100 protein-coding genes (2 of these 100 running past the window's edge) are annotated in these 112,447 nt (G+C 75.2%); 59 read left to right on the forward strand and 41 right to left on the reverse strand.

Annotated features, from left to right (window positions below):
* The 16 genes from ACZ5GH_RS34065 to ACZ5GH_RS34140 form a co-directional block, all read left to right on the forward strand.
* Positions 1 to 1,108 carry the 3' portion of an aspartate aminotransferase family protein gene (locus ACZ5GH_RS34065; RefSeq protein ID WP_464336229.1) on the forward strand. 194 nt of this gene lie to the left of the window's left edge, so the window shows 1,108 of its 1,302 coding nt (coding positions 195–1,302); the start codon falls outside the window, past its left edge; its stop codon occupies positions 1,106 to 1,108.
* The gene (locus tag ACZ5GH_RS34070) at positions 1,105 to 2,121 is read left to right on the forward strand and encodes an ABC transporter ATP-binding protein (protein WP_464336230.1); all 1,017 of its coding nucleotides are present in this window, start codon (positions 1,105 to 1,107) and stop codon (positions 2,119 to 2,121) included. The genes ACZ5GH_RS34065 and ACZ5GH_RS34070 overlap by 4 nt, the downstream gene beginning before the upstream one ends.
* On the forward strand, positions 2,118 to 2,933 hold the full coding sequence (locus tag ACZ5GH_RS34075) for an ABC transporter permease (RefSeq protein ID WP_387757248.1): 816 nt from the start codon (positions 2,118 to 2,120) through the stop codon (positions 2,931 to 2,933). The genes ACZ5GH_RS34070 and ACZ5GH_RS34075 overlap by 4 nt, the downstream gene beginning before the upstream one ends.
* A complete protein-coding gene (locus ACZ5GH_RS34080; RefSeq protein ID WP_387757250.1) occupies positions 2,930 to 3,736 on the forward strand; it encodes an ABC transporter permease in 807 nt (268 codons plus the stop codon). Before ACZ5GH_RS34075 ends, ACZ5GH_RS34080 begins: the two co-directional genes overlap by 4 nt.
* Before the next feature lie 2 nt (positions 3,737 to 3,738).
* Complete coding sequence (locus ACZ5GH_RS34085; protein ID WP_464336231.1) at positions 3,739 to 5,205, forward strand: hypothetical protein; 1,467 nt, start codon at positions 3,739 to 3,741, stop codon at positions 5,203 to 5,205.
* Between the two features lie 5 nt (positions 5,206 to 5,210).
* Positions 5,211 to 7,319, forward strand: a complete 2,109-nt coding sequence (locus ACZ5GH_RS34090) for a glycogen/starch synthase (RefSeq protein WP_464336232.1) — start codon at positions 5,211 to 5,213, stop codon at positions 7,317 to 7,319.
* A complete protein-coding gene (locus ACZ5GH_RS34095) occupies positions 7,312 to 8,433 on the forward strand; it encodes a sugar phosphate nucleotidyltransferase (protein WP_464336233.1) in 1,122 nt (373 codons plus the stop codon). Before ACZ5GH_RS34090 ends, ACZ5GH_RS34095 begins: the two co-directional genes overlap by 8 nt.
* A complete protein-coding gene (locus ACZ5GH_RS34100; protein WP_387757255.1) occupies positions 8,426 to 9,454 on the forward strand; it encodes an ROK family protein in 1,029 nt (342 codons plus the stop codon). Before ACZ5GH_RS34095 ends, ACZ5GH_RS34100 begins: the two co-directional genes overlap by 8 nt.
* Positions 9,451 to 10,338 carry an SDR family oxidoreductase gene (locus ACZ5GH_RS34105; RefSeq protein ID WP_464336234.1) on the forward strand — a complete coding sequence of 296 codons (888 nt, stop codon included), beginning with the start codon at positions 9,451 to 9,453 and terminating at the stop codon, positions 10,336 to 10,338. Before ACZ5GH_RS34100 ends, ACZ5GH_RS34105 begins: the two co-directional genes overlap by 4 nt.
* Positions 10,335 to 10,877 carry an NUDIX domain-containing protein gene (locus ACZ5GH_RS34110; protein WP_387757258.1) on the forward strand — a complete coding sequence of 181 codons (543 nt, stop codon included), beginning with the start codon at positions 10,335 to 10,337 and terminating at the stop codon, positions 10,875 to 10,877. The genes ACZ5GH_RS34105 and ACZ5GH_RS34110 overlap by 4 nt, the downstream gene beginning before the upstream one ends.
* A 25-nt stretch (positions 10,878 to 10,902) precedes the next feature.
* A complete protein-coding gene (locus tag ACZ5GH_RS34115; RefSeq protein WP_387757259.1) occupies positions 10,903 to 13,062 on the forward strand; it encodes a glycogen/starch synthase in 2,160 nt (719 codons plus the stop codon).
* Between the two features lie 3 nt (positions 13,063 to 13,065).
* Complete coding sequence (locus ACZ5GH_RS34120) at positions 13,066 to 13,923, forward strand: HAD family hydrolase (protein WP_387757260.1); 858 nt, start codon at positions 13,066 to 13,068, stop codon at positions 13,921 to 13,923.
* Between the two features lie 63 nt (positions 13,924 to 13,986).
* Positions 13,987 to 16,119, forward strand: a complete 2,133-nt coding sequence (gene malQ, locus ACZ5GH_RS34125) for a 4-alpha-glucanotransferase (RefSeq protein ID WP_464336235.1) — start codon at positions 13,987 to 13,989, stop codon at positions 16,117 to 16,119.
* Between the two features lie 146 nt (positions 16,120 to 16,265).
* The gene (locus ACZ5GH_RS34130) at positions 16,266 to 17,192 is read left to right on the forward strand and encodes an adenosine kinase (protein WP_387757262.1); all 927 of its coding nucleotides are present in this window, start codon (positions 16,266 to 16,268) and stop codon (positions 17,190 to 17,192) included.
* Positions 17,189 to 18,682, forward strand: a complete 1,494-nt coding sequence (locus tag ACZ5GH_RS34135) for a GMC family oxidoreductase (protein ID WP_464336236.1) — start codon at positions 17,189 to 17,191, stop codon at positions 18,680 to 18,682. Before ACZ5GH_RS34130 ends, ACZ5GH_RS34135 begins: the two co-directional genes overlap by 4 nt.
* Positions 18,679 to 19,620, forward strand: coding sequence for an aldo/keto reductase (locus tag ACZ5GH_RS34140; protein ID WP_464336237.1), 942 nt, complete (start codon positions 18,679 to 18,681; stop codon positions 19,618 to 19,620). The genes ACZ5GH_RS34135 and ACZ5GH_RS34140 overlap by 4 nt, the downstream gene beginning before the upstream one ends.
* Before the next feature lie 145 nt (positions 19,621 to 19,765).
* Here ACZ5GH_RS34140 and ACZ5GH_RS34145 read toward each other — a convergent pair whose 3' ends face one another.
* From ACZ5GH_RS34145 to ACZ5GH_RS34155, 3 genes are all read right to left on the reverse strand, one after another.
* Positions 19,766 to 21,181 carry an MFS transporter gene (locus tag ACZ5GH_RS34145; protein ID WP_387757455.1) on the reverse strand — a complete coding sequence of 472 codons (1,416 nt, stop codon included), beginning with the start codon at positions 21,179 to 21,181 and terminating at the stop codon, positions 19,766 to 19,768.
* A 226-nt stretch (positions 21,182 to 21,407) separates the two neighbouring features.
* Positions 21,408 to 22,256, reverse strand: a complete 849-nt coding sequence (locus ACZ5GH_RS34150; RefSeq protein ID WP_464336238.1) for a hypothetical protein — start codon at positions 22,254 to 22,256, stop codon at positions 21,408 to 21,410.
* Positions 22,257 to 22,390: 134 nt separating this feature from the next.
* Positions 22,391 to 22,906 (reverse strand): HAD-IIIA family hydrolase, encoded by a 516-nt coding sequence (locus ACZ5GH_RS34155; RefSeq protein ID WP_464336239.1) that lies wholly within the window; start codon positions 22,904 to 22,906, stop codon positions 22,391 to 22,393.
* Between the two features lie 303 nt (positions 22,907 to 23,209).
* Here ACZ5GH_RS34155 and ACZ5GH_RS34160 point away from each other — a divergent pair, with 303 nt between their 5' ends.
* From ACZ5GH_RS34160 to ACZ5GH_RS34170, 3 genes are all read left to right on the forward strand, one after another.
* Complete coding sequence (locus tag ACZ5GH_RS34160; RefSeq protein ID WP_464336240.1) at positions 23,210 to 23,368, forward strand: hypothetical protein; 159 nt, start codon at positions 23,210 to 23,212, stop codon at positions 23,366 to 23,368.
* Between the two features lie 20 nt (positions 23,369 to 23,388).
* Positions 23,389 to 27,942 (forward strand): HAD-IC family P-type ATPase, encoded by a 4,554-nt coding sequence (locus tag ACZ5GH_RS34165; protein ID WP_464336241.1) that lies wholly within the window; start codon positions 23,389 to 23,391, stop codon positions 27,940 to 27,942.
* Between the two features lie 89 nt (positions 27,943 to 28,031).
* Positions 28,032 to 29,243, forward strand: a complete 1,212-nt coding sequence (locus ACZ5GH_RS34170) for a GNAT family N-acetyltransferase (RefSeq protein ID WP_464336242.1) — start codon at positions 28,032 to 28,034, stop codon at positions 29,241 to 29,243.
* A gap of 291 nt (positions 29,244 to 29,534) precedes the next feature.
* Here ACZ5GH_RS34170 and ACZ5GH_RS34175 read toward each other — a convergent pair whose 3' ends face one another.
* The gene (locus ACZ5GH_RS34175) at positions 29,535 to 30,911 is read right to left on the reverse strand and encodes a COG1470 family protein (protein WP_464336243.1); all 1,377 of its coding nucleotides are present in this window, start codon (positions 30,909 to 30,911) and stop codon (positions 29,535 to 29,537) included.
* A gap of 218 nt (positions 30,912 to 31,129) precedes the next feature.
* Between ACZ5GH_RS34175 and ACZ5GH_RS34180 the strand changes: the two genes are divergently transcribed.
* Positions 31,130 to 31,867 (forward strand): helix-turn-helix transcriptional regulator, encoded by a 738-nt coding sequence (locus ACZ5GH_RS34180; RefSeq protein WP_387757276.1) that lies wholly within the window; start codon positions 31,130 to 31,132, stop codon positions 31,865 to 31,867.
* A 72-nt stretch (positions 31,868 to 31,939) separates the two neighbouring features.
* On the opposite strand, the gene ACZ5GH_RS34185 is transcribed toward ACZ5GH_RS34180, so the two are convergent.
* Positions 31,940 to 32,140, reverse strand: coding sequence for a DUF397 domain-containing protein (locus ACZ5GH_RS34185; protein ID WP_464336244.1), 201 nt, complete (start codon positions 32,138 to 32,140; stop codon positions 31,940 to 31,942).
* Positions 32,137 to 32,985 (reverse strand): helix-turn-helix domain-containing protein, encoded by an 849-nt coding sequence (locus ACZ5GH_RS34190; protein ID WP_464336245.1) that lies wholly within the window; start codon positions 32,983 to 32,985, stop codon positions 32,137 to 32,139. Before ACZ5GH_RS34190 ends, ACZ5GH_RS34185 begins: the two co-directional genes overlap by 4 nt.
* Before the next feature lie 268 nt (positions 32,986 to 33,253).
* Here ACZ5GH_RS34190 and ACZ5GH_RS34195 point away from each other — a divergent pair, with 268 nt between their 5' ends.
* The 5 genes from ACZ5GH_RS34195 (at position 33,254) to ACZ5GH_RS34215 (ending at position 35,366) form a co-directional block, all read left to right on the forward strand.
* A complete protein-coding gene (locus tag ACZ5GH_RS34195) occupies positions 33,254 to 33,622 on the forward strand; it encodes an ATP-binding protein (RefSeq protein WP_464336246.1) in 369 nt (122 codons plus the stop codon).
* The gene (locus ACZ5GH_RS34200) at positions 33,619 to 33,885 is read left to right on the forward strand and encodes a hypothetical protein (RefSeq protein WP_464336247.1); all 267 of its coding nucleotides are present in this window, start codon (positions 33,619 to 33,621) and stop codon (positions 33,883 to 33,885) included. Before ACZ5GH_RS34195 ends, ACZ5GH_RS34200 begins: the two co-directional genes overlap by 4 nt.
* On the forward strand, positions 33,873 to 34,013 hold the full coding sequence (locus ACZ5GH_RS34205; RefSeq protein ID WP_464336248.1) for a hypothetical protein: 141 nt from the start codon (positions 33,873 to 33,875) through the stop codon (positions 34,011 to 34,013). Before ACZ5GH_RS34200 ends, ACZ5GH_RS34205 begins: the two co-directional genes overlap by 13 nt.
* 85 nt (positions 34,014 to 34,098) lie before the next feature.
* A complete protein-coding gene (locus ACZ5GH_RS34210; RefSeq protein WP_387757286.1) occupies positions 34,099 to 34,233 on the forward strand; it encodes a hypothetical protein in 135 nt (44 codons plus the stop codon).
* Positions 34,230 to 35,366, forward strand: a complete 1,137-nt coding sequence (locus ACZ5GH_RS34215; RefSeq protein WP_464336249.1) for a methyltransferase domain-containing protein — start codon at positions 34,230 to 34,232, stop codon at positions 35,364 to 35,366. The genes ACZ5GH_RS34210 and ACZ5GH_RS34215 overlap by 4 nt, the downstream gene beginning before the upstream one ends.
* 71 nt (positions 35,367 to 35,437) lie before the next feature.
* On the opposite strand, the gene ACZ5GH_RS34220 is transcribed toward ACZ5GH_RS34215, so the two are convergent.
* Positions 35,438 to 35,782 carry an ArsR/SmtB family transcription factor gene (locus tag ACZ5GH_RS34220; RefSeq protein ID WP_464336250.1) on the reverse strand — a complete coding sequence of 115 codons (345 nt, stop codon included), beginning with the start codon at positions 35,780 to 35,782 and terminating at the stop codon, positions 35,438 to 35,440.
* Positions 35,783 to 35,882: 100 nt separating this feature from the next.
* On the opposite strand from ACZ5GH_RS34220, the gene ACZ5GH_RS34225 reads away from it, so the two are divergent.
* On the forward strand, positions 35,883 to 36,293 hold the full coding sequence (locus ACZ5GH_RS34225; RefSeq protein ID WP_464336251.1) for a tautomerase family protein: 411 nt from the start codon (positions 35,883 to 35,885) through the stop codon (positions 36,291 to 36,293).
* A 60-nt stretch (positions 36,294 to 36,353) separates the two neighbouring features.
* Here the strand turns inward: ACZ5GH_RS34225 and ACZ5GH_RS34230 are convergent, their stop codons facing one another.
* Positions 36,354 to 37,004, reverse strand: coding sequence for an MOSC domain-containing protein (locus ACZ5GH_RS34230; protein WP_464336252.1), 651 nt, complete (start codon positions 37,002 to 37,004; stop codon positions 36,354 to 36,356).
* A gap of 151 nt (positions 37,005 to 37,155) precedes the next feature.
* Positions 37,156 to 37,617 carry a pyridoxamine 5'-phosphate oxidase family protein gene (locus ACZ5GH_RS34235; protein WP_464336253.1) on the reverse strand — a complete coding sequence of 154 codons (462 nt, stop codon included), beginning with the start codon at positions 37,615 to 37,617 and terminating at the stop codon, positions 37,156 to 37,158.
* A 260-nt stretch (positions 37,618 to 37,877) separates the two neighbouring features.
* Here ACZ5GH_RS34235 and ACZ5GH_RS34240 point away from each other — a divergent pair, with 260 nt between their 5' ends.
* The 19 genes from ACZ5GH_RS34240 (at position 37,878) to ACZ5GH_RS34330 (ending at position 60,948) form a co-directional block, all read left to right on the forward strand.
* Positions 37,878 to 41,141 carry a hypothetical protein gene (locus ACZ5GH_RS34240; RefSeq protein ID WP_464336254.1) on the forward strand — a complete coding sequence of 1,088 codons (3,264 nt, stop codon included), beginning with the start codon at positions 37,878 to 37,880 and terminating at the stop codon, positions 41,139 to 41,141.
* Positions 41,138 to 41,848 (forward strand): Pvc16 family protein, encoded by a 711-nt coding sequence (locus ACZ5GH_RS34245; RefSeq protein ID WP_387757297.1) that lies wholly within the window; start codon positions 41,138 to 41,140, stop codon positions 41,846 to 41,848. Before ACZ5GH_RS34240 ends, ACZ5GH_RS34245 begins: the two co-directional genes overlap by 4 nt.
* Positions 41,845 to 44,001, forward strand: a complete 2,157-nt coding sequence (locus ACZ5GH_RS34250) for an ATP-binding protein (RefSeq protein ID WP_464336255.1) — start codon at positions 41,845 to 41,847, stop codon at positions 43,999 to 44,001. Before ACZ5GH_RS34245 ends, ACZ5GH_RS34250 begins: the two co-directional genes overlap by 4 nt.
* Positions 44,002 to 44,233: 232 nt before the next feature.
* Positions 44,234 to 45,763, forward strand: coding sequence for a phage tail sheath family protein (locus ACZ5GH_RS34255; RefSeq protein ID WP_464336256.1), 1,530 nt, complete (start codon positions 44,234 to 44,236; stop codon positions 45,761 to 45,763).
* Positions 45,764 to 45,820: 57 nt separating this feature from the next.
* Positions 45,821 to 46,261, forward strand: a complete 441-nt coding sequence (locus ACZ5GH_RS34260) for a phage tail protein (RefSeq protein ID WP_049660364.1) — start codon at positions 45,821 to 45,823, stop codon at positions 46,259 to 46,261.
* Positions 46,258 to 46,737, forward strand: a complete 480-nt coding sequence (locus ACZ5GH_RS34265; protein WP_387757301.1) for a hypothetical protein — start codon at positions 46,258 to 46,260, stop codon at positions 46,735 to 46,737. Before ACZ5GH_RS34260 ends, ACZ5GH_RS34265 begins: the two co-directional genes overlap by 4 nt.
* Positions 46,734 to 46,892, forward strand: a complete 159-nt coding sequence (locus tag ACZ5GH_RS34270; RefSeq protein ID WP_181970396.1) for a DUF6760 family protein — start codon at positions 46,734 to 46,736, stop codon at positions 46,890 to 46,892. The genes ACZ5GH_RS34265 and ACZ5GH_RS34270 overlap by 4 nt, the downstream gene beginning before the upstream one ends.
* A gap of 2,216 nt (positions 46,893 to 49,108) precedes the next feature.
* The gene (locus ACZ5GH_RS34275) at positions 49,109 to 50,455 is read left to right on the forward strand and encodes a hypothetical protein (RefSeq protein ID WP_464336257.1); all 1,347 of its coding nucleotides are present in this window, start codon (positions 49,109 to 49,111) and stop codon (positions 50,453 to 50,455) included.
* 102 nt (positions 50,456 to 50,557) lie between these two features.
* A complete protein-coding gene (locus ACZ5GH_RS34280) occupies positions 50,558 to 50,983 on the forward strand; it encodes a phage tail protein (protein WP_387757304.1) in 426 nt (141 codons plus the stop codon).
* Between the two features lie 63 nt (positions 50,984 to 51,046).
* Positions 51,047 to 51,799, forward strand: coding sequence for a CIS tube protein (locus tag ACZ5GH_RS34285; RefSeq protein ID WP_387757305.1), 753 nt, complete (start codon positions 51,047 to 51,049; stop codon positions 51,797 to 51,799).
* On the forward strand, positions 51,796 to 53,574 hold the full coding sequence (locus ACZ5GH_RS34290; protein ID WP_387757307.1) for a VgrG-related protein: 1,779 nt from the start codon (positions 51,796 to 51,798) through the stop codon (positions 53,572 to 53,574). The genes ACZ5GH_RS34285 and ACZ5GH_RS34290 overlap by 4 nt, the downstream gene beginning before the upstream one ends.
* Before the next feature lie 73 nt (positions 53,575 to 53,647).
* The gene (locus tag ACZ5GH_RS34295; RefSeq protein ID WP_464336258.1) at positions 53,648 to 53,965 is read left to right on the forward strand and encodes a PAAR domain-containing protein; all 318 of its coding nucleotides are present in this window, start codon (positions 53,648 to 53,650) and stop codon (positions 53,963 to 53,965) included.
* The gene (locus ACZ5GH_RS34300) at positions 53,962 to 54,396 is read left to right on the forward strand and encodes a GPW/gp25 family protein (RefSeq protein ID WP_387757310.1); all 435 of its coding nucleotides are present in this window, start codon (positions 53,962 to 53,964) and stop codon (positions 54,394 to 54,396) included. The genes ACZ5GH_RS34295 and ACZ5GH_RS34300 overlap by 4 nt, the downstream gene beginning before the upstream one ends.
* On the forward strand, positions 54,396 to 56,354 hold the full coding sequence (locus ACZ5GH_RS34305; RefSeq protein WP_387757312.1) for a putative baseplate assembly protein: 1,959 nt from the start codon (positions 54,396 to 54,398) through the stop codon (positions 56,352 to 56,354). Before ACZ5GH_RS34300 ends, ACZ5GH_RS34305 begins: the two co-directional genes overlap by 1 nt.
* On the forward strand, positions 56,351 to 56,914 hold the full coding sequence (locus ACZ5GH_RS34310; protein ID WP_387757314.1) for a phage tail protein: 564 nt from the start codon (positions 56,351 to 56,353) through the stop codon (positions 56,912 to 56,914). The genes ACZ5GH_RS34305 and ACZ5GH_RS34310 overlap by 4 nt, the downstream gene beginning before the upstream one ends.
* A gap of 3 nt (positions 56,915 to 56,917) precedes the next feature.
* Positions 56,918 to 58,309 (forward strand): NADase-type glycan-binding domain-containing protein, encoded by a 1,392-nt coding sequence (locus tag ACZ5GH_RS34315; RefSeq protein ID WP_464336259.1) that lies wholly within the window; start codon positions 56,918 to 56,920, stop codon positions 58,307 to 58,309.
* A 306-nt stretch (positions 58,310 to 58,615) separates the two neighbouring features.
* On the forward strand, positions 58,616 to 58,981 hold the full coding sequence (locus tag ACZ5GH_RS34320) for a hypothetical protein (protein WP_387757317.1): 366 nt from the start codon (positions 58,616 to 58,618) through the stop codon (positions 58,979 to 58,981).
* Positions 58,982 to 59,181: 200 nt separating this feature from the next.
* On the forward strand, positions 59,182 to 59,577 hold the full coding sequence (locus ACZ5GH_RS34325) for a low affinity iron permease family protein (protein WP_387757318.1): 396 nt from the start codon (positions 59,182 to 59,184) through the stop codon (positions 59,575 to 59,577).
* 237 nt (positions 59,578 to 59,814) lie between these two features.
* Positions 59,815 to 60,948 carry a PP2C family protein-serine/threonine phosphatase gene (locus tag ACZ5GH_RS34330; protein WP_464336260.1) on the forward strand — a complete coding sequence of 378 codons (1,134 nt, stop codon included), beginning with the start codon at positions 59,815 to 59,817 and terminating at the stop codon, positions 60,946 to 60,948.
* Here ACZ5GH_RS34330 and ACZ5GH_RS34335 read toward each other — a convergent pair.
* Positions 60,918 to 61,808, reverse strand: a complete 891-nt coding sequence (locus tag ACZ5GH_RS34335) for an MBL fold metallo-hydrolase (protein ID WP_464336261.1) — start codon at positions 61,806 to 61,808, stop codon at positions 60,918 to 60,920. The genes ACZ5GH_RS34330 and ACZ5GH_RS34335 overlap by 31 nt on opposite strands.
* A gap of 153 nt (positions 61,809 to 61,961) precedes the next feature.
* On the opposite strand from ACZ5GH_RS34335, the gene ACZ5GH_RS34340 reads away from it, so the two are divergent.
* The 3 genes from ACZ5GH_RS34340 to ACZ5GH_RS34350 all read left to right on the forward strand — a co-directional run bounded on the left by ACZ5GH_RS34340 (position 61,962) and on the right by ACZ5GH_RS34350 (position 64,190).
* On the forward strand, positions 61,962 to 62,171 hold the full coding sequence (locus ACZ5GH_RS34340) for a hypothetical protein (protein ID WP_387757324.1): 210 nt from the start codon (positions 61,962 to 61,964) through the stop codon (positions 62,169 to 62,171).
* The gene (locus ACZ5GH_RS34345; RefSeq protein ID WP_464336262.1) at positions 62,158 to 63,549 is read left to right on the forward strand and encodes an amidase; all 1,392 of its coding nucleotides are present in this window, start codon (positions 62,158 to 62,160) and stop codon (positions 63,547 to 63,549) included. The genes ACZ5GH_RS34340 and ACZ5GH_RS34345 overlap by 14 nt, the downstream gene beginning before the upstream one ends.
* Positions 63,550 to 63,620: 71 nt before the next feature.
* Positions 63,621 to 64,190 carry a TetR/AcrR family transcriptional regulator gene (locus ACZ5GH_RS34350; RefSeq protein ID WP_387757327.1) on the forward strand — a complete coding sequence of 190 codons (570 nt, stop codon included), beginning with the start codon at positions 63,621 to 63,623 and terminating at the stop codon, positions 64,188 to 64,190.
* 237 nt (positions 64,191 to 64,427) lie between these two features.
* Here the strand turns inward: ACZ5GH_RS34350 and ACZ5GH_RS34355 are convergent, their stop codons facing one another.
* Positions 64,428 to 64,859, reverse strand: coding sequence for a GNAT family N-acetyltransferase (locus ACZ5GH_RS34355; RefSeq protein ID WP_464336263.1), 432 nt, complete (start codon positions 64,857 to 64,859; stop codon positions 64,428 to 64,430).
* 229 nt (positions 64,860 to 65,088) lie between these two features.
* Here ACZ5GH_RS34355 and ACZ5GH_RS34360 point away from each other — a divergent pair, with 229 nt between their 5' ends.
* Entirely contained in the window at positions 65,089 to 65,733 is a 645-nt protein-coding gene (locus ACZ5GH_RS34360) for a DUF6084 family protein (RefSeq protein WP_387757330.1), read from the forward strand.
* Positions 65,730 to 66,632, forward strand: a complete 903-nt coding sequence (locus ACZ5GH_RS34365; protein WP_464336264.1) for a hypothetical protein — start codon at positions 65,730 to 65,732, stop codon at positions 66,630 to 66,632. Before ACZ5GH_RS34360 ends, ACZ5GH_RS34365 begins: the two co-directional genes overlap by 4 nt.
* A 39-nt stretch (positions 66,633 to 66,671) precedes the next feature.
* Here the strand turns inward: ACZ5GH_RS34365 and ACZ5GH_RS34370 are convergent, their stop codons facing one another.
* The 5 genes from ACZ5GH_RS34370 to ACZ5GH_RS34390 all read right to left on the reverse strand — a co-directional run bounded on the left by ACZ5GH_RS34370 (position 66,672) and on the right by ACZ5GH_RS34390 (position 71,413).
* The gene (locus tag ACZ5GH_RS34370; RefSeq protein ID WP_464336265.1) at positions 66,672 to 67,493 is read right to left on the reverse strand and encodes a hypothetical protein; all 822 of its coding nucleotides are present in this window, start codon (positions 67,491 to 67,493) and stop codon (positions 66,672 to 66,674) included.
* Positions 67,494 to 67,565: 72 nt separating this feature from the next.
* Positions 67,566 to 68,303, reverse strand: coding sequence for a phosphotransferase family protein (locus ACZ5GH_RS34375; protein ID WP_387757334.1), 738 nt, complete (start codon positions 68,301 to 68,303; stop codon positions 67,566 to 67,568).
* Positions 68,304 to 68,415: 112 nt separating this feature from the next.
* Positions 68,416 to 69,396: a helix-turn-helix transcriptional regulator gene (locus ACZ5GH_RS34380; protein WP_464336266.1), complete on the reverse strand. Its 981-nt coding sequence runs from the start codon at positions 69,394 to 69,396 to the stop codon at positions 68,416 to 68,418.
* A gap of 216 nt (positions 69,397 to 69,612) precedes the next feature.
* Positions 69,613 to 70,155 (reverse strand): pyridoxamine 5'-phosphate oxidase family protein, encoded by a 543-nt coding sequence (locus tag ACZ5GH_RS34385; protein ID WP_387757337.1) that lies wholly within the window; start codon positions 70,153 to 70,155, stop codon positions 69,613 to 69,615.
* Positions 70,156 to 70,321: 166 nt separating this feature from the next.
* Positions 70,322 to 71,413 carry a DUF5937 family protein gene (locus ACZ5GH_RS34390; protein WP_387757339.1) on the reverse strand — a complete coding sequence of 364 codons (1,092 nt, stop codon included), beginning with the start codon at positions 71,411 to 71,413 and terminating at the stop codon, positions 70,322 to 70,324.
* Positions 71,414 to 71,530: 117 nt separating this feature from the next.
* Between ACZ5GH_RS34390 and ACZ5GH_RS34395 the strand changes: the two genes are divergently transcribed.
* From ACZ5GH_RS34395 to ACZ5GH_RS34405, 3 genes are all read left to right on the forward strand, one after another.
* Entirely contained in the window at positions 71,531 to 71,749 is a 219-nt protein-coding gene (locus tag ACZ5GH_RS34395) for a hypothetical protein (protein WP_387757341.1), read from the forward strand.
* A 443-nt stretch (positions 71,750 to 72,192) separates the two neighbouring features.
* Positions 72,193 to 73,461 (forward strand): esterase/lipase family protein, encoded by a 1,269-nt coding sequence (locus ACZ5GH_RS34400; RefSeq protein ID WP_464336267.1) that lies wholly within the window; start codon positions 72,193 to 72,195, stop codon positions 73,459 to 73,461.
* Between the two features lie 11 nt (positions 73,462 to 73,472).
* Positions 73,473 to 74,501 (forward strand): alpha/beta fold hydrolase, encoded by a 1,029-nt coding sequence (locus ACZ5GH_RS34405; RefSeq protein WP_464336268.1) that lies wholly within the window; start codon positions 73,473 to 73,475, stop codon positions 74,499 to 74,501.
* 194 nt (positions 74,502 to 74,695) lie between these two features.
* Here the strand turns inward: ACZ5GH_RS34405 and ACZ5GH_RS34410 are convergent, their stop codons facing one another.
* The 5 genes from ACZ5GH_RS34410 to ACZ5GH_RS34430 all read right to left on the reverse strand — a co-directional run bounded on the left by ACZ5GH_RS34410 (position 74,696) and on the right by ACZ5GH_RS34430 (position 80,596).
* The gene (locus ACZ5GH_RS34410) at positions 74,696 to 76,558 is read right to left on the reverse strand and encodes a hypothetical protein (protein WP_464336269.1); all 1,863 of its coding nucleotides are present in this window, start codon (positions 76,556 to 76,558) and stop codon (positions 74,696 to 74,698) included.
* Positions 76,559 to 76,591: 33 nt separating this feature from the next.
* Positions 76,592 to 77,023, reverse strand: a complete 432-nt coding sequence (locus ACZ5GH_RS34415; RefSeq protein ID WP_387757348.1) for a hypothetical protein — start codon at positions 77,021 to 77,023, stop codon at positions 76,592 to 76,594.
* Entirely contained in the window at positions 77,020 to 77,403 is a 384-nt protein-coding gene (locus ACZ5GH_RS34420) for a cupin domain-containing protein (RefSeq protein WP_387757352.1), read from the reverse strand. The genes ACZ5GH_RS34415 and ACZ5GH_RS34420 overlap by 4 nt, the downstream gene beginning before the upstream one ends.
* Positions 77,404 to 78,240: 837 nt before the next feature.
* Positions 78,241 to 79,266, reverse strand: a complete 1,026-nt coding sequence (locus ACZ5GH_RS34425; protein ID WP_464336270.1) for a hypothetical protein — start codon at positions 79,264 to 79,266, stop codon at positions 78,241 to 78,243.
* A 130-nt stretch (positions 79,267 to 79,396) separates the two neighbouring features.
* A complete protein-coding gene (locus tag ACZ5GH_RS34430) occupies positions 79,397 to 80,596 on the reverse strand; it encodes a DUF4185 domain-containing protein (RefSeq protein WP_464336271.1) in 1,200 nt (399 codons plus the stop codon).
* Between the two features lie 281 nt (positions 80,597 to 80,877).
* Here ACZ5GH_RS34430 and ACZ5GH_RS34435 point away from each other — a divergent pair, with 281 nt between their 5' ends.
* Positions 80,878 to 81,996, forward strand: coding sequence for a helix-turn-helix domain-containing protein (locus ACZ5GH_RS34435; protein WP_464336272.1), 1,119 nt, complete (start codon positions 80,878 to 80,880; stop codon positions 81,994 to 81,996).
* Positions 81,997 to 82,123: 127 nt separating this feature from the next.
* On the opposite strand, the gene ACZ5GH_RS34440 is transcribed toward ACZ5GH_RS34435, so the two are convergent.
* From ACZ5GH_RS34440 to ACZ5GH_RS34480, 9 genes are all read right to left on the reverse strand, one after another.
* Positions 82,124 to 83,794, reverse strand: coding sequence for a thiopeptide-type bacteriocin biosynthesis protein (locus ACZ5GH_RS34440; protein WP_464336273.1), 1,671 nt, complete (start codon positions 83,792 to 83,794; stop codon positions 82,124 to 82,126).
* Positions 83,795 to 83,833: 39 nt separating this feature from the next.
* On the reverse strand, positions 83,834 to 85,795 hold the full coding sequence (locus ACZ5GH_RS34445) for a TOMM precursor leader peptide-binding protein (protein ID WP_464336274.1): 1,962 nt from the start codon (positions 85,793 to 85,795) through the stop codon (positions 83,834 to 83,836).
* A complete protein-coding gene (locus ACZ5GH_RS34450) occupies positions 85,792 to 87,579 on the reverse strand; it encodes a hypothetical protein (protein ID WP_464336275.1) in 1,788 nt (595 codons plus the stop codon). Before ACZ5GH_RS34450 ends, ACZ5GH_RS34445 begins: the two co-directional genes overlap by 4 nt.
* Positions 87,576 to 88,751: a hypothetical protein gene (locus ACZ5GH_RS34455; protein ID WP_464336276.1), complete on the reverse strand. Its 1,176-nt coding sequence runs from the start codon at positions 88,749 to 88,751 to the stop codon at positions 87,576 to 87,578. Before ACZ5GH_RS34455 ends, ACZ5GH_RS34450 begins: the two co-directional genes overlap by 4 nt.
* Positions 88,744 to 91,398, reverse strand: a complete 2,655-nt coding sequence (locus ACZ5GH_RS34460) for a lantibiotic dehydratase (protein WP_464336277.1) — start codon at positions 91,396 to 91,398, stop codon at positions 88,744 to 88,746. Before ACZ5GH_RS34460 ends, ACZ5GH_RS34455 begins: the two co-directional genes overlap by 8 nt.
* A gap of 138 nt (positions 91,399 to 91,536) precedes the next feature.
* Positions 91,537 to 91,719 carry a thiazolylpeptide-type bacteriocin gene (locus ACZ5GH_RS34465; RefSeq protein WP_387757366.1) on the reverse strand — a complete coding sequence of 61 codons (183 nt, stop codon included), beginning with the start codon at positions 91,717 to 91,719 and terminating at the stop codon, positions 91,537 to 91,539.
* An 811-nt stretch (positions 91,720 to 92,530) separates the two neighbouring features.
* Positions 92,531 to 94,009 carry a purine-cytosine permease family protein gene (locus ACZ5GH_RS34470; protein ID WP_387757367.1) on the reverse strand — a complete coding sequence of 493 codons (1,479 nt, stop codon included), beginning with the start codon at positions 94,007 to 94,009 and terminating at the stop codon, positions 92,531 to 92,533.
* Positions 94,010 to 94,179: 170 nt separating this feature from the next.
* A complete protein-coding gene (locus ACZ5GH_RS34475; RefSeq protein WP_387757368.1) occupies positions 94,180 to 95,049 on the reverse strand; it encodes an SAM-dependent methyltransferase in 870 nt (289 codons plus the stop codon).
* 523 nt (positions 95,050 to 95,572) lie between these two features.
* On the reverse strand, positions 95,573 to 96,304 hold the full coding sequence (locus tag ACZ5GH_RS34480) for a DUF7873 family protein (RefSeq protein ID WP_387757370.1): 732 nt from the start codon (positions 96,302 to 96,304) through the stop codon (positions 95,573 to 95,575).
* Between the two features lie 114 nt (positions 96,305 to 96,418).
* Here ACZ5GH_RS34480 and ACZ5GH_RS34485 point away from each other — a divergent pair, with 114 nt between their 5' ends.
* Entirely contained in the window at positions 96,419 to 97,327 is a 909-nt protein-coding gene (locus ACZ5GH_RS34485; protein WP_464336278.1) for a hypothetical protein, read from the forward strand.
* A 46-nt stretch (positions 97,328 to 97,373) separates the two neighbouring features.
* On the opposite strand, the gene ACZ5GH_RS34490 is transcribed toward ACZ5GH_RS34485, so the two are convergent.
* Positions 97,374 to 98,693 carry a PucR family transcriptional regulator gene (locus tag ACZ5GH_RS34490; RefSeq protein ID WP_464336279.1) on the reverse strand — a complete coding sequence of 440 codons (1,320 nt, stop codon included), beginning with the start codon at positions 98,691 to 98,693 and terminating at the stop codon, positions 97,374 to 97,376.
* A 138-nt stretch (positions 98,694 to 98,831) separates the two neighbouring features.
* Entirely contained in the window at positions 98,832 to 99,812 is a 981-nt protein-coding gene (locus ACZ5GH_RS34495) for a helix-turn-helix transcriptional regulator (protein ID WP_464336280.1), read from the reverse strand.
* Between the two features lie 247 nt (positions 99,813 to 100,059).
* Between ACZ5GH_RS34495 and ACZ5GH_RS34500 the strand changes: the two genes are divergently transcribed.
* Both ACZ5GH_RS34500 and ACZ5GH_RS34505 read left to right on the forward strand, forming a co-directional pair.
* Complete coding sequence (locus ACZ5GH_RS34500; protein WP_387757376.1) at positions 100,060 to 100,650, forward strand: isochorismatase family protein; 591 nt, start codon at positions 100,060 to 100,062, stop codon at positions 100,648 to 100,650.
* 253 nt (positions 100,651 to 100,903) lie between these two features.
* Positions 100,904 to 101,065, forward strand: a complete 162-nt coding sequence (locus ACZ5GH_RS34505; RefSeq protein ID WP_464336923.1) for a scabin-related ADP-ribosyltransferase — start codon at positions 100,904 to 100,906, stop codon at positions 101,063 to 101,065.
* A 126-nt stretch (positions 101,066 to 101,191) separates the two neighbouring features.
* Here ACZ5GH_RS34505 and ACZ5GH_RS34510 read toward each other — a convergent pair whose 3' ends face one another.
* The 3 genes from ACZ5GH_RS34510 to ACZ5GH_RS34520 form a co-directional block, all read right to left on the reverse strand.
* Complete coding sequence (locus ACZ5GH_RS34510; RefSeq protein WP_464336281.1) at positions 101,192 to 101,911, reverse strand: hypothetical protein; 720 nt, start codon at positions 101,909 to 101,911, stop codon at positions 101,192 to 101,194.
* Positions 101,904 to 102,254 carry an effector-associated constant component EACC1 gene (locus ACZ5GH_RS34515; RefSeq protein WP_387757381.1) on the reverse strand — a complete coding sequence of 117 codons (351 nt, stop codon included), beginning with the start codon at positions 102,252 to 102,254 and terminating at the stop codon, positions 101,904 to 101,906. The genes ACZ5GH_RS34510 and ACZ5GH_RS34515 overlap by 8 nt, the downstream gene beginning before the upstream one ends.
* Positions 102,255 to 102,520: 266 nt before the next feature.
* Positions 102,521 to 102,934, reverse strand: a complete 414-nt coding sequence (locus tag ACZ5GH_RS34520; protein WP_464336282.1) for a MarR family winged helix-turn-helix transcriptional regulator — start codon at positions 102,932 to 102,934, stop codon at positions 102,521 to 102,523.
* Between the two features lie 54 nt (positions 102,935 to 102,988).
* Here ACZ5GH_RS34520 and ACZ5GH_RS34525 point away from each other — a divergent pair, with 54 nt between their 5' ends.
* Complete coding sequence (locus ACZ5GH_RS34525) at positions 102,989 to 103,819, forward strand: SAM-dependent methyltransferase (protein WP_387757384.1); 831 nt, start codon at positions 102,989 to 102,991, stop codon at positions 103,817 to 103,819.
* A 66-nt stretch (positions 103,820 to 103,885) separates the two neighbouring features.
* Here ACZ5GH_RS34525 and ACZ5GH_RS34530 read toward each other — a convergent pair whose 3' ends face one another.
* Entirely contained in the window at positions 103,886 to 104,560 is a 675-nt protein-coding gene (locus ACZ5GH_RS34530; RefSeq protein ID WP_387757385.1) for a helix-turn-helix transcriptional regulator, read from the reverse strand.
* A gap of 161 nt (positions 104,561 to 104,721) precedes the next feature.
* Between ACZ5GH_RS34530 and ACZ5GH_RS34535 the strand changes: the two genes are divergently transcribed.
* Entirely contained in the window at positions 104,722 to 107,961 is a 3,240-nt protein-coding gene (locus tag ACZ5GH_RS34535) for a bifunctional cytochrome P450/NADPH--P450 reductase (RefSeq protein ID WP_464336283.1), read from the forward strand.
* A 174-nt stretch (positions 107,962 to 108,135) separates the two neighbouring features.
* On the opposite strand, the gene ACZ5GH_RS34540 is transcribed toward ACZ5GH_RS34535, so the two are convergent.
* From ACZ5GH_RS34540 to ACZ5GH_RS34560, 5 genes are all read right to left on the reverse strand, one after another.
* Complete coding sequence (locus ACZ5GH_RS34540; RefSeq protein ID WP_464336284.1) at positions 108,136 to 109,020, reverse strand: S1 family peptidase; 885 nt, start codon at positions 109,018 to 109,020, stop codon at positions 108,136 to 108,138.
* A gap of 239 nt (positions 109,021 to 109,259) precedes the next feature.
* Entirely contained in the window at positions 109,260 to 110,489 is a 1,230-nt protein-coding gene (locus tag ACZ5GH_RS34545) for an MFS transporter (protein WP_464336924.1), read from the reverse strand.
* Between the two features lie 50 nt (positions 110,490 to 110,539).
* On the reverse strand, positions 110,540 to 111,631 hold the full coding sequence (locus tag ACZ5GH_RS34550; protein WP_464336285.1) for a PLP-dependent cysteine synthase family protein: 1,092 nt from the start codon (positions 111,629 to 111,631) through the stop codon (positions 110,540 to 110,542).
* 60 nt (positions 111,632 to 111,691) lie between these two features.
* Positions 111,692 to 112,075, reverse strand: coding sequence for a hypothetical protein (locus ACZ5GH_RS34555; protein WP_464336286.1), 384 nt, complete (start codon positions 112,073 to 112,075; stop codon positions 111,692 to 111,694).
* Positions 112,076 to 112,198: 123 nt separating this feature from the next.
* On the reverse strand, positions 112,199 to 112,447 hold the 3' portion of the coding sequence (locus tag ACZ5GH_RS34560) for a hypothetical protein (RefSeq protein ID WP_464336287.1). 180 nt of this gene lie beyond the right edge of the window; the window shows 249 of its 429 coding nt (coding positions 181–429); the start codon falls outside the window, past its right edge — the gene reads right to left on this strand; the stop codon is at positions 112,199 to 112,201.

A 112,447-nucleotide genomic window follows, 5' to 3' on the forward strand; every position in this document is an offset into this window, starting at 1 on the left:
CGAGGTGGTCGCCGCGCTCACCGAGCAGGCCGGCCGGCTGTGGAACGTCCACGACGCCGCCACCGCGGGCCGGGCCGACCTGTGCGAGCTGCTCGCCCGCCTGCTGCCCGAACGACTCGACACCTACGGCTTCTTCTCCACCGGCGCCGAGGTCGTCGAAGCGGCCCTGCGCGCCGTCCAGGCCGTCGCCGAGCCCGGCCGCAACCGGATCGGCGCGCTGCGCCACGGCTTCCACGGCAAGACCCAGGGCGCCCGGATGCTGGTGCACTGGGACATCGGCAACCAGGCCCACGCGGGCAACAGCATCCTCGGCTACTCGCCCTACTGCTACCGCTGCCCGCTCGAACTGGAGTACCCGTCCTGCGACGTGCGCTGCGCCTCACTGGTGCGGCGGCACATCACCGAGAAGGCCAACGTGGCCGCGCTGGTCTTCGAGCCGGTGCTCGGCGCGGCCGGTGTCATCGTGCCGCCTCCCGGCTACTGGGACCGGATCGCCGACAGCGCCCGGCAGAACGGAGTGCTGCTGGTCGCCGACGAGGTGCTCACCGGCGGCGGACGCACCGGGAACTTCCTGGCCAGCACCGGCTTCGGCATCGAACCGGACCTGGTGGCCCTCTCCAAGGGCATGGCCTCGGGCTTCCCCTTCGCCGTGCTGGCCGGCCGCCAGGAGGTGCTGCGCCACCCGAGCGCGGCCAGGGCCGGCTCCACCGCGTCCACGTACGCGAACAACCCGCTGGGCATCGCGGCGGCGAAGGCCACCCTCCAGGTCGTGGCGCGCGACACCCTGGTCGAGCAGGTCCGCGCGCTCGGCGAGCTGCTCGACGACCGGCTCGCCGAGTTGAAGTCCCGCTTCGAGGTCCTCGGCGACGTCCGCGGCCTGGGACTCCTGCACGGGCTGGAGTTCGTCCGCAGCAGGGAGAGCAGGGAGCCCGCCCCCGAGACCGCCCGCGCCGTCTACCTGGCAGCCCTGGACCTCGGACTGCGCACCTCGCTCGGCGGCCACGTCATCCGGCTGGCGCCGCCGTTCACCATCGACCGGGCCCTCCTGGAAGAAGGCGTCACCCTCCTCGGGCGGGCCCTGGAGCAGGTCACGGAGGCCGGCCGGTGATCATCGCGGAGAACCTGGTCAAGGAGTTCAAGGTCTACGAGCGCAGACCCGGCCTGCTGGGCAGCCTCGGCACGCTGTTCAGCCGGAAGCACCACCTCGTGCGCGCCGTCTCGGGGGTCTCCTTCAGGATCCCGCCCGGTTCCAGGGCCGCCTACATCGGTGCCAACGGCGCGGGCAAGTCCACCACCGTCAAGATGCTGACCGGCGTCATGACCCCGACCTCCGGCCGTTGTCTGGTGGCCGGGCTGGAACCGTACCGGGAGCGCCGGCGCAACGCCGCCAACATCGGTGTGGTGTTCGGCCAGCGCAGCCAGCTCTGGTGGGACCTGCCGGTGGCCGACTCCTTCCGGATCCTGCGCCGCATCCACGAGGTCCCCGACCCGGTCTACCGGCGCAACATGGCCCTCTACCGCGAACTGCTCGACCTCGACTCCCTCGGCACCACCCCGGTGCGCCAGCTGAGCCTCGGGCAGCGGATGCGCGCGGAAGTGGCCGCGAGCCTGCTGCACGACCCCGCGGTGGTCTTCCTGGACGAGCCGACGGTCGGTCTCGACCTGGTGCTGAAGGAGGCCGTCCGGGAATTGGTCAACCGCGTCAACGTGGAACTCGGCACGACCGTCATGCTCACCAGCCACGACATCGGCGACATCACGTCGATCTGCGACCAGGTCCTGGTGGTCAACCGGGGCGAGGTGGTGCACCAGGGCACCGTCCACGAACTGCTGCGGGCCACCGACACCCGGGCGGTCGTCTTCGAGCACCAGGGTTGGCCGGCCCCGGCCCAGGCGATCGCCCTGATCGAGGACCGGCTGCCCGGTGCGACCGCGCGCCAGGTCGAGGACGGACGGATCAGGGTGGAGTACCCGACCCGGCGGTCCTCCGCCCGGGAGGTGATGGCCTTCCTCCTGGAGCACTTCGACCTGACCGACTGCGTCGCCCCGGAGCCGGACCTCGAAACGGTGCTCCGACGGATCTACACCGGCCGGCCCGAGCCCGTGGAGGTGGCACCGTGACGGGCGTCGGCGCGCTGCGCCGCTACACCCCGTTCGCCTCCGCGAGCCTCCAGGGCCTCCTGCGGTACCGCTCCACCTTCCTCGTCAACGCCGTCACCGCGACCGCCGCCGTCGGCCTCCAGGTCTTCCTCTGGCGCGCGGTCTACGCCGGTCGGAGCGGCGCGCCGCCCGGCGGGTACCACCTGTCCGAGCTGACCACGTACGTGCTGCTGGCGCAGATGCTGGCACTGCTCCAGGCGAGCCGGGTGGACGAGGAGGTGGCCGGGGAGGTCCAGCGCGGGGACATCGCGGTCTCGCTGCTGCGCCCGGTCAACCACCCGCTGGCCCGGTTCGCGGCGGGCCTGCCGGTCTCGCTGGCCAACGCCGGCGCGGTCGCCCTCCCGGTGGTGCTCCTGTACGCGCTGCTGCTCCCGCTGTCCGCGCCGACCTGGGCGGGCGTGGTGCTGTTCGCGCTGTCCACCGGGCTCTCGGTGGTGATCGGGTTCGGCGTGAACCTGCTGGTCGGCCTGGCCGGATTCGTCACGACCAACATCTGGGGCGTGCGGATCGTCAAGGACAGCGTGGTCGCGTTCTTCGCCGGCCAGGTCGTGCCGCTCGCCCTGATGCCGGGGCCGCTGGCGGCCGTCGCGCGGGTGCTGCCGTTCCAGGGACTGGTCGACGGCCCGCTGCGGCTGCTGCTCGGCCACTACCGGGGGCCCGCCGAAGCCGCCGGGATCCTGGCGCTCCAGGCCGGCTGGGCCGCGGTGCTGGTCGCTCTGGCCGCCCTCGCCTGGCGAGGTGCCGTCCGCCGGGTGGAGGTGCTGGGCGGATGAGCCCCGCCGCGACCGCAGCCCGCTACGCCCGGCTGACCTGGCACCTGAGCGCGGTCAGCCTGCACCGGCTGACCGAGTACCGGATGGACTTCGTCCTCGGCGCGGGCGGCCTGCTGCTGCGCGTGGGCGGTCAGCTCGCCGTGGTCGGGATGGTGTTCCGGCAGGTCCCGGAGATCGCCGGGTGGAACTTCCACCAGGTGCTGTTCCTGCTGGGCTTCTCGTTGCTGCCGCGAGGCCTCGACCGGCTGTTCACCGACCAGTTGTGGATACTGGCCCGGCGGCTGGTGCAGTCCGGCGAGTTCCACCGCTACCTGATCCGACCGGTCCACCCGCTGTTCGCGCTGCTGTCCGAGCGCTTCCTGTACCCGGACGGCTTCGGTGAACTGGTCACCGGTGCGGCCGTCACCTGGTACGCCGCCGATCAGCTCGACCTCGGGGCGGACGCCGGCCGACTGCTGCTGGTCCCGCTGCTGGTGCTGTGCGGCGCGCTGATCCTCGCCTCGATCAAGACCGCGTTCGCCGCCCTGTCCTTCTGGACCACCAACAGCTTCCCGGCCCTGTACGCGGCCAACCAACTGGGCGACTACTCCGGTTACCCCCTCGACCTGTACCACCCGTCCCTGCGGTGGCTGCTCACCTGGCTGCTGCCCTACGCCTTCACCGCCTACGCCCCCGCGTCCTTCCTGCTCTTCGGCCGGACGGACCTGCTGCTCTGGCTTCCGGTGGTGACCGCCGCCCTGGTGGCACTCGCCCTGCTGGTGTGGCACCGGGGCGTCGACCGCTACGAGATGACCGGGAGCTGAACATGGACACCCTGCTGCTCGGCGGCATTCCGCGGGCCACGGTCGAACTCCTGCGTCGAGCCCCCTGGATCGACGAGGCCGGCCGCCGTGCCGAACAGTTCGAACTCGTCGACCAGGCCACGCTGGAGACCGTCCGCCTGCTGATCGTCGCCCCCGCCGGCGAGCGCTCCGGCCGCTGGTTCGTCCCCGTCATGGACGACGACCCGGGCCGCGCCGCCGACCGCACCACCGAGTACGACCGGCTGATCGTCCGGGCCCTACGGGAGGGACTGCGCCTGCCCACCCTCCGGGGCAACCTGATCGAGTTCCGCGGCGACCCCGGCGAGTTCCGCGGGCGACTGCCGTTCGACCCCGGCTGGTCCTCCAACGCCCTCTCCCTGCTCGACCTCGACGGGACGGCGCACGCCCACAAGACGTACCGGAGGGTCGGAGCCGGGACCCGCGAGCCCGAACTGCTGCGGCTGATGGCGGCCGGCGGCCGGACCCAGCAGCCGGCCGGCGACTACGCCTACGTCGAGGCCGCCACCGGCCGGCGGGAGCCGCTCGGCGTGCTCTACCGCTACGCCGACGGGGAGGGGCTGAACGTCCCGCTGAGCGCCGGCATCCGGGCCATGTGGCCACTGCTGCACGCCGGGGCCGACCCGGAGGCCGCCGTCACCGAATCCCTGCGGACGCTGGCCGCGCCGCTGCGCGAGGCAGGCCGGTTCCTGGCGGAGTTCCACCGCGAGCTGGCCGAACGGCTCGGCCCGCACCCGGAGTTCCCCGGGGGCGCGTTCCTGGCCGAGACCGCCGGACGGGCGGACGTGCTGCGCCCGCTGATCCTCGACGACGACCGTTTCCCCGAGGGCGTCCGGCAGGCCGCCGTCGCCGGCCTCGACCGCGAGCTGGCCCGGGTCGCCGCCCTGCCCGCGCAGCCCTGGCCGGCCGGCCCGTGCCACGGGGACCTGCACCTGTCCCATCTGCTGCGCCGAGAACTCCCGGACCACAGCTGGGAGTTGTGCGTCATCGACCTCTCCACGCCGCACGTCGACCCGGCCGACCCGGGCACCGCGCAGTCGCCGTGGCAGGACCTGGCCGCCCTGCGACGCGGCCTGGAGATCTTCACCGCCGACGAACTCGCCGACCACGCGGCCCGCGCGCTCGACAGGGACGCCGAGGACGTCTGCCGCACGGCGCTGCTGCTCGCCACCGGCGCGGAACCCGACACCCCCGGCTGGACGCCGGGCCGCGTCGCCGAGCTGACCCGGCTGGGGACGGCGGCCAGGCTGTGGGCGGAACGGACCGGCGACCTGCTGGTCAGCGGCGGCCGACCGCCGGCCGGGCACCCCGCCTGGCGGCTGCTGAGACTGCGCCGGCTGCTCCACGAACTCCACCACGCGTACGCCCACGACCGCGCCTACCACGCGGCGATCAACCTTCGGCACGCCGTGGAGGCCGCGGGCCTGCCGGCCGCCGGGGCGGAGGACTGACACCCGTGCACATCATCGAGACCTACTTCGAGTGCGGCGGTTTCGACCACCGCCTCATCCAGGGCGGCACCTCCGTCTACCTCTGGAACCTCTCCAAGGCCCTGGCCGGCCAGGGCCACCGCGTCTCCATCGTCACCCCGGCCCACGGCCGACTGGACGACCTGCGCCGCTTCCACGACCTGGAGACGCTCGACTACCGGGACGACTACGAGCTGCCGGTCGTCCTCGACCCGCAGACCTGGGGCGAGCGCTTCCCGGCCGAGGTGCGGATCCCGCTGACCACCACCGCGCACCTGCTGCGCCTGGACGGCGTGGACCTCTACTTCCTCTCCAACCAGCTGCTCGACGAGCTGCCCGACCGGTTCTACCCGCCCTACCAGACCAAGGGGAAGGACCTGGTCTTCTTCAAACCGCTGGCCTACCAGGTGGACGCGATCCGCTTCGTCCGTGAGCGGTTCGCCGGGGAGAAGGCCGTCCTGCACGCCCACGAGCCGTACTACCACTACCTGATGCCCGCCGCGTTCCGCCACGACTCGGGCAAACTCGTCGTCGCAACCGTGCAGAGCAACATGCCCATCACCAAGAAGGTCTACCGACCGAAGGTGGAACGGCTGCTCGCCTTCCTCGGGGCCGGGACCGAGCTGCCCCCGGAGGACGCCGACCCGCCGCTCGCCGAGCACGACGCCGTCATGAGCGGCTACCAGCAACTGACCCACCTGCACTACGAGTACGGCCCCGGGCACGTCCGGGTGTACGACCTGGTGGCCGACCACGCCGACCTGGTCGACTTCCTCTCGCCCGGTCACCTGGAGTTCTACACCGGCTTCGCCGACACGCCCTTCGAGCAGGTCTTCACCAGGCTGCCGGTCCACGAGACGGTCCGCCGCAACGCCCACAAGAGCTTCGTCGGCGGCTGCGCCGTCGGCGACGCCTGGACCACCGGTGAACCGCCCGCCGCCGACCGGGCGAGGGTGCTGGGCGGGCTCGGCCTCGACCCCGAACTGCCGACCTTCTTCCACAACGCGCGCTACGCGGTGAACCACAAGGGGCAGGTGGAGCTGTTCCGGGCCGTCGACCGGGTGCTGGACGAGGGCCTGGCCGCCAACTTCGTGCTGCGCTGCATCAGCGACTCCGGGATCGACGACCCGTACGTCCACGACGTGGTCCGCCGGCACGAGGGCCGCGTCCACCTGGAGTGGCAGCGGGTCGACGAACGCCGGATCGTCGAGTACGCGGCGTCCTCGGACTTCTGCCTCTTCCCGTCCAAGTTCGAGATGGACACCTTCCTGATCGCCCAGGGCGAGGCGATGGCCGCGGGCGCGGTGCCGATCGCCACCGCCCAGCGGGGCACGGCGCACTTCGGGCACGTCGCCGACCCGTCGGCGGGACCCGACGCCGAACGGGCCACCGGCTTCGCCGTCAACCGCTCGTTCGCGGAGGACGACCCGCTGCTCGCCGACGCCCTCGCCCGGTGCATCCACCGGGCGGCCGCGCTGCTGCGCGAACAGCCCGACGAGTACCGCCGACTGCGCGCCAACGCGATCGCCAACGCCCGGCAGTTCACCTGGCAGCGCGCCGCGGAACTCCACGTGGCGGCCTTCACCCCGCTGTGGGAGGGCCGCCGACCCGAACCGGACGTGGAACTGGCGCTCCGGCACGGCTGGTTCGACCTGCTGCCGGACGAGGCCTACGAACAGCACCGCGCCGCGGTGGCGGAAGCCGCCGCCCGGCTGGGGGACGCCGAGGCCCACCGGCGCTGCCGGGAACCCGACCCGGCGACCGACCGCGCGCTGTTCGAAACCGCCTGGGCCCGCGCCGACTTCACCCGCTGCGAGCGGACCGCCGACAGCGACCCGGAACTGCGGGCCAGGCTGGACGGCCGCTGCACCGTCGAGGACGGAAGGATCGTCTACCGGCTGCCGCACGCCGAGCGGGTCGAGCTGGTGTGGCTCGCACCGGCCGAACCGGGCCGTCGCCGCCAGGTCACCGTACGGCGGCTCGACCGCCGCGGAAGCGAGTTCACCGGCCCCCTGCCCCCCGTCGGCGAGGAGCTCCACCTGCTGCTCACCCTCACGACCGGTCGCGCGACCTGGGACGTGGTGCGTCATGGCTGACCCGGTGCGCGCCGTCCTGCTGGCAGGCGGCGAGGGCCGCCGGATGGGCAGGCTCGGGCAGGGCAGGCTCAAGCCGCTGGTGCCCTTCGGCGGTGCCTGCCGGCTGATCGACTTCTCGCTCGCCAACGCCGCCGCCTCCGGACTCGGCGAGGTGCTCCTGCTCTCCCAGTACGAGGAGAAGCAGCTGATGGACGACCTGTACCGGACGTGGTGGCGCCCCGGCTTCCGGGTCCACTTCGGCCCCTACGACGAGGTGTACCGCGAGGGCGGCGCGGGTGAGCCCGTCCGGCCCGCCGGCCCGCCGGAGCGGGGCACCGCGGACGCCCTGATCCGCAAGGCCCGCTACGTCTTCGGCCCCGGGACCTCCGAGGTGCTCGTCCTGCACGCGGACCACGTCTACCGCTTCGACTACCGCCCGCTGATCGCTCGGCACCGCCGCTCCGGCGCCGCCCTGACCATGGCCTACCAGCGGATCGAACGCCGCTTCGTGCACCTGTTCGGCATGGTCGAGTTCGACGCGACCGGGCAGCTGACGGGGTTCGTCGAGAAACCCGCCGAGCCGACCGGCGACCTGGTCTTCGCCGCCTTCTGCGTCTTCGACGCGGCCGTGCTCCACCGCTACCTGGAACAGCTGGACGGCACCGGCTGGCAGCACGACATCAGCCGGGACGTCATCCCCGCCATGCTGGCCGGCGGCGAGCGCATCCTCGGGTACGAGGTCCCCGGCCACTGGGAGGACATCGGCACGCCCGACCGCTACCACCTCGCCCACCTGGCCATGGTGGGGAGGAACCCGGCGCTGACCCTCGACCGGCTGCCGCACACCGTCCGACCGGCCACGGCGCGCAGGCTGGTCGCGGACGCGCCCGGCATCGAACGCAGCGTGGTGCCCGCGGACCTGGTCAACCACGGCCGGATCGAGCGGAGCGTCGCCTTCCCGGGTGTCCGGATCGGCGCCGGCGCGGTGGTGCGCCGCAGCGTCCTGCTGCCCGGGGCGAGCGTCGACGCCGGGGCCGAGATCGACTCGGCGATCGTCCTGGAGGACGGCGTCGTGCAACGACTGGACCACGCCCGAGGAGGGGCCAGTGTCCGAAGAGGAGGGGCGAGTGTCTGAATCCGCCTTCACCGTCGCCGACCTCGGCGGCACCACCCTGCGGATAGCCCGCTACGGCACGGACACGGATGCCGTCACCGACGTCCTCCGCACCCCGACCGAGGGCATCGACCGGCATCCCGGCGCGCCGGTGCCCGAACTCCAGGCCCGGGTCGTCGAGCAGCTGACGGAGCTGGCCGGCCGGGCGGTGGAGCGTCACCGCAGCAGCGCCCTGGCGCTGGCCTTCGCGGGCCCGGTCACGGCCGACGGCCGGGTGACGGCCGCACCCACCGTCTGGGGCGGCCGCGGCGAACCGCTGCCGCTGCGCCTGCTGCTGGAGGAGCGGCTCGGCCTGCCGGTGGTCGTGGTCAACGACCTGACGGCCGCGGTCTGGCGGTACGTCGCCACCGAGGGCGAGCAGCCGTTCTGCCTCATCACGGTGAGCTCCGGGATCGGCGGCAAGGTCTACCGGGCCGGGGAGGTGCTGCTCGACGCCGAGGGCCACGGCGGCGAATTCGGCCACTGGACCTGCGACCCCGCGCCGCAGGCACCGCGCTGCGACTGCGGTGGACGCGGCCACCTCGGCGCCATCGCCTCGGGCCGCGGCATGCAGAGTGCCGCACGCCGTGCGGCCCTTGCCGACCCGGACGGCTACGCCCGTTCCCGGCTCGCCCAGGGCGCTCCCGATCCCTCGCGGCTCGACAACCGCACCCTGGTCGCCGCGATCCGCGCCGGCGACGAGTTCGCGACGGCGGTGCTGCGCGGCGGCCTCGCCCATCTGGCCTCCGCGATCACCTCGCTGTTCACCTCGATCGGCGTGCGCCGTTACGTCCTGGTGGGCGGCTTCGCACTGGCCGTCGGCGCCCGGTACGCCGAACTGCTCACCGAGGAGCTGCAACGGCTGGGCTGCTTCGGCCTGAGCGCCGAGCAGATCGGCACGATGGTCGCCCTCGGCGAGCCGGACGACGACCACGGGCTGATCGGGGCCGGCCGGCTGCTCGTCGCCCGCAGGACGGTCCGACAGGCGGTGACCGTCCGGTGACCCGCACCCTGATCGTCGGCAGCGGGTTCGTCGGACGGGCCGTCGCGGCCCGGCTGGCCGCCACGGGCGACGACCCCGTGCTCGCCTCCCGCCACCGGCCGACCGCCCCACCGGTGCCCTGGACCGCACTGGACGCGGCGGACCCGGAGTCCTGCGCCCGGGCCGTCGACCGGGTCCGCCCGGACCGCCTGGTGCTGGTGCACGGCCCCTCCGACGTCACCTGGTGCGAGGCCAACCCCGGGCGCGCCGTGGAACTGCACACGGCTGCCGCCGCCAACCTCGCGGCCGCCGCGCCGCACTGCCGGACGGTGCTGATCTCCACCGACAACGTCTTCGACGGCAGCTCGCCCGCCAACGACGAGAACGCGCCCACCGCCCCCGCCAACGCCTACGGCCGGGCCAAGGCGGAGGCGGAGCGGATCATCGGCCGGCTCCCCGACGCCACCGTGCTGAGGGTGAGCCTGATCTACGGCTGGGAGCCGGCCGGGACGGAGAAGTGGCTCAACTTCTTCTCCGCCTGCGTCCACGGCCTGCGCCGGGGCGAGCCGGTCGAAGCCCCGGACGACCAGTGGACGACACCCGTCCTGGTCGAGGACGTCGCCGCCGTGACCGCCGCGGTGCTGACCGGCGGGGCGCCCCGGCTGCTGCACCTGGGAGGCCCGGAACGGACCTCGCGGGCGGCCTGGGCGGAGGTCGTCGCCGACGGGCTCGGCGTGCCGCGCTCGCTGGTGCGCCGGGTTCCGAAGGCCGCCGGCCGGTACGCCAGCCGCCCCGCCAACACCTGCCTGACCAGCGACCGGCTGGACGGCTTCCTCGCCCGGCACGGACTGCGGGTGCGCGGAGTCACCGAGGGCGTCCGCGCACTGTTGGAGGCCGCCCCGTGATCCGCACCCTCCGGTCCCGCGAGGTCTACCGCAACCCGTGGATGACGGTCCGCGAGGACGACATCGAGCGGGCCGACGGCAGCACCGGGCTGTACGGGGTGGTCGACAAGGCCGACTACGCGCTGGTGATCCCCCGCCAGGACGGCCGGGTCCATCTCGTCGAGCAGTACCGCTACCCGGCCGGCGGCCGGTACTGGGAGTTCCCCCAGGGCTCCTGGCCCGCGGGGCACCACGGCGAGGACCCGGTCGGGCTCGCCCGCGCCGAACTCCGCGAGGAGACCGGTCTGCGGGCCGGTCCGATGACGTACCTGGGCCGGCTGCACGTGGCGTACGGCTACTCCAGCCAGGGCTGCCACGTCTTCCTGGCGGAGCAGCTGGAGCCGGGGGAGCCGGAGCGGGAGGTCTCCGAGGCCGACATGGTCCAGCGCTGGGCCGACCCGGACGAATGGCGCGGCCTCGTCCGGGCCGGACGGATCACCGACGCCGCCACCCTGGCCGCCCACGCCCTGCTCACGCTGCACGCCTCCGGCGCGGTCTGAGAACGACGACAGAGAGGACCCGACGGTGCACATCGTCAAATTCGCCTTCGAGAGCGTGGGCTTCGACGTCCGACTCATGCGCGGCGGCCTCGCCTCGCTGGTGTGGAACCTCGCCCGCGAGTTCGCCGACCAGGGGCACCGGGTCTCGGTGATCACGCCGGCGCACGGCTGCCTCGACCACCTGCGGGCGCACTACGAGCTGACGGAACTGGAGTACGCCGACCGTCACACCGTGCCGCTCGTCCTGGACCGCGACGTGTGGGCCGGGCACCCCGCGGAGCTCGAACTGCCGCTCACCACCCGCGCCCACCTGCTCCGGTACGAGGGCGTCGACATCTACTTCCTGTCCGACGAGTACCTCGACCTGCTCCCCGAACGCATCTACCCCGCCCGCGTGAGCGAGGGCCGGGACCTGGCCTTCTTCAAGCCACTGGTGTTCCAGGTCTCCGGCCTGCGGTTCCTGCGCACCGGCCTCGACCTGGGCGCGGAACCCGCGGTGGTGCAGGCCTACGAGCCGTACTACCACTACCTGCTGCCGCCGGTGCTGCGCGAGGACCCGCGCTTCCTGGTGGTCAGCACGCTGGCCAGCAACATGCCGATCAACCAGCAGGTCCACCGCCCCCAGCTGGAGAGACTGCTGGAGCTGTTCGGGACGGACGTCGACCTGGACGCGCTCGCCGACCCGCCCGCCCGCGGTGCGCTGGCCGCAGCCATGGCCGCCGCCCTGCCGAGCACGCACCTGGCCGACCGCCCGGCGGCGGACGGCATCGGGTACTTCGCCCTGATCGCGGCCACCTGCGACCTGTTGGACTTCCTCACGCCCGGCCAGCTCGACTTCTACTCCGCCTTCCGGGACACGCCCTTCGAGCGCGCCTTCCAGGACCTGACCGTCGCGCGGATCGTCCGGCGGTCGGCGGCCCGGCAGTTCGTGGGCGGCTGCGCGGTCCCCGACGGCTGGCTGGCCCGTGACCCGGCCGGGGTCGACCGGGCGGACGTGCTCACTGCCCTGGGCCTGGACCCGGCGAAGCCGACCTTCTACCACGTGGCGCGCTTCTCCGTGCACCACAAGGGCCAGACCGAGCTGTTCCGCGCGATCGACGCCGTCCTCGCCGACGACCCGGACGTCAACTTCGTCGTGCGCTGCGCCGTCGCGGCCGGCGGGGACGGCGTGGTCAGCGCGGTCGGCGACCCGTACTTCCAGGAGGTCGCCGACCGCCACGCCGGGCGGGTCCGGCTGGAATGGGCGATGGTCGGCGAGGACGTGCTCTACCGGGAGGCGGTGGCGGCGGACTTCTGCCTCTTCCCGTCCAAGTTCGAACTGGACTCCTTCCTCATCGCCCAGGGCCAGCTGATGGCCTGCGGCGCGGTGCCGGTCGGCACCGCGCAGGAGGTCACCACCCACTACCGCCACCAGCTGCCGCGCGAACACCCGGACGCCACCGGCTTCGCCGTCCCGCGCTCGTTCACCGAGGACGACCCGCTGCTCGCCGGCGCCCTGGCGGAGCGCATCAGGCAGGCCGCCCGGATCCACCGCGAGGACCCGGCCGAGTACGCCCGGCTGTCGGACAACTCCAGGGCGCTCGCCCGCCGTTTCACCTGGCGCAAGGCCGCCACCACGCGGCTGGCGACGTTCGCCGCGGCCGCCGCGGGTGTCCTTCCGGGACTGACGCCCGAGCGGGCCGCCGGATACGGCTGGTTCGAGGAGCTGGCCGACACCGACTGGGTGACCCACCGACGTGAGATAGCCGAGGCCGCGCTGGCCCGCGGTGATCTGGCGGCCTACCGCAGGTGCGTGCCGTCGGTGGACCGGGACGGGCTGAGGCGGCTGTTCGGTGCCGCGTACGCCAGGGCCGACTTCACGCGCTGCGCGGAGCTCGCCGACCTCCTCGACGACCCGGACCTGACCGCCGTGCTGGACGGGCGCTGCCTGGTCGAGCCGACCGACGCGGGCCCGCGGATCGAGTACCGGCTGCCGCACGCCGACAGCGTGCTGCTCGTCCTGCCCTCCGGCGAGCACCGGCTGACCGGGGCCGACGGGACCTTCGCGACCGTCCTGGCGCAGGACGTGCCGGGGCCGCTGGTCTTCCTGCTGCGGCTGCGGGACGGCCGCTGCGCCTGGGACGAGGTACCGGCCGGCGCCCGCCGACCGGTCACGCCCGTCGGTGCCGGCCTGGAAAGGGACTGACCGATGACCGCGCCCACCCGGGACCGCCCGCCCCGCTTCGCCGTCGTGGCCACCGACCTGGACGGCACGCTCCTGCGGCGTGACCTCACCGTCTCCGCCCGCACCCGGGCCGCGCTCGCGCGGGTCGAAGCGGCCGGTGCCCGCCACCTGGTGGTGACCGGCCGGGCGGCCGCCGGCTGCCGCACCCTGCTGGGACGACTCGACTACCGGGGCCTGGCGGTGTGCGGTCAGGGCGCCCAGCTCTACGACGTCGGCGCCGACCGGCTGCTGTCCTCGGCGGCCCTGCACGGTCCCACCGTCCGGGCACTGGTCGGTCGGATCGCCGAGCAGGCCGGGCCCTTGAAGCTCGCCGTGGTGACCGCCGGCCTGGCCGGCGAATTCATCGTCACGCCCGGCTTCGAGGGGCGGGTACGGCACGGCTGGCGGCTCGCCGAACGCCCGTCCGACCTCTGGGAGCAGCCGGTGGACAAGGTGCTGATCCGCCACGAGGAGCTGGGTGACGACGAACTCGCCGCCCTCGCCCACCGGGTCTGCACGCAGGAGGTCACCGTCACCCACTCCGGCGAAGGTCTGGTGGAGCTGCTCCCGGCCGGGATCAGCAAGGCGAGCGGACTGGCCGCCGCGGCCGCCCTGCTCGGCTTCGAGGCCGCCGACACCATCGCGTTCGGGGACATGCCGAACGACATCCCGATGCTCGAATGGGCCGGTCACGGCGTCGCCATGGGCAACGGCCACGCCGAACTGCGCCGGCGTGCGGACGAGACGGCCCCCGGCCATGAGGAGGACGGCGTCGCGGTGGTGCTCGAACGCCTCTTCCCGCCCGCCGTTCCACGGCCCGCCGCCGCGCGGCTCCGCTCCTGACGGCCCGCCGCCGCGCGAGCCGTCCACGACCCGTCCACCGCCGACCGACCGGAGGTCCCACCGATGCCGTCCGACCGTCACCTGGCCGAACTGGCCGAACTGCACCGCGTCGCCACCCACTGGACCACCGACCTGGGCCGGCGGATCGAGACCCCGCCCGAGACGCTGCGCGCCGTGCTCGCCGCCCTGGGCGTCGACGCCGCGTCCGACGGCGCGGTGCGGGCGGCGCTGGCCGAGCGCCGGCACGCCCTGGCCGAGCGTCTGCTGCCCCCCAGCGTGGTGGTCCGCTCCGGTCGGCCGCGCACCGACCTGCGGGTCGCACCCGGCGTCGAACTCCGGGTGGAGACCGAGGACGGCGCGGTCCGCCCGGTGCGCGGCCCGGGGAAGGAGCTGGCCGGACTCCCGGTCGGACGACACGTCCTGCACGCCGAGCGGGCCGGCCGCAGCGAGGCCGTTCCGCTGCTGGTCGCACCCACCCGGCTGGCGGGCCCCTCCAGGCGGGGCTGGGGATTCCTGGTCCAGCTGTACTCGGTGCTCTCCGGACGCTCGTGGGGCATGGGCGACCTGGGCGACCTGGCCGAGCTGGGCCGTTGGGCCGGCGGTCTCGGGGCCGACTTCATCCAGCTCAACCCGCTGCACGCGTACGTGCCGGGGCCGCTGCCCGACCCGTCGCCGTACCGGCCCAGCAGCCGGCGCTACCCGGACCCGACGAACCTGCGGGTCGAGGCGTTGCCCGAGTTCGCGGCCCTGTCACCGGTCGGCCGGGCCGTGGTCGCCGAGCTGAGCGCGCGCGCCGACGACCTCCGCGAGCGGGTGCTCGCCGGTGGGCTGATCGACCGGGTCGCGGTCCGCGACCTCAAGCTCCGGGCCCTGGAGCTCCTGCACCGGGTCCCGCTCAACCCCGTCCGGCAGGCGGCCTACCGGAAGTACGCCGAGGCCGAGGGGCGCGGGCTGACCGACTTCGCGACCTGGTGCGCCCTCGCCGAGGTGCACGGAACCCGGTGGCGCTCCTGGCCCGTGGGGCTGCGCGATCCCGACGGCCCCGGAACCGCCGCGGCCCGTCGGGAACTGGCCGACCGCGTCGAGTTCCACCGCAGGGTCGCCTGGCTGGTCGACGAACAGCTCGGAGAGGCGCAGCGGGCGGCCACCGGGGCCGGCATGGCCGTCGGGCTGATGCACGACCTGGCGGTCGGCGTCGATCCCGAGGGCGCGGACGCCTGGAGCCTCCAGCACTACCTCGCCGAGGGGATGACGGTGGGCTGCCCGGCCGACGACTTCAACCCGCACGGACAGGACTGGGGGCTGCCGCCCTGGCGGCCCGACACGCTGGCCGAGGCCGGCTACGCGCCGTTCGCCGAGGTGCTGCGGGGGACGCTGCGGCGGTCGGGCGCGCTGCGGCTGGACCACATCATGGGCCTCTTCCGGCTCTGGTGGGTGCCCGCCGGGGCCCCTGCCTCGCAGGGCGCCTACGTCCGGTACGACCACGAGGCGATGCTCGGGGTGCTCGCGCTGGAGGCGCACCGGGCCGGCAGCATGGTGATCGGAGAGGACCTGGGCACGGTCGAGCAGGGTGTCCGGGAGGAGCTGGCCGACCGGGGGATCCTCGGGACCTCGGTGCTCCGCTTCGAGTACCTCGGCGGATCGGAACAGCGCTCGGGGCCGCTGCCGCCCGAGGGGTGGCGCAGTGACTGCCTCGCCACCCTGACCACGCACGACCTGCCCAGCACCGCCGCCTGGCTCGACGGCGAGCACGTGGAGCTGCACGAGAAGCTCGGCCTGCTCGCCGAACCGGTGGAGCGGGTCGCGGCCGCCGCGGAGGCCGAACGGGACGGCTGGCTGGGGGAGTTGGAGCGGGTCGGCGCCCTCGGGCCGCGAACCGGGGGCGTGCCGGGCCGGGAGGCGCTCGGTCTGCACCGGTTCCTGGCGCTCACCCCGGCGAAGCTGCTCGGCGTCTGGCTGCCCGACACCGTCGGGGACCGCCGTCCGCAGAACCTGCCCGGCACGGTCGACGAGTACCCCAACTGGCGGCTGCCGATCGCCGATCCGCAGGGCCGCCCGCTGACCCTGGAGGAGCTGGCCGTGCGGCCGGGCCCCCGGGCCGTCGCCGAGCTCTACCGGGACCTGCCCGACCGGTTGGCCGCCGACGCGGTACCGCGGGAAGGCGGCGTGCCGCAGGCTTCTGCAAAAGATTTCTGAAAGGTTCAGCAACGTCTTGCTGTGGCGTGCCGCGCCTGATTGACTCCCTCCTCAGCACCGCCAGTTGACGACGGGTCAGCCGCGTGGGCCGAGCCGAGCGGGGCCCGGTCACCGCCGTCGGGGGCCCGGGCCCGAGAGGAACACCGATGAACACTGAGACAGACGTCCTCGTCCTGGGAGGCGCCGGCGTCGACACGATCGTGTACGTGCCCGAGCTTCCGCTGCCCTTCGCCGACAGCTACATGGTGCCGAGGGTGGAGATGCGGGCGGGCCAGACCGGCGACTTCGTCGCGCTCGGACTGAGCGCGCTGGGCCTGCGCGTCCACCACCTGGACATGATCGGGGCCGACCACCCCGGCGACCTGGTCCGGGCGCTGCACCGCGACCGGGGCGTCCCCCTGACCGAGGTCCCGCTGCCCGGCGGCACCAAGCGCGCCGTCAACCTGGTCGGCCCCGACGGGCGACGCCTGTCGCTCTACGACGACACCCGCTCGGACGAGGCGGACCGGCTGCCCGAGGAGACCGTCCGGGCACTGGCCTCGGTGAGCCGTCACGCCCACGTGTCGATCACCTACCCCTGCGCGTTCGCGCTGCCGCAGCTCCGTGAGGCCGGCGTGACCGTCTCCACCGACCTGCACAACTGGGACGGCGCCAACGCCTACCACGAGCCGTTCGCGTACGGGGCCGACATCGTCTTCCTCTCCACCACCGCCCTCGCCGACCCGGAGCGGACCATGCGGCGGATCGTCGAACGGGGCCGCGCCCGGGTGGTCGTCGCCACGGCCGGCGCCGAAGGCGCGTACCTGCTGTCCGACGGGGAGATCACCCACGTCCCCGTCGTCCCGCCGCCCGCCCCGGTGGTCGACTCCAACGGCGCCGGCGACGCCTTCGCGTCGGGCTTCCTGTTCGGCTGGCTGGCCGGGGAACCGGTCGCCCGGTGCGCCCGTTACGGCGCGGTCGCCGGGGCGTTCGCCTGCACCGTGCCGGCGACCGGCACCGACTCCATCGGCCGGGAGGAACTCCTCGCCCGCGTCGCCGAACCGGACGCGCCGGCGGCGGGAGGAGGCGCGTGACGGGCCGGTCGGCGGGCTACGACGTGCTCGTCCTCGGCGGCGGTGTGGCCGGCTGTGTGCTGGCGGCCCGGTTGAGCGAGGACCCGGACCGCACCGTGTGCGTGGTGGAGGCCGGACCGGACTTCGGCCGCGAGCGGTCGGGGTGGCCGAAGGGGGTGCTGAACGCCCGCGCGCTGCCGCGCGAGGAGGTGTGGGAGCGCCACGCGCCGGCCCACCGCATCCGTGCCCGCCTGCTCGGCGGCTCGTCGTGCATCAACGGCTGCTGGAACACCTGGGGGTCCGAGGCCGACCACGCGGAGTGGGCCCGGCTCGGAGGCCCGCGCTGGACGGCTCCGGCGATGGAGCCGTACCGTCTCGCGGCGGTGGAACGGATGGGCCTGCGCCGCGCACCGGAGCACGAGTTCTCGTGGTGGAGCCGGTCCGCCCTCGCGGCCGCCGCCGAGATCGGCTTCCGGGAGGTGGACATGGGCACCCCCGGCGGGCCCGGCTACGGCACCCCGTTGCTCAACGCCTTCGACGGCGTCCGCCACAACGCGGCCTTCGCCTATCTGGAAGCCGCGCGCTCCCGACCCAACCTCACCGTCCTCGCGGACGCCGCGGTGGACCGGCTGGACGTGCGCGACGGACGCGTCCGGGGGGTGTCGATCGAGGTCGACGGTCGGCGCGAGACGCTGCACGCCGACGGCTACCTGCTGGCCTGCGGCAGCTTCGGCTCGCCCGCCGTGCTGATGCGCAGCGGAATCGGCCCCGCGGCCCACCTCCGGGAAGTCGGCGTCCGCCCCGAGGTCGACCTGCCCGGGGTCGGGTCGAACCTCGTCGACCAGCCCGGCGTGTTCGTGCCGCTGGCCCCCACGGACGAGCTGAACGCGGCGCTCGCCGAGAAGGAGGCCACCGGTGACCTGTACGTCAGCAGGATGCTGGTCAGAGCGGCCAGCGGACTCTGCCCGGAGGGGTCCTGGGACCTCCACCTCCTGCCCGTGGCCGGGCCACCGCTGTTCGGCGGACTCCCGCGGGGCCAGTACGAGGCGGGCATCTCCGCCTTCGTGATGAAGCCGGCCTCCCGGGGCACCGTACGGCTGGTCTCCGCCGACCACACGGCGGCGCCGGAGATCGACCCGGGCTTCCTCTCCGACGAGGGCGGCCGCGACCTCGCCGTCCTCCGCTCGGGCCTGGAGCTCGTCGAACGGATGGCCGCGACGGCGGCGCTGGCGCCGCTCGCCGGTCCCGCCCGGGGGCCCCGGCCCCGTGACCTGTCCGATCGGGAGCTCCGCGCCCGCCTCGGCACCTACTGGCATCCCGTGGGGACCTGCGCCATGGGCGCCCCCGACGACCCCCGCGCGGTGGTCGACGGCGAGGGCCGGGTCCGGGGCGTGTCGAACCTGCGGGTCGTCGACGCCTCCATCCTGCCGACCGTTCCGGCGGCCAACACCCAACTGCCGGTGCTCGCCGTCGCGGAGATGCTGGCGGACCTCGCCCGGGAGGCGGCATGACGGGGCCGGCCGCCGACACCGGCCGGGCACTGTACGGATGCATGGGACTGGGCGGCAGCTGGGACGACAGCGCGTACACCGCGGCGGACGTCGGCCACGCCGAGGCCGCGGTGGGAGCCGCGCTGGACGCCGGGATCACCGCGTTCGACCACGCCGACATCTACCGGCGCGGCAAGTCCGAAGCGGTCTTCGGCGAGCTGCTGTCCGCGTCCCCCGGACTGCGGGCGCGCATCACCCTGCAGAGCAAGTGCGGCATCCGGCTCCCCGACGGGGAGCGGCCCGGGCTGTACGACCTCCGGGGGCCGACCATCGTACGGCGGGTGGAGGAGAGCCTCGCCCGGCTGCGCACCGACACGCTCGACGTGCTGCTGCTCCACCGGCCCGATCCGCTGGCCCGTCCCGAGGAGATCGCCGGGGCCCTCGGCTCCCTGCACCGGCAGGGTCTGGTGCGGCGCTTCGGCGTGTCGAACATGAGCGCCGCGCAGATCGCCCGGCTCCGGGAGCAGCTCGACGTCCCCCTGGTCGTCAACCAGCTGGAGATGAGCCTGGGCCACCGTGCCTGGGTCGAGGACGGCGTCCTGGTCAACACCGCGGCCGCCGCCGGGAACGGCTTCCCGCACGGAACGGTCGAGTACTGCGCCGCCAACGGGATCGGCCTCCAGGCCTGGGGCGCCCTGGCCCGGGGCCGCTTCACCGGCGGCAGCCCGACGCCGACCGGCGATCTCGTCCGTGCCCTCGCCGAGAGCAAGGGCACGACGCCGGAGACGATCGTCCTCTGGTGGCTCCAGCGCCACCCGGCCGGCATCGCACCGGTCATCGGGACCACCCGGCCCGCACGTATCGCGGCCTGCCGTGACGCCGTGCTGCGCGAACCCGGGCTCACCCACGAGGAGTGGTACGAACTGTGGATCAGCGCCCGCGGCGCCCCGCTGCCCTGATCCCGCACCGACGGCCCGGCCCGCCGCCCCACCGGCGGGCCGGGGCTCGACCGCCCCGGCCAGCGCCCCGCTGCCGCAGCGGAGCGGGGCGGAGGGGGTCAGCCAGGCGTCGGGTCGGACCTGCCCGGGAACCGCTCGGACCTCCTCACTGCCGGGCGTCGTCGCGGACGGCGCTGAGCGGGGTGGCGAGGGATTCCAGGCTGCGGCGTTCGGCCTTGACGCCGATGGCGGCTTCGACGAGGCCAGCGGCCGTCATCAGTGCGGCGCCGATGCAGAAGGCGAGGGTGGTGTCGGCGGCCTTGCCGCTGCTGACCAGGCCGTTGAAGAGCAGTGGGCCGCTGATCCCGCCGACGGCGGTGCCGACCGCGTAGAAGAAGGCGATGCACAGGGCGCGGGTCTCCAGCGGGAAGATCTCGCTCACGGTCAGGTACGCCGCGCTCGCGCCGGCCGAGGCGAGGAACAGCACGATCGTCCAGCAGGCGGTCATGGTGTCGGCGGAGAGCGAGCCCCGCTGGAAGAGGTAGGCGGTGCCGAACAGCAGCACGCCGGAGCCGATGTAGCTCCCGGCGATCATCGGTTTGCGGCCGACGCTGTCGAAGAAGTGGCCGAGGAGGAGGGGGCCGAGGAAGTTGCCGACGGCGATCACGGCGAAGTAGTAGCCGGTGTCGCCCTCGGGGACGGCGAAGAAGGTGGTGAGGACGGTGGCGTAACCGAAGGTCACCGCGTTGTAGAGGAAGGCCTGGCCGATGAACAGCGCGAGCCCGAGCACGGTGCGCCGGGGGTAGCGGCTGACCACGGTACGGGCGATGGTGAGGAAGCCCAGGGGGGCGCGTTGGCGGATGAGGACGGGTTCCTCGTCGAGGGGCGGCAGCTTCCGGCCGGTCTGCCGTTCCACCGTCCGCTCGGCCTGCGCCACGATCTCCTCGGCCTCCTGGGCCCGCCCGTGGGTGAACAGCCAGCGCGGGCTCTCCGGGACGTGCCGGCGGACCAGCAGGATCACCAGGCCGAGGACGACGCCGATGCCGAAGGCCAGCCGCCAGCCGACGTCGGTGGCGAGGAAGGAGGTGTTCAGCAGGGCGATCGACGCGAAGGCGCCGAGGGCCGCGCCGATCCAGAAGCTGCCGTTGATGATCAGGTCGATCCGGCCGCGCACCCGGGCGGGGATCAGTTCGTCGATGGCGGAGTTGATCGCCGCGTACTCGCCTCCGATGCCGAACCCGGTGAGGAAGCGGCAGAGGAAGAAGAACCAGGCGGTCCAGGAGAACGCGGTGACGGCGGTGGCGGCGAGGTAGACGGCCAGGGTGAGCATGAAGAGCTTCTTGCGTCCCAGCCGGTCGGTCAGCCGCCCGAAGAAGAGGGCACCGGCGCAGGCGCCCGCCACGTAGAGCGCGGCGGCCACGGTGGTGACCTCGGCGGTGCTGATGGCGATGCCGCTGCCCTGCTGGGCCAGCCGGCCGGCCATGTTGCCGACGATCGTCACTTCCAGGCCGTCGAGGATCCACACCGTGCCCAGGCCGATGACGATCCGCCAGTGCCAGTGCGACCAGGGCAGCCGGTCCAGCCGGGCGGGGACGTCGGTGGCGACGACTCCCGGCTCGACCTCCCCCGGCTCGCCTTCCCGTGCGGACCGTAGCGTCTTCGTCTTCGCCGGATCGACCACGGCGGACTCCTTCCCCCTCGGGGCTCGTTGACGGACCGCGTCTGCCCGTTTCCGCGCGGGTCACGCCGGGGCAGCGGCCGGGCCCGGTGGCCGCCGGTTCCCGGCCGCTGCCCGAGGAGGCCGGCGGTCAGGTCCGCGGCGGGCGGTCGCCCTCGGCGTCCTCGTCGCCGGCGGCACCCTCGACGGACTCCGGTGCCTCGATGCCCGGTTCCTCGTCGGGCCGTCGGTACGGGCCCGCCCCGGTGGACCCGGGTTCGGCTCCGCCGTCGGAGCGGATCCGTACGGCCTCCTCCTCGGCCGACAGGCCCGCGGTGTCGCCGGGTGCGTCGGCCCGCAGATCGCTGTGCGGGTCGGGCGGGTCGAGGCGTCCGGCGGCCTGTTCGGGCTCGCCGGCCACGGCCGTCCGTTCGTCGGTCTCGGGTTCCTCCTGGGCGAGCCGGGCGTCGAGCGACTCGCCCTCGGCCTGCTCGGCCCCGGTGGTGCCGAAGGACTCGGCGGCCACCGGCGCGTCACCGGGGACGGGTTGGACCTGCGGGTCCTGCGACCACGTCCGGGCGGGGGAGCCGTCCTGGAGGTCGGGGATGCCCTCGTCCTCCGGTTCGGCGCCGGGGTCGTGCCGGCCCCGCTCGGGCTCCTCCGGCTCCTCCAGCGGTTCCACCGCTTCCCCGGACTCCGAGGCTCCGGCGGCCGCGGTGCTCTGGGCGGGTCCGTCCGGGGGCTCCGCGGTGCCCGTGGGGGAGCGCCGCGGGCCGCCGTACTCCTCGTCGGGCTGGACGCCGGGTACCGGGCCTTCGGCGATCTCCGGCTGCTGCACGTCACTCCCCGCGACGTTGGGCGTCCCGCCCTTGCCGATCGGCGACGGCCGGCGCCCCGGGCCCTCGGTCCTCTCCTCGTCCCGCTCCGTCCCGGCGGTGTCCGCCGGGCCGATCGCGCCCCCCATGTCGTGCAGTGGTCGTTCGTGCCGTTCGCCGTTCATGCTGTCCTCCGTTCGTGTCCGGGCCGGCGGACCGGGCCCGGTGAGGCGTCTTTCCGCCGTGCGGCCGCTCACACCGGCCGGGCGGCGGCCGGCCCCGTCATCGGCAGCCACGTTCCCGGCCGTCCCGTCGCCGGTCAGCGCCGCAGCAGCAGGGCGGCGGCCTCGGCCGGGTCCTCGGCGGACGGGCAGGCGGTCAGGGTGCAGGGCGGGCACGCCGGATGCGGCGGCCGGCCGGCCTCGCGGACCCGGATCGCGTGCGCGCCGGCGGCCAGCGCGGCGGCGATCACGGAGTCGGCGCAGCCGATCACGGTGACCCGCGCGGGCGGCAGGCCGAGGGCCCGGCAGGCGGCCGTCACGAGGCCGGGGTCGGGCATGCGGCAGGCGCAGCCGTCGTGCGAGCCGTGCGGGCAGACCGCCCACACGTCCACCGGTCCCAGCAGCAGTTCGGCCCGGGCCTGGATGGCGTCGACCTGGCCGCGGCCGAGCATCCCCCGCGCCACGGCCGGCTGGTTGCTCAGCACGCCGAGCGCGAAGCCGGCCGCGCGCAGGGCCGCGAGGGCGGCGCGGATGCCCGCCGTCGGGTGGACCATGGCGGGGTCGCCGTTGCAGGAGACGTCCTGCAGGAGGGTGCCGTCGCGGCCGAACAGCACCGCGCGGCTCCGGTCGGAAGGGCCGGGCGCGGTGGTCAGCCAGGGCCCGGACCGGTCGCAGGGGCCGGATGGCCAGGGCTGCGGAACGGTCGGTACGGGTTCTCCGAGGTACGCCATACCGCTGCGGGTTGCCGTCGGCGGGCAGGCCAAACAGGCCGTGCCGGGGCCGGGCCGGGGTCGGGTCGAGCATGTTCCCGGCACGCCGTTTGACCTCGTGCAGCCGGGCAGACGCCCGGGTAGCAGGGACGGGTCGGCAGTCGGCACGCCGGTCCGCGCCGCCGACGAGACCGATCGGGAACGACCATGAACCCGCCCGCACCCGCGCCGCCCGAGAACCCGCCGCCCGAGAACCCGCCCGCACCCGCGTCGTCCGAGAACCCGCCGCCCGAGAACCCGCCCGCACCCGCGTCGCCCGAGAAGGCGCACGCGGTACCCGGCGCGGGCCGGGTGCCGGGCGCCTGACCCGCCCCCGGAGCCGAGCGATGGTCCTGCGCTTCGCGACCCGCATGTCGGCGGCCGGCCTCGGACTGGCCCTGGCCGCGCCGGTGGCGGCCGCCCGCGCCGCGCTGCCGACCGCCCGCTCCGCCGTCCGGCTGACGGCGGCGACGGCCGAGGCCGGGGTCCGCACCGGCGCCCGCACCGCGCTCTCCGCGACCGCCACGGCCCGGCGGGTGGTCCGGGTGGCCGAGAACGCCGCCGCGGCGGGCCGGGGCTACTGGCAGGCGGGCAGCCGGATCCAGCTCCCGCTGCGCCCGGCGACGGCCCGGGTGCGGGACGTGGAGGGCGCGGCCCGGCGGGTGGCCCTGGGGCTGGCGAAGCGGCCGGACGTGGTCGCCGCCTACTGGGACGGCGGGCTGGCCCGGCTGGTGGTGCAACTGACCCAGGACGCGGTGGCCGAGCGGGTCGCGGACCGCGCCGGCGAACTCGCCGCCGGCCAGCGCCTGGAACCGGACGGCGACGCGGTGCTGGAGTCCTCGCACCCGGGCCGTGCCGGCAGTGTGCGGGTTCAGGCGATCGCCCTGGGCTGCGACGCGGTGGGCCTGGCGGCGGCGGTCGGCACCCGGGCGGTCCGGCTGCCGGCCGCGCCCCGGCTGGCCATCGCGGCGACCGCCCTGGTCCGCGAGGACCCGCAGGTCCGCGCGCTGGTGCGCCGCCGACTCGGTGAGACCGGCTCGGAGCTGGTGCTGGCGGCGGCCGGCGCGGCCGCGAACGGCGTCGGACGGGCGCCCGCCGCCGTGGCCCTCGACGCGGTGCTGCGGACGGGACGCCTGCTGGAGACGCTCGCCGAGGCCGCCGCCTTCGACACCGCGCACGACACGCTCTGCGCGCCCGGCCGACTGAGCGTGTCGGGACGCCACGCCACCGCCCGACCGGCGCTGCGCCCGCTGCCGAACGAGGAGTACGCGGACAAGGCGGTGGGCGGTACCCTGCTCGGCGCGGCCGGCGCCCTGCTGTTCACCCGCAGCATGGCGGAGGCCGCCGAGGGCCTGGTGGCCGGGAACCCCAAGGCCGCGCGCTACGGCCCGACGGCCTTCACCACCGCGCTGGGCACCGCGCTCGCCCGCGAGGGCGTACTGGTCCGCAACCTCGACCGGCTGCGCCGGCTCGAACTCGTCGACACCGTGGTCCTGCACCCCGACGCGCTGCGCGGCGAGGAGAGGACCGTCCTGGCGGTCGACCCGAACGTGTCCGACTGGGACCACGACCGGCTGTGGCAGGCCGCCACCGCGGCGCTGGACCAGTCGGCCGGAGCCGAAGCTCCACTCGAACTCTCCCCGGTTGCCGACCAGTTGGCGCAGGACGCGGATGCCGGGACCGGCCTGATGGTCGCGGCCGACCAGGGGCGGGCCGTCGGCACCGTCCTGGTCGGCCGGGCGATCGCCCCGCTCGCCGAGGCCGCGCTCGACGCCGCCCGGCGGGCCGGACTGCGCGTCCTGGTGGTCGACGACGGATCGCTCGGCGAATTCGGCTCGCTGGCCGACCAACTGATCGATCCAGGAAGGCCGTTGGCCGATACGGTGCGACAACTCCAGCGCGACGGCCGGGTGGTGCTCACCCTCGCCCGCGTCCCCTCCACCGAGGGAAGGGAGTTGACGGACGGCGCCAGGGAGCTACTGGCCGGACTGCTGCGCGGCGACCTCGCGGTGGCGGTCGCCGACCGGGGCGGTGCGGTGGTGTGGGGCGCCGACCTCCTGCTGACGGGCGGACTGGAGCCGGCCTGGCGGCTGCTGGCCGCGATCCCCGCCGCCCGTACGGTGGCCCGGCACGCCAGGACGCTGGCCGAGGCGGGTGCCGTGCTGTCCGGGCTCCTGGTCGTCACCCGGGGCAGGCGGCCCGGCGGCACCCTCCCGGTCGGCATCCGGCTCTCGCCCGTCAACCTCGCGACCGCGGCCGCCCTCGTCTCGGGCTGGCGGGCGGCCCTGCGGGTCGGCGCCCGCCGGCCCCCGCACCCGCCGCCGCGCGTCCCGTGGCACGCGCTCGCCCCGAAGGCGGCGCTGGCCCGGCTCACCGCCGTCCGGCGCTCGGCGCGCCGCCCGGGCGCCGAACAGGCGTGGTCGGACCTCGCCCGGCGGGCCCGGCGGGCTCCGGTCCTGGCCCCCGTGCGCGAGGCGGCCCGGGCGGCCGGCGCGCTGCGCTCCGAACTCGACGACCCGCTGACCCCGGTGCTGCTGGTCGGCGCGGCGGCCTCCGCACTGCTGGGCTCGCCGGTGGATGCGCTGCTGGTCGTCGGTGCCCTGGCGATGAACGCGCTGATCGGCACCGCGCAGCGGGTGAGGGCCGAACGCGCCCTGGCCGCACTGGAGATGACGCAGCACCGGACGGTCGACGTGGTCGAGGGGGAGCGGACCCGCACGATCGGGTCCGAGGACCTGGCGCCCGGCCAGGTGATCGAGCTGAACACCGGGGACGTGGTGCCCGCCGACGCCCGGCTGCTCGACGTCGAGGACCTGGAGGTCGACGAGTCCTCGCTGACCGGCGAGTCCCTGCCCACCGCGAAGCAGTCGGACGCCACCCCCGACGCCGCGGCCGTCGCCGGCCGCCGGTGCATGGTCTTCGAGGGCACGACCGTCGTCGCCGGGCACGCCCGGGCCGTGGTCGTCGGCACCGGCGAACACACCGAGGCCGGGCGGGCCGCGCACCTCGCCGCGCGCACCCCGCCCGCCGGGGGCGTCCAGGCGAGGCTGCGCGAACTCACCGGCCGCAGCCTGCCGTTCACCCTGGCCGGCGGGGCCGGGGTGGCCGCGCTGGCCGTCCTGCGCGGGCGCCCGGTGCGCGAGGCCGTCCGCGGCGGACTGGCCGTCGCCGTCGCCGCCGTACCGGAGGGGCTGCCGCTGGTGGCCACCGTCGCCCAGCTGGCCGCCGCCCGACGGCTCAGCCGGCAGGGCGTCCTGGTCCGCGCCCCGCGCGCGCTGGAGGCGCTCGGCCGGATGGACACCGTCTGCTTCGACAAGACCGGCACCCTGACGGAGAACCGGCTGCGGGTGGCCCGCGTCGCCACCGCCGACGGGACGAGGCGGCCGGCCGACGACCCGGCCGCGGTGCCCGTCCTGCGGACCGCGGCCCGCGCCTGTCCGCCCGCCGAGGACGACTCGGCGGTGCACGCCCACTCCACCGACGAGGCGGTCCTCGCCGCCGCCCCCGCCGACCTGCGCTGGACGCCCGGCAAGGTGCTGCCGTTCGAGGCGAGCCGGGGCTACGCCGCCGCGACCGGCACCGAGGAGGACGGCCGCCGGGTGCTGGTGGTGAAGGGCGCGCCGGAAAGCGTCCTGCCGGCCTGCGCCGGGGCGGGCGAGGCGGAGAACGACGTGGTGGCCGCCCTGGCGGCGGACGGGCTGCGGGTGCTCGCCGTCGCCACCCGGCCGCTGACCGGCGCCGAGGACGACGACGAGGCGCTCGACCGTCCGCTCGGCGAGCTGGAGCCGGCCGGCTTCGTCGCCCTCGCCGACACCCCGCGCGCCGGGTCCGCCGCACTCGTCGCGGGCCTGCGCGAGGCGGGGGTGCGGCCGGTCATGCTCACCGGCGACCACCCGGCCACCGCCCGCGCGGTGGCGGTCGCGCTGGGCTGGCCCGAGGACGTCGAGCTGGCCACCGGCGACGACCTGGCCGGCCTCGACCGCGGCGGCCGGGCCCGGGCACTGCGCGACTGCGACGTGGTCGCCCGGGTCGCACCGGAGCAGAAGGTGCTGGTCGTCGAGGCGCTGCGGGAGGCGGGACGGGTGGTGGCGATGGTGGGCGACGGGGCCAACGACGCCGCCGCCATCCGCGCCGCCGACGTCGGGGTGGGCATCGCCGCCCGCGGCTCGGCGGCGGCCCGCAACGCCGCCGACCTGGTGATCACCGACGAGGAGCTGACCGTCCTGACCGCCGCCGTCGACGAGGGCCGGGCGCTGTGGCGCAGCGTGGCGGACGCGATCACCATCCTGATCGGCGGCAACGCGGGCGAGATCGGCTTCTCCCTGTTCGGCACCCTGCTCTCGGGCCGCGCACCGATGTCCACCCGGCAGATCCTGCTCGTCAACCTGCTGACCGACATGTTCCCGGCGATGGCCGTGGCCGTCACGCCCCGGGACGAGCCGCCGGCGGAGCCGGGCGGGCCGGGTGCGGGCACCGCGGCGCTGGACGCCCCGCTCGCCCGCCAGATCCGCCACCGCGGCGTGGTGACCGCGCTCGGCGCGACGACCGCCTGGGCCATCGGCACCGCGACCCCGGGCTCGGCGCGGCGCACCAGCACCATGGCGCTGTGCGGTGTGGTCGGCGCCCAGCTGGCCCAGACCCTGACCGGGCGCCGGCACAGCCCGCTGGTCCTCGCCACCGTCCTGGGCTCCGCCGCCGTCCTCGCGTCCGTCGTGCAGACCCCGGGCCTCAGCCGCTTCTTCGGCTGCACCCCGCTCGGCCCGGTCGCCTGGGCGGGCGTCGCCGCCTCGATCGCCGTGGCCGTGGCGGCCCCGGCGCTGCTTCCGAGGGCCGAGCGCCTGGCGCGGGCGGCCCTCGCGCGGTCCCTGGCCGCGGCCCGGGCGCCGGGGCCGCGGCGGTAATTCGCTTGACCGGCCCGCGCGGCGACGCTGGACTTCGGGGGGGCGCCACACGGGGTGGTGGCCGCATCCCGGGGAGGCAGCAGCACCACATGGAGATCCGTTCCACGACCGACCAGGACCTCGGCGCCTTCGTCGACACCTTCCACGCCGCGCTGGGGATCTTCCCGGAGAGCCCGAACGCGGACGGCGGCGGGGTCTGGTGGGCGGCGACCGAGATGGACCGCAACCTGCTGGCCGTGACGGCGGACGGACGGCCCGTCGGCACCGCCGGCGCGTACAGCTTCGAGCTCACCCTGCCCGGGCAGGTCGTCGTCCCGGCCCCCGGGGTGACGGCCGTCGGCGTCCTGCCCACCCACCGCCGCCAGGGCGTGCTCACCGCGATGATGCGGCGCCAGCTCGCCGACCTGCGGGCCCGCGGGGAGTTCCTGGCCGTGCTGCTGGCCTCCGAGGCCGGGATCTACGGCCGGTTCGGCTACGGTCCGGCGACGTACACCCAGCGGCTGACGGTGCAGCGCCACCAGGCCGCCTTCGCCGCGCCCCGGGCGGCCGCCGCACCGGCGGGCGGTTCGGTCGAAGTGCTGCCCCGGGCCGCGTGCGGGGAGATCCTGGAGCAGGTCTACGACCGCTACCGGCGGGCCCAGCCCGGCGCGCTGTCCCGGCCGCGCCGCTGGTGGGAGCTGGGCGCGGGGCAGGTCCCGGTCGCCTCGACGCCGCGCTACGTCGCCGTCCACCGGGACGCCGACGGCACCCCGGACGGGTACGCGAGCTACTCGAAGGACGGTGACGCCCTGACGGTGGACGAGACCGTCGCCGTCGACGACGCCGCCTACACCGACCTGGCCCGGTTCCTGCTCGGCCACGACCTGGTCGCCCGGGTCGTGTTCCGGCACTGCCCGCCGGACCACCCGCTGCGCTGGCAGTTCGCGGACTTCCGGGCCGGCGAGCCGGGCGGGGAGACCGACTGGCTCTGGGTGCGGCTGCTGGACGTCCCGCGCGCGCTGACCTCGCGCGGCTGGTTCACGGACGGCGAGCTGGTCCTCGACGTCGACGACCCGTTCCTCGGCGAGCGCCAGCGGTACCTGCTGGCCGTCCGCGACGGGAAGGCCGCGTGCGTCCCGACGGACCGGGAACCCGACCTCTCCCTGGACGTGCGGGACCTGGGCTCGGTCTACCTCGGCGGCACCGCCCCGAGCGCGCTCGTCCGGGCCGGGCACATTCGCGCCCACCGCCCGGGCGCGGCCGTCCTCGCCGACGCCCTGTTCCGCGCCGAGCGCGCCCCGCACTGCCTGCACTGGTTCTGATCCGGCGGTCTCCGACCGCGATCACGCCGAACGCCGGCCCCGCCCTTTTCGAGGGCGGGGCCGGCGTTCGGCTTTCCCGGGGCAGCCCGAACCGTCCGCGGGGGCGGACCCGTTGCCCTGGAGGGCCAGGGCGATTGCCCCGGGGGGCAGATCACGGCGTGTCGCGGGCGGGTCGGTTTTGTTCGCACGGGTGCACGATGCAACAGTGTCCGTCGAGTATTGACATGGTCACGAGATGTGAGGGGGCGCGCGGGACGTGGGGGAATTCGGAGACGAACGGGTCGGAAGTGTTCAGTTCGCCCGCCGGATGTCGCTCAGTGTCCCGCTGACGTTGAGGAGTTCGTGGCACGTGGCCGCCTGCTTGCCCGACGCCGGGGTGCCCGGCGCCTCGCACGTCACGTTCGCCGTCACGGTCTGGTCCTCGGGGACCTGGATGGGGGTCACCCAGTGGTAGTCCTGGTTGCGGAAGGTCTCCAGGGCGATCGTGGTGATCGTCTTGTTGCCCGCCGTGATGGTCACCACGCCCTGGTCGCCCTGGAAGTTGGCCACCACGATGTCGGTGATGTCGAGCACCTTTCCGTGCGGCACCGGGTAACTGCCCGTCCCGGCAGCACCGTTCGCGGTCTGCACGTCGATCGTCTCGGAGAACTGCTGCCCCGTCCCCGGCACCGCCGGGCCCGCGCCGGGGCCGCCCTGGCCGCCCGGGCCGGTGGCGGGCTTCCCGGCGCCCGGCTTGGCCTGACCGCCGGGAGTCGCCCCGTTGGCGGGGGCGCCCGGCGCGTCACCGGCCGGAGCGCCCGCGGGCACGGCCGGGGTGGCGCTCTGCTGGGCGACGACGGCCTGTTCGGCGGCCTGCTTGGCGGAGCTGCGCACCGCCGGGCGGACCAGCGCGAACCAGGCCAGCAGCAGCGCGATCAGCGCGGCCAGCAGGGCGAGCAGCCAGGTGGGGAAGATCGGCAGCTGGACGAACTCGCCGTCCAGGACGGGCTTCTGGGGCGCGGGAGCGGCGGCCTCCGGGACGCTGCTCCCGGTCCTGCCGTCCTTGCCGTCCTTGCTCTCCGGCCGCTCCTCCGGGCCCACCGTCACCTCGAACGGCCAGGTCGCCGGCTTGCCGAACCAGATCAGCTTGCGGGTGCGCGCCTGGACCCGCACCTCCCCGGACTCACCGGGCTCCAGGCGCAGCTTCTCCGGCGTGACCGCGAACCGCAGGTCCTCGCCGGCCTGTCCGGGCGTGAAGGCCACCGTGGTGGGGGCGTTGCCCTGGTTGCGCACCGAGGCCCGGTAGCGCCCGCGCAGCCAGCCCCGGCGACGGCGCGGGGCGAGCGCGGCCTGCAACTCGTGGAACGGCGTCACGGTGACCGTGGTCTCCGGCACCCTCACCAGGTCGGGGCGCTCGACCGGCAGCACCCGGACGCCGAGCGGGAACTCGCCGGCCCGGCTGGCGGAGGACCGCGGCGGGGCCAGCCGGACCGTCACCGTCTCGGAGGTCCCGGGGTAGAGCGACACCCGGGCGGGCTCGACCGTCGTCCAGGCGGCGCAGTCGCCGACCACCTCGAACGTGTAGGCCTCAACGATGTCGAGGTCGTTGCGTACCGTCAGAGTCGCGGTGGCCACGCCACCGGGGGCCACCGTCAGTGCTGGCAGGCCGAGTTCGGCGGATGTGGTCATAGCGTGACGGTAGGGCCGTCCGGCGCCGGAGAAGAGGACCGTACGGGCAAGCTGTGGGCACACCCCTTGCCCGTACGGACCGACCGGAGACCCCGCCCGGTGCCGCCCCGGGACCGGCTCAGCCGCGCGTGACCCGCGCCCACGTTCCCCCGGCCGGCCCCCGCCCCGCGGGCAGCCGGCCGTCACCCTCGCAGGCAAGTGAAGAATGGAGTAGTTCGATGACGTCGACCGATACAACCCGGGAGGAAGCCGTCACCACACGCCGGACCGGGGTCGCGCCACGCTCCGGCACCGCCGCCGCACCCCGCATCCCCGAGCAACTGCGCGGCAGGCCGGCCCAGGTGCGGGTGGCGGTCTTCGCGGAGGACCTCATCCTGCAGACCGGCGTGGTCCAGACGCTGCGCCAGCGGCCCGAGGTGGAGCTGCTGAACGAGAGCGAGGCCGGCCGGGCCGAGGTCTCCCTGCTGGTGGTCGACGCGCTGACCGACACGGTGACCGAGCACCTGCGCCGGCTGCGGCTCGCCACCACGGGCCGGATCGGCCTGGTGGTCGGCCACTTCGAGGCCGGCGGTCTGCAGACCATCGTGGAGTACGGGGTCGCCGCGGTGCTGCGCCGCTCGGAGGCCACCCAGGACCGGCTGGTGCACCTGATCACGGCGTTGGCCAACGGAGAGGGCGTGATGCCCGGGGACCTGTTGGGCGAACTGCTCGACCGGATCGGGATGTTGCAGCGCACCATGCTGGACGGGCGGGGCCTGACCCTCTCGACGTTAACGGCACGGGAGGCGGAGATGCTGAAGCTGGTGGCGGAGGGCTTCGACACCAGCGAGATAGCCGCGAAGACCTCGTATTCCGAGCGCACGGTGAAGAACGTTCTGCACGAGATCATCACCCGCCTCGGCCTGCGCAACCGCGCGCATGCGGTGGGCTACGCGATGCGGCGCGGCCTCATATAGAGGACGGAAAGGAAGCGGGAAGCGGTGCCTCGCCCCGGGCAGGGCGAGGCACCGCTGTGCACGGGGGAGCGCTCAGAGGAGATCGAAGTCGAACTCCCCGGCGGCGACGGCAGCGATGAAGGCGGAGTGGGCCGCCCGGTCGAAGGCCAGGGTCGGCCCGGAAGGGTCCTTCGAGTCGCGGATGTGCGAGACGGGTCCGCCCGGGATGGCAACCTCGACACAGTTGTCGTCCCCGGCGCTGTAGCTGGACTTCTTGAAGGTCGGCTGGGTCACTTGATCCTGTCTCTCTGTGCGGTGATAAAGGCGAGCGAAGCATCGACGGACATGGCTTCTGCGGTGATCTCCTGGAACTTCGCCCGGTAAAGCTCCACGTCAGTCGGATCCTCGACCCACAGGCTGCTCAGCATCCCTTCGGCCAGGACGACATCGAGGTCCTTCCGCTGCGGAAAGCCCATGAGCGCGAACGCTCCGTTCATTCCCGGGTGGATCGCGGCACCGATCGGCATGACCTGGATGTTGATGTTGGACAGGCTGCTGAGCGTCAGGATCCTGTCCAACTGCGGGGCCATGATTTCCGGGCGGTTGGCGTTGGAGCAGAGGGCGGCCTCATGGATGACGGCCCACACCTGCACGGGGTTCGGCCGCGTCAGGATGGACTGCCGCGCCATTCGTACCTGGACCAGGTCCTCAACGGATCCGCCGGACCGGATGCGTAGCCGGTCGATGACGATGCGCGCGTATTCGGGGGTCTGGAAGAGGCCCGGGATCAAGGACGGTTCGTACGTCTTGTAGGTGGTGGCGTCGGCCTCAAGGAGGATCAGGTCGGTGGCGGTGGAGTTTATGACATCGCGGTAGCTCAGCCACCAGCCGCGCTTGCTTCCCTCCTTCGTGATGGCGATCAGCCCGGCGCGGTACTCGTCGTCCTCGCAGCCGTAGAAGTCGAGGAGCTTGTTGACGTCATCGACCTTGGCTGCCGTATGGGCTGTCTCGATCCGGGTGAGCTTGGCCTGGCTCATCCCAGTCGCCTCTGCCACCACCTCCGCGGTGAGTCTCCGCTCTTCGCGGAGCTTTCGCAGCACGCCGCCGAGCCGACGCCGGCGAACGGTTGACACCACCATGTGTTGTCCCCTCCAGAACTTTCAATTGACCAGTCTGCCTGTGCGCTGGGCGGTGGCGCTACCGACAACTGGCAGCCAGCGAGGCCGAATTCAGGTTCGATTTGCAAATTTGCGACATCAAGCGAGTGGCTTGCGCCACCTGCCACATGGGCTGCATGCTGAGCGTAGCGGATCGCCTGCGCTGAGTAGGAATCGATCTGTGGCCTTGCCGTTTCCCCGTCGGGGCTTGGCGAGGAATGATCCACTTCACCCCCGCGGAGGTTCCTTCGTGTCTCCCCTCGAATTTCCCCCTGACTGGTCGGCTGCGCGCGAGGAGTTGCGCGAGGCCACGGCGCGCGCCGGGTGGAAGCCCGACCTGGTCGCCGATGCCGAGGTCGCGCTACTCGAACTCTTCGTCAATGCCTGGCGTCACGGCGGCAGTGCGGCGCCGATCGTCGTCATCGCGCTGATCGACCACGTCCTTCGGGTCTCCGTCAGCGACGGGAGCCCCATCCTCCCGATCCAGCGCGACGGTTCCGACCTCCTCGCGGTCTCCGGCCGGGGCCTGCGCCTCGTCCGCTCCCTCACCGACCGCTTCGGCACGGAGCCCCGGAAGTCCGGGAAGTCCTGCTGGTTCGAGCTGGACTCGGCCGCGTGACCGCCGACCACCGCCGCCCGACCGGGCCGGCCGATCCGGTCATGCGCACGTACACCGAGCCGGAGGTGGCCTCCCTCCTCGCCGAACTCCACGAGCGCGGCCGCAAGTTCGGCCTCCTCTGGCCCGCCCTGGCCACGGACCGGGTGGTCGACGGCCGCGTCCTGGTCCGCTTCGGCGCCGCCCCGGCCAGCACCGTGCTCAACCTCCTCGCGATCCTCCGCCACTACGGCCGCGAGAAGGCCGAGGCCCCGTGCGACTCCTGATCGGCCTCGCACTTCCCCTCCTCCTGCTCCTCGCCATCGCCGTCGTCGGCCTCGGCGCGGTCGCCGTCCTGCGGATGCCCCACCGCCCGGACCTCGCCGCCGCCCCCGGCCGGAACTGCGACCGCTGACCCACCTCCTGAAGCCCCGCACAGGAAGTCGGCCCAGCCGACTTCCTGCTCCACCGAAGTACCGAACCAAGAGAGGTCCTTGACCATGGGTGACGAGAACAAGGGCGGCCCGAACGACGGCAGGAGCCCCGGGCACGCCAAGCCCGGCGGATCGTCGATCGGCCCGAAGCCGTCGTCGGACAGCCAGAAGCCCGCCCCGGACCCGAAGCACAAGAAGTGAGCCCCGACGAGCGCCGGGCCGCGCTGGTGGCCGCGCTGACCGAGAAGGGGTCCCTGTCGCCGGACTGGGCCCCGTCCGTGGCGGCCGTCCCGCGCCACGCGTTCCTCCCGGAAACCATCTGGGCGGACGAGGGAGGCGGCGCCGCCGAGTGCACCCGCTCCGAGGAGCCCGAACGGTGGCTGCGGCTCGCCTACAGCGATCTGCCGATCACCACGCAGTGGGACGACGGAGCCGACGACGGGACCCGCAGCACGCCCACGTCGTCGGTGTCGATGCCCACGGTGGTCGTCGAGATGTTGTCCGACCTGGGCGCGGAACCCGGTCACCGGGTGCTGGAAATCGGCACGGGTACCGGATACAACGCGGCACTGCTGGCGCACCGCCTGGGCGCCGGGACGGTGTCCACCGTCGAGGTGGACGCCCGGGTCGCCGCCCGGGCGCGCACCGCACTTCGCGGTGCCGGCTACACGCCCGAGGTCGTGTGCGGGGACGGATCGCTCGGGTGGGGCGTGCGCGCTCCGTACGACCGGATCGTCTCCACCGTGTCGGTGCGGCACATCCCGCCCGCCTGGCCGGCTCAGACCCGGCCGGGCGGGGTGATCGTCAGCCCCGTCTCGCCGCTGCTGGGCGGTGGGGCGGTGGTCCGCCTCACGGTGGACGGCGAGGGGACGGGGACCGGCCGGTTCACCCGCTCGTCGGCGTTCATGATGCTGCGACAGCAGCGCTACGAGGGCGCCCCGGTGGACGACTACCTGCCGGGGGAGTGGCCGGGCGACTCCGGACGGTCCTGGACGGAGCTCGACCCCGAGGCGATCGGGGACGACTGGTTGGCTCAGTTCGCCTGTGCCCTCGCCCTGCCGGATGTGTACTACCGGCGCAACGGCTTCGGCGAGGGCTGGACGTGGTGGCTGTTCGACACGGCCGTCACCTCCTGGGCGACCGTGGACTCCGTGCCCGGGCAATCCCGGTTCGAGGTCCGGCAGTCCGGGCCGCGCCGGCTCTGGGACGAGGTGGAGGGCGCCTACCGCCGGTGGGAGTCCGCCGGACGCCCCGGGTACGAGCGGTACGGGCTCACGGTGACCCCGGCCGGACAGACGGCCTGGCTGGACGAGCCCGGCAACCCCCTGAAGTGACGGCTGGGAGCAGGGCGTGCACGAGAAGTCGGCCCGGCCGACTTCTCGTGCGGCATCGGCGGTCCCTCGGGCTACTGCGCGGAACCGCCGCGGTCCGTCGCGGAATCGGCCAGCACCAGGTCGAGGAGACCGGGGAAGCGCCGGTCGAACTCGGGGCGGCGGAGCCGGTTGAGCCGGCGTGCTCCCTCGTCGCGCTGCTCGACGAGGCCGGCGGCGCGCAGCACGGTGAAGTGGTGGCTGCGGGTCGCCTTGGACACCGGAAGGTCGAACGTGCCGCAGGCGCGGGTCCAGTCGGGGGCGCCGGCCAACTCCCTGAGGATGGCGCGTCGTACGGGGTCGCCGACCGCGTCGAGCGCCTCCTGGAGCGACACCTCGGCCGGATGGGTGTGGGTGAGGCCGCGGGTGCGGGCGGACATGGGCCGGTCCTCTGCTGAGTGTTCGTCAGTCGCCGTACACTGGTGTGGTCGATGTTCATCGAACACTGTAGTCGGGTCCTCCCGGAAAGCGAGCGTCCCCATGCCTCTGGTCCGCATCGACCTGTCCACCGACCGGCCGCCCGCCGTCCGACGCGCGATCGCCGACGCCGTGCACCGGGCCCTCGTCGACGCCGTCGGCATCCCGGCCGATGACCGCTTCCAGATCATCACCCCGCACGACCCCGAGGAGCTGGTCTTCGACCCGAACTACCTCGACGTGGCCCGCCGGGACGTCGTCTGCGTCCAGATCACCCTGGTGGCGGGTCGGCCCCGGGAGCTCAAGCTCGACCTGTACCGGCGGCTCGCCGCCAATCTGACCGAGGTCGGCGTGCGGCCCGAGGACGTGTTCGTCACGCTCACCGAGAACGCCCTCGACGACTGGTCGGTGGGCAACGGCAGGGCGCAACTGGTCGAGCTGGGAGCCGTGGCGGGAGCGCCCGTCGAGCCGTGATCGGGCGCGTCACGCCGCGTTCCCCGGCTGCCGGTCCGCGCAGGCGGACGGACCGATCCGCTACGAGTCCGTGCGCCTGCGGGCCAGTTCCCTGATCTCCTCGGGCAGCGCGTCAGCGGCCGGCAGCCGCGGCAGGAGGTCCGGTTCGAGTGTCGTCGCGCGGAACACGAGGGCGACGGTCACGTCGTGGTCGGGCCGGTGCACGATCTCGACGGGGTCGGAAGCCCGGATGTCTCCCGGTGCGATCACGCGCAGATAGGCGCCCGGCACCGCGGCTCGGGTGAACCGCTTGATCCACCCCTCCCGCTCCAGCCACCCCTGGAACGTCGCGCACGGGATCCGCGCGCAGGACACCTCCAGGACCACGTCCGGCCCGATGCGCCAACGCTCGCCGATCAGGGCGCCGTTGACGTCGAGGCCGAGGGTCGTGAGGTTCTCCCCGAAGACGCCGTTGGCCAGCGGCCTGCCCAGCTCGGCCTCCCACCCGTCGAGATCCTCGCGGGCGTAGGCGTAGAGGGCCTGATCCGGACCGCCGTGGTGCTTCACGTCGTGGACGCGGTCGCCCACGAGACCGACCTCGCCGGTGCCCTTGGGGCCGGGGGCGATGACGGTGACCGGACCGTCGACGGGCCGCTTGTCGATGCCCGTCGCACTGAGGCCCTTCCACGGGTTGGGCCGGGGCCTGCCGACATTGACGGAGAGCAGTTCCATGCGCGCGACGATACGGACCTCCGCGTGCCGGGGCGACCAGTTTCCCCGCCGACCCGCGGAACCGGTCCGCGGGTCGGCGGGGGAGCGAGGGGCGGGGGGCGTACGGAGGCACCGGCCTCGCCCTCCCGCCCCCGTCGCGACGGGCGTCCGTTCAGTCCAGCCACGCCCCGTCGCGCATGATGACCCTGCCGCGCAGCTCCGGCTCGCCGCGCCAGGCGCGTACGGTCGTCGGTACCACGCGCACGTACAGGAAGGAACCCTCCTGCGTGCGCGGGTCCCACCCGAACCTGGCGGCGAACGCCTCCGCCGCGTCTTCGGGCACGTCCTGGTCCGGGAAGCATTCCGCCTCGCCCTGGAGGAGCACCACGTCGAAGGTGTCGGGCAGCGCCAGACGCACGCGCGGCTCCACGCGGAGGTTCCGCGCAGTCGGGGAAGCGGCGCTGGTGCACATCCACACCGCTCGCCCGTCCCACCGGAACCACAGCGGCACCTGGTGCGGCCCGTGATCGGGATGCGCCGTCGACACCCAGACGTCCCGCTCGGTGACGAGCCGTTCGAGAGTGTCGCGCCTGCGTTCCGCCGCCGGGCGGAGACCGTTCCCCGTGTTCTGCACGAATGCCGACGATAGACAGCCTGTTCGAGGTGCGCATGGGGCGGTGGACCTACGCCCGGCGACCGGGGAACCCCTCCGCCGCCAGGCCGGGAAGCCGTCTCCGACAGTGTCGTGCGGGAAGTCGGCCCGGCCGACTTCCTGTGCGAGGGGCGGGCGGTCTGCCCTTTGGGGACACCGGTTGCTTCCCCCGCCGAGGGTGTCCGGGCTCTCCCGCCGGGCCGCCGGGGCGGGGACACTGCGGGAGACCGCCCCTGCAACCTGTGAGGTCGAGCGTGATCGGCGCCTCCGCCACCCCCCGCTCCGTCCGGCGGCCGGCCCGGGCCGCCGTCGCGGTGCTGCTCGCGTTCGCGGCGGCCCTGGTGACCCTGACCGGCGCCGCCCCCGGCGGGCCGGGCAGCGCGGCCCCGGTGGCCGCCGTCGACCCGGCGGCCGGACGGATCGTCTACGCCGGCACCAACCACCGCGGCCTCGGCAAGGTGACCGGCACGGAGTCCAGCACCCCGCTGTTCGGGCCCGGCCCGGTCCACTTCGACCGCGACCCCTCGGCCCGCGGCGACGAACTGGTCTTCACCAGCCTGCGCGACGGGCCGCTGCCCCAGGTCTACCTGCGCGACGCGGCCGGCGCCGTGCACCGGCTCACCACCGGCATGGACACCTCCCACCCCGCCCTCGCCCCGGACGGCAAGGGCGTCGTCTTCGAGGCGCTGGAGGACCGCGGCGGCGACAGCAAGCCCCAGCACGTGCTGTGGGCCGTCAACCGGGACGGCAGCGGACTGCGCCGGATCACCGACGGCGCCGCCGACGAGACCCACCCGACGGTCTCGCCCGACGGCAAGTGGATCGCGTACTCCTGCGACGGCGAACCGGACCACCGCCAGATCTACCTGCGGCCGTTCGAAGGCGGCGCACCGGTGAAGGTCACCAACGTGACCAACGGGGACGCGGTCGACCCGACCTGGAACCCGGTGAACGACGACGCCCACCGCAACGAGATCGTCTACACCTGGGACCAGCGCGACCAGGGCCGGACCCTGATGCTCACCTCGCCCACCGGCGGCGACAAGGCGTTCTTCCCCGGCACCGGCTCCACCTGGAAGACCGGCTCCGCCGCGTGGATGGCCGACGGCAGCGGCGTGCTCTTCCTCAGCGCGGACCTGCTCGACCCCAACAACCCGAGCCCGCAGCCCGACCCGGGCCAGCCGCCGGTGGTGAACCTCTACCGCGCGCTGACCTGCAACTGCGACGCGCCCCGTCTGCTCTACCGCGCCAACCGGTTGATCGCCACACCGGCCTGGCTGGGCACCCAGAACGAGGGCGGCCCCGTCGTCGAGCAGACCAGCGCCTCCGGCGCCAACGTCGCCGACGTGCAGGACATGCGCCCCGACGGGTCCGACCCGCGCGACCTCGGCATCAGCGTGCTCCGCGAGGACCCGGCCGCCGACAGCAACGCCAGCACCGACCCGGCCGCCGACCCGCTGTTCCACCCACGCCCCGGCTTCGACCCGTGGTACGAGCGCCAGACCTACACCCCCGACGGCCGGCAGATCGTGGTGACCCGCTACGAGGACGGGCCCGCCGGGCGGATCCAGCGGATCTGGCTCGCCGACGCCGACGGGGCGAACCCGCACCCCATGGACCTCACCGGGCGCGGCCCGAACGACCGGGACACCGACCCGTCCCTCTCCCCGGACGGCCGGCTGATCGTGTTCAGCCGCAGCACCCCGGCCACCGGCGGGCAGCCGGCCCGGCCCGGGCGCGTCCTGATCGCCGAGGTGGCCACCGGGAGGATCGTCGGCACCGTCCGGCCGCCGGCCGGTCAGTCGGACGCCTCCGACGGCCAGCCGTTCTGGTCCCCCGACGGAAAGCTGATCGCCTTCTCCCGGACGGCCGTGGTCGACGGCAACGCCGGCAACCTGCACGTCTGGACCGTCGCCGCCGACGACCTCACCCGGCAGAGCGACCTCAGCCGGACGGCCTGCCCGGGCAGCTGCGACGTCATCGACGACAGCCCCGCCTTCGCCCCCGACGGCCGTCGCATCGCCTTCAACCGCAAGGCCGGTGACGGCGGGAACAACCACCAGGACGGCGTGGTGGTCACCACCCCGACCGGCGCCGACTGCACGGTGATCGTGCCCGCCGGGCTCGGCCAGGGCGCCTGCACCCGGCCGCTGCCCGAACGCCCCACCAGCGGGCCCTTCCAGCCCCGCGACGTCGCCTGGACGGCGAACAGCGCCCAGCTGCTGATGACCTCCCGCCGGGCCGCCCCGCCGAGCTCACCGGAGGGCATCAAGGTCTACGACTTCGCGACCGCCAAGCTCACCGAGCTCGACTGGCGGCTGCCGGGCCGCCAGAAGGAGCCGGCCGTCCAGCAGTCCGTCGACCTGGCGGTCAGCGTGCCCGAACGGACCCCGGCCGTCCCCGTCGACGGCAGCACCGACGTGACGGTCACCGTCACCAACAAGGGCCCCGCGCCCTCGCCCGGCACCGTCCTCACCGTCTCGGTGCCGAACGGCGCCCGGCTCGGCAGGCTGACCACCCCGACCGGATCGTGCGACGCCGCGGCGCTGCGCTGCGAACTCGGCACCATGGCACCGCGCGCGGTGATCCGGATCACGGCCACCCTGATCGGCACCCGGCCCGGCTACCCGGACTTCGGCTGGAGCGTCACCGGGACGGTCGTCGACCCGAACCCCGACGACGACTCCGCCCGGACCTTCCTGCCGGTGCTGGAGCCGTCGACCCCCTCGCCGACGCCCACCCCGTCACCGACCCCGACCCCGACACCGACGCGCACACCCACACCCACCGTGACGCCCACCACCGTGACGCCCACCCCCGCACCGCCGCCGCCACCGCCCCCGGCGCCCGCACCCCCGCCGCAGGCCGGCCCCGGCGTCACGGTCGACGCCCAGCCGAACCCCGGCTACGTCGGCGGCCACGTGACCGTCAGCTACACGGTGCGCAACACCGGCCAGGCCCTCGCCACCGGCCTGCGCCTCACCCTCGGCCTGCCCGCCGGAGTGCCCACCGGGGCCCTGCCCCCCGGCTGCCGCAACGGCACCTGCACCGTGAGCGACCTGGCCCCCGGCCGCAGCGCGGTGATCCGGGTGGTGCTCTCGCCCGTGGCGGCGCTGGACACCGTCGTCACCGCCGAGCTGACCACCACCGGCACCGACGCCGCCCCGGGACCGCACCGGGCGAGCACCCCGCTGCGCATCCTCCAGCCCCGCATCGTCGCGGTGCCGCCGATCGGCAAGCCCGGCTTCGTGACCTCCGTACGCGGGGTGGACTTCCCGCCCGGCGCGCCGGTCCGCTTCACCTGGCAGCCCGGCATCACCGCCGCCGCCGCGCCCACCCGCCCGAAGGCCGACGGGACCTTCGCCGGGCAGCTGCTCATCCTCCCCAAGGACGAGACGGGCCCGCGCACCATCACCGCCGAGGGCCCCGGATTCTCCCCGGTGACCTGCCCCTTCCTCGTCGTCGAGGGCAGCATCGGCCCGCCTGGGGAGGTGGAGCGGCGGTGATCCACGAAGTCGACGAGGCACTGCGGCGACTGCTCACCGGGACCGGCCTGACCGAGCGCGGGATCGAGGTGGTCTTCGACGCCCCCACCCGGGACTTCGCCGCCCGCCGCAACGCGCCCACGGTCAGCGTCTTCCTCTACGGGCTCCGCGAGGACACCGGCCGCCGGCAGAGCGGCACCGTCGCGGAGTACGACGCGGACGGCATGGTGACCGGCCGGCGCCCGGCGCCCCGCTGGTTCGAACTGGCCTACCTGGTCACTGCCTGGACCAACCGGCCGCAGGACGAACACCGGCTGCTGGCCGAGGTGCTGCAGTGCCTCACCGCCACCGACACGCTGCCCGCCGGGCTGCTCACCGGCTCGCTCGCCGAGCTCGGACTGACCGTCGCGCTGGACATCGCGGGGCAGGACACCGGCCTGCCGTCGGTCTCCGACGTCTGGTCCTCGCTCGGCGGGGAGCTGCGGCCGTCGGTCGACCTCCGGGTGCTCGCCCCGCTGCCCGGCGAGCGTGCCCCCGCCGGACCGCCGGTCACCGAGGGGCTGGTGCTGCACGCCGGCGACACCACCCGGGACAACTTGCCGTCCGCCGACGGCCCGGGCCGCCGACTGCGCTACCAGGGCACCGCCGACCCCGGGCCGGACGGCTTCGCCGCGCCCCGGGAACGCGGGCTGCCGCCCGGCCGCCGGCCCCGGGGCAGGGCGCGATGACCCTGGACCTCGACCAGGCGGCGAACGGCGCCCCGCCGAGCCCCGACCAGGCGGTGAACGGCGCCCCGCCGAGCTCCGACCACCTCTGGGAGCGGCTGCGGCGGGTCGAACAGCGGGTCCGCGCGGCGGTGCGCGAACGCCGGGCCGACGACCCCGACCCGGACGACCCGTACCGCGGCCAGTACCTCGGGCCGGAGGCCGTGGACCGCATCCTGGCGGCCGCCGCCACGGCGCACCGCGGGACCGCGGACCCCGGCGACGGCCCCGCGCCGCCGCCCGGCTCCCGGCTCGGGCGGCTCAGCGCCGCCTTCGGGCTGCTCCCGCTGGACCTCGACCTGCTGCTGGTGGCGCTCGCCCCCGACCTCGACCCCCGCTTCGAACAGCTCTACGGCTACCTCAACGACGACCTGACCCGCCGCCGGGCGACCGTCGGCCTCGCCCTGGAACTGTGCGGACAGCCGGGGGCCGGCGCCGGGCGCTTCCGCTTCTCCACCCGGTCCCCGCTGATCGCCGGCGGCCTGCTGGAGGTCACCGAGCCGGACCGCCCGCTGCTCTCCCGCACCCTGCGGGTCCCGGACCGGGTGACGGCCCATCTGCTCGGCGACGACGAGCCGGACGGCGCGCTCGCCGGGCTGGCCCACCGCGCCGAACCCGGCCCTCGGCGGCCGGACCAGCGGCGGCCCGATCCGGGGCGGACCGATCCGACGCGGCCCGACGAGCGGGAGGCCGACGAGCGGCTGCGCGCGCTGGTCGCCGTCGGCGGCCTGGTGCACCTGCTGGACCGCGGCGGGCACGCCGGCGCGCTCGCGGTGGCAGCCCTCGGGGCCGACGGCCCGCCGCCCCTGGTGGTCGACCCCGCCGCGCTCGCCGCCCGCCCGCCGGAGGGCACCGTACGGGTGCTCGCCCGCGAGGCGCGGCTGGGCGGGGGCGGCGTGGTGCTCGGCCCGCTGGACCGGCTCCAGCCCGAACGGCCGGAGCGTGCCGCGCTGTTGCGCGAGCTGTGCGCGGAACTCGCCGACGTCCCGCTGGTGGTGCACGGCCCGCAGGTGTGGGACCCGGCCTGGGCGGCGCAGAGCCCGGTGGTGGTCACCGTCCCGCCGCCGGACGCCGGCGAGCGCGCCGAGCAGTGGGCCCGCGCGCTGAACGAGGAGCTGAGCGAGGAACTCGCCGAGGGGGTGGCCGCCTACCGGCTGGACCAGGACCAGCTGGCGCGGGCCGCCTCGGTGGCGGCCCGGACGGCGGCCGCCGAGCGGCGCCCGGTGCGGGCGGAGGACCTGCGGACGGCGGTGCGCGCGCAGAACGCCGCAGGCCTGGCCCGGCTCGCCCGCCGGATCGAGCCCGCGGTCGGCTGGTCCGACCTGGTGCTGCCCGCCCCCACCGCCGGCCGGCTGCGCGAACTCGTGCTGCGGGCCCGCCACCGCGACCAGGTCCTCGGGCGCTGGCGGATGCGCCCGGGCGGCGGCCGGGGGAACGCGGTGATCGCCCTGTTCGCCGGGGAGTCCGGCACCGGCAAGACCATGTCGGCCGAGGTGGTCGCCGCCGAACTCGGCATGGAGCTGTACGTGGTGGACCTCTCCACCGTGGTGGACAAGTACATCGGCGAGACCGAGAAGAACCTGGAACGGATCTTCACCGAGGCCGCCCAGGTGAACGGCGTCCTGCTGTTCGACGAGGCGGACGCGCTGTTCGGCAAGCGCTCCGAGGTCAAGGACGCCCACGACCGGCACGCCAACGTGGAGACGGCCTACCTGCTCCAGCGGATGGAGTCCTTCGACGGGATCGCCGTGCTGACGTCCAATCTGCGGGCCAACCTCGACGAGGCGTTCACCCGGCGGCTGGACGTCATCGCGGAGTTCCCGCTGCCGGACGAGGCGCAGCGGCGCCTGCTGTGGGACCGCTGCCTGGGGCCGCTGGTGCCCCGCGGCGACGACCTCGACCTGGACTTCTGCGCCCGGAACTTCGAGCTCGCCGGCGGCTCCATCCGGGCCTGCGCGGTCTCCGCGGCCTACCTGGCCGCCGGGGAGGGCACCCCGCTGGGCATGGCGCAGCTGGTCGCCGCGGTGGTCGGCGAGTACCGCAAGCTCGGGCGGCTGGTGCTGGCCAACGAGTTCGGGCCCTGGCTGGGCGTCCTCGGGGACGCCGGGCACGGCTGAGCGCTCCCGGGGCCGCCGGGGCCTCCAGGACGCCGGAGGCTCCCGGGACGGTGGGGGCTCCCGCGGTTCCAGGGGCGTCCGGGGCACCGGTGGGTGCGTACCGGGGTGTCCGCCGGGGGCAGCGGTCGCTGCCCCCGGTCCGGGACCTGCGGACATGTTCCCCGGTGGGCCCCGGGCAGCAGACTCGGGGGCGAATGACCGGCGAAATGCATGGCCAGCCGAAGGAGCGCGTATGCCGTCGTACCTCACCCCGGGCGTGTACGTGGAGGAGGTCCAGTCCGGTGCCCGGCCGATCGAGGGCGTCGGCACGGCCGTCGCCGCCTTCGTCGGCTGCGCCGCGACCGGGCCCTTCCACGAGCCCACGCTGGTGACCAACTGGGACCAGTACGTCCAGCGGTTCGGAAGCTTCACCGAGGGCTCCTACCTGGCGCACTCGGTGTACGGCTTCTTCGCGAACGGCGGCGGCTCCGCCTACGTGGTGCGGGTCGGCGACCCGGCCCGGCGCCCGCCCGGCGCCGCGCCCGCCGTCACCGCGGCCCCGCCCGTCGAGATCGCCGGCTTCCTCTTCACCGCCCTGCCCGGCGCGGGCGGCGAGGTCTCCGTCGAGGTCGCCGACCCGGAGGGGGAGAACGTCCCCGAGGACCGCTTCCGGCTGCTGGTGCGCCGGGGCGCCGAGGTCGTCGAGACGTACGACGTGTCGACCCGCAAGAGCACCAAGGGCTACGTCCTCACCCAGCTGCGCGAGTCCAAGCTGGTCGCCGTCGCCGAGCAGCCCGGCACCGTGCCGAGCCGCCCCGAGCGCCGCACCCACGCGCTGGCCGCCGCGCCCGCGGCGTCGGCCCCGGCCGGCCGGCTGGACCCCGCCGAGTACATCGGCGACGCCGCCGCCCGGACGGGCTTCGGCGGTCTGGAGGCGATCGACGAGATCACCATGGTCGCGGTGCCCGACCTGATGAGCGCCTACCAGCGCGGCGACCTCGACAAGGAGGGCCTGCGCACCGTCCAGCTCGCGCTGATGTCGCACTGCGAGCAGATGGGCGACCGGATCGCCGTCCTGGACCCGCCGCCCGGCCTGAACGCCCAGCAGATGCGCACCTGGCGCACCGCCGAGGCGGGCTTCGACTCCCGTTACGCCGCGCTCTACTACCCGTGGATCAAGGTGTTCGACCCGGCGAGCGGCCGCAACGTGCTGGTCCCGCCGAGCGGGCACGCCGCCGGGGTGTGGGCGCGCAGCGACGCCGAGCGCGGCGTGCACAAGGCGCCCGCCAACGAGGTCATCCGCGGCGCGGTGGACCTGGAGCTCCGCCTCAGCAAGGGCGAGCAGGACCTGCTGAACCCGATCGGCGTCAACTGCGTACGGGCGTTCCCCGGGCGCGGCATCCGGATCTGGGGCGCGCGCACCCTGTCCTCCGACCCCGCGTGGCGCTACCTGAACGTGCGCCGGCTGTTCAACTACCTGGAGGAGTCCATCCTCCTGGGGACCCAGTGGGTCGTCTTCGAACCCAACGACGACCGGCTGTGGTCCAGCATCCGCCGGAACATCACCGCGTTCCTCACCGAGGAGTGGCGGCGCGGGGCCCTGTTCGGCCAGACCGCGGCCGAGGCCTTCTACGTCAAGTGCGACCGCGACAACAACCCGCCGGAGTCCATCGACCTCGGCCAGGTGATCTGCGAGATCGGCGTCGCCCCGGTGAAGCCCGCGGAGTTCGTGGTGTTCCGGCTGTCCCAGTTCTCCGACAGCACGAGCCTCGTCAACGAGTGACCGGCCCGGTCGGCACCACCCCTCGGCACCCCTCGCATCGGAAGGTGACACAAACCCATGGCTGAAGGCGATCCGCTCTCCACACACATATTCGGCGTCCAACTCGGCGGCTACAACGTCGAGTCCGTCAAGGAGATCAGCAACCTGACGGTGGAACAGGACGTCGTCGAGTACAAGCAGGTGACCCAAGAGGGCAAACTGATCGTCCGCAAGCAGCCCGGCGCCCGGCTCCCCGGCGAGGTGACCATCACCCGCGGCCTGGACAAGAGCGGCGCGTTCACGGACTGGATCAAGGAGACCCTCAACAACGGGGCGATCAACACCGCGCGGCAGAACCTCACCATCGAGGTCAAGGACACCACCGGTGCCACCCTGCGGCGCATCCAGCTGCTCAACGCCTGGGCGAGCCGCTGGGAGGGCCCGACCCTCAGTGCCGGCGAGTCCAGCGCCGCCACCGAGACCGTGACCATCGTGTTCGAGGAGATCTCGGTCGAGTGAGGAGGAAGATCGGCCTGGAGGAGCTGCTGGAAGGGGCTCCGGCCCCGCAGCACACCGCGCCCCAGCAGCAGGCCCCGGCGGCCGCGGCCCAGCCCCGGGGCCGGGCGCCGCACACCGAGTTCGAGTTCGAGCTGCCGCTCGGGTACGTCGACGACGAGGGCACCGTGCACCGGCACGGTGCCATGCGCCTGGCCACCGCCCGCGACGAACTGATGCCGCAGATCGACCTGCGGGTCAAGGAGAACCCGGCCTACCTCAGCGTCGTGCTGCTCAGCCACGTCATCACCAGGCTGGGCGACATCACCGACGTGCACGCCGGGGTCGTCGAGCGGATGTACGCCACCGACGTGGCCTTCCTCCAGGACCTCTACCAGCGGATCAACAGCGAGGGCCACACGCGCGCCGCGGTGACCTGCCCGCACTGCGACGGCGCCTTCGAGGTCGACCTCGCCGGTGGGCGCCTGGGGGAATCGTGACGTACGCGCCTGCTCGGCTGTACGAGGAGATCGCGTACATCGCCTACCACTTCCACTGGCAGCGGGAGGACATCCTCGACCTGACCCACCGCGAACGCGGGCAGTGGGTCAGGGAGATCGCCCGGCTCAACACCCGCATCAGCGAAGGCGGGTGAGCCGGGTGGGGCTTCGGGACTGGATCGGCCGCCGGAGGGGCGGCGAGGCCGGGGGTGCGGGTGCTTCCGGTTCGGGTGCTTCCGGCGCGGTGTCCGGCAGCGCTTCCGGTGCATCCGCCGGTGGCGCTTCGGGAGGTGCTTCCGCTGGTGCTTCCGGCGGTGCTTCCGGTGGTGCGGAGGCCGCTCGGCGGCGTCCGGCGGGCGCGGACGGGGGATGGCGCGCGGTCGCGCCGCTGGTCCCGACCCTGGCCGGGCCGGCCCACGGCGTCAGCGACGGCCTGAAGTTCCGGTCCCGACTCACCGCTTGGCAGGACCCGTCGCTGTGCGGCCCGCTCGGCCACGCGGTCCTGCCGACCGCCCCGGCGGGCATCCTGCGGGCGGTCGCGCGGCCGGGTTCGCCCTCCCCGGTGCTCACGGGCGGGAACGAGCTCGTCGTGCCTGCCCTCCCGGCGGAGCCCGGGGCGGAGGAGCCCTCGGCGGACGACCGGGCGGGCTCGTCGCGGCAGGCCCGGCCGGTCCAGCGGTCCGTCCGGATGCGGCGGCTTCCGGTGCGGTCGGGCCCGCGCCCGGCGCGTGCGGGCGGCGCGGACCGTGTGGAGTCGAATCCCGGTGCGTCCGGTGCTGGCGGGGTGAAGTCAGAGGAGAAGAAGGGGAGTTCGCCGCAGCCTGCGGCGACGAGGCCCGCTGCGCCGGTGCCCGCTGCCCCGGCGCCCGCTGCCGGGGCCTCCGGTGCGGCGGCGCGAGGCGTGTCGGCGCCCGCCGAGGCGACGCCCGGTGCGGGCACCGCCTCCCCGCGCCGGAACGACGCGGTGGTGCGGGCCGACCGTCCGGTGCGTCCGCGGTCCGTCGGCGCCCCGCTGGTCGTGGCGCGGCGGCCCCGGTCGCTGCCCGTGCGGCCGGTGGCTGCGGTCCCGGGGCCAAGCCGGGCCACGGAGATGCCGCAGCCCGGTTCGGCGACGGTGGCGGTGACGGCGACGGCGACGGAAGAACCGGCCCGCACCACGCTCCGCCCGCCCACGAGCCCCGAGACCGCCGTACGGACGGCGCCGGGCGCGGCCGGCACCTCCACGCCCACGCCGAACGGTCCGGGCGACGGAGTGGTCCAGCGCGCCGCCGTGCCCGGCACGGCCGGACCCGGTACCGCCGGGCCCGCCCGCCCGGTCCTCGGCGCGCCGTTGACCGCGCTGCCCGCGAGCGCCACCCCGGTGGCTGCCGACGGCCCTCAGCGTTCCGGCGCCGCCTCGGGAACGCCCGCGACGCCCGCCGTGCCCGCCATGCCCGTCGTCCCCGCTGACACGGGGGCCACCGGCCGGGAGCCGGGCGGACCTGCCGACGTCCGACCGTCCGGGTCTCCGTCCCAGTCCTCGTCCTCGCCCTCGGCTTCGCCCTCGTCTCAGACCCGCCGCGTCCGTACGGGCGGCGGACCGGGCAGCCCGGTCCCGCACCGGCCCGATCGAGGATCCGCCGCCGGCGCGTCCGTCCAGCGCGCGCCGTCCGGGTCCGCTACGCCAGCAGTCTCCTCCGCGCCGACCCCCGAGCGCCCTGCGCCGGTCCGGCCGGACCGGCCGACCCCGGCCCCGGCCCCGACCTCGACCCCGGCCCACCGGGGTGGGCCTACCGCTGCCGCGTCCGTCCAGCGCGCGCCGTCCGGGGCCGCCACGCCCGCAGCCTCCTCCGCGCCGACTCCGGAACGCGCCGCGCCGGTACACCCCGACCCGGCCACCGCCCGTACGCGCGGCGGCCTGGGCGCGCCGCTCGACGCGCTGCCGCCGACGGCGGCCGTGGCGGGAGGCGCCGCTCCGCTACTCGGTGGGAACCGACCGGTCCGGCGGCGGATCTCGGGCCCGGCCTCGGGTGTCGCCGCTCCCGCCGTGCCGTCCGCCGCACTTCCCGTCGGCGTCTCGCCGGCGGCCGGTGAAGGGCTGCCCGTGCAGCGTGCCGCCCGGCGTCCCGGCGACGGCCCGGCGGAGAGCGCCTCCCCGTCCCGGACCGGTGATGACGGACGATCGGCGGATCCGGTCACCCCGGCCGCCGGTGGCCGGAGCACGCACCCGGGCGCGGACCGAGCCCACCGAGGACCGGCGGCCGGACGCCCGCCGGTCTCCGACGTCCCGCAGGGGACGACGGGTACCGCCGCCGGGGGCCCGATCGCTCCCGGCGTCCGCACCCGGCCCGCCGGCGCCGCGCCCGGAGGCGGCAGCGGCCCGCTGGTTCCCGTGACGGTCCCCGCGCGTCCGGCCCCCGGCGGCCTCGGCGTGCAGCGGGCCGTCCAACTCACCGGCCGGCGCCGCGGGTTGCTCGGCGAGCGACGGATGACGGTCTCCCTGGCCGCCCCGCCGGTGTCGCCCGCGGCCCCCGCCTCCGCACCCGTCGGCGCCCGCCAGGCGCCCGCCCGGCCCGTGGTCCCCGCCGTCTGGCCCAACGCGCTGGCGTCCCGTCCGGACGGCGAGTCGGCGGCCGCGCCGGCCGCGGCCGCGACCACCCCGCAGCGCTCACGCACCCGGCACTCGCCGGCCGCCGGTTCCGGTCGCGCCGCCGCCGGGGAGCCCGGCACCCCGGCGGCTCCGGCACGGCCCAGCGCCCCGGGGACGGCCGCCCTGCCGAGCCGCCCGTCCGCAGCCGAGGCGCCGCGCGGGGTGGTGGCCGCCGTGCAACGCGCCTTCTCCCGACGCCCGTCGGAACGAGCGACCGGTCGGACGGCGGCCGGGTCGGCGCACGCGGGCCCGGCGGCCTCCGCCGCCGCCCCGGGCGCATCCGCACCCGGCCGACTCCGCGTGGGGGCACCGACGGTGAGTGTCCCGGCGCCGCCGCAGGCCGCAGCCACGCCCGCGGGCCGCCCCGCTCCGTACCGGCACGCCGGCACGCCGACGTCCCCAGGGCGCCCGAGCTCCGGTATCTCCGGCATCCCGGGCATCCCCGGTGCTTCCGGTTCGCCGTCCGCCACGGCGGCCGCCCCCGCCCCGCCGGTGGTCCGCCTCAAGCCCGTACCGGCCCCGTCCGTCCAGCGCCTCCCGGCCACCTCCCGGCCCCCGCAGCCGGCCCCGGCACTGCCGCCCGCCATCCTGGGCACGGCAGCCACGGCAGCCACGGCAGCCACGGCAGCCACGGCGGCTCCGGTGGCTCCGGTGGCTCCGGTGGCTCTGCAACGCGCCACCGCACCCGCGCCCGTGGTGTCCCGGGCCCTGTCGGCCGGCCACGCCGCCACCGGCCCGTCCTCGCCCGCCACGGCACGGCTGTTGCAGCAGGTGGCCGAGCAGGCGGGCCTGACCGGGGTGCCGCTGACCGCCGTGCCCGCGCGCACGCCCACCACCGTGCAGCTCGCCGGATCACCGAGGGCCGCCACGCCCGCGGCGAACGCGGCCGCCGGGCACGCGTCCGCCGGGCACGCCCCCGCCTCGTCATCGACGAAGGCCCCCGGCGGACCACCCGCCGGGCCGCACGCCGACCCCTCCGACCTCGACGAACTGGCCCGGCGCCTGGTCGAACCGGTGGGCCGGCTGCTGCGCACCGAACTGCGCAGGGGCCGGGAGCGCAGCGGCAAGCCGTACGACATGCGCCGCTGAGCCGGACCGCGACGCGGACCAGCGCGCGGACCAGAGGGTGGACCAAGGCGGACGGCCGACAACAGGCCGCAGCGACGTGACCGGAAGCAGGGAGCGGAACCGATGACCGACAACATCTTCGCGTCCAGTGTGTTCTTCAGTCTGACCATCGGAGGCAACGACCTGGGCGAGTTCACCACCTGCTCGGGACTCGGCGCCCAGGTGGAGATCGAGCAGTACGCGGAGGGCGGCAACAACGGCTTCGCCTGGCAGCTCCCGGGCCGCATCACCTGGTCGAACATCACGCTGAGCCGCGCGGTCACCGCGGACACCACCAAGATCGCCCGCTGGCTGGCCGAGATCGTCCGGAAGGTCGAGCCGAAGGACGGCGAGATCGTGGCGCTGCGGCCGGACCTGAGCCGGATCGTCGGCTGGCAGGTGCAGGGGATCGTCCCGGTGCGCTGGGAGGGCCCGTCCTTCGACCCCGCCAGCTCCCAGGCCGCGATGGAGACCCTGGAGATCGCCCACGCGGGCCTCCGCCCCTCCTGACCCGCCTCGCCCGACCAGCCGCCCACCAGCCCGCGCCACCCGACCCACGGAAGGAGCACCAGGATGTCCCCAGCGGTCCCCGCGAGCGTCACCCGGGCCCAACTGACCATCATGGAGCCACCGTCCACGGTCGGCGCCCAGCCCGGCGGCACGCTCGCCCAGCTGCGGCTCCAGTTCAACCCGGCGACCCTGGTGCTGAGCAAGACCACCGAGTGGCGGCGCACCCCGTCCCGGATGGCGGGGGAGTCCGCGCTGCCCGAGTTCGTCGGCAGCGGTCCGCGCTCGCTCTCCCTCGACGTGTTCCTGGACTCCACCGCGACCCACGACAACTCGGTGGAGCGGGCGGTGGAGCAGCTGATGACGGCCTGCGTCCCCACCCCGGCCAGCCTGGCGCGCAAGACGCCGGCCAGCCCGTGGATCCGGCTGGACTGGGGCACCCTGAAGACCACGTCGTTCAACGGGGTGCTGACCGGCCTCTCGGTCACCTACTCGCTCTTCGACGTCGACGGGAAGCCGCTGCGGGCGGTCTGCTCGCTCACCATCGACGAGGCCAGCGTCGACCCGGCCGGCCAGAACCCGACCTCGGGCTCGCCGGAGGCCCGCAGCACCCACCGGGTGGTCGCGGGCGACAGCCTGCCGCTGCTCGCCTGGCGCGCGTACGGGGACGCCACCGCCTGGCGCACCATCGCCGAGGCCAACGACATCGACGATCCGCTGGTGCTGGTCCCCGGCGCGGAGCTGATCGTGCCGGGCGCCGAGGAGCTCACCAGGAGCGGACCGGCCCGCGGCGAACTCACCCCGGGCGGACGGTCATGACCACTCCCGAGGCCCGCGGCGGCCGGTCCTTCGCCGCGGATCCCGTCGTCGAGGCGCCGGGCCCGCTGCCGCCGGTCTGGGTGACCCAACTGGTCTCCTGCGACATCGAGGAGAGCGTCGGCCTGCCCGACACCGCGGTGCTGTCCTTCCGGGACGCCAACCACACCTTCCTGTCCGCCACCGGGATCACCATCGGGACCCCGCTGAAGGTGTCCGTGGTCACCGTCCAGGGGAACACCCGGGCGCGGCTGTTCACCGGCGAGGTGACCGCGCTGGAGCTGGAGGTGGACACCACGGGCTCGTACACCGTGGTGCGGGCGTCGGCGGTCACCCACCGGCTGATGCGCGGGCGCCGGGTGAAGGCCTTCCGGAACATGACGACCGCCGACATCGTCCGGGAGGTCGCCGCGGGCGCGGGCCTGACCTGCGGGAAGGTCGACTCCTTCCCGGTCGTCCACCAGCAGCTGTCCCAGGCGAACGTCCCGGACTGGGAGTTCCTCCAGTTCCTGGCGCAGGAGAGCGGCGCCCAGGTGCGGGTGGACGACGACGGGAGGCTGGAGTTCGTCCGGCCCGAGCCCGCCTCCGGCGCACCGGCCCCCTCCACGCCCGCGCCGCAGAACCCGCTGGTGCTGGAGTACGGGCGCAACCTGCTGGAGCTGCGCGGCGTGCTGACCGGCGCCGGCGGCGCGGACACGGTCGAGGCGCGCGGCTGGAACGTCACCACCAAGCGCGCGCTGGTCGCCACCGAGCCCGCGGTGACCTCCCGGACGGTGCAGCCGGGGATGAGCCCCTCGGCGGTGGCCTCCGCCTTCCCCGGCAAGGCCAAGCTGACCGTCGCCGACACCCCGTACCGCACCCAGGCCGAGACCGCCTCGGTGGCCCGGTCGCTGGCCGCCTCGGTGGCGTCCGGCTTCGGCGAGCTGGAGGTGGTCGCCGAGGGCAACCCGCGGCTGCGGGCGGGCACCGCGGTCGCCCTGGGCAACGTCGGCGCCGCCTTCTCCGGCCGCTACACCGCCACCGGGGTGCGCCACCTGCTCGAACCGTTTCGCGGCTACCGGACCACCGTGGTGGTCAGCGCCGCCCCCGACCGCTCGCTGGCCGGCCTGACCAGCGGCGGCAACGCGCCGCCGCGCGGACCGCGGATGCCGGGCCTGGCCGTCGGCGTGGTCACCGACGTCCGCGAGCCGGGCGGCGGGCAGCGCGGCTGGGTGAAGCTGAAGTTCCCCTGGCTGGACGACACCTACGTCTCCGACTGGGTGCGCACCGTGCAGTGGGGCGGAGCCGGGGGCGGCGGCGTGGTCAGCCCCGAGGTCAACGACGAGGTGCTGGTCGGCTTCGATCAGGGCGACCTGGACAGCCCGTACGTGCTGGGCGGGCTCTACAACGGCGTGGACCGGCCCTCCCCGCACGACGTGCCGCTGGTCGACGCGGCCTCCGGCAAGGTCAACCGCCGTTCCGTGGTGTCCCGTTCGGGCCACCGGATGGAACTGCTGGACGTGCCGGGCGGCAGGTCCGGCGTCCGGCTGGCCAGCGGGGACGGCAAGCTGGAGGTCAGCCTGGACCAGCAGCGCGGCGAGATCGTGCTCACCGTCCACGGCCTCGGCGGCGCGGCCGGCAGCACGGTGCGGCTCTCCTCCGCCGGCATCACCCTGGACGCGGGCACCGGCGCGGTGAACGTGCGCGGCGGATCGGTCACCGTCCGGGGCACGACCTCCGTCACCGTGGACGGCGGCGCCCAGGCGGTGCTCAAGGGGGCGTTCGTACACATCAACTGACGTGACGTCAAGAAGCAGTGGCAGTATGTCGAGTGGCCCGAACGAGCCCCACGAAGAAAGGTATGGACCGCCCATGCCCCCCGCAGCCCGGACCGGCGACCTCACCGACCACGGAGGCGCCCTCACCACCCCGCCGCCGGGCGCCCTCAGGGTGGCGACCGTGCTGATCGGCGGCCGCCCCGCCGCGGTGGTCGGCACCCTGCACGCCTGCGCCGTCCCCCCGCACCTGGCCCTGGGCCCCGGCAACGTGGTGGTGCCCTCCCCGGGCGCGGTCACCGGGGGCGTGGTGCTGATCGGCGGCCTGCCCGCGGCCCGCCTGGGCGACAAGACGGCCTGCGGCGCCACCGTCACCAGCGGTGCGCTCAACGTGCTGATCGGGGGCGGAGCATGAGCGGGAGCTTCATAGGCCGCGGCTGGGCCTTCCCGCTGCGGGTGAACGCCACCGGCGGCATCGGCATGGTGGACCGGGACCGGGAACTCGCGGAGGCGATCCGGCTGATCCTCGGCACCGCCCCCGGCGAGCGGCCGATGCGCCCCGAGTTCGGCTGCGGCATCCACGAGTACGTCTTCGCCCCGGGCGACGGCACCACCGCCGGGCGGATCGCCCGCGAGGTGCGCATCGCGCTGGAACGCTGGGAGCCGAGGATCGAGGTCGACGACGTGGTGATCGCCTTCGACAGCGTCGAGGAGGGCACGCTCTACATCGACGTCCACTACACCGTGCGGGCCACCAACGACCGCCGCAACCTGGTCTTCCCCTTCTACACCATCCCGGAGCACCCCGCCGTGGAGTCCGGCGCGACGGACGGGGGTGCGCGCTGATGGCCCTGCCCTCCCCGAACCTGGACGACCGCCGCTTCCAGCAGCTCGTCGACGAGGCCAAGCGGTACGTCCAGCAGCGCGCCCCGGAGTGGACCGACCACAACGTCTCCGACCCGGGCGTCACCCTGATCGAGACCTTCGCCTACCTGGTGGACCAGCTGCTCTACCGGCTGAACCGGGTGCCGGAGAAGAACTACTCCGCCTTCCTCGACCTGCTCGGCATCCGGCTCTTCCCGCCCGCCGCCGCCCGGGCCGAGGTCGACTTCTGGCTCTCCGCCCCGCAGACCGAGACGGTCCTGCTGCGGGCCGGCACCGAGGTCTCCACGCTGCGCACCGAGGCCGACGACGCGGTGGTCTTCTCCACCGCGGAGGACCTGCCGATCGTCCCCAGCTCGCTGGAGCGGATGGTCACCGTCTCCGCCTCCGGCGAGCAGTCCGACTGCACGGCCCGGCTGGCCGACGGCGCGGACGTGCAGTGCTTCCAGCCGAGCCCGGTGCCCGGGGACGCCATGCTGTTCGCCCTGCCGGCCGTGGTGCCGCGCTGCATCCTGGTCGTCCGGCTGGACAGCCGGGTGGAGGGCGTCGGCGTCGACCCGCGCCAGCCGCCACTGGCCTGGGAGGTCTGGGACGGCGCGGGCTGGGTCGCCTGCGAGACCGGCGAGGACTCCACCGGCGGCCTCAACCGGCCCGGCGAGGTGGTGGTCTTCGTGCCCGCCGGGCACACCGCCTCGGTGGCCGCCGGACAGCGGGCGGGCTGGCTGCGCTGCCGGGTCACCGAGCCGGAGCCGGGCCAGCCGTTCTACTCCGAGTCCCCGACCGTCCGCCGGGCCGAGGTGTTCACGATCGGCGGCACCGTGACCGCCGTCCACGCGCAGACCGTCACCGACGCGCCGCTCGGCGCCTCCGAGGGCGTCGCCGGCCAGCGCTTCCGGCTCGCCCGGCCGCCGGTGCTGCTCGACGGCGAACCCCCGGTGGTCGAGGTGTCGGCCGGCGACGGCTGGGACTGCTGGACGGTCGTCGAGCACTTCGGCGAGTCCTCGCCGGCCGACCGGCACGTGGTGCTGGACGCGACCACCGGCGAGTTCCTCTTCCCGCCCGCCGTCCGGGAGCCCGACGGTTCCCTGCGCGCCTTCGGTGCCGTGCCGCCCAAGGGCGCCCGGCTGCGCGTCCCGCGCTACCGCACCGGCGGCGGGACCGCGGGCAACGTGGCCCGCGGCACCATCACGGTGCTGCGCAGTTCCGTCCCGTACGTCGCCCGGGTGGACAACCGGGAGGCGGCCCGCGGCGGGGTGGACGGCGAGACCGTCGAGAACGCCAAGGCCCGCGCCCCGCACCAGTTGCGCCTACAGGAACGTGCCGTCACGGCCGGGGACTTCGAGCTGATCGCCCGGCAGGCCGCGCCGTCCGCCGCCCGGGTCCACGTGCCGGCCGGCGGCGGCGAGGCGGGAGCGGTGCGGGTGCTGGTGGTCCCCGACGCGGTCGCGGACGAGGGCGACCGGCTGCGCTTCGAGCAGCTGATCCCCGACGAGCAGGTGCTGGCCGCGATCGCGGCCGCCCTCGACGAGCGGCGGCTGATCGGCACCCGGCTGGTCGTCCAGCCCCCCTCCTACCAGGGCGTGACGGTGGTGGCCCGGCTCACCACCCGCGCCGCCGACCCGGACCGGGTCCGCGAGGAGGTGCTCGCCGAGCTGTACCGGTACCTCAACCCGCTGTGCGGCGGCGCCGACGGCGCGGGCTGGCAGTTCGGCCGGGCGGTGCAGTACGGGGAGGTGTTCGGGGTGCTCCAGCGGGTGGCCGCGGTCGCGGACGTCGAGGAGCTGCTGCTGTTCCCGGCCGACCCGATCACCGGGCGCCGGGGCGAGCCCGCCGAGCGGGTCGACGTGCCGGCGGACGCCCTGGTCTTCTCCCACCAGCACCAGGTCGTGGTCAACGCCGTCGCCGAGGACGGTGGGTCGTGACGCGCGCCGCCGTCCCCGGACTGCCCAGCCCGCACCCGATCGGCGACCTGCTGCCCGCGCTCTACGCGGACGACGACCTCGCCCAGCGGTTCACGGCAGGCCTGGACACCGTCCTCGCCCCGGTTTTCGCGACCCTGGACAACCTGCCCGCGTACTTCCGGCCCGCCCTCGCGCCGCCCGACTTCCTGGACTGGCTGGCGTCCTGGGTCGCGGTCGAGGTCGACCCGGCCTGGCCGGTGGAGGTGCGCCGCGCGGTGGTCGAGCGCGCGGTGGAACTGCACCGCTGGCGCGGCACCCGGCGCGGCCTCACCGAACGGCTGCGGCTGGTGCTCGGCGCCGGAGCCGAGATCGTGGACGGCGAAGGCGCCTGCTGGTCCACCGACCCGGACGCCACACTGCCGGGCGTGCCGACCGACGAGGTGCTGGTCCGGGTCTGGCCGCTGGGCGACCGGGCACCGGACGAGGACCAGGTGCGGTCCGTCGTCAGGGCAGGCTGTCCCGTCCATCTGACCTGCCGGGTGGAGATCCTGCCCGGCCCACCCGGGCGAGCGGAGGACTGACGGATGCCGGTGTGCCCCGAATGCGGAACGGCCAACGGCGAGGGGGACGACTTCTGCGGCAACTGCGGCGCCTACCTCGGCTGGTCGCGCGGCACCGCCGCCGCCCCGACGGCTCCGGTCGCCCCGACGGCCGGGCCCGTGGCCGTACCCGCGCCGGCGCCTGTACCCGCGCGGGCCGAGCCCGAGCCGGCGCCCGCGCCTGCCCGGGAGCCGGCCGCCGAGCCCGCTCCGGATCCCGCGCCCGCGCCCGCTCCCGCACCCGTCGAGACCACTCGCCGGAGCGCCACGCGCCGGACGGCCCGCACGCGGGCGGAGGCCGGGGGAGCGGCCAAGGACGACGTCAGGGCAGAGGCCAAGGACGAGGCCAAGGCGGACGCCAAGGCGGAGCAGCCGCCCGCCCCGCGCGCCGAGACCCCGGCCGTCCCCGAGCCCACATCCGGCGCCGAGACCCCGGCCGTCCCCGAGCCCACATCCGGCGCCGAGCCCCCGGCCGTCCCCGAGCCGTCGCCCCCGCCCACCGCCGAGCCCGTCCGCCCGAGCACCGCCCCGGTGCGCCCGGGCACCGCCCCCGTACGGCCGGCCCCCGCGCGCACGCGGGCGCCCGCCCCGCAGGCCGACCCGGTGGCCGTCCAGCCCGCCAAGCCCGTCGCGCCCCGCCCGGTCAGCCGGGCGGTCGAGGCCGTCGAGACCCAGGACGGCCCGCCCTGCCCCCGGTGCGGCACGCCCAACCTGCCCGAGCGGAAGTTCTGCCGCCGCTGCGCCGCACCGCTCACCCCCACCGAGGCCGCGCCCGAACTGCCCTGGTGGCGCACCCGTTGGCCGTTCCGGCGCCGGGTCCGGATCGGCGGCTCGGGCAACGCGCTGCGCCGCACCATCGCCCTGCTCGCCCTGGCCGCGGTGGTCGTCGCCGGGATCCTGCTGTACCCGGCCGGCCAGCGGGCCTTCCAGGACGTGCTGGACAAGCTCCGCGGCACCGCGCCGATCACGCCCGCCGCCACCTCGGCGAGCGCCGCCGTCGAGGGCCATCCCGCGGCGGCCGCCGACGACGGCCTCAGCAACACCTACTGGGGCGCACCCGCGATCGGGGACTCCGTCACCTTCTCCTTCCGCACCCCGTTCCGGCTGGTGGACCTGATCGTCCACACCGGCGACTCGGTGGACCCGCAGCACTTCCGGCAGCAGGGGCGGCCGGTCGTCCTCACCCTGGAGGTCACGTCCGAGGACGGCGAGGTCCACACCCAGCAGGTGCAGCTCAACGACCAGCCGGGCCCGCAGACCGTGCCGACCGGCGTCAGCGACGTGACCCAGGTGAAGCTCACCGTCAGGGAGGCCGCCGGAACCGGCCCGGGCCGCGCCATCGCGCTCTCGGAGGTGGAGTTCTTCAAGCGCACCTGATCCCGCCGCCCGCCATCGGAGAGGTGGTCCTCCGGATCCGCTTCACGCCCAGGACCGGGCTCAGGACCCGGCCGGCGGATCCGATGCCGGTCGCCGAACTCAACGCCGCGGTACGGGCGTTGCGGGGGCGGAGCCACGCGGCACGGCTGGACGCGTGGCGGCGCGGCGTCCTCGGCGGGCTGCCCGGGGTCGTGAATTCGGCGCAGGCCGAATCAGCTCGAGGAGCGGCCCGGCGGCCCCGGAGACTGAGGACCGGGCGCCGAACGCGCCCGCTCCACCACGTCACCGTTCCCCAGGAGGTCTCCCATGCGGTTCGCCCGCAAGGCCGGCATCGCCCTCGCGGCCGGCTTCGCCGCCGTGACCACGCTCCTCGCCCCCGCGGCGAACGCCCAGTCGATCATCGAACCGGCACCGGCCGACTGCCCCGCGTACTACTTCTGCGGTTACGCGGACAGCAACTTCCACAACCTCAAGTTCAGGTTCAAGGACTGCTACCTGCAGGAGATCCCCGACGGCCTGAACAGCGGCGGGTCCTGGTACAACAACCAGTCCGCCGGCACCCGGGCGAAGATGTACGGCAAGTCCAAGAACCTGATCTACACCACGCCGGGCGCTCCCTCCAGCGACCGCTACGGCGACTGGGGCCCGGTCTGGTTCATCGACGCCTGCTGATCCCGCTCGCCACGCCGGGCCGGCCGCCGGGTGCGTACGCCGCACCCAGCGGCCGGTCCGTTCCTCCGAGCCCGGGCGGACGCCGGGACGAAACCGCGGCGCCGGACGCATGGCCCGCCCGGATCGGGCAAGGCGCCCTGGGTGGCGGCCGCGCCCCGGTGCCGGGCCGCCGTGTCGTGAGGACCGAGGAGGGCATCACCATGGTCATCCGCCATCCGTCGGAGCGCAGCCGGTCGGGCAAGGGCCGGTTCGAGCGGCTCGCGGAGGCCGCGTCGAACCTCACCAGCGCCCCGGCCTTCTACGCCCTCTGCGTCCTCCTGGTGGTCGCCTTCTACGCGGTCCACGCGGCCGGGCTGTCCGTGTCCTGGCAGATCCTGGTCGGGGACACCATGACCGCACTGAACCTGCTGCTCCTGGCCCTGCTGAAGAACACCGAGCGCCGGGCCGAGCACGCCGTCCAGCGCAAGCTCGACGCCATCGCGGTCGCGCTGCTGCGGCAGATCGACGGGCAGGTCCCGAAGGGCGCCCGCACGGAGGAGACGGAGCGGGTGCGCGCGGAACTCGACCAGGCCATCGGCATGGAGGAGGAGGTCTGACCCGCCGCTCCGGGCGCGCTGGGCCAGGTGCGCCCGGAGCGGCGGGACTGGGCCGAACGTGCGAGCGCCGGGGCCACGACGCCGCCGCGCCGCCTCCGCCGGGGGCGACACCCGTACCGTGGGCGCAGCCTCCGACCGGGGCCCCGCGTCGCGCGGAGCACCGGGAACGCGGGGGAGGGTCGCGAGAAGGGGAGGGACGGTTTGCGGGCGCGTTCCGTGGCGGAGCCGGGGCAGCGGATGCCGATCCTGATCCGGTACGGCCACCGGTCCTGGCTGGTGCCCCTCGCGGTGTTCGCACTGGTGGTGGGCGTGGACGCGGGCACACCGGTCTCGTTCGCGTCCGTCAGCTGGCTGGTGATGGTCCCCGTGGTGGCCGCCGGGCTCTGCGGGCCCGCCGCCACCACGCTGTTCGCCCTCCTCGCCGTCGCCGCCTACCCGGCCCTGGACAGCATCTGGGGCAAGTCGCAGGGGACCGAGGACTTCCTGCTGGTGATCGCCGGGGCCGTGCTCTCGGTGCCGATCAGCGGCTTCCGCGCTCAGGCCGCCGCCTACGTCCGCCATCTGCAGGGCGTGGCCGAGACGACCCGGCAGGTGGTGCTGCGCCCGGTGCCGCCGGGGTGGGGCGGGGTGGACTCGGCGGCGCGCTACCTGGCCGCGGACGTCGAGGCCCGGGTGGGCGGCGACTTCTACGACGTGCTGGCCACCCCGTTCGGGGCGCGGGTGATCCTCGGCGACGTCCAGGGCAAGGGCCTGCCGGCCGTCTCCGCGGCGGCGGCCCTGGTGGGCTGCTTCCGGGAGGCCGCCTTCCACGAGGCGGACCTCGCCACCGTCGCGGCCTGGCTGGAGGAGCGGCTGCACCGGCAGAACGTGCTGGTGGAGCGCTTGGGGGAGCGGGAGGAGCGGTTCGCCACGGCGGTGGTCATCTGGTTCCCCGTCGACGCGCCGGGGGAGGTGGAGGTGGTCAACTTCGGCCACGACAGCCCCCACGTGCTCGGCCCCGCGGGGGTGCGGCAGCTGCCGCCGGGCGACGGCGCGCCGATCGGGCTGGCCCAGCTGGCCGGCGGGCTGCCGGAGGTGCGGCGGCTGCGCCTGGGCCCGGACGAGACGGTCCTGATCGTTTCGGACGGGGTGACCGAGGCCCGCGACCGGGCGGGTGTCTTCTTCTCCCTGCGGGACCACCTGGAGCGGCTGGCCGGCACTCCGGGGGCGGCCGACCCCGGGCGCCTCGTCGACGAGGTGGCCGCCGCGGTCGTCCGGCACACCGGCGGCCGGCTGGCGGACGACACCGCGCTGCTCGCCGTCCGGACGGCGCCGGTGGAGGCGCCCGGCGCGGGCGGCGGTCAGACCGGGGGGACGGGCCGCAGCCGGTAGCCGTCCCCGTGGGCGAGGACGTGCCCGGCGGTGGGCGGGGCGAAGTGGGTGCCCAGCAGCAGGGTGTCCGTGCCGGCGAGGGAGGCCAGCAGGTCCCGTCGGGTGGCCTCCGACCGCCGGGGGTCGATGTCGACGCAGGCGCCGATGGCGGGGTGGGCGAGCTGGACGGGGTGGTGGACGCAGTCGCCGGTGATCAGCGCCGTCCGGCCCCGGCTGGTCAGCTCGACGGCGACCTGGCCGGGGGTGTGGCCGGGGGTGGGGAGCAGGCGCAGGCCGGGGAGGAGCCGCAGGCCCTCGGCCGGGACGTCGACCAGGTCCAGCAGGCCGGCCCGTTCGACCGGGAGTACGGAGTCGCGGAACATCTGCCGGCGCGCCTCCTCCATGGCGTAGCCGGCCCAGAACTCCCGTTCGGCCCGGGCGGTGACGTACCGCGCGCGGGGGAAGGTGGGCACCCAGGCGCCGTCCGCCTCCCGGGTGTTCCAGCCGACGTGGTCGGCGTGGAGGTGGGTGAGGACCACCAGGTCGACGGAGTCCGGCGGGAAGCCGGCGGCGGCGAGGCGCCGCGGGTAGTCGGTGCGCAGGTCGTGCCAGGCCGGGTCGGCCCGCTGCTTGCCGTTGCCGATGCCGGTGTCGACGAGCACCCGCAGCCCGTCCAGCACGAAGGCGAAGCTGTGGCTGTGCAGGCGCGGCACGCCGTCGGCGTCGGCGAAGTGGGGGCGCAGCCAGTCTTGGCCGGCCACCACCTCGGGGGTGGCGCCGGGCAGCAGCCACCGTCCGGTGGCGGGCGGCAGCGGGACCTCGTCGATGCGGTGGACGGTGAGGTCGCCGACCGTCCAGGACGGGGTACGGGCAGTGGGCATGGGGGAGGCTCCTCCGCTGTAAAAGCCATTCGTTTGCGTTAGTGCGACGGTAGAACCTACAGTCGCGTTAACGCAAACCCTTAGCTTTTGGCGTCGGGCGCCTCGCCTCCGCGACCCCCTCGCCGCCTGCCCGCCCTTGAACAGGAGCGCACCATGTCCTCCCCGGAACTCACCCCGCCCGAGGCGGCCCGCTGGGCCGCCCGGGCCGGACTCGACCTCCCCGCCGAGCGCCACGCAGAGGTCGCGGCCACCGCCGAGCACATCCGTTCCGTCGTCGCCGTCCTGCGCGAGCTGGACTTCGGGGACACCCCGCCCGCCGCCGCCTACCGGGCGGGAGAGGAGCACCCCGATGCGGCCGTATGAGCTGACCCTCGCCGCCGCCGCGACCGAGATCCGGGAGCGGCGGCTGTCCCCCGTGGAGCTGGTCGACTCCGTCCTCGGCCGCATCGACCGGGTGGAGCCGCACCTCGGCGCGTACGTCGCCGTCGCCGCCGAGCAGGCCCGCGACGCGGCGCGCGAGGCCGAGCGGGAGATCGTCCGGGGCCGCTACCGGGGGCCGCTGCACGGCGTCCCGGTCGGGCTCAAGGACCTGATCGACGTCGCCGGAACGCCCACCACCGCCAGCTCCCGGGTCCGCGACGGCCACCGCGCGGCCGCCGACAGCACCGTCGCCGCCCGGCTGCGGGCGGCCGGCGCCGTCCTGGCCGGCAAGACCCACACCCACGAGTTCGCCTACGGCCTGACCACCCCGCAGACCGGCAACGCCTGGGACGGCGGCCGGGTCGCCGGAGGCTCCAGCGGCGGATCCGCCGTCGCGGTGGCCGCCGGGACGGCGACCTTCGCCCTCGGCACCGACACCGGCGGCTCGATCCGGGTGCCCGCCGCGCTGAACGGGGTGGTCGGCCTCAAGCCCACCTACGGGCTGGTGCCCCGGCACGGCGTGACCTCGCTGTCCTGGTCGCTCGACCACGTCGGGCCGATCACCCGCACCGTCGAGGACGCCGCGCTGGTCCTGGCCGCCCTGGCCGGGCACGACCCGCGCGACCCGGCCTCGGTGGCCTCCCCCGCCGTCGACTACCGGCCGGAGCGGGAGCCGGACCTGACGGGCGTGCGGGTCGGCGTGCCGCGCGACCACTACGTCGACCACGTCGACGCCGAGGTGGCGGACGCCGTCCACCGCGCCGTCGCGCAGCTGGAGGCGCTCGGCGCCCGGCCCGTCGAGGTCGGCATCCCGATGGCCCGCTACCTCGTGCCCACCCTCTGGGGCCTGACCGCGCCGGAGGCCGCCGCCTACCACGCGCGCACGCTGCGCACCGTGCCCGAGCTGTACCAGGCGGACGTCCGGGTCCTGCTGGAGGCCGGCGAACTGATCGGCGCGGGCGACTACCTGCGGGCCCAGCGCGCCCGGACGCTGATCCGGGCGGCGTGGGCGCAGGCCCTGGCGGAGGTCGACGTGATCGCCGCCCCGACGGTGCCGACGACGGCGGTCCGGGCCGGCCAGCAGGCGGTCGGCTGGCCGGACGGCACCACCGAGAGCGTCTCGGACGCCTACGTCCGGCTCTCCGCCCCGGCCAACGTCACCGGCGTCCCCGCGCTGTCCGTCCCGGCCGGCCGCGACGCGGCCGGCCTGCCGATCGGCCTGCAGCTGCTCGGGCGGCCGTTCGACGAGCGGACGCTGCTGCGGGTGGGCCACGCCTACGAGCGGACGCAGCCCGCGTGGACGCCCGCCCCGGTGGTCTGAACCCTCCCGGCCCAGGAGGGCTCGCTCCGCGCCCCGTCTTAACGCAATGCGCGGCGCTTTAAGATGACGGTATGAGTCCTCGGCAGATGGTCCGCCCGGGCGGGCGCAGCGCCCGGGTCCAGGAAGCGGTGCACACCGCGGTGCGCGAGCTGCTCGCGGAGGTCGGCCGCGAGCAGCTCACCGTGCCGATGGTCGCCCAGCGGGCCGGAGTCACCCCGTCCACCGTCTACCGCCGGTGGGGCGACCTCGCCGAACTGCTGTCGGACGTCGCGGTGGAGCGGCTGCGCCCCGACACCGAGCCGCAGGACCGCGGCGACCTGCGCACCGACCTCACGGCCTGGACCGAACAGTTCCTGGACGAGATGGGCTCCGCCTCCGGCCGCGCCTACGTCCGCGACGCCCTGCTCGGCGACCCGGACGGCGGCAACGCCGGCCAGTGCTCGGCGTACGCCGCCGAGCAGCTCGACCTCGTCCTCGCCCGGGCCCGCGCCCGCGGCGAGGACGCCCCCGGGGTCGAGACCGCCATGGACCGCCTCGTCGCCCCCCTGATGTACCGCATCCTCTTCCGCCCCTCCGGCCTCGACGCCGCCTACGCCCGCCGCCTGGTGGCCGGTCTCCTCGACGCGCCGGACGCCCCGTGAACCGACCTGAGTGACCGTCAAACCCCTTGGCCGGAACCCGGATGTGCGCGGTGCCGCCCGGACCCGTGCGTCCCGGCCGTGCTCGGCGGACACGGGGGCGTGGGCGAGCCGGCCGCGGCCGGCCTCGGGGGCCGGAACGGACGTGCAGACGGGCCATGGCGGCGCCTCCGGGATCGCGTGCGGATCGGGCGCCGGCCAGTACACACCGGGCCACCGACACCGCCGCCGGTGGGGCCGTCAGCTCGCGCCCATCAGGCGGTACATGCCGATCGAGTCGTGGGCGGCGGTGTCCGCGAAGCCGAACTTCTCGTAGAGGAAGCGCGCGGGGCCGTCCGCGATCAGCGAGACGTACGCGGTGGCGGGTGCCCGGCGCTCCAACTCCTCGGTGAGCGCGGCCATGATGCGCCGGCCGAGGCCGCGGCCCTGGTGGGCGGGGTGGACGCAGATGTCGGTGACCTGGAACGCGGTGCCGCCGTCGCCGATGATCCGCCCCACGCCGACGGGCTCGCCCTCGTGGTGGAGGACCACGCCGTACCAGGTGTTGGGGAGGGCGAGGGCGACCGCCTCGGGGGCCTTGTCGGAGAGGCCGGCGTCGGTGCGCAGGCGGCGGAAGACCTCGACGGTGGGGACGCCGGGACGGATCTCGTAAGGGTCACTAATCGGCTGCATGGCTTACATGCTACCCGCTCGGCCCTGCCGGCCGGCCCCGGCCGCTCGGGTGAACGCGCGGCACGACATGCCGCACCGGGCGGGGGGCCGCGGGGGCGGGGGCGATGATCGCCGGGTTCCCGGAGCCCACCCCGTCGGAGGCGGACATGCGGATTCCTCTCCTCGCCGGCGCGTTCCACGGCCTCGGCCGACGGCCGCGCGCCGAACGGCCGCCCGTGGAGGTGGGGGCGTGACGGCACTCGGCTTCGCCTGCACCGGCGTGCGCTCCGACCCGTACGCGGCCGGGCCGACCCTGGTGTTCCGGCTGCGGATCACCGCCCCGGCCGACACCCGGGTGCACGCCCTCGCGCTCCACTGCCAGCTGCGGATCGAACCCGGCCACCGGCCGTACGGCGACACCGAGAGCGGGCGGCTGACCGACCAGTTCGGCGGGCGGGAGCGCTGGGCGGCCACGCTCCACCCGATCCGGCTCGCCACCGTGCCGCTGCTGGTGCCCGGCTTCACCGGCGCCACCGAGATCGACCTCGTGGTGCCCTGCACCTACGACCAGGAGGTCGCCTCGGCCCGCTACTTCCGGGCGCTGGACGGCGGCGAGGTGCCGATGCTGCTGCTCTTCTCCGGCACCGCCTTCGCCGGCCCCGACGGCTTCCAGGTCAGCCCGGTGCCCTGGGACCGCGAGGCCCGGGTGCGGATGCCGGTGCGGGTCTGGCGGGAGGCGATCGACCGGCACTTCCCCGACAGCGGCTGGCTGCGGCTGCCGGACGACGTCATCGACGAGCTGCTGGCCTACCGCTCCCGGCGGGCCCTGCCCTCCTGGGAGGCGACGGTGCGCGAGCTGCTCGCGGCGGCGGCGATCGGCGGGACGGCCCCGTGAGCGGCTACCCGGAACGGATCGAGCACGGCTTCGCGGCCGCCCGGCGGATCGCCGACGCGGTGCTGCTGGAGGGCCACGCGCTCTCCCCGCACCGCGCCCCGGCGGCCGAGGGCCGGCTGGGCCGGCAGTCCGGCGTCCTGGTGCCGCCCGAGTACACCGCGCAGGGCGGCGAGCACTCCCACCAGCGCACCGACTGCCTGATGGAGGCGCGCGGAGGGGACGTGCTGGCGGTCGAGCTGCGCTTCCTGCGGGTCCAGCGGCGCACCGTCGAACGGGCCACCGTCGCCGGCTTCGAGTCTGTGGAGCGGTTGGAGCTGGCGGACCGGGAGCTCGTCGAGGGGTCCGAAGGGGCCGAGGAGCGGTTCGAACTCGTCTTTCCCGTCGAGGAGTTGGAAGAGGGGGTGGTGCAGCGGGCGTTCCGGCTGCCCGGCGTCGGCGAGACCGGGCTGGTGCACGAGCGCGGCGCCGTCGTCGGCCGGGTGGTGCGGCGGCGCGAACAGGTCGACGGCCTGGTCCGGTTGCGGGCCGAGGCGGTGCCCGGCCCGTACCGGGCGCAGCGGTTGGTCGTGGACGTGGAGAACGCCTCCGCCTGGATGCCGCCCCGCCGGGCCACCCGCGACCAGGCGCTGCCGCGCTCACTGGTCTCCACCCACCTGCTGCTCGGGCTGGAGCACGGCACCTTCCTGTCGGTCGCCGACCCGCCCGAGTGGGCCCGCCCGGCCGTCGAGCGGTGCCGCAACGAGCGCACCTGGCCGGTGCTGGCCGGGCCGGACGGCGGACGCCGGGTGGTGCTGTCCTCGCCGATCGTCCTGGAGGACCACCCGCGGATCGCCCCAGATGGCCTCGGCAGCAGGAAACCGGAGGCCCGGGGCGCCGACGAGCGGGCCGAACGGCCCTGACGGCCCCCCGGGGGGCGCGGGCGCGGCGCCGGAGAGGAGTCAGCCCAGGAAGCGGCGCAGCGAATCCGCCAGGGCGCACACGAAGCCCTCCCGGACCTCCTCGGCGACCAGGTCGAGGGACAGGTACGGGTTGAGGTCCTCCAGCTCGACCAGGAGCAGCCGCCCGTCCGGCGCGCGGCAGGCGTCCACCCGCTGGATGCCATGGGCGAGGGTGTTCCACCCGACGAAGCCCCGGGCGAACTCCAGGTCGGCGGCGCTCGGCCGGTACGGCTCCAGCACCCAGCGGCGGGTCGGGTCGGGTGTGTGGAGGGCGTACTGGAAGGCGTCGTCCACGAAGTAGAAGGACACCTCGTAGCGGAAGTCGATCCGCGGCTGGACCAGCACCTCGCCCCAGGCGAGGGCGTCCAGCTCGCCGCGGGTGAGGAAGCGCAGGCCGATGCTGTCGGCGCCCTCCCGGGGCTTGACCGCGTAGCGGTCGGCGGCGGGCAGCCGGCCGAGGTCCTGCGGGCGGTCGACGGTGGGGATGACCGGGTACCCCTCCTCGGTGAGGTCCAGCAGGTACCGCTTCCCGGCCATGTCGCCCCGCCCGGTCAGCGGGTTGTAGACCCGCACGCCGTCGGCCAGCGCCCGGGCGCGGAACCGGGCGTACTCCTCCCGGTAGTGCAGCACCGGCCCGCTGTTGCGCACCACGACCGCGTCGAAGCGCCCCATCAGCGCCCGGGCGTCCAGCGGGTGGCACAGGGCCAGGTCGAACCACTCCCGCAGCCGGGAGGTGAGGAGGACGTCCTCGTCGCCGTACCGGCGCCCGCGGGCCGGGTAGGCCAGGTCGGTCACGTACAGCAGGCTGGGCCGGTCGGGCACGGGCACTCCCTCGGTCGGTGGGCGGAGGGGTGAATCTACCGTCCTCCGTCCGGACCCCCGGGGACGAGGGCCTCACATCCGGGACCTCAGCACGTCGACCTCGCAGCCCGGCGCGGACGGGTCGAAGCCGTGCTCGACCAGCCAGCGGACCACCAGCAGGCTCCGAAACGACCACCACGCCCGGATCACGTCGACGTCGACGTCGGTGCCGTACCCGGCGAGGACGTCGGCGAGGCGCTCCTCGTGTCCGAGGGTCAGGACGGCGAGGTCGAACAGGGCGTCACCGCGGGCCGCCTCGGACCAGTCGATGAAGCCGGTGACCTCGTCGCCGTCGACGAACACATGGGTGATCTGCAGGTCCCCGTGGGTGAACACCGGCGTCCACGGCCGGAGCGCGCGCTCGGCGATCCGGCGGTTGCGGATGACCAGGTCGGCGGGCAGGACGCCGTTCGCCAGGAGCCACTCGCACTCGCCGTCGAGCTCCGCCGCCAACGCGTCGACGCCCCGGCCGGGCCAGGGCGGCAACGGCGCCTCGTGCAGGGCCCGGACGGCGGCGCCCGCCGCGACCCAGGCCGCCCGCGACGCGGTCGACGGCTCGCCGAGGCGGCCGAGCGCCGTCCCGGGGAGGGCGGCGATCGCGAGCACCGGTGGCCTGCGCCACAGGACTTCGGGGGTCGGCACCGGCGCGAGGGCCATCGCCTCGACCTCGACGTCGGTGCGCGCGGGGTCGCCGTCCACCTTCAGGAACACGTCGCCGACGCGCAGGGTCGCGCGCTCGGCGTGGGCGACGACGACCTCGACCTCATCCATGGCGCCCAGTATCGCGGGGCGGCCGTCGGCGGCGCCGGGAATATCGCGTACGACAGCGGCGGCGGGGGCGGGCGGGGGCGCGTGTGTTCGGGATCCCGCGCCTGTCGGGCGGTCAGTTCCCGTCCCGGCCCGAGGGTCTGGTGTAGAGGGCGGCGGCGCGGCGGGTGGCGTCGGCCAGGCGGGCGCGGAGGTCGGGAGGGTCGAGGACCTCGGCCTCCGGGCCGAGGCGGAGGAGTTCGAGATAGCCGATGTCCCAGGTCTCGACCGGCAGGGTCACGGTGACCCAGCCGTCGGCGTCCGGGGCGCCCGCGGTGGCGAGGGCGTCGGCGGCGACGGTGGGTTCCAGCAGGACGGCGAGGTTCTCGACGGCGACGGGGCTCAGGCGGACCACGGCCCGCTCGCGCAGCATGGCGCGGGTGAACTCCCGTGCCGCGGTGGCCCAGTGGTCGGCGAGGTCGAACTCCGGGTCGCGCTCGAAGCGTTCGTCGCCGGCCTCGGCGGTCTCGAAGCGGTCGACGCGGTACGAGCCGATCCGGCCGGACGGGCCGCGCGCCGCCAGGTACCACCGGCCGGCTTTCAGGACCAGGCCGTACGGCTCCAGCCGCCGCTCCCGGGTGCCGCCGCGCGCCGCGTAGCGGCCGTGGAGCACGCGGTCCTCCCACACGGCGCGCGACACCTCGGCGAGCAGCGGCGGCGCCTCGGCGTCGCGGAACCAGGCCGGTGCGTCGAGGTGGAAGCGCCGGGTGGCGGCGGCGGGGGCGTCGCCCAGGGCGGCGGCGACCTTCAGCCGTGCGGCGAGGGCGTGCCCGGCCAGGCCCATGTCGCGCAGCGGGCCCGGGAGTCCGGCCAGGTGCAGGACTTCGGCCTCGGCGCGTTCGAGGCCGGTGAGGCGGGTGCGGTAGCCGTCGACGAGCCGGTAGCCCCCGCCGCGGCCGCGGTCGGCGTACACCGGCACGCCGGCCTCGACCAGGGCGGCGACGTCCCGCTGCACGGTGCGTTCGGAGACCTCCAGCTCGGCGGCGAGCTCCGCGGCGGTCATCGCCCGCCGGCTCTGGAGGAGCAGCAGCAGCGCGATCGTCCGGCTCGCCCGCACGTCGTTCCCTCCGTCGCCCGTCGTCGGTGCGCGCCCGGTGGTACGCCGGCCGCGCGGGACCATTCTCGCCGGGCGCGGCGGCCCGGCCCGCCCCGGCCGCGGGGGCGGGCCGACCGTCGGCGCCGGGCGTCCGGCGGGGCGGGCCTGCGCGGCCGGCGGTGCGCGGTGCTCAGGCGCAGGAGGCCCCGGCCGGGTCCGGGGCCGGCACGGGCGGGGTCACACCTGGCCGGCCTCGCCCGGCTTCCCGCCGAGCTCGGCGGGGTCGGCGGCGAACACGGCCATCCACTGCGGGTGCAGCCGGTAGTAGACCACGTCGTTGTCCCAGTCGAAGGCGTCGTCGCCGTAGAAGTCCTGGAAGTACGCGAGCAGTTCCGGCCAGTCGGCGGCCGGCTCGCCGCCGTGGGGGTTGAGGACCTCCACGGTGCCGTGGGTGAACACGCCCAGCTCCTCCCCGCGCAGGTGCGCGGCGCTGACGGCGGGCCGGGCGGCGAGGTGCCGGGCCTTGGCGGCGCCGACCGCGGTGCCGAAGTGCCACTTCCCGTGCAGGAAGTGCCCGTCCACACCGCTGATCCGCGGCTCGCCCTTGGCCGTCACGGTGGACAGCGCGAGCGTGCACATGCCGGTGAGCACGCCGGTGAGCTGCTCGGCGGTGAGCGTGCGCTCGCTGCTGATGATCGACCGCAGGTGGGCCGTGGAGCGGGCGAGCGAGGCGTCGAGGAGGGCCTGGAGCCGGTGCAGCTCGTCGGGTGTTTCGCGCATGGGGTTCCCTTGTCCGTTCGTCGTCCCGGCCGGTGCCACCACGGCGCCGACCGGCACCCCCACTGTCCCGGTGAAACCCGACATCCTCTGTCGGGTTTCCCGCGCCGCCTCGGCGACGGGCCGCACCGACCGGGGCCGCCGACCGGGGCGTCCCCACCGTCCGTCCCTATCGCAGCACGGATTCCAGGAAGTCGCTGCCGAGCCGGGCCACGACCGCGTTGTCGAGCTGGTGGAGGACGTAGCGGCCCCGCCGCCGGGTGGTGACCAGCCCGGCCTTCTTCAGCACGGCGAGGTGGCGGGACACCTCGGGGGCGGTGACGCCGTACGCGTCGGCCAGCTCGTTCGTCGAGTAGCTGCCGCGCGCGAGGTTGCGGCACAGGCGCATCCGCAGCGGATGGGTCAGCGCGTCCAGGCGCAGCCTGACCGCCTCCACGGACTCGGCGCCGCCGATCTCGTGGGCGGCGGCCGGGTACTGGATCACCGGCTGCCAGCCCGGCCCGTACAGGGTGAACAGGTGCGGCCAGCCGAAGGCGGTCGGCAGCAGGGTGACGGCGCTGTCCCCGGCCCGGGTGCGGCCGTGGAGCAGCTTGTCGACCACGATGCGGCTGCCGTGCTCGTCCTCTTCCAGGCTCAGCGCCGGGGACGCAGCCGCGAGCGCCTCCGCCAGGCCCTTGCGGCGCAGCAGCTCGGTCTTGTGCTGGGCGTCGGCGGCGAGCTGGGCGCGGACCCGGCGCCAGGTGTCGGCGAAGAACGCCTGGTCGCAGTCCTCCAGGAGGCGCCGGATCCACGCCCGGGTGGCGGTGGGGTCGGCGAGCATCCGCTCGACGAACGCCGCCTGGCGCGGGCCGCGCGCCGCCGCCAGGTCGAGCGCGCGGCGCCGCGCCCACGCGTCGACCAGCGGCGACGGCAGGCCCTTCGGGTAGTGGCTGGTGCTGCAGGAGATCTCCAGGGCCGTGCCGACGAACCTCTCGTCGTCCATGCGGTCGAGGTCGTCCAGCTCCTCGGCGAGGGTCTGCCGGGGCCGGGCCGGCATCAGGAAGTCGGAGCGCGTCGACCGCCACATGAACTCGGCCTCCAGCAGTCGGTCGGCCAGCTCCGGTGCGAGCGCGGCGGAGGTCGCCGTCGTCCACGCGTGCAGCCGCGCGTGGTGGGCGGGTTCGGCCAGCGCGTGCAGCGCGTTGCCGAGCTCGGCCAGCGGCGAGGGGCAGAAGGTGATCCGCTCGTGCGGCAGTCCGGTGATGTCGATGGTCACGCTCACCCCCCTATGGTGCAGGGCCTCTGACGTGCGGGTTCGGGCGGGGGGAGCGGTCGCGCCATTTGACGGGGGCCGTCAATCGACGGGACTTGCCGGGCGGTCGGGGTGCACGGTGGGCGCATGAACGCACTGCAGCAGCACCTCCTCGACAGTCACCGGGCCGCCCAGCACGCCGAACCGGCCCCGCCCGTCCCCGGCACCCACGACGTCGAGGTGCTGCGCGCGGCCCGCGACCGGCGCCGCTTCGAGGCGGTCCTCGCCGGCCGCCCGGCCACCGGCCGCCTCCGGCTGGCGCTGCGCCTGGCCCTCCGCCGCCGGCTGCGCCCCCGGGCATGTTAGGGCGTGTCTGACACTTCCCGCCGGGTGCGCGACGCTCCCCCAGCCTTCGGCCGGGAGGTACCCCCAGGGCACAAGCGCACCTCGCCGCGTTGTCGTCGGTCGCCAATGGCCCCCAGCCTCCGGCCGGGAGGTGCCCCCACCGCAGTGGCTCCCTCCTCCGCCTTGCGATGCACGCACCCCAACGCCGCGCCCTGATCCGACGCGAATTGTCAGACACGCCCTGGGCCCAGCGGACCTGGTGGAGGCCCCGCCGCCGGGGGAAGTGCCGAGCTCGGCGGGCCGGGCGGCAGGGCCGGCGCGGGCGGTCCGCAGCGGGGTCCTGGCCAGGTGGCCGAGGGCCACATCGGGAGGCCGGGGGTGTGGGCGACCGACATAGGGAGGGGCACTTCGGCAGCCCTAGGGTGTCCCGGACCGGACACCTCGGCGTGGAGGAGTGAACGCGTATGCGAAGAGGACTGGGCTGGGTGCTCGCGGGCGTGCTGGCGCTGGTCGGTGCGGCCGTCCCGGCGGTGCCGGCGGTGGCCGCCACGGCCGCGGTGCCGTCCCACCTGACCCTGGAGGCGACGTACGGCAGCGTCGCCAACGGCTGGGAACGCGTCGAGCGCTACCTCGACACCACCACCGGCTTCCGGCAGGAGCAGTACCCGCCGGACGGCCGCGGCGACCAGGACGGCCAGCGGCTGACCTTCTTCGGCGGCGTCAAGCAGCCCTACTCCGGCCGCTTCCTGCTCTACTCGGCCCCGGGCTGGAACACCGGCTCGCACCAGGTCCCGGTGCTGCTGGTGCACGGCGCCAACGACAACCCGGACCGCGCCTGGGCCAACCCCGGCGAGTCCGGCGGCTACGGCTGCGGCTCCGCCTCCTGCCCGAACACCGGGCTGATGCAGAACCTGGCCGGGCGGGGCTACCGGGTCTTCGCGATCGGCTTCGCGCACAAGCAGGGCGACAACCTGATGCAGGCCCAGGAGGTCGGCGACGCCGTCGCGCTGATCCGGGCCAAGCTCGGTGTCCCGCAGGTGGACGTGGTGGGCTGGAGCAAGGGCGAGATGTCCTCGCGGGCCTACGTGTCCTCGGTGAAGCCCTCCTGGGGCCGCCCGTACGCGGGCGACGTGCGCAAGCTGATCACCCTCGGCGGCCCGAACGGCGGCTACGACTACCCGTTCGCGCACGGCTGGGCGCACGACTTCTCGATCTGGCCGCAGTGCGGCGGTGCCGTCAACGCCCCGTCCCCGCACCTGCGGATGACCTGCTACGGCACCTACACCTCGCACCCGGAGTTCTCCTTCACCCCCACCAGCGGCTATGACGTCTACCCCGGGCAGCGGCAGATGCTGGCCCGCTGGGACTCGGTGTTCGGCATCGACCAGACCCAGCAGGACTGGTACACGACCTACCACGGCGGGCAGGGCTTCTTCACCGACGGCGGCGGCATCCAGGCCGCGATCAACGCCGGCTCGCTGATCGCCCCGCTGCAGCAGGCCGGGGTCCCCTCCTCGGTGACGTCGTACCTGCTGGCCGGCGGCACGCCCAGCATCGTCGGCATCTTCAACGAGAACCGCGGGCCCAGCGACGGCGTGGTCTTCGTCGCCAGCGCGCTGGACACCACCGGCTTCGGCACCGTCGGCGGGACCGCGCTGATCACCCTCGCCAACCACCTGCAACTCGGCTGGGACAGCGCGGCGAGCGCGCAGGTCGCCGGCTGGCTGAACTGAGGACCACCCGGATGATCGTCGAACGACCGGTCGCCACCGACCGGCTCACCGTGAACTACGCCGAGATCGAGGGCCGCACCGGGGAACCGGTGGTCCTGGTGCACGGCAACGTCTCCTCCGGCGTCTTCTGGCACCCGACCATGACCGCCCTCCCCGAGCGCTACCGTCCGCTGGCGCCCGACCTGCGCGGCTTCGGCGGCACCGAGCCGCTGCCGGTGGACGCCACCCGGGGCCTGCGCGACCACAGCGAGGACCTGCTCTCCTACCTCCGGACGCTGGAACTCGGCCCGGTCCACCTGGTCGGCTGGAGCATGGGCGGCGGTGTGGTGCTGCAACTGCTGCGCGACCACCCGGACCTGGTCCGCTCGCTCACCCTGGTCAACCCGGTCTCCCCGTACGGCTTCGGCGGCACCCACGGGGTGGACGGGCGGCTCAACTCGCCCGACGGGGCGGGCTCGGGCGCCGGCGGTGCGGCCGCCGAGTTCGTCCGGCTGCTGCGCGAGGGCGAACTCGGCGCCGAGTCGCCGTTCGCGCCGCGCTCGGTGCTGAACAGCGCCTACGTCAGCGAGCCGCTGGCGGAGCCGGACCCCTTCGTGGCCGCGATGCTGACCACCCGGACCGGGGAGGACCACTACCCGGGCGACAGCCGCACCAGCGACGCCTGGCCCGGCTTCGCCCCCGGCGGACGCGGGGTGCTCAACTCGATGGCGCCGACCCACTTCCGGATCGACGACCTGGAAGTGGTCGAGCCGAAGCCGCCGATCCTGTGGATCCGCGGTACGGCCGACGTGATCGTCTCGGACACCTCGCTCTTCGACCTGGCCCACCTGGGGGCGGTCGGCGCGGTCCCGGGCTGGCCCGGCGCCGACACCTGCCCGGCACAGCCCATGGTGGCGCAGACCCGCGCCGTCCTGGACCGCTACGCCGCCGCCGGCGGGCGGGTGCGCGAGGTCGCGGTCGAAGGCGCCGGGCACAGCGTGCAGTTGGAACGGCCGAAGGAGTTCCTGACGGCGCTGGTGGAGGCGCTGGACGGGGCGTGACCGGGACGGCCTGCGCGGAACGGCCCGTACGGGTGCGGCGTGAGCGGCTCGGCGTTGAGCGGCTCACGGCGAACGGCCGGTCGACCTTCGGGTCGACCGGCCGTCGCGGTGTTGGCGTTCCGGTGTCCCGGTGTCCCGGTGTCCCGGCGTTCCGGTGGCCGCACGGCAGCGTCGGCGCCGCGCCGGAGGGATCGTCACCCTCGCCCCGGAGCGCCGGAGTCGGTCCGGGGCGGTCCGGACCGGGTGCGGGGGTCGAGGAGCCAGGTCACCGGGCGGGCGGGGTCCGGGTCGTAGCGGCAGGAAGCGCCGGTGCGGACGGTGTCGCGCAGAAGCCTTGCCAGTGGGGCGTCGTGGCGGGCGACGCGGTCCAGAGCGGCGACGACGGCCTTGCGCACGGCGACCCGGGCGCGTTCGTCGGTGGAGCCGAAGCGGCGCCGGCGCCCGCCGAGACCGGTGGCGGCGCGGATCTCGTCCAGCAGCGCCTCGCGTTCCAGCCGCAGCCGGTCGAGGCGGCCCTGGTCGGCCCACTCGGCGGCGTCGTCCAGTTCGGCGTCGATGTCGTCCAACCGGCGGTGGTAGGCGGCCAGGGCCTGCCGGTCGGCGATCTCCCCGGTGTCGGACTCGGTGACGGCGAGCCCCGGGTGGCCGCTCGCCGTGGCCGCGAGCTCGCCCGCGCTCACGTCGGTGCCCGGACGGCCGAGCAGCGTCCGCAGATGGTGCAGCCCCCTGAGGTCGGGCAGCGCGAACGTCGCGCCCTCCTCGCCGACGAGCCAGCCGGGCTCGTCGGCGCGGTCCTGGCCCGGGCCAGGACCCGCACCCGGGGCCGGCCCCGGGTGCAGGTGCACGGTGCGGGGACGGGCGGTCGGCGGGGGAGCGGGTTCGGCGAGCCGGCGCGACCACCAGCCGGCGCCGATCCGCCGGTAGGCGGCGACCGCGGCCCCGCGCGCCGAGGCCGCTCCGGGGAGTCCGAGGGCCGCCAGCGCGCGGTGGACGTAGTCGTCGACCACGCCGTGGAAGGTGACGGCCCCGGCGTTGAGCACGGCCCGGCCGGTGAACGGCGCGAGGAGCCGGGCGCCCTCGGCGGCGAGGTCGTGGCGGTGCAGCGTGGCGGCGACCTCGCTGAGGCAGGCGACGGTGAGCAGGAAGTCGACGTCGCGCGGCACCTTCGCGAACCCCGCGCCGGCGAGCAGGTCGAGCAGCCGCCGGGCCTGTCCGTCCTCACCGGCTGCCAGCCGGAGGACGGCCGCCTCGGCGGAGACCGACGGCACGCCCTCGGCCGCGCCGAACTCCTCGAAGGCGGCGGCCTCCCGCCGCAGCGCCGCCACGTCGCCCGACTGCCGTGCGCGGGCGGCCGCGAGGCTGTGAAGGACGGCGTCGAGGTCGGGCTCGGCCGCCTCGGCACCCAGCTCCCGGGCGGTGGCCATCAGACGGTCGGCCGTGTCGATCTCGTCGTGGACGAGGGCGAGCGCGGCGCGGCGGGAGGCGGCGAAGAAGGCCGGGCGCGCCCGGCCGGACTCCTCGGCGAGGGTGTCGAGCGCGCGCAGCTGACGCTGCACGGCGACGAGGTCCAGGCACTCCCACGCGGTGGTCAGCCGCCACAGGTGGCCGGTCAGCCGGCGCTCGGGGTCGGTCAGGTGCGCCGTCGTGTCGGCCAGGCGCTCGGCGAGGGCCAGCCGTTCCGCGAAGTCGTCCGGCCCCCAGTGCGCGACCAGCGCGGCGTCCAGGACCTCGGCGAGGACCGCGGGATCGCCCAGGCCGTCCGCGACGGCCACCGCCTCCCGTGCGAAGGCGACCGCCCGGCCCGCGTCGCCCCCGTACACCCAGGCCCGGGCCAGGGCGGCGGCCAGCCGGCACCGGCTCGCCGGGGAGACGGCCGCCGCGTACGCCTCGTGGATCAGCGCCGGGACCTGCCCCGGATGGACCCCGAAGCGCAGGCCCGACGGCAGTTCGAGCGCCGTCGCGGCCATGAGTTCGGCGTCCCCGGTCGCACGTGCCCGCTCGTAAGCCGCCAGCAGTCCGGCCCGGGTGTCGGCTGCTCGGACCGACCCGGCCTCCATAGCCAGATCGTACGGCGGGCCGGGAGGCGGCGCTCAGGGCCGCAGCAGGCGTACGGCCCGTGCGTGCTCGGCCACGCGGGCGCGGTCCCAGTCGCCGGTGCAGTACACCGACAGATCGGAGATCGAGCCCTCGGACACGTCGGCGCGGAACAGTTCCCGGCAGTACCAGGAGTCCCCGTCCTGCTCCCACCGCTCCTCGACCTCCAGCACGAAGCCGGTCGGGGTCGGGTCGAACCGGGACCTCGGGACCCGGCCCGGCCCCGGGTGCCCGGCGCGGCGCAGGGCGACCACGTCGTCGACCCCGCGTGCCTGCAGCCGCCACCGCGGCGAGGTGAAGTCGCAGAGGACGTCGGCCGTGAAGAGGCCGGTGGGCGGGGTGCCGGTCTCCAGGAAGGTGACGAGGTCGGCGGCGGTCCGGCGGAACGGGGTGGCGGTGGCGGCAGCGGCGGCGGGTGCGGTGCTCATCGCGGGCCTCCCTCGGCCATGGCGGTGTTCGCGGCCACGACCTCGGTCGTCCGCCGCAGCGCGTCGGCAGGGCTGAACTCGACGGTCTCCGTCCCGGCCGAGACGACCGGTACGTGGCCGGGCGGGGCGTAGTACGCGTCGCCGGCGCGGTAGGTCTCGATGTGGTCCCGGTAGCGCAGGACCAGTCGGCCGGCCAGTACCAGGCCCCAGTGCGGGCACTGGCACCGGTCGTCGGGCAGCCCGCGGAACGCCTCGGTGGCGTCGGCGTCGGCGGGGAAGGTCTCGAAGGAGACGGTGTAGCCGTCCAGGTCGACGTAGCGGCCCTGGATGACCGGTGCGTCGACGAGCAGCGGCGCCTCGTCCTTGCGGGTGCGCGGCATGATGACCTCCGGTGTCGTTCGAAGCGGGACACCCTGAAGGCGTGAGTCGGGGGACTCACAGTGTGACGTCACAGCCGGGTGCGGGTGCGGGTCCGGGCGCGGGTGGGACGTCGGCCCCGGACGCGCGGGAAGGACGCCCCCTCCGCCCGCGGCACACAGGGGGCCTCGCGGTAGGGCCCAGCGCGCGGTCGGCGGCCCAGGGTTGAGCGGCGGCAAAGGGGCGGCGGTTGACTGGGGGTCAGGCCGCTGCACGAGGGGCGTCGGCGAAACCAGGGAAGCGGCCCGACGGGGTGGCGACGGCGCCCTTCTGGACGGACGCGCCCGGAAGCGCTCGCGCCCTGGACGGTTGTCACGTCTGGCGGGCCGGCCGGGCGGGCATATCACCGGCACCCGGCGACGGGCCCGGCCGCGACTCCCCCACGAAGCGCAACCGGGCCCCGGCCGGCCACCGGGCCTGGGCGCGACTCCCCCCACGGAGCAGCACCTGGGCCCGCATCCTGCTCAACCAGCGACACGCAGCGTACATGCCATCTACACCCAGCGCTACCTGGTTGTCGCGGGGCGGCTTCGCCAGTCCCCGTGACCGGCTCGGTGGGCGGGATGACAGACAGCGGGCGAGCGTGGTCGGGGTGAGGCCACCGGAAGTCCTTGCCGGCGGAGACGCTCTCCCCGGAGCGGTCTCGGTCTTCGGTGGGCGTTTTCAAACGGCCACCGCCGTAAGGGAGTTGCGGGCACGGGCGGTCATCCGTTCTCGCCCGGCATCCGGGGGTCGGAGACGAGGTAGTCGGCGTGGCCGCCGTGTTCGCCAGGGGGCCGCGCGGCGCGCTGCTGCCTCGGCTACCTGGTGATCCAGGTGCCTTGGGTGGGGTTCCAGTGGATGACGGCGTTCTGGAAGCGCTGGGCCTTGCCGCCGTTCTCGTCGAGTTCGTCGGTGGTGGGGTAGCCGAGGGCGGCTTCGCGGCCGTTGGCGGCGAAGGCGTCGTGGATGGCTCCGTGGACGGTGTGGGTGCCGGTCTTGGGGGACCAGAGGAAGAGGCCGTGTTCGAAGTACTGGTAGCGGCCGCGGGTGCCGTCGGGGGCGGTGGCGGCGTCGGCTTCGTCGGTGGTGGGGAATCCCCAGTGGCGTTCGGCGTCGGTGTTCCAGAAGGTGGTGAGGACGTCGCCGTAGACGGGGTGGGCGTCGTCGGGGTGCCAGAGGATGATGCCGTTCTGGAACTGCTGGAACCGGCCGCCCAGCGAGGAGTCGCGCTCCCCGGTGACCGGGGCCCCGAGCACGCTGCCCGCCCCGCCCATCGCGGCGTACTTGGCGCCGATCGACCCGTACGGGACCAGGTCGTCCAGCCGGTCGTACCGGCGGGGCGAGAAGCCGCGCAGCCCGTTGGTCCAGGTGTCCTCCTGGGCCACGTAGCCGTAGTCGATCTCCTCGCGGACCACCGGCTGGGTGTGCGCGCCGTCGGCCCACCGCACGAACAGGGCCACGTGGTCGGTGCCGCCGGAGTCGCGCAGCAGGGCGTCACCGGGCTGGAGGTCCCCGGCGGCGAGGTCGGAGGTGACGTTCCACAGGGACCAGGTGGTCAGGGAGGAGCTCAGGTTCCAGGCCATGGACACGAAGCCCGAGCAGTCCGGGCGGTAGCAGCCGAACCGGTTGTCGTGGCAGCCGTTGTTGTCGTACGGCACCCTCTCGTCGATCCAGGACTGCGCGCGGTCCAGGACCTCGCCCCGGCCGATCGGCCCGTCGGGGGAGGAGGCGGCGGCCGGCGGCGCGGCGCCGAGGCCGGCCGTCACGGCGGCCAGCAGCAGGGCCGCGAAGCGCGCGGCGCGACGCCCGACCGGGGACGGCGAGGGTCGGTTGAACGATGGCATGGGTCCGCCTTGCGGGGTCAGTGGGTGGTCCAGGTGCCTCGGGTGGGGCGCCGGTGGATGACGGCGTTCCGGAAGCCGGTGCCGGCCGGCAGGCCGGTGCCGACCGGCCGGGGACGTCGCCCGGCGGGTGTCACGGGTTGATGCCGTCGTACTGGAGCACCCGGTACGGCGACTGGCCCTGCTGTCCGTTCCACTGCGAGACGATCAGCGTCAGGGAGTCGGCGCCGGCGCTGCCCGGGTGGATGTAGCCGCCGTAGAGGGACGGCAGCTGCGGCCGGCCCCAGTGGCTCGGCGGCCAGGCGGTGTTGCCGGCGATCTGGACCTTGGGCGCCGTCCACACCGCGTCCGGGCGCGACGCGGTGCGGGTGCAGATCGAGTAGTCGGTGACGTCGAAGTAGCTCATGCAGTACCTGCCGCCGATCCGCTTGACGGAGAACTCCCCGATGTTGTTGCCGGAGAGGATCACCGACGGGCCGACGGCCGTCGTCCACTGCCAGGAGCCGTTGAGGTAGGCCCAGTTCTCCTGCGCGCCGAAGTTCCCGGCCCGGAAGTCGTCCGGCCGGATCCGGAAGAGCTGGATGGCGCCGCCGTCGGCGGTGTTGCGGTGGGTGCCGTTCCAGCGCTTGGAGAAGACGTAGAGCCAGCCGTCCGGGTCGATCCCGGCGAAGGACCACATCCCGTACATGGACTGGTTGGTGCCCTGGGTGTCGCCGGGCCAGTGGTAGGGGTAGTCCCGCCAGGTCACGCCGTGGTCGTCGGAGTAGGCCACCCCGGACATCAGCGAGCCGTCGAAGCCGGCCGGCGGGGTCCAGGTCGCCACCGAGGTGTACTGGATGTAGGTGCGGCCGCCGAACTCGATGCAGTCGTTGGGGATGCGGCTGAACTCCCAGCCGTGGCCGTTGTCCGCCTGGTGCGCGTAGTCGAACAGCTGGTTGGCCTGTCCGCCGGTGGGCATCGCCCAGGTGAAGGAGATCGATGAGCCGCCGCTGCGGTCGAAGTCCGCCTGGGCGAGCATCACCGGGGAGCCGAGGTACGGGTCGCGCTGGGCCGGGTTGGCCCAGGCGTCGCCGAAGACGTAGCCCCAGGTGCCGTCGTGCTCCCGGAAGTACGGGATGTCGAGGTCCCCGGAGCCCAGGCCCTGGGCGCTGGCCGAATCGCCGGGGGTTTCGCAGAGCGGGGTGCCGTTCTGGCCCAGGGTGGTGGCGGTGCCCGCGCGGGCGGGGCTCGCGGCCGTGCCGAGCAGGCCGGCGCCCAGCGTCAGGCCGGCGCCGGCCCGGAGCACGGTTCGGCGGCTGGGCTCACCGTGGGCGGGCCGGGGAGCGTTGGACATCGACGGGTCCTCCTTGGGGGTGGTGACGTGGTGAACACGCCGGCGCGCGCTGGCGGCGCGTGCTGACGGCGTGTGAAGTACCGCACACGGCCCATCCGGTGGAAAGCCGGGGCGCGGCACCCCGGGAGCCGGTTTGATTCCTGGCATGACTGGCGCAGGAGCCGGGGCGCCGCGTCCATCGAACACGCCGCGGGTCGCGCTGTCACGTGCCGGTGACCTGCTCGGACAAACGCCGGACAACGTCAGGACAAGCACCGGACGGGAAGTGAGGGGACGAACGGGTGGGACGGCAGGAACAGCCACTGGACGCCGGGGACGGACCCCTGGTGCTCTTCGCGCTCGAACTCAGGGAGCTGCGACGCCAGGCCGGCAGCCCGCCGTACCGGCGGCTCGCCGCGCGCACCAACTACTCGGCCTCCACGCTCGCCGAGGCGGCCGCCGGCCGCCGGCTGCCCAGCGACGCCGTACTGGCCGCATTCGTGGCCGCGTGCGGCGGCGACCCCCAGGAGTGGGAGCGCCGGCGGGTCCGTACGCACCGGCTGATCACCCGGCCGCTGGTGGCGGCGGGGCCGCCTGGCCGGACGGTCGCCGGGGCGGAGGTGGCTGCGGAGGTGGCGGTCGCGGAGGCGACCACGGACAAGCCCACGGACAAGCCCGCGGAGGAGCACGCGGCGGTGACCACGGCGGCGACGGGGGCAGGGATGAACGGGGCAGCGTCCGGCGGGCCTCCGGCGGCTGGGGTGCGGACGGCACCGCGGTACGGGCACCGGCGCCGGCCGGTCGTGCTGCGCCGGGCCTTCGGCTCCGCCGGCGCCGTCCTCTTCGCGCTGACCTTCGGCATCTGCGTCCAGGGGGACTCGCCCGCGTCGGGCGCCATGGCCCCGGTCAGCGCCGGGGCGCCGGCCCAGGACCCGGCCCGCTGGCTCCGCCCCGGCACCGACGTCCCGGCCCGGTACCGGGGCCCGATCATCGAGGCGGGCACCGGCTGCTTCGAACCCGAGGTCACCCCCGCCCTGATCGCGGCGATGCTCAAGGCGGAGAGCGGCTTCGACCCGGACCTGAGCGACCCGGCCGCCGACGAGTACGGCATCGCGCGCTGGACTCCGCGGGTGCTGCGCCACTACCTGCCGGCGGGCCGTCAGGAGACCGTTCCCGAACCGCCCTTCAGCGCGGAGGACTCCATCCTGGCGGTGGGCCGGATGCTCTGCGCCATCGCGCCCGAGCTGCGGGGCGTCGAGGGCGACCCGGCGCTCAACCTGGCCGCCGCCTACCGCACCTCCACGTGGGTGGTGCGCGGGTACGACGAGGCGAGGCTGGCCTCGATCCGGCCGTATCTGGACCAGGTCCGCGGCAACATCGAGCGCTACCGCCCGGTGCGGCCCGAACCGCGGCGCCGCTGAACCGGTCGGTACCGCTGAACCGGCCGGTACCACACCGGGCCATGTCACGCCGGGCCGGCGCCGCACCGGACGTCGGCCGGCCGGACACCCGCGCGGCCCCAGGGCCGGACACCCGCCGGGCCCCGGGTCAGGGCGACGCCGCGCGACCCAGGGGCAGCAGGTACTGGATCGGCTCGTCGAGGTCGTCGAGGGCGAGGAGTTCGTGGGCGAGGTCGTCGAAGAGGCCGCCGAGCGGTGTGGTGCCGAGGCCGAAGGCGGCGGCGGTGAGGAGGAGGTTCTGGGCGAGGTGCCCGGTCTCGACGAGCCCGAGGCGCAGCGCGCGCAGGCCGTAGCGGCGGCGCAGTGCGGCGAGGTCGAGGTGGACGGCGAGCACCGCGGGCGCCTCGTCCACCACGAGGGCCTGCGGGTCCGAATCGGGGCGGGTGAGGTAGTAGGACAGGGCCTTGAGCTGGTCGATGTCGGGCGCCGGGCCGATCAGGCGCAGGGCGCGCAGCTCCGGCACGCAGTGGTAGGTGCCGGCGGGCAGGCCGTCGACGGCGAGGGCGACCAGCCGCACCCGGACGGCCCGCATGGCGCCCGCGCTCGGGTACGGGCGGTCGCCGGTGGGGCGGTTGGGCGCGTACGCGGACCAGAGCACGCCGCCCAGCTCACCGGCGGTGAGCGGACCGGTCAGCCGGCCCCGGGCGGAGCGGCGGTTGTGCAGGGCGTCGGCGAGGGAGACGGCGGGCAGCGGGTCGGCGGGCAGCGGGAGGTCGCCGGGCGCCGGTCGCGGGGCCTCGGCGGGCGGCACCGGTGCCAGCGCGGTGTCCTCGGGGCGCCCGATCTGGAACTTGCTGTGCTCCAGGTACTGGTGGTCGGGGGCGTGCCGGTCCTCGGGGAAGAAGGTGAACGGCCGGTCCGTCTCCAGGAGCGTCCGCCCGGCGAGCCGGCAGACCGCCCGCTCCTCGTCCGGACCGACTCCCAGCCGGTTGAACAGCATGTGCAGGTGCGAGGCCCACACCCGGCGCAGCCGCTCCTCGGACTCCCGCGGTGCGCCGGCCCGCATCCGGGCGGCGGCGTCCGCCACCCGGACCGCCCAGTCGGCGAGCCAGGGCGTGGCCGTACCGGCGTCGAGCGCCTCGCGCAGGGCCGCGGCCCGGCGGGCCAGGGCCTGCCGCTGGCGGGCGAACACCGCGTTCACCCGGCTGTGCACGGCGGCCCCGGGCAGCGGCTGGAACTCCGTCACCCAGCGCCAGCCGGCGGCGTGGCGCCGCAGCCAGCGGGCGGACGCCAGCTCGTCCAGTCCCAGGGCGTGGGCGGTGGTGTGCGCCAGGTCCAGGGCGACGGGCAGCCGGGCGCCGGGGGAGGCGTCGAGGGCGCGCAGGGCATGGACGGCCGTGCGGGTGGAGTGGGTGAAGAGTTCCTCGGCGACCGGCAGCAGCGCGGGCCCGCCGTAGCGCTCGGTCTCCGGCTCGTACGGGACGGCGGTGACCTCACCGTGCCGGGCCGTCCACGGGCCGTCCGGCGGGGTGTACGGGGAGGCGAGCCGGGCGAGTTCCTTCGCCACGGTGTCCGGGTCCTCGGCCGGCTCCCGGAAGCGGATCCGCAGGTGCGGGCCGCCCTCGCCGTAGCGGATGAAGAACCAGCCGGCGCCCGCGAGGCGGTCCATCAGCGGCGCGAGGTCCTCGGTGACGAAGGCGTCGGTCTCGGGGGCGGGCAGCGGCAGGGCCAGGTGCAGGCTGTGCCAGGGGGCGGTCGGCGGCTGTCGGGTCGTCATCGCGTCCTTCCCGGACGGCAGGGCGGGGATCGAGCGGGACATCAGGGGAACCGGCGGGACATCAGGGGAACGGGTGGGACATCAGGGGAACGGGTGCGGGTGGAGCGGCAGTTCGTCGTGACGCAGCGGGCGCGGGGTGCGGCCGAGCCGGTACGGGACCTCCAGCAGCCGCGGCAGGCCGTGGGTGCGCCGGTTGGCCTCGCCGAAGGTCATCGGCAGCGTGCCGGGGACGATCACCTTGGCGCAGTACAGTCCGAGCCGGTCGCGCACGCCCGGCTCGTCCTGGCGGACCACCACGACCTCCAGGGCCTGACCGGCGAGCCGCTCGACCGTCCGCTCCAGCAGCGGCGTCAGGTCGTCCACGGGCTCGGGCGCGTCGGGCCAGCGCTCCCGCCAGGGCACCGGGGGCGGGCCCGCGAACAGGAAGTCCAGGCGGGGCTGCGCCTCGGACAGGGTGTTGAGGCCGACGTGGTCGTCGAGCGAGACCACCAGCTCGGGCCGCTCCAGCATGGTGCGCAGGCGCCGCGGGTCGCGCGGCCCGCCCGGTGCGGCGGAGCGGTGCGGCGCGTCCTGGACGTTGGTGACCACCTCGGCGACGGCGGAGCGGATCGCCGCCCGCGGGTCGTGGTGGGCTCCGGCGGCCAGGAAGGTGCGCGGGGCGTCGGGGTGGGTGCCCCGGTAGCGGCACAGCGCGAGCACCGACGGGATGCCCACGTCGTCGGTGGCGTCGAGCAGGGTGAGCCGGTAGCCGAGCAGTCCGGCGCGGTCGGCGAGTTCGGCCACCTCGGGGTCGTCGACGGGCACGGCGACGGCCGGCAGCGGGGTCCGCGCGTACCAGGCCAGCAGAAAGGCGTCGCGCTCGGCGATCTCGAACAGGCCGTACAGCGCGGCCTCCTCGGGGCTGTTGCCCAGGCCACAGCCGTTGGACGACTCGTACGCCACCCGGGGGCGGCCCGGGCCCGGCGGGTCCCAGTAGGCGAGGTGCTCGGGGACGGCTATCGGGCGGTCGTGGGTCAGCGACCAGCCGTGCACCCAGTCGAGCACCAGCTCCGGGGTGAAGGGGACGGTGGTGCGGGCGGGGTGGTCGCCGGGGTCGGGCAGGCCGAGCCGGACGGGGTCGAGGACGGCCTCGGGGCCGCGCTCGGCGACCAGCTCGGCGTAGGAGGCGCGCAGGGTGGTGCGGTGGCCGAGCGGACGCATGCCCGCGAGCCGCTCCACGCCCTCGAACAGGGCCACCCGCTCGCTGGAGCGGAAGTCCACCGACCGCCCGTAGCCGCCGTCGTCCCCCGCCCGGCCGTCGGTGACCAGGGCGGTGGTGAGGGCGAAGGCCGAGTCCTCGGTGCGGTAGAGGCGGCGGACCGGGCCGAAGCGCTCGTCGTGGAGTTCGGCGCGCAGCCGCTCGACGGTGGTCCGGTCGTTGGCGCCGCGCAGTACGGCGGGGTCGGGCAGCGGGCGGGGCGTGCGGGGCAGCCGGGCGGAGCCGGGGGCGTCCTCGGGGAGGGGGTGGCAGACGGGGCAGCCGCCGACCGGGCGGACCCGGTGGGTGGACCAGGTGGCGCGGTCGCCGTGGACCACGTGGACGGTGGCGTGGGTCGGGCCGGCCGGGGGGCCGTCGGAGGGCTCACCGCGGGTCTCGCCCGGGGTCTCGCCGGGGGGCGCGGGGGCGGTCGGCTCGGCGGCTTCGCCGGGTTCCTCGGCTTCGGCGAGGTCGGCGGCGAGGGCGGCCACCGCCTCGGAGAAGGCCGGGGTGCCGGTGCCGGCGAGGAGCAGGGCCGGGCTCTGCCAGGGCACCCGGCCGCCGGCGGTGGCGAGCCGCTGGAACTCGGCGCAGTGCAGGCAGGCGGGCGAACCGGGGTGCAGGACGGGGCCGACCACGGTCAGCGCACCGTCCTCGCGCACCGGCACCAGGCGGACGGGGTGCGCCAGGGCGTGCCGGCTGAGCTGCTCGGCCAGGCCGAGGGTCCAGGCGGTGAGGTGGACGACGGCGGTGCCGCTCGTGGTCGCCAGGGCCTGCTCGGGGGTGAGCACGGGGAGGTCGGTCACCGGTGGCCTCCGGCGGGCGCGGGCGCGGGCGCGGGCGCGGGCGCCGGGGCGGGCAGGAGGGCGGGGGCGGGGACGAGGGCGGTGAAGCCGCAGCCCGCCAGGGCGGCGGCCAGCGGGCGGGCGGCAGCCGTGCCGGGCCGCCAGGGGGCGGTGCGCAGCCCGGTCAGGCCGAGCAGCGCGGTCTGCAGATCCGCCTCGCGGTCGGCGAGCCCGGCGAGCCAGCGGCTCGTCCAGCCCTCGTCCACCCAGTCGACGAGCTGTTGCCCGGCGGCGGCCAACGGGGCGGCGGCGCCGCTGAACGAGGTGTGGTGGATGGCGGACAGCCCGAGGTCGCGGGCCGTCCGCCGGGTGAGGGCGTCCAGGGCGGCGACGGCGACCGCGTCGGCGGCGGTGGCCTCGACGGCCCGGCTCCCCTCCACGGTGGCCAGGTAGGCGGAGCCGGCGAGCCGACGGACCGTGAGGGCGGCGTCCCGGCCGAGGCGTCGGGCCAGCGCCGCCGTCCAGTGCCCGGCCTGCGGGTGCTCCCGCCACGGGGCCCCGGACGGCGTCCCGCCGTCGCCGCCGTCGCCGGGGGCGGCGGGGGCGGCGGGGACGGCGAGGGCGGCGCGCCGCAGCGCCCGGCCGAGGGCGTGCCCGGGGCCGGCGCCGACCGCGATGCCGACCGTGAAACCGACCGTCACGCCGTCCACGGCACCGACCGTGGCGCCCACGCGTCGCCCGGCGGCTCCCGGGTCGGCGGCCGCCGCCTGGAGCTCGGCGGCCCGGACGGCAGCCGCCAGCCGCGCGAGGTCGGTCCGGGCCGCCCCGGCCGCCAGGATCCCGTCCGGCGTACGGCAGGTGACCATCGCGGCGGGCAGCTGCGGCAGGTCGCCGGGGGAGGGCGCGTCGAGCACCCCGAGCCGGGCGTCGCCGAGCGCGGCGATGCGGCGCAGGGCCGTGTCGAGGTCCTCGGGCGGCTCGGCCGCGCGCCCGGGCCCCGCCGCCCAGGGGCGGTGCTCGGCGCGGAGCGGACGGGCCTCGGCGACGAGGACGGCGGGGCGGCCGGCGAGCAGCCGGGGGTCGTCCCGCGGGTCGGCCGGGTCCGGCAGCCCGGCCACGGCGCACAGCAGCCGCTGGGCCGTCGCGGCGGCGAGCAGCAGCGGCAGCGCCCTCGGGGCGGAACCGCCGTTGGCGCCACCGGAGTCGGGGCGCAGGCGCTCCGCGAGCGCGGCGAGATCGGCGCGGGCGCGCTCGGGGTCGGCGGGCGCGGTGACGAATCCGCCGTCCGGGCCGTACCACAGGCCGACGGCCACCGGCGGTTCGCCCGCGACGGCCAGCACCTGACCGGCGGGCAGCGCGGGCTCGGCGACGACCGTCGGCCGTGCCCCGCCCCGGGCGAGGGCGCGCGCCACCGCCCGGGCCGTCGCGTCGTCCGGGTCCGCCGAGGCGACCACCGGGTGCGCGGCGGCGAGGGCCGCCGCCGCGTCGCCGGGGCGGTCGGCCACCGAGCCCGGCCAGGGCGGCAGACCGGCGCCGTCGGGGTGGTCGACCAGCAGGTCGTGTTCGCGCAGCCGTGCGGTGACGGTGGCCAGCGCCGCCTCCACCTTGGGGTGCCCGGTCTCCGCGGTGGCCGCCGGGTCGCCGTCGAGCCGCGCGGACAGCACCTCCCACAGCGCGGGCAGCGAGCGGCTGCCCTCCAGGGTGAGGCTGGTGCTCCGGCCGCGCAGGTGCAGCCCCTCGCGCAGCGGGGTGACCGCCACGCCGGGGCGCAGGTGCGGGCGTTCGGTGACCGGTTCGGCCGTCACGCCGCCCCCTCGACCGCGCCGGTCACCTCGGCGATGTAGTCCTGCCACCGGTGCCCGGTGAGGTCCGGCACGCTGCGCACCACGAGGTGGGCGGCCAGGTAGCGTTCCACCGGCCGGACGTCGCAGATCGCGAAGAGCCGGTACAGGGCGTTGGTGCCGGTCCGGTAGACGAGGTAGTCGGCGCGGTCGAACAGCGTGCCGTCGGGGTCGCTGCGCGACAGCATCCGGTGGAACTCGCTGTAGCGGGTGCGCAGTTCGGCGTTCCAACGCTCGGCGGTGGCCCGGTCGCCGAGGGCCTCCGCGCGCCTGCGGTACTCCTCGCCGCGGCTGGAGAGGTCGACCCCGGCCGCCAGCAGCCGCTCGGCCCGGTGCCAGGCCGTGGCGGACCAGCGCGCCCAGTCCTGCTCCCAGCCCCGGGTGCCCCCGGCTGCCACTCGGCGGACCAGCTCCGTGACCGCCGGGCGGCCCTGCTCCCAGCGCCGCTCGAAGGCCGCCCGCAGGCGACCGTCCGGGTCCTCGTGGACGAGGAAGTCCTCCAGGTGGGAGAGGAAGGAGTAGTGCCCGCCGACCAGTCCGTCCGGATGGGTGCTCGCGTGCGCCGCCAGCGCCGTGACCGCCAGCTGCACCCGGGCCTGCGCGGTGTCGCCGTGCTCCCCGAGGAACGCGCAGGCCGACGCGATCGCGGGCAGCCCGCCGCGCATCAACTCATCGCGCAGCGCGGCCGGTTCGGCTCCGATCAGGGCGTGCAGGTCGGCCGTGGCCGCCGGGTCGACGGGTACCGTCCGGACGGTGTTGTCCGGCACCAGCGGGCCGTACGGCGGCGCGATCAGCTCGGCCCGTCCGGCGACGGCGGCCTCGGCGAGCAGCTGCTCCGGCGTGCGGTCGGCGACGGACGGGTGGGCGGCCGCCCACGCCCGCAGCACCTCGGCGGACTCCCGCGCCATGGCGGCCACGCGCTCGGCCGGCCCCTCCAGCCGCAGCCGCAGGTGCGGCCCGAACCGCCAGTGCCGCTCGACGTGGGCGCGCAGCCCCCGCTCCGTCGCCCGCAGCGCCAGCGGCAGGACGGCCTCGCGCAGGGCGGGCGCCTTGACGGGCTGGTAGTAGGTCAGGATCACGTCGACGGCCGTCCCGGGCGCGGGCCGGTCGGTCGGATCGCTCATCGGCTCACTCATCGGGCGACTCCTCGGCGCCGTGGCGGCGGTGCGGATGCGGGGCGGGCGGGCGTACGGGCGTGGCGGGGGCGGGCGGGGCTACGGGCGCGGCGGCGGGCCGGGCCGGACGGTAGGTCTCCGCGACGAGTTCGACCGTCCGGGTCGGTTCCGGCTGCCCGCCGACGAGGGGCAGGGCCTCCTCCAGCAGGGCGCCGTGCGGGTGGCGGGCGAGCCACCGGTCCAGGTGCCGCAGGTGGAGCGGGTTGCCGAGGTCGACGGGCTGCGGCTTGGGCGCCCGGAGCCGGTCGAGGAAGGCGTCGACGGGCGCGGCGTCCTCGGCGGGCCGGGCCACGGGGTGGAGGAAGAGCTGCTCGGGCAGGCCGAGGCGGGCGCGCCAGCGGGCGACGGCGGCGAGCGGGACGCCCTCCGGGCCGGGGTCGGCGGCGAGGTCGGCCCGCAGGGCGTCGAGGACCCCGGCCGGGAGGTGCCAGCGGCGGCGGGCCAGGACCACGTGCCGGTGGCGCAGCCGCGGGGTGCGGGTGACGGTGCCGCCGGGGGCGGGCAGGGCGGTGCGCGGCAGCAGCGGCTGGAGGGCGACGACGCCGTTCGGGTGGTCGGCGAGCAGCGGGGCGAGCCGCTGCGGCAGCATGATCGGGGAGAGGAAGCCCAGGTAGAGGACGTCGAGGTACTCGCCGGTGGAGCGCAGCCGGAACCGGAGCTGGTCGCTGTCGACGTCGTGGACCAGGTCGAGGTCGGCCTCGGCGAGGGCGGACCACCGGTGGTCGGGCCCGATCTCCTCGGCGAGCAGCAGCGGGTGCAGGTTGGCGTTGAAGCCGCCCACCGGCCGGAGCTGGGCGGCCCGCGCGTTCCCGCCGAGCCCGTCGCGGATCTGCCGGGCGACCTCGGCGGCGGCCCGCGGCTCGGTGGCGTCGAGGAACCGGCTGGTGAAGCGGCCCCAGCCGCAGTAGACGTGGTTGACGCACAACAGGCCGTCGGACGGCTCCCGTTGGACGAACCAGGAGTAGCTGAGCGGCCGGGCCGCCGTCCAGTCGGGCAGCCGGCCGGCCAGGGCGCGGACCCGGTCGGCGGGCAGCACGACCTCCCCGTCCACCTCCGGCAGGTCGGTGAACTCCCGTCGCAGGGCGGCGATCTCGTCGGGGACGGGGACGTCGGCCCAGGCGTCGCCGATGTCGGCGCCGAACTCCCACGGTGTGGCGCAGACGCCGCCGGCGCCGTACCGGGCGACGAAGCGGTCCCGGGCGGCCAGCCGGGTCAGGTGGCCGTGGTCGAACAGCTCGGCCAGCGCGGTGAGTTCACCGAGCGCGGCCCGGTCGGCGGGGCCCAGCCGGGGCTGCGGCGGCGCCGGGGCGTGGACGTCCTCGCTGAGCACGTTGAGCGGGAAGGCCTCCCCGGGCAGGGGCCGGCCGGCCTCGGCGAGCACCCGGCGCCAGTCGGCCGCCAGGGCGGCGAGCAGGCCCGGCCGGCGCTCGGCGGGCGCGGCCGGGTACGCCGCCGTGTCGTCGGCGAGCTTCCGTACGCTCCGGGCCAACCCGGCGTCCTCGGGCCAGGTGCCCAGCCAGGCGGCGAGCCGTTCCAGCGGCTCGGGGCTCTGCGGGTCGACCGGCTCGGTCGGGACCAGCAGCCCGGCGTCGAGGAGCCGGTCGACGAAGCGCCGGACCGCCGGGTCCTCGCCGGGGCGCCCGAGGGCCTCGGCGAGCCGTGCGACGAGCCGGTCCGGCGGGTCGGGGGTCTCGGCGAGGGAGGCGAGCAGCGCCAGCTCCGGCCGGGCGCCGAGCTCGACCTCCTCCTCGCGGCTGGCCAGGTAGCGGCCGCCGACGAACACCGTCCGGGTGCGCTGGTAGTGGGCCCGTCCGGCGTCGACGCGGGCGGCGCTGGTCATCCGGTGCGGCAGGCTCCGGCTGCGCCGGGGGTCGTCGAGCAGCGCCTGGACCAGCGCGCCGACCAGGGTCCGGTTCACCCGGACGACCGCGCGCGGTTCGGTCGGCGACTCGCTCCGGCACGGTTCGTCCGAGGCCCAGCCGACCGCCGTGAACCAGGACAGCGGGCTGCTCTTGCCGGTCGCGCGCAGCGCGTGGCGCAGGACCGCGGCCTCCTCCTTGCGGGCCCGGCCGCCCCGCCCGGCGCCCGGGTCCGAGGCGTTGACCACCGCGCGCAGCAGGTCGGCGCTGCCCAGTGCGACGGCGCGCCGGAACGCGGGCTCACGGCACACCGCGGCGAGTGCGGCCCGTTCCGCGGCCAGCGCCGGCGGCACGGCCCGCGCGAGCTCGTCCAGCAGCCGGGCGCGCTGCTCCCGCAGCTCCAGCCACCGGGCGAGCCGGGGGAGCCGGGCGGGCAGGTCCCCGAGCCGGTCGAGCTGCGCGGCGCGGGCCGCGCGGCCGTTGTGGAGGTCGCGGCGCAGCGGCAGGACGACCCGCCGGTGGAAGTCCTCGTCGTGTCCGGCCCGGCTGGCGTACAGGTCGTCGGCGAGCACGGGGCGCAGGGCGGCGTCGGCGGCCTCCGCGGCGGTGAGCCGCGCCAGCAGGTCCCGTACGAGAGCGGAGGGCGCGGACTGCGCGGCCCGGGTGAGCACGGCGGCGCGCACCAGCGCGTACGCCGAGGTTGACGTGGCGACCGGCGGCACGGGCGCCGACGGGGCACGGGTGGGCACGGCGGGCGACCTCCGATGCTGGCGGGTGGGGGAAGCGGGAACCCGGCGCGTTCGCGGCGGAACGCGCCGGGTTCCGTGGTGCTCCGGTCCTGAGCAGCACTGCTCGGTCCTGCTCGGGACCGCTCGGTGCCGCGACCCTCAGAGCTGAGTCGTGGGCGGGTGCACGATGCTGGAGTTGGAGGACGACTGGCAGGAGCTGGAGGCGGGGTTGCTGGAGGCTCCGCCCTCCGGCAGTGCGATGCTGTCCCGCAGCGCGGTGACGGTCAGCTCGCCCAGGTCGAGGTCGTCGAGCGCGAGGACGTCCTGCAGGTGGTCGGCCATGAAGGCTCCCGAAGGGTGTCGAAGGGATGGACCCGGCGGATCGTCAGGACGTCTCCGTGCCGGGCCCGCCGGACTCGGCGCACGAGGGCGAAACCGGTGGGAACACGATCCGGATCGGACCGGTCACCGGCCGGGCGCCACCGCGTCGCCGAGTGTAGGTCGGGTCGGTTCCGCCGAGTGGGCGCTGCGGTGATATTGGCTGGTAATCCGCTCCGGCCCGGCGGGGCGGTCCGCACCCGCCGGGCTCCGCGGTGTCCGGTTCGCCCGCATGCGTACGACCCTGAGCCCTGGACGGATCCGGCCCACCCGCCGCCGACGGGACGGTGCGACGGGGGAGACGGTCCGTCGGCGCCCTCGGGAAGCGGCAGCTCCGGCCCCGTACGGGCCGTCGACAGGTCCTTCACCCGGACTTCACGCCTCCTGCCCGACCGTACGACTCGCGTACCCGTGCCGAGGCGGTGGAGGGCCGGACCGGAGCCGTGCGGATTCGGCCAGCCGCCGGACCCGCGAAGCGCGCGGGCGTCCTGGCCGAACCGGGCGAGTGCCGTGCCGGGGAGGCAGACGTACGGACGACGGGCGAGGGCTGCCTCGCGGCCGATGGCGGCGAGTGATCCTGAGGGGATGACAAAGAGGTCGATCCGTGTCGGACGACCCGGGTCAGGACGGCAGCGGGGTGACGTCGCGGGCGGCGATGAAGGCGGGCCGGCGGCCGGGTGCGACACGGCCGTGAAACCGGACCGCCCGGCCGCCGACTCGGCTGAGTCGGCGACCGGGCGGTCCGGCGGGCGCGCGGAAGGCGCGCGTCGTGCGGTCAGACGGTGACCTGTTCGGTCCGCTCCGCCTGGAGGCCGGCGGTCCGCCCGGCGGTGCCGGAGGTGTTCTCCCGGGGCGTGGGGAGGACGGCCATGATCGCGCCGGAGATCACGATGGTCGCCGCCCAGGCGAGCCCGTACCGGCCGACGGGGGTGTCGGAGAGCGGTCCGGCGAACCAGTCGCACTTGGTGAAGGCGAGCCCCATCAGCAGCGCGAGCACCCAGGACACCATCGCCTGCCAGCAGAAGCCGCCCACGTACCAGTAGCGGCTGTTCCTGCCGGTGTCCATCAGCGCGGCGGCGTCGTAGCGCACCGCGCGCGACCGCCGGCGGAACATGTCCACCGCGTAGACGCCGATCCAGGCCGAGAAGGAGACGGCGAGCAGGACCAGGAAGGTGATGAAGGAGCCCAGGAAGCTCTTGGCGACCAGCATCAGCAGCAGGCCGCCGACCAGCGAGATCACGGCGTTGATGCTGACGGCCATGGCGCGGGGCAGCTTCACGCCCATGGTCTGCGCGGTGAAGCCGGCCGAGTACATGGAGAGGCTGTTGATCAGCAGCATGCCCACGATCGCGGTCAGCAGGTACGGCACGGCCAGCCAGGTCGGCAGCAGGTCGCCGAGGAAGGAGACCGGGTCCGCGGCCTGCGCCAGGCCGGGGGAGGCCACCGCCATCACGGCGCCCATCAGCACCATCGGCACCATCACCAGGCCGGCACCGGAGACCGTCACGCCGGCGATCTTCCGGCCGGAGGCGGAGTGCGGCAGGTAGCGGGCGAAGTCCGGGCCGGTGGGGACCCAGCTGATGCCGCCGGCGGCGATGGTCCCGATGCCGGCGATCATCATCGTGGTGGTGCCCGCGGGCTTGGCGAAGACCTCGCTCCAGTCCATGGTCGCGACCAGGTAGCCCAGCACCAGGATGCTGAAGACGCCGAAGAGGTACGTCGACCAGGTGTTGCAGACGTTCAGCGCCTTCCGGCCCATCCCGGAGACCAGGAAGGTGCAGGCGACGAAGGCGAAGAGCGTGATCACGATCAGCGCGGTGTTGCTCTTCACGCCGAAGAGCAGGTCGAGGACGGTCAGCACCGCGTAGGCGCCGGTGACGGCGTTGATCGTCTCCCAGCCGAACCGGGCGATCCAGAGGATCGCGCCGGGGAAGAGGTTGCCGCGCACGCCGAAGGTGGCCCGGGAGAGCGTGGCACCGGGGGCTCCGCCCCACTTCCCGGAGACCGACACCACGCCGACCATGCCGAAGGAGGCGAACGCGGCGCACGCGGCGACGATCAGGACCTGCCAGAAGTTCAACTGGTTGAACACCACCAGGGCCGCACCCATGGTGAGGAGCAGGACGCTGATGTTGGCCGCGACCCAGGTCGGGAAGAGCTCGCGGACTCTGCCCCGGCGCTCGTCGTCCGGGACGGGTTCGATGCCGCGGGTCTCTATCGCGCCGCCGGTTTCGGCGGTGGACAGGTTGTCCATGTGGGTGGCTCCGTGCGTGTGAAGCGGTAGATGAATCGGACAAATGGAGTATTCATGGAACTCTTCGCGCGTAGCGCGGGAGTTACGTCATCCTACTTTGTCCAGTTCGGCTTCAAGCCCCGCCCGGTGCCGGGCCGGAGCGCCGGGCGGGGTGGTGTCCTGCGCGGGTCTCAGGGCTTGACGGCGACGGCCGCGTAGAAGGAGACCTGGGCGTCGGTGACGGTGGCCGGGAGGGCGTCGTCGGTGGGGGTGCCGGTGCCGTCGTCGTGCCAGCGGTGGGCGGGGACGATGCCGGGGCCGAGGAGGTCGAGGCCGTCGAAGAGGGTGGCGAACTCGGCCTTGGGGCGAAGCCGCAGGGAGGTGCCGGCCTGGTTGTAGATCTTCTCCACCTGGGAGGCGCCGGCCGGGTCGAGTTCGGCGGTGGCGTGGGAGAGGACGAGCGCGGAGCCCGCCGGCAGGGGCGCCAGGAGGTGGTCGACGATGGCGCGGGCGTCGTCCAGCTCGGGAACGAAGTGGAGCAGGGCCACCATCGACACGACCAGGGGCCGGGTGAGGTCGAGGGTCTGCTGGACCTGGGGGGTGGCCAGGATGGCGGCCGGGTCGCGGACGTCGCCGTGGACGTAGGCGGTGCGGCCCTGGGGGGTGCTGGTCATCAGGGCGCGGGAGTGCGCCAGGACGACGGGGTCGTTGTCGGCGTAGACCACGCGGGCCCGCGGGTCGACGGCCTGGGCGACCTCGTGGAGGTTCGGCGAGGTGGGGATGCCGGTGCCGATGTCCAGCCACTGGCGCAGGCCGCGGCGGGCCAGGGCCCGGGTGGCGCGGCGCATGAAGGTGCGGTTGGCGTGGACCGCGGTGCGCATGGTGGGGAAGACGGTCAGGACGCGTTCGGCGGCCTCACGGTCGACCGCGAAGTTGTCCTTGCCGCCGAGGAAGTAGTCGTACATCCGGGCGCTGTGCGGGATGTCCTGACGTATGTGCAGGGCGGCCGATTCGTCGGACCCGAACGCGGCGGCCGTCGCCACGGTCTCGTCGGTGCTCATTCCCTGCCCCTTCGTCGGTGATCATGCCAGGCCCGCCGCAGTCTAGCCAACTCGCCTGCGCCGCGCGGGAAGTCGGCGGCCCTGGACGAGCGACAGGACCCGGGAGCGTAGCCAGCTCCCGGGCCCCTGTTTGCCGCCCAATTGCGCACACCGGCACGTTTAAGGGTCGCGGATCAGATTGAAATCGACGCGTTCTGCCTTTGAACTACCGTGCCACGGAGCGGCACAGACAGGACTCGAACCTGCATTCGTCGATATTCGTCCGCGCCCGGTCGATCCGGTGTTCGGCGGCGAATGCTGAGACTGGAGCGGGAGTCTGAGATTCAGGGGGTCTGCCTCTGCCTGCTTGGGCCACCCCGGCCGGTGGTGCCGGGGGGAGGATTCGAACCTCCACCGAAACCCCTGGTCAGCTTCAACATCAGTGTCAGCTTTTCGCACCGCGCAGCGTCCCCGCCCGGTTCTCCCGGAACGGTTCGGACGCGCTCGGTGCACCCGCCCGGCTCCCCGGGCGGGCGTTCACGGGCTACCGGAAGAGGTAGCCGAAGACGGCGTCACCCACCCGCTGGTCGGTGACCTCGACGGCGTTGGCCTCCTCGCGGGCGAACTTGACCGCCTGCTGGAGCCGCTCCACCCGGTCGGCGAGCTCGTTCACCCGGCGGGCCGGCAGCGCACCGGAGAACTTGACCGTGGTCCAGTAGCCGACCGCGATGTCCTCGTAGTAGACCTCGACCTGGGCCGGGTGCTTCTCGGTGGCCTCGGCCTTGACGTGGTTGCGCGGCACCTTCTTGGTCCGGATGGTGCGCACCGGCTCGGTCTTCCAGGAGTCGGTGGACGGGTCGAGGTTCCACGACTCGGAGGCGTCCAGCACCGGCAGCTTCTTCACGAAGGTGAACAGGTCGGTGAGCTGCTTCTCCAGGAAGAGCAGGTACGGCACCGGCACCTGGGGGAGGAGCACCTGGCCGTCCACCACGACGTCGGCGCGGGCGTCGACGTTGGCCCAGTCCTTGGTGGCCGTCACGTCGAAGAGCCGGGTGAGGGTGTTCGCGGTCGACCGCAGGATGTCCTCGGCCTTCAGCTGCACCCGGGTCGACTCCGGCGGCAGCTGCTCGCCCTCCTCGTCCTTGGGCTGGTAGGTGCGGGAGATCCCGGCCAGCAGCGCGGGCTTCTGCAGGTCCTGGTGGGCCTGCGTCAGCTCCTGGAAGGACTTGGACTTGACGCCCTTTTCGACGGCGATGATCTGGTTCAGCTTTGCCACGTCGGGGACGCTACCAGTCCCGAACTGAACGGCGACACCCGATTATTGACCGAGTGGCGGCCGAAGCCCCGGCCGGACCGCTCGGACCGCTCGGACAGACGAGGAGAGAGGGCCATGGCCATCGCGCCGATCACCTCCCGTGACTTCCCCACCAGCCCGCTCGCCCTGCGCTTCGCCGACCCCGCCCGACAGGTCCGGGCCCGCGCGTTCGCCGCCGAGCAGGCGAGCGCCGCCACCGAGGCGGCCGGCCTGCTGGCCCGGATGTGGCGGGCCGCCGCGGACCGGTCGGCCCGGGTGGCCGCGCTGGCCGCCGTCCACGCCCACCTGGTCGACTGGCGCTACCGGCTCGCCGTCTCGATGGGCCCGCCCCCGGGCGGCGTCGCCTTCGACCCGGAGCGCTTCCGCACCCCGATCAGGGAGGGCGACACCAACTACGACCGCCTCGGGGACGTCGGCCGCCTGCGCGAGGGCGCCCGGTGGGACCAGGCCACGCACAGCTACACCGGCGGCCGGGCGACCCCGGCCTGGGAGGCCATGCTCCGCTACGGCCGTCTCGCCGAACTGCGCTTCGCCGCCGAGGGCGTCAGGGGCGACACCCTGCAGAACCGGGTGCTGCTGCCGGACGGACGGCGGGTCGCCGGCAACCGCCTGCTGCGGGGCGAAGCCGCCCGCCGCGCCGACGCCGAGCTCGTCGCCCGGACCGCGGCCCGGGGCCTGGACGCCTCCCGGCTGGAGACCGGCGGCAGGCCGGTCTACACCGCCACCCCCGCTCCCCGGGACAGCGCCGTCCTGCACTCCGCAGCCCTCGGCCTCCTGGCCCGGCCCCGGCTCACCGTCCAGGACTACCTGTCGGCCCGCTACCTGCTCTTCCAGGCCCCGCAGACCAAGAAGGGCAGCGACGCCGTGACCAGGACGTTCGTCGTGGCGGTCGGCGCCGTCGCCCTCCCCGGCGCCAGGCCGGCCCTGCCCGAGGACGTCGACCTGCGCTGTTACGTCCTCGGCCAGCCGCGCCGGCGCCGGTAGCAGGGCAGCCGCGCCGCCATCGGAAGGAGGGCAGGCCGCCGGGCAGTCACGCGGCTTCGGCCCGACCGTGGGCGACGGCCCCGGCGGCATGCTCCCGGGGCCGGTCGTCGTCGCCGGACGCGCCGAGGGAGACCAGGAGTTCCCGGATGCGCAGGCCCAGGTGGAGGGTGATGCGATCCGCGCCGCTGTCCAGGTCGAGTCCGGTGACGTCCTGGATCTGCCGCAGCCGGTAGTAGAGCGAGGTGCGGTGGATCCGGAGCGCTTCGGCGGTCCTGGGGACCGACCCCGCGTGATTGAGGAAGCACCGCAGGGTCGCCTCCAGGCGGTGTCCGCCGCTGGACTCCAGCAGTGCGCGCAGCGGTTTCGGGAGCAGGGACTCGTTCAGGGCGTGGTCCGGCAGTTGCAGGAGCACGGCGAACTCGCCGAGGTCCTCCCAGCAGCCGATGCCGTCCAGGCCGGGCATCCGGCGTGCGGCGCGTACCGCGACGAGTGCCTGCTCGTGGGAGGTCCAGGCGTCGGCGAGGCCGCTCTGGTGGCCGCCGACGCCGATGACGGGAGCGGCCGAGGCGCCCAGGCGGGCGCCGAGGGCTTCCCTGATGCGGGCGGACTGCTCGCGGAGCGCCTCCGGGGTCAGCGGCCGGTCGGCGGCCTGGAGCAGGACGGCCCGGTGCGAGGCGACCGCGAAGGCGCCGTGTGCCGATCGGGTCCGGCGGAATCCCTCCAGCGCGCCGTGGAGTGCCGTCGCCACCTGCCCGGGGGACACCCGGGAGCGAGCCACCTGCACGATGCTGACCACCGCGTGGGGGGCGTCCGGCAGCAGCCCGTCGTCCAGGATCCGGGTGCGGGAGTCGGCGCGGGCGGCGGGGTCGGCGTCCAGCAGCGACAGCAGGAGCCGCTGCTCGGCGGTCCTCCGGGCGTCGGCCGCGACCTGGTCGGCGTACAGCTGGCCGATGACGGCGGGCGTCGCCCGGGCGACGGTCCCGGTCTCCTCGGGGGTCAGGGAGGTGTCCGGTGCGATGACCGTCAGCAGGCCGAGGAGGTGGCCGCGCTCACGCAGCGGCACGCAGTAGCGGGGGAGCAGCCCGAGGTCCTCCCGGCCCGGGAGGAACCCCGGCTTGGACCACCGGACGACGTCCTGGTCGCGGACGTACCGGGCGACCTCGCTGCTCACCCGCCCCTGCAGCAGGCTGTAGAGGCGGACCGGGTCCGCGTCGTCGTAGTGCCGGCTCGAACAGATGCGCCTGCCCGCGGCGTCGGTCAGGGTGACGGACCGACGGAGCGACTCCGCGAGTCGCTCGATCAGCCCGCGCAGCGCGGCGGTGCCGGCGGGGGGCCGCCGCCGCTGTTCGGTCGTGGCAGTCGTCATCGTGGTCATCCCTCCGTGTCCTCGACACACGGTGACACCGACGCGTTGCCCCACGGTGCACGGCTCTTGCCCCTGTCTGCGGGAAGTGCCGGACCCTTGTACCCCGGGGGCTGACCTGTCTCCGACCGACCCGGCGGGTCACCCGCCCCCGTCCGTGGCGACCGCGCCGCCTTGCCGCCGCCATTCGCTCGGGGAGACCCCGTAGGCCGCCTGGAAGCGGCGGCTGAAGTGGCTCGGGCTGCTGAACCCGCAGCGGGCGGAGACGGCGGCGACAGTCAGGCGGTCGTACCGCGGGGAGGCCAGCATGCGCCGTGCTTTCCCGAGCCGCTCGGATATCAGCCACTGCTCCAGGCTGATCCCCGCCCCGCTGAGCAGGGCGTAGAGCCGGCGGACCGAGACGGCGTGCTCCGCCGCGATCCGCTCCGGCGTCAGGTCGCGGTCCGCGAGGTGGGCCCGCGCGTAGGCCGTGATCCGGGTGAGCAGGGTCTCGTCCATCGTCGACCTGACCTCGGGGGCCTGTTCGGCGTGCGCGGCCGACAGCAGCAGGGCGCGGACGAGTTCCGTGGTGGCGGACGCCAGGGCCTCCGCGCCGGGGTCGTGCTCCAGCCGGCCGGGATCACGCCACACGCCCCGCAGGTGCTCCAGCACCAGGCCGTACAGCGGACTGGCGCGCAACCGCAGGGACGCCCGCACCACCGTGTCCACCGGTACGCCGAGGCGGTTCATGTCGAACATGACGGCCTGGGACGCCCCGTCGCCGGACCAGCCGTACACCCGGGGCGACAGCTCGTGGAAGACGCAGATGTCGTCGGAGCCCAGGAGAGTCCGCCGGTCCGCGACCTCGGCCCGGTGGACGCCCCGGGGCTGGAGCGAGACCGAGACGATCGGGTCGCTGCGGTGGTGGCGCACGTGCTGGGCCGTCCGCCGCACCTGGAAACCCGAGTTCCGGGTGGCGAAGAGGTCCAGTCCGCCGATGCGCCAGAGTTCCATGCGGGCGCGGATGCCGGTCTCCGGTTCCTCGTGGGCGACGTCGTTGGGGACCAGCGAATCCGTCAACGCGTGGTGGAACGCATCCACGCGCTCGCGAGGCGCCACGGTGTCGAGGTCGAGCAGCAGCACACACCCTCCCGGGGGAAATGATCTTCATCCCATTCTGCCGCACCGGTGAGCGCCCCGGCCGCGGCGGACGTTCGCGCGGCCGGGCGGACGTCCGGGGGAGGGGGCCGGGGACGGGGCGGCCTGGGCGGTGCGTCAACGCCGGTGTGGCGTGTACTCGGCCGGGTGAACATCGCGCGTGCGAGGTGCACCGCGTCGGCCGGCCGGGCAGGGGTGGGGAGCCGGGGGTTCCGTCAGAAAGGGCTGTGCCATGGGGCGTGCACTGATCGTGGTCGATGTGCAGAGGGACTTCTGCGAGGGCGGGGCCGTTCCGGTCGGCGGCGGGGCGGGGCGGGCCCGCGCCATCGCCGAGCTCGTCGAGCGCACCGCCGGCGGCGAGTACGCCCACGTCGTCGCCACCCGCGACCACCACCTCGACCCGGGCGGCCACTTCTCCGACCATCCGGACTTCGAGGAGTCCTTCCCCGTGCACTGCGTCGCCGGCACCGAGGGGGGCGAGTTCCACCCCGACTTCGCCCCCGCGGCCGAGCGGAAGGTGGACGAGGTCTTCTACAAGGGCGCGCACTCCGCCTCCAAGAGCGGCTTCGAGGGCTTCGCCGCGGACGGCACCGCCCTCGCCGACTGGCTGCGCGCGCGGGAGATCACCGAGGTGGACGTGGTCGGCATCGCCACCGACCACTGCGTGAAGGCCACCGCGCTCGACGGCGTGCGGGCCGACTTCGCGGTCCGGGTCCTGCTCGACTACACGGCGGGCGTGTCCGCCGAGACCACCGTCCGGGCCGTTGCCGAACTGGATGAGGCGGGCGTGGAGTTGAGCGGTACGCCGGTCGTCCTCGCCTGACGGCCGAGCGCGTCAACCCGATTCGCCGGCGCGCCCTCGAACGGGTGGGTTGCGGCACCTCGGGGGCGGCGGGCGGCCAGGGTAGCGGTCGTGATCAACATTCGAATTCGCACGGCCGCCGGCGCGGTCGCCCTCGCCTGCGCCGTCGTGCTCACCCCCGAGAGCCTGGCCGCCGCCGCCCCCGCGGCCGAGACCGAGACCGCCCCGTTCCGCTGCCTCGACCCCAGCGGGGAGGCGCTCTGGAGCGGCCCCCATCGGCGACCAGCACCAGTACGCCGACCAGGTGGAGGTCGCCTTCCCCGGCGGCGTGGACCGGCACTTCATCCGCCGGGCCTGCCCGGTCGACCGGGCCACCGCCTCACTGGTCGAGTCCGGCTGCGTGGACAACCCGCACTACCAGCCCTGGCTGCACTGACCGCGGGGCCGGAACGGCGGGGCGGCCGGCCGAGCCTCGGCTCGACCGGCCGCCCCGTCCGCGCCGGAAGCCCGGTTCGGTGGGGGAACCCGGGGCCGGCTGCCCGAGCACCCTCCGGGCGGAGTCCTACCGGGTGTTCCAGAACAGGACGGTGACGCCGGCGGTGAGGACCAGCCAGCCGGTGATCCCGACGGTGAGGGCGATGGCGAAGGCCAGTCCGATGGTGATCATGGTGGTGCTGCCGAAGAAGGCGAGGAAGGCGATGACGAGGTAGGCGGCGGCGGGGGCCTTCCAGCCGGTCCGGTGGCCCCGCAGCAGGGTCTGGACGGCGAGGGCGGTGCCCGCGCCGATCAGCAGGGACAGTTCCAGGACGGACCGCCAGGGGGCCGTGATGATCGCGTTGCGGTGGCCCCCGTGGGAGAGCTCGACGACGCGGCCGTTCCAGAGGGTCAGGTCCACGTCGGCGCCCGTCCGCGTGCTGTCGTAGAGGTCCTCGGAGACGTAGTAGGTGCGGTCGGGTGCCGCCTCGCGGGAGACGGTCAGCTGGTGGCTGGTGTTCTCGCCCTCCCAGTGGGTCTTCCTGCCGGTGACCCGGCCGGTCTCCCGGGTGGTGCAGTCCGTGGCGGGCGGGCCGGCGAGGGCGGCGCAGGCGGGGGCGTCGCGGTAGGCGAACACCTCGTCGTAGGTGTCGGTGAACCGGGCGAAGCCGAGGGCGACGGCGGCCACACCGGTCAGGACGAGCAGGGTACGGGCCACGAGGCGGGCGGCCGCACGGGCCTTGTGCGGGTGGGCCGGGTCGCCGGTGCGGAGGGGTGGCGCCGGGGTCCGGTCGGCGAGTTCACTCATCGTCGTCGCCCAGCACCTCGGCGAGGAGCGGTACGGCCCGCGCCTGCTCCGGTTGTCCTGCGGTCAGCGTGACCCGGCCGCGCCTGGTGGTGACTTCGAGGGACACGTCCGGGTGGCGGGTCCGCAGCCACTCCGACAGCGCCCCGGCCAGGGCCGCGCCGGCGCCGCCGCCACCGAGGGCGATCTCCAGCACCTCGGTCGTCCCGCCCGGCTCCCCGTCGGCGGGCCGGACGGGAAGCGGGCGGACCGCCCCCGCCGGGCCGCTCCCGCGGCGCAACCAGTCCCGGAGTTCCGCGGTCTCCCGCAGCCCGTCGCCGCCGGCGACCCTGATCCGCGCGTCCATCGCACTCCCTCCGGCCACGCCCGGGCGGCTCCCGGGCTCAGTCGGGATGATGGCAGGGAACGGCGCCGGGCCGGGAGCAGGCGGCGGAGCTTGTGACGGAGTTGTGGAATTCCCGCGCGGCGGAGGCTTCTCGGCGGTCCTCGGCGCTCCTCGGCGGCCGTCGAACGGCCCTCGGCGATCGGCGGCGCGTCAGGTCGGGCAGGCCTGGCAGGCCGGCTCAGGTCGCGTCAGGTCGCCGTCAGGTCGGGCAGGTCGCACCAGTCCGGTCAGGGCAGCAGCAGGCCGGCGAGCTCGTCCAGCAGTTCGGTGACCCGCCGTGCCTTCTCCGGGTCCGGGACGGCCGTCGCGATGACCGGCTCGGCGGGCCGGGCGACGTGGGCGTGGATGGCGCGCCGGGCCGACTCGGAGACGGTCAGCAGGGTGCGCCGCCCGTCGCCCGGGTCGGCGGCGGCGTCGAGCAGGCCGCGTTCGCGCAGTCGGGCGACGGAGACCGAGACGTGGCTCTGGGCGAAGCCGGTGCGGACCCGGATCTCCTGGACGGAGGACGCGGGGTGGCGGAACACGTCGGAGATCACGGCGATCTCCCCCGCAGTGAGGTGCTCGGAGGCCGGATCGGTGATCAGGGCTCGGCCGAGTTCGGTCAACCGCTTGCCCAGTCTGAGGAGTTGCACGCCGTCCATGTCCGCCAGAATACATCTTCACCGATGCATCGGTAGCGATGTAGATTGCCGGGCATGACGACCTCCGAACCGCTCAGCCCGGTCTCCCGCACCGCCCTGTCCGTCGCCCGGGTGCGGGCCTACGAGAGCTCCCGGCCCGATCCGCTCTTCGTCGACCCGTACGCCGCCGCGTTCGTCGCCGCCGCCGGTCTCGACCTGGCACCCACCGGGGCGGACAGCGGCTTCGCCAAGGCCCTGCTCGCCCACGGCATCCTGCGCACCCGCTTCTACGACGACCGGCTGCGCGCCGCGGGCGCCGACCAGGTGGTGCTGCTGGCGGCCGGCCTGGACACCCGCGCGTACCGGCTGGACTGGCCGGACGGCACCCGGGTGTTCGAACTCGACCTCGGCCCGGTGCTGGCCTTCAAGGAACAGGTCCTGGCCGGGCTCGGCGCCGCGCCGAACGCCGAGCGCACCACGCTGCCCGCCGACCTGCTCGACCCGCGGTGGCCCGAGCGGCTGGTCGCCGCCGGCTTCGACCCGGCGCGGCGCTCGGTCTGGCTTGCCGAGGGGCTGCTGGTCTACCTCACCGCCGAGGAGGCGGCCGCCCTGCTGACGGCGGTGGCCGGGCTGGCCGCCCCGGGCAGCCGGCTGCTGCTGGAGCAGGGCCGGGACCTCAGCCGTACACCGGACGATCCGGCGCTCGCCCACCTCACCGGCCTGTGGCGCGGCGGGCTCGGCCCCGGCACCGACGAGTGGCTCGACGGGCACGGCTGGACGACGGAGGTCACCACCCTCGTCCGGCTCGGGGAGGCCTACGGGCGGCCGTTCCAGAACCCCTCCGCCACGACGGCGTTCATCGAGGCGGAGCGGCGGGCGGCGCCGGGCGGGGCCGCCCGGCCCTGATCACGGGCGGCATGCCGCTTCCGTCGCCGCCCGGTCCAGGATCAACTTCCCCTCCGCACAAGGACGTCAGAGCGAGTCGGCCGGCTGCGGCGGCCAGCTGCCCGGGAGCAGGACGCCGGTGGCGTAGGCCCGGGCGACCAGGGCGGTGCGGTTGGGGACGCGCCAGCGGCGGGAGAGCCGGGCCAGGTGGTAGTTGACCCCGTCCGGGGTGACGCCGATCTCCCGGGCGATCTGCGCGGTGGTGTCGCCACGGGCCGCCGCGGCCAGGATCCGGGCCTCGACCGGGCTGGCCCCGGCCCGCGGGCCGGGCGGCGGGGCCGCCTCGCCCGCGGGCTCCGCCGCGTTCAGCGACAGCAGCAGGCTCGGGGTCTGCTCCGGGGTGTCGCCGACCAGGGCGACGGTCATCTCGCCCTGCCGCTCCCGGCCGTCGGCGGGCGTCCAGGAGACCCGGGCCGGGTACTGCGAGCGGCGGTGCAGCCGGACGGCCTCGGTGAGCGCCTCCAGGGTGCCGCTGTCCCGCAGGGTGAAGAACTCCAGAATCCTACGGTCGCGCAACTGGCCCGGCAAACGGCCGAATTCGGCGGCCATCGCGCGGTTGACGATCAGGATCCGACCGCCGAACTCGCACACCGCGATGGGCAGCGGCACGTGGTCCAGCAGCCGCAGCGCCCGGTTGCGCCAGATCACCGCCGCCTCCAGCCCGTCGTCCGGCACCGGGCCGCAGCCCTCGGTCGTACGCATGAGTGGTTCTCCTCCCCGGGGGCCGGTGCTGACGGTTCGTGGGCAAGCCCGTGGCGGCCCCGGGTACTACACAATCATGTAGTGACCGGGGCCCGGGCTCCCGCCCGGTGGGCGCACAGTGGGGGAAGCCGAAAGTTTCCTGCTGTGGGAGGGGCACACCGATGACCGAGACCGTGGAGAGCGTGACCGAGGACGAGCCGGCGGCGGGGGCCCGGAGCCGGGGAGTCCCGCTGGTGGACATCTCGTCGGCGCCGCCGCTCGCCGCCCCGATGCTGCGCACCATGGAACTGGCCAGAGAGCACGGCCCGGCCTTCGTCCAGCGGCTGCACGGCCGGGACACCCTGGTCGTCAGCGGCCTGGAGCTGGTGGCGGAGCTGGCCGACGAGACCCGGTTCACCAAGTCGATCAGCCCGGCGCTGGAGAACGTCCGCCAGTTCACCGGCGACGGCCTGTTCACCGCGTTCAACGACGAGCCCAACTGGGCCCGGGCGCACGACATCCTGATGCCCGCCTTCGCGCTCGGCTCGATGCGCACCTACCACCCGGTGATGCTGCGGGTGGCCCGCCGACTGGTCGACGCCTGGGACCGCCGGGAGGCCGCCGGACTGCCGGTGGACGTGCCCGGCGACATGACCAGGATGACCCTGGACACCATCGGACTGGCCGGCTTCGGCTTCGACTTCGGCTCCTTCGAGCGGGACGAGCCGCACCCCTTCGTCGAGGCGATGGTGCGCTGCCTGGACTGGGCGATGACGAAGCTCACCCGCGACCCGGAGGCGGACCACCACGAGCGCGACGCGGCCTTCCGGGCCGACGCCGACTACCTGGCCGCCGTGGTGGACGAGGTGATCGCCGCCCGTGCCGGGGAGGGCGTCCAGGGCCCGGCCGAGGACCTGCTCGGCCTGATGCTCGGCGCGGTCCGCCCCTCGGACGGCACCCGGCTGGACGCCGAGAACATCCGCAACCAGGTGATCACCTTCCTGATCGCCGGCCACGAGACCACCTCGGGGGCGCTCTCCTTCGCGCTGTACTACCTGGCCAAGCACCCGGCCGTGCTGCGGCAGGTGCAGCGCGAGGTGGACGGGCTCTGGGGCGCCCAGGCCGACCCGGAGCCCTCCTACGAGGACGTCGGACGGCTGCGCCACACCCGCCAGGTGCTCAACGAGGCGCTGCGGCTGTGGCCGACGGCGCCCGCGTTCAGCCGGGAGGCGCGCGAGGACACCCTGCTCGGCGGACGCATCCCGCTGCGCGCCGGGGAGACGGTCTTCGTCACCACGCCGATGCTGCACCGCGACCCGGCCTGGGGCGACAACCCGGAGCTGTTCGACCCGTCCCGGTTCGACCCCGAGTACGAGGAGGCCCGCTCCCCGCACGCCTTCAAGCCCTTCGGCACCGGCGAACGCGCCTGCATCGGAAGGCAGTTCGCGCTGCACGAGGCCGTCATGCTGCTCGGCATGGTGGTCCACCGCTACCGGCTGATCGACCACGCCGACTACCGGCTGACCCTCAAGCAGACGCTCACCATCAAGCCCGACGGCTTCACCCTCGGGCTCGCCCGGCGGATGCCCGTCCAGGCGTCCGCCGCCTCTCCCGGCACCGCCGGGCCGACGGCCGTCGACCGGCAGGCCGGCCCGGCCGCCGAGCGCCCCGGTAGGGTCCGCCGCGGGACCGGGCTGCTGCTCCTGCACGGTTCCAACTACGGTGCCTGCCGGGAGTTCAGCCGGCAGCTCGCGGAGGCCGCCGCCGACCTCGGCTGCGAGACCGAGATCGCCCCGCTGGACGCCTACGCGGACGGTCTGCCCGCCGGTCGGCCGGTGGTGATCACCGCCGCCTCGTACAACGGGCAGCCGACCGACGACGCAGCCCTGTTCGTGCGCCGGCTGCAGGAGGCGCAGGAGGACCCGGCGGAGCAAGTGACCGACGGCTCCCCGCGGTTCGGGGCGGGTGGGACGGCCGACGGCGTCGAGTACGCGGTGCTCGGCATCGGCGACCGCACCTACGCCGCCACCTACCAGCGCGTGCCGGCGCTGATCGACGACCGGCTCGCCGCGCTCGGCGGCACCCGGCTGCTGGCCCGCGCCGAGGCCGACGCCTCCGGCGATCTGGCGGGCACGGTACGGCAGTTCACCGCGGCGCTGCGCGAGGCCCTGCTGGCGCGCCACGGGGACGCCGACGCCCCCACCGCGCCGCAGCCGGAGGCCGCCTACTCGGTGACCGAGGTGACCGGCGGCCCGCTGGCCGCGCTGGCCGCCCGGCACGACATGGCGGAGCTGACCGTCACCGCCGTCGGCAGCCTGACCGACCCCGCCTACCACCGGGTCAAGCGGCTGGTGCGGCTGGCCCTGCCGGAGGGCGCCGGCTACCGGACCGCCGACCACCTCACCGTGCTCCCGGCCAACGACCCGGTGCTGGTCGAGCGGGCCGCCAAGCTGTTCGGCGCCGACCCGGACACCGTGCTGGGCATCGTGGCGCACCGGCGCACCGGACTGGCCGTCGACCGCCCGCTGACGGTGCGCGACCTGCTCACCCGCCACGTCGAGCTGCAGGACCGCCCGAGCGCCGAGCAGCGCGCCGCGCTGGCCGCGCTCAACCCCTGCCCGCCCGAGCAGGCCGCGCTGCGGGCACTGCCCGAGGACGACCCGCGCACCCTGCTGGACCTGATCGAGGACCACCCGGCCCTGCGGGAGCGGCTCAGCTGGCCGGTGCTGCTGGAGCTGCTGCCGCCGATCCGGCCGCGGCACTACTCGATCTCCTCCTCGCCCACCGGCGACCCGGGCCAGGTGGAGCTGATGGTCTCGGTGCTCAGCGGGCCGGCCCGCTCGGGCCGGGGCGCCTTCCGGGGCACCGGCTCCGGCTACCTCGACCGGGTGGCCGTCGGCGACACGGTGCTGGCCCGGGTCCAGCCCTGCCGGGAGGCGTTCCGGATCGGCCACCGCACCCCGGTGGTCATGGTCGCGGCGGGCACCGGCCTGGCGCCCTTCCGGGGCGCCGTCGCCGACCGCCGGGCGCTGCTCGCCGAGGGGGCTGGGCTCGCCCCGGCGCTGCTGTACTTCGGCTGCGACGACGCGGCGGCGGACTACCTGCACCGCGGCGAGCTGGAGGCGGCCGAGCGGGCCGGCGCGGTCTCGCTGCGGCCCGCCTTCAGCGAGCGGCCGCAGCACGGGCGGCGGTACGTGCAGGACCGGATCGCCGCCGAGGCGGCGGAGGTCTGGGAGCTGCTCGAAGCCGGTGCCGAGGTGTACGTGTGCGGCGACGGGGCCCGGATGGCGCCGGGCGTCCGGGAGGCCTTCCGGGCGATGTACCGGGAGCGCACCCCGGGGGCGGACGAGCAGCGGGCGCAGGCCTGGCTGCAGGGGCTGGTCGAGGCCGGGCGGTACGTCGAGGACGTGTACGCGGGCTGACCGGTCGCCCCCGGACAGGGCCGTCGGCCCGCCGCACCGGTGCGGCGGGCCGACGGCTGGGGCGGCTCGAAGTGCTCAGCGGGCCCGGAGCGTGCAGCGGGCCCGGAGCGCTCGGAGGGCTCGAAGGCTCCGAACGGCGAAGGCTGCGAACGGCGAAGGCTTCGAACGGCCCGGTCAGTACACGCTGACCCCGTACGCGGAGAGCGCCGCGTTGACCGGCTGGTAGAAGGTCGTCCCGCCCGAGGTGCAGTTGCCGCTGCCGCCCGAGGTGAGGCCGAGCGCCTTGGTGCCGTCGTACAGCGGGCCGCCCGAGTCGCCCTGTTCGGCGCAGACGTTGGTCTGGATCAGGCCGCGGACGGTGCCGCCGCCGGTGTAGCGCACGGTGGCGTTCAGTCCGGTGACGGTGCCGCCGTGGGTGCCGGTGGTCGAGCCGGTGCGCTGGACCGACTCGCCGACGAAGGCGTTCGGGGCGGAGGTGAAGCCGCCCGGGTGGCTGAGCGCGGCGTTGTCGTAGCGGACCAGCGCGTAGTCGTGCCCGGGGAAGGTCGAGCTGACCGTCGGGCCGATCCAGGTGGTGTGGTTGGCGTCGGTGTACCAGTCGGGGGCGACGTTGCCGCAGTGCCCGGCGGTGAGGAAGTAGTAGGTGCTGCCGCTCATCACGTTGAAGCCCAGTGAGCAGCGGTACTGACCGCCGTAGATGGCGTCCCCGGCGGCGACCAGCGGGGTGAAGGTGCCGGGGACGCGGTGGATGTCGACGGCGGCGGCGTTGGTGCCGACGGCGCTCATCAGCCGACCGAGCGCGAGGGGGGTGACGGTGCTGTCGGCGGTCACCACGACGCGTCCGGCGGCCTCGTCGACGTACCAGGCGGTGCCGTCGACCTCGGCGTTCAGGATGGCGTCGCTGACCGCCGCGAGCTGCCCCGGTTGCGGGGCGGGGGTGGGAGCGGCGGCGGCGCCCGGCGCGGCGACCGCGGTCGCGGTCAGCAGGCCGAGGGTCGCGGCGAGCAGGCGGAAGCGGCGCCTGGTGCCGGTGCGGGGCGTGGTGCGCGTGGTCCTCACCGATGTCCTCCAGAGGGGTGGCGGCCCTGAGGGTTGGGGCCGTGGAGCGCGGTCAGACGGTGGGCGGACCCCGGCCGGTGCTCTCCGGAAGCACGACGGATGATCTGCTCCTGACAGGCGCTGACCGGAAGTATGAGGAAACGGACCTTTCGGTACAAGCTTCCTGATGGGGTGTCGGCGGATCCGCGGGTTCGGGCGTGAACCCGCGGATCCGCCGTTCGGCGGCTGCCGCCCGGGTGCTACCGGGCGGGCACCGGTTCGGGCCCGGTGAGTCGCCGGCCGCGGTGGAGGGCGTGCAGCGAGAACGCGCAGAGCGCCCCGAGCGCGCACAGCGCCAGCCAGGGGAGCGCGGCGAGCCCGGCCGCGCGGGAGGCGTCCAGGGCCGCGCCGGTCAGCAGGTTCCCCAGGGTGATGCCGATCCCGCAGACGGTGTTGTAGAGCCCGTAGTGGGTGGCGACCAGGCGGTCCCCGGACAGCCGGACCACGGTGTCCATCTCGAACGGGTAGGCCAGCATCGTGCCCAGCGCCAGCAGGAACGCGGCCAGCGCGGGCGGCCCGGCGGCCAGCGCCCACCGCCCGGGGCCCGCCCCGGGGACGGGCAGGGCCGAGGCGGCGAGCAGCGGCAGGAAGGCCGCGCCCATCACGGCCACCCCCGCGACCAGGGCGGTGCCCGGTGCGATCCGGGCCCGGCACCAGGCGGTCACCCGGGTCTGGAGCAGGATCGTGGCCAGCCCGGACACCACGAACAGCAGCGCCGTCGCCACCGTCCCGCCGGTGCCGCCGCCGCCCAGCCGGCGGACCTCCAGCGGCAGCGCCAGGTACACCTGGAAGGACAGCATGTACGAGCCGGTCATCGCGCCCGCGAAGAGCAGGAACGGCCGGTTGGCCAGCACCCCGCGCCACTGCCCGAGGACACCCGTACGCTCCGGCCCCCCGGCCGGCTCGGCGCCCCGGCGGGCCGGCAGCGAACGGATCTGCACCGCGCTGAGCACCGCGAACACCCCGGCCGCGACCAGGCAGGTGGTGCGGAAGTCCACCGCCGTCAGCGCCATGCCCACCAGCGGGCCGAGCAGGATGCCCGCCTGGTAGAAGACGTTGAACAGCGCGAACGCCGCCACCCGCTGCTCGCCCGCGTCACGGGCGACGTACGCCCGGACGGCCGGGTTGAACAGCGCTCCGGCCAGGCCGGTCGCCGCCGAGGCCGCGACCAGGGCGGACAGCGAGGAGGACAGGCCGAGCGCGGCGAAGCCGGCGGTGCGCAGCAGGCAGCCCGCCACGATCAGCGGCTTGTAGCCGAACCGGTCGGCCAGCGTGCCGCCGACCAGGAACATCCCCTGCTGGGTGAAGTTGCGCACCCCGAGCACCAGCCCGACCGTCCAGCCGGCCAGGCCGAGGCCGCCGGACAGGTGGGCGGCCAGGTAGGGCATCAGCATGTAGAAGCCGAGGTTGATGGTGAACTGGTTGACCATCAGCAGCCGGACGCTGCGCTCGTGGCCGCGGAACTGGGCGGTCAGCTCCCTCACTCGGCACTGCCGGGGGCGCTCGCGAGGGTCAGCGGGTCGACCACCTCGGCGCAGCGGGTCCAGCGGGTGACCTCCCGCTCGTCCGGCCGGGCGAGCTCGTCCGGGCCGTCCGCCGGCGGGTGGTCGAGCAGGTCGTGCGCGGCGCCGTACTCGTCGTCGTAGACGGTGCCGAGGTAGCGCTGCGGCCCGTCCGGGAAGACCGCGGCGATCCGGCTGCCGGCGGGCTGAGTGCGGGCCAGCCAGCCGGCCACCAGGGCGACCGCGCCGACGCTCCAGCCGCCGGTGGCGTAGTGCGAGGCGGCGAGGCGGCGGCAGGTCCAGACGGCCTCGGCCGGGGCGACCCAGTGGACCTCGTCGAAGGTGTCGTAGGCGACGTTGCGCGGGTAGATGCTGGAACCGAGGCCGCGCATCAGCCGGGCGCGGGCGGGCTGGCCGAAGATCGTGGAGCCGACGGTGTCCACCCCGACCACCCGCAGCCCCGGGTAGAGCTGGCGCAGCACCCGGGAGGTGCCGGCCGAGTGCCCGCCGGTGCCGACGCTGCACACCAGGACGTCCAGGTGGCCGAGCTGGGAGGCGAGTTCGAGAGCCAGCGGGGTGTAGGCGGTGGTGTTGTCGGGGTTGTTGTACTGGTCGGGGCACCACGAGTCGGGGTGGCGGGCCAGCAGCTCCACCACCCGGTCGCGCCGGGCCTGCTGCCAGCCGCCCCGCGGGTGCGGGCTGGCGACCGCCTCCACCTCGGCGCCGTAGGCGGTGAGCAGCCTGGTCATGGCCGGCTCCAGCCCCGGGTCGGTGACCAGCGTGACCGGGTGCCGGTACACCATGCCGGCCAGCGCCAGGCCCAGGCCCAGTGTGCCGCTGGTGGACTCCACGATCCGGCCGCCCGGGCGCAACTCGCCCCTGGCGCGGGCCCGCTGGACCATGTGCAGAGCCGGACGGTCCTTGATGCCGCCGGGGTTGAAGCCCTCCAGCTTGGCCCAGAAGCCGCGGCCCGCCGGGGCGAGCGGCTCGCCGATCCGCAGGACCGGGGTGTTGCCGACCAGGCCGCTGAGGGCCGCGTGGTCGTCGGTGGGATGAGTGAGGGACGTCATGTCTGGTCTCCTGTCGGAAGGTTGGCGGAGGATTCGGCGACTCGGGCGGGCGCCGAGCCGCTATATCCGCCACCGACCGGTGGCCAGCAGCGGGCCTCTCGGCCCGGGCGTACGGGCGCGGCGCACGGCGGCGGCCGTCGCCGTGCGCACCGCGCGGGGCGCCACCCGCCCGCCGCCGGGGCCGACGAGGAACGCCGGGGCGGAGGAGGGGACGGGCGCGGCGGTCGGGCGCGGCGACCGCAGGGCGGGTGCGGCGCTGTCTCCCTGCGGACAGTCGCGCTCCGGGAGACCGCTCGGTTCGGAAGGACCGGTGGTCCGGGTGGAGGAGAGGGCGGTGGCCGCGGAGGGGCCGGTCGGATGGGCGTCGTGGTCCGGCTGCGCGCAGCCGGAGGGCAGCAGGGAGAGCAGGCCGAGCAGCAGCGCGGCCAGGAGCCGGACGGGCATGGCGGGACTCCGCGCGGCCGCACGACGGCGGCAGCGGATCGGCAACGGCGGGGGAGTGGACGCGGCAGCCCACGTCGGCACGCACCGCGGGGCGGGCGTGGCAGGGCGCGGGCCGGAGCCGGTCTAGACCCTCAGTCGACCGATCCGGTGGGGGAGTTCGGGTGTTCTGGCCGCGGCGCTCCGGGCCGTCGGGACCGCCGGGCCGGGTGCGACGGGCTGTTCACCGAGGGCGGGTCGGACGGCGACGACCGGCCAGGCGGCCTCGGCGCCCGGGCCGTCCTCGGGCTTGCCGGACAGGCACTCGCCGCCGGGGTGGTCGGCGTCCTCGTCGTGCTCCCGCTGGTGTGCGGGCTGGGTGCGGTCGGCGGCCTG

The sequence above is a fragment of the Kitasatospora sp. Xyl93 genome (assembly GCF_055383135.1).

What these genes read in the sequence shown, in the direction of transcription:
- ACZ5GH_RS34475 (WP_387757368.1), bottom strand. Translation starts at nt 95,049, where the DNA reads ATGAGCACCGACGAGACCGTGGCGACGGCCGCCGCGTTCGGGTCCGAC.
- ACZ5GH_RS34455 (WP_464336276.1), bottom strand. Translation starts at nt 88,751, where the DNA reads ATGAGTGAGCCGATGAGCGATCCGACCGACCGGCCCGCGCCCGGGACG.
- ACZ5GH_RS34525 (WP_387757384.1), top strand. Translation starts at nt 102,989, where the DNA reads ATGACGACCTCCGAACCGCTCAGCCCGGTCTCCCGCACCGCCCTGTCC.
- ACZ5GH_RS34395 (WP_387757341.1), top strand. Translation starts at nt 71,531, where the DNA reads ATGAACGCACTGCAGCAGCACCTCCTCGACAGTCACCGGGCCGCCCAG.
- ACZ5GH_RS34490 (WP_464336279.1), bottom strand. Translation starts at nt 98,693, where the DNA reads ATGACGACTGCCACGACCGAACAGCGGCGGCGGCCCCCCGCCGGCACC.
- ACZ5GH_RS34210 (WP_387757286.1), top strand. Translation starts at nt 34,099, where the DNA reads ATGGGTGACGAGAACAAGGGCGGCCCGAACGACGGCAGGAGCCCCGGG.
- ACZ5GH_RS34165 (WP_464336241.1), top strand. Translation starts at nt 23,389, where the DNA reads ATGGTCCTGCGCTTCGCGACCCGCATGTCGGCGGCCGGCCTCGGACTG.
- ACZ5GH_RS34190 (WP_464336245.1), bottom strand. Translation starts at nt 32,985, where the DNA reads ATGGTGGTGTCAACCGTTCGCCGGCGTCGGCTCGGCGGCGTGCTGCGA.
- ACZ5GH_RS34175 (WP_464336243.1), bottom strand. Translation starts at nt 30,911, where the DNA reads ATGACCACATCCGCCGAACTCGGCCTGCCAGCACTGACGGTGGCCCCC.
- ACZ5GH_RS34120 (WP_387757260.1), top strand. Translation starts at nt 13,066, where the DNA reads ATGACCGCGCCCACCCGGGACCGCCCGCCCCGCTTCGCCGTCGTGGCC.
- ACZ5GH_RS34295 (WP_464336258.1), top strand. Translation starts at nt 53,648, where the DNA reads ATGCCCCCCGCAGCCCGGACCGGCGACCTCACCGACCACGGAGGCGCC.
- ACZ5GH_RS34555 (WP_464336286.1), bottom strand. Translation starts at nt 112,075, where the DNA reads ATGCCCGTCCGGCTCCTGGCCGCGCTGCTGCTCGGCCTGCTCTCCCTG.
- ACZ5GH_RS34280 (WP_387757304.1), top strand. Translation starts at nt 50,558, where the DNA reads ATGACCGACAACATCTTCGCGTCCAGTGTGTTCTTCAGTCTGACCATC.
- ACZ5GH_RS34230 (WP_464336252.1), bottom strand. Translation starts at nt 37,004, where the DNA reads ATGGAACTGCTCTCCGTCAATGTCGGCAGGCCCCGGCCCAACCCGTGG.
- ACZ5GH_RS34470 (WP_387757367.1), bottom strand. Translation starts at nt 94,009, where the DNA reads ATGGACAACCTGTCCACCGCCGAAACCGGCGGCGCGATAGAGACCCGC.
- ACZ5GH_RS34385 (WP_387757337.1), bottom strand. Translation starts at nt 70,155, where the DNA reads ATGCGCGAAACACCCGACGAGCTGCACCGGCTCCAGGCCCTCCTCGAC.
- ACZ5GH_RS34400 (WP_464336267.1), top strand. Translation starts at nt 72,193, where the DNA reads ATGCGAAGAGGACTGGGCTGGGTGCTCGCGGGCGTGCTGGCGCTGGTC.
- ACZ5GH_RS34550 (WP_464336285.1), bottom strand. Translation starts at nt 111,631, where the DNA reads ATGACGTCCCTCACTCATCCCACCGACGACCACGCGGCCCTCAGCGGC.
- ACZ5GH_RS34300 (WP_387757310.1), top strand. Translation starts at nt 53,962, where the DNA reads ATGAGCGGGAGCTTCATAGGCCGCGGCTGGGCCTTCCCGCTGCGGGTG.
- ACZ5GH_RS34150 (WP_464336238.1), bottom strand. Translation starts at nt 22,256, where the DNA reads ATGAACGGCGAACGGCACGAACGACCACTGCACGACATGGGGGGCGCG.
- ACZ5GH_RS34410 (WP_464336269.1), bottom strand. Translation starts at nt 76,558, where the DNA reads ATGGAGGCCGGGTCGGTCCGAGCAGCCGACACCCGGGCCGGACTGCTG.
- ACZ5GH_RS34305 (WP_387757312.1), top strand. Translation starts at nt 54,396, where the DNA reads ATGGCCCTGCCCTCCCCGAACCTGGACGACCGCCGCTTCCAGCAGCTC.
- ACZ5GH_RS34290 (WP_387757307.1), top strand. Translation starts at nt 51,796, where the DNA reads ATGACCACTCCCGAGGCCCGCGGCGGCCGGTCCTTCGCCGCGGATCCC.
- ACZ5GH_RS34510 (WP_464336281.1), bottom strand. Translation starts at nt 101,911, where the DNA reads ATGAGTGAACTCGCCGACCGGACCCCGGCGCCACCCCTCCGCACCGGC.
- ACZ5GH_RS34325 (WP_387757318.1), top strand. Translation starts at nt 59,182, where the DNA reads ATGGTCATCCGCCATCCGTCGGAGCGCAGCCGGTCGGGCAAGGGCCGG.
- ACZ5GH_RS34515 (WP_387757381.1), bottom strand. Translation starts at nt 102,254, where the DNA reads ATGGACGCGCGGATCAGGGTCGCCGGCGGCGACGGGCTGCGGGAGACC.
- ACZ5GH_RS34520 (WP_464336282.1), bottom strand. Translation starts at nt 102,934, where the DNA reads ATGGACGGCGTGCAACTCCTCAGACTGGGCAAGCGGTTGACCGAACTC.
- ACZ5GH_RS34375 (WP_387757334.1), bottom strand. Translation starts at nt 68,303, where the DNA reads ATGGATGAGGTCGAGGTCGTCGTCGCCCACGCCGAGCGCGCGACCCTG.
- ACZ5GH_RS34170 (WP_464336242.1), top strand. Translation starts at nt 28,032, where the DNA reads ATGGAGATCCGTTCCACGACCGACCAGGACCTCGGCGCCTTCGTCGAC.
- ACZ5GH_RS34355 (WP_464336263.1), bottom strand. Translation starts at nt 64,859, where the DNA reads ATGCAGCCGATTAGTGACCCTTACGAGATCCGTCCCGGCGTCCCCACC.
- ACZ5GH_RS34180 (WP_387757276.1), top strand. Translation starts at nt 31,130, where the DNA reads ATGACGTCGACCGATACAACCCGGGAGGAAGCCGTCACCACACGCCGG.
- ACZ5GH_RS34440 (WP_464336273.1), bottom strand. Translation starts at nt 83,794, where the DNA reads ATGTCCCGCTCGATCCCCGCCCTGCCGTCCGGGAAGGACGCGATGACG.
- ACZ5GH_RS34535 (WP_464336283.1), top strand. Translation starts at nt 104,722, where the DNA reads ATGACCGAGACCGTGGAGAGCGTGACCGAGGACGAGCCGGCGGCGGGG.
- ACZ5GH_RS34255 (WP_464336256.1), top strand. Translation starts at nt 44,234, where the DNA reads ATGCCGTCGTACCTCACCCCGGGCGTGTACGTGGAGGAGGTCCAGTCC.
- ACZ5GH_RS34085 (WP_464336231.1), top strand. Translation starts at nt 3,739, where the DNA reads ATGGACACCCTGCTGCTCGGCGGCATTCCGCGGGCCACGGTCGAACTC.
- ACZ5GH_RS34430 (WP_464336271.1), bottom strand. Translation starts at nt 80,596, where the DNA reads ATGTCCAACGCTCCCCGGCCCGCCCACGGTGAGCCCAGCCGCCGAACC.
- ACZ5GH_RS34140 (WP_464336237.1), top strand. Translation starts at nt 18,679, where the DNA reads ATGACGGGGCCGGCCGCCGACACCGGCCGGGCACTGTACGGATGCATG.
- ACZ5GH_RS34250 (WP_464336255.1), top strand. Translation starts at nt 41,845, where the DNA reads ATGACCCTGGACCTCGACCAGGCGGCGAACGGCGCCCCGCCGAGCCCC.
- ACZ5GH_RS34330 (WP_464336260.1), top strand. Translation starts at nt 59,815, where the DNA reads ATGCCGATCCTGATCCGGTACGGCCACCGGTCCTGGCTGGTGCCCCTC.
- ACZ5GH_RS34160 (WP_464336240.1), top strand. Translation starts at nt 23,210, where the DNA reads ATGAACCCGCCCGCACCCGCGCCGCCCGAGAACCCGCCGCCCGAGAAC.
- ACZ5GH_RS34485 (WP_464336278.1), top strand. Translation starts at nt 96,419, where the DNA reads ATGGCCATCGCGCCGATCACCTCCCGTGACTTCCCCACCAGCCCGCTC.
- ACZ5GH_RS34500 (WP_387757376.1), top strand. Translation starts at nt 100,060, where the DNA reads ATGGGGCGTGCACTGATCGTGGTCGATGTGCAGAGGGACTTCTGCGAG.
- ACZ5GH_RS34530 (WP_387757385.1), bottom strand. Translation starts at nt 104,560, where the DNA reads ATGCGTACGACCGAGGGCTGCGGCCCGGTGCCGGACGACGGGCTGGAG.
- ACZ5GH_RS34350 (WP_387757327.1), top strand. Translation starts at nt 63,621, where the DNA reads ATGAGTCCTCGGCAGATGGTCCGCCCGGGCGGGCGCAGCGCCCGGGTC.
- ACZ5GH_RS34260 (WP_049660364.1), top strand. Translation starts at nt 45,821, where the DNA reads ATGGCTGAAGGCGATCCGCTCTCCACACACATATTCGGCGTCCAACTC.
- malQ (WP_464336235.1), top strand. Translation starts at nt 13,987, where the DNA reads ATGCCGTCCGACCGTCACCTGGCCGAACTGGCCGAACTGCACCGCGTC.
- ACZ5GH_RS34420 (WP_387757352.1), bottom strand. Translation starts at nt 77,403, where the DNA reads ATGCCGCGCACCCGCAAGGACGAGGCGCCGCTGCTCGTCGACGCACCG.
- ACZ5GH_RS34320 (WP_387757317.1), top strand. Translation starts at nt 58,616, where the DNA reads ATGCGGTTCGCCCGCAAGGCCGGCATCGCCCTCGCGGCCGGCTTCGCC.
- ACZ5GH_RS34335 (WP_464336261.1), bottom strand. Translation starts at nt 61,808, where the DNA reads ATGCCCACTGCCCGTACCCCGTCCTGGACGGTCGGCGACCTCACCGTC.
- ACZ5GH_RS34095 (WP_464336233.1), top strand. Translation starts at nt 7,312, where the DNA reads ATGGCTGACCCGGTGCGCGCCGTCCTGCTGGCAGGCGGCGAGGGCCGC.
- ACZ5GH_RS34465 (WP_387757366.1), bottom strand. Translation starts at nt 91,719, where the DNA reads ATGGCCGACCACCTGCAGGACGTCCTCGCGCTCGACGACCTCGACCTG.
- ACZ5GH_RS34220 (WP_464336250.1), bottom strand. Translation starts at nt 35,782, where the DNA reads ATGTCCGCCCGCACCCGCGGCCTCACCCACACCCATCCGGCCGAGGTG.
- ACZ5GH_RS34545 (WP_464336924.1), bottom strand. Translation starts at nt 110,489, where the DNA reads ATGGTCAACCAGTTCACCATCAACCTCGGCTTCTACATGCTGATGCCC.
- ACZ5GH_RS34285 (WP_387757305.1), top strand. Translation starts at nt 51,047, where the DNA reads ATGTCCCCAGCGGTCCCCGCGAGCGTCACCCGGGCCCAACTGACCATC.
- ACZ5GH_RS34315 (WP_464336259.1), top strand. Translation starts at nt 56,918, where the DNA reads ATGCCGGTGTGCCCCGAATGCGGAACGGCCAACGGCGAGGGGGACGAC.
- ACZ5GH_RS34080 (WP_387757250.1), top strand. Translation starts at nt 2,930, where the DNA reads ATGAGCCCCGCCGCGACCGCAGCCCGCTACGCCCGGCTGACCTGGCAC.
- ACZ5GH_RS34425 (WP_464336270.1), bottom strand. Translation starts at nt 79,266, where the DNA reads ATGCCATCGTTCAACCGACCCTCGCCGTCCCCGGTCGGGCGTCGCGCC.
- ACZ5GH_RS34340 (WP_387757324.1), top strand. Translation starts at nt 61,962, where the DNA reads ATGTCCTCCCCGGAACTCACCCCGCCCGAGGCGGCCCGCTGGGCCGCC.
- ACZ5GH_RS34225 (WP_464336251.1), top strand. Translation starts at nt 35,883, where the DNA reads ATGCCTCTGGTCCGCATCGACCTGTCCACCGACCGGCCGCCCGCCGTC.
- ACZ5GH_RS34345 (WP_464336262.1), top strand. Translation starts at nt 62,158, where the DNA reads ATGCGGCCGTATGAGCTGACCCTCGCCGCCGCCGCGACCGAGATCCGG.
- ACZ5GH_RS34405 (WP_464336268.1), top strand. Translation starts at nt 73,473, where the DNA reads ATGATCGTCGAACGACCGGTCGCCACCGACCGGCTCACCGTGAACTAC.
- ACZ5GH_RS34130 (WP_387757262.1), top strand. Translation starts at nt 16,266, where the DNA reads ATGAACACTGAGACAGACGTCCTCGTCCTGGGAGGCGCCGGCGTCGAC.
- ACZ5GH_RS34415 (WP_387757348.1), bottom strand. Translation starts at nt 77,023, where the DNA reads ATGAGCACCGCACCCGCCGCCGCTGCCGCCACCGCCACCCCGTTCCGC.